116 protein-coding genes (2 of these 116 running past the window's edge) are annotated in these 110,575 nt (G+C 66.8%); 49 read left to right on the top strand and 67 right to left on the bottom strand.

All coding sequences use genetic code 11. From position 1 onward, the window contains the following. Together SH591_RS05430 and SH591_RS05435 are read right to left on the bottom strand one after the other, a co-directional pair. Positions 1-44: the 5' portion of a hypothetical protein gene (locus SH591_RS05430; RefSeq protein ID WP_324750853.1), read on the bottom strand. The gene continues 493 nt to the left of window position 1, outside the view; the window shows 44 of its 537 coding nt (coding positions 1-44); its start codon is at positions 42-44; the stop codon falls past the left edge of the window. A 171-nt stretch (positions 45-215) separates the two neighbouring features. Next, positions 216-3,164: an L-glutamate gamma-semialdehyde dehydrogenase gene (locus SH591_RS05435; RefSeq protein ID WP_416385230.1), complete on the bottom strand. Its 2,949-nt coding sequence runs from the start codon at positions 3,162-3,164 to the stop codon at positions 216-218. A gap of 142 nt (positions 3,165-3,306) precedes the next feature. On the opposite strand from SH591_RS05435, the gene SH591_RS05440 reads away from it, so the two are divergent. The 4 genes from SH591_RS05440 to SH591_RS05455 are packed head-to-tail and all read left to right on the top strand — an operon-like array spanning position 3,307 to position 5,687. Beyond that, positions 3,307-3,762: a MaoC family dehydratase gene (locus SH591_RS05440; protein WP_324750855.1), complete on the top strand. Its 456-nt coding sequence runs from the start codon at positions 3,307-3,309 to the stop codon at positions 3,760-3,762. A 14-nt stretch (positions 3,763-3,776) separates the two neighbouring features. Beyond that, positions 3,777-4,955: an acetyl-CoA C-acyltransferase gene (locus tag SH591_RS05445; protein WP_324750856.1), complete on the top strand. Its 1,179-nt coding sequence runs from the start codon at positions 3,777-3,779 to the stop codon at positions 4,953-4,955. An 11-nt stretch (positions 4,956-4,966) separates the two neighbouring features. Next, positions 4,967-5,371 carry a YkvA family protein gene (locus SH591_RS05450; protein ID WP_322831916.1) on the top strand — a complete coding sequence of 135 codons (405 nt, stop codon included), beginning with the start codon at positions 4,967-4,969 and terminating at the stop codon, positions 5,369-5,371. A gap of 52 nt (positions 5,372-5,423) precedes the next feature. Beyond that, positions 5,424-5,687 carry a hypothetical protein gene (locus tag SH591_RS05455; RefSeq protein ID WP_324750857.1) on the top strand — a complete coding sequence of 88 codons (264 nt, stop codon included), beginning with the start codon at positions 5,424-5,426 and terminating at the stop codon, positions 5,685-5,687. A 23-nt stretch (positions 5,688-5,710) separates the two neighbouring features. Here the strand turns inward: SH591_RS05455 and SH591_RS05460 are convergent, their stop codons facing one another. Beyond that, complete coding sequence (locus SH591_RS05460) at positions 5,711-6,931, bottom strand: polyhydroxyalkanoate depolymerase (RefSeq protein ID WP_324750858.1); 1,221 nt, start codon at positions 6,929-6,931, stop codon at positions 5,711-5,713. Positions 6,932-7,076: 145 nt separating this feature from the next. Between SH591_RS05460 and SH591_RS05465 the strand changes: the two genes are divergently transcribed. Next, a complete protein-coding gene (locus tag SH591_RS05465; protein ID WP_324750859.1) occupies positions 7,077-8,855 on the top strand; it encodes an ABC transporter transmembrane domain-containing protein in 1,779 nt (592 codons plus the stop codon). Between the two features lie 20 nt (positions 8,856-8,875). Here the strand turns inward: SH591_RS05465 and SH591_RS05470 are convergent, their stop codons facing one another. The 5 genes from SH591_RS05470 to SH591_RS05490 all read right to left on the bottom strand — a co-directional run bounded on the left by SH591_RS05470 (position 8,876) and on the right by SH591_RS05490 (position 11,909). Then, a complete protein-coding gene (locus SH591_RS05470) occupies positions 8,876-9,172 on the bottom strand; it encodes a putative quinol monooxygenase (RefSeq protein ID WP_324750860.1) in 297 nt (98 codons plus the stop codon). A gap of 196 nt (positions 9,173-9,368) precedes the next feature. Further along, positions 9,369-9,797 (bottom strand): ExbD/TolR family protein, encoded by a 429-nt coding sequence (locus tag SH591_RS05475; protein ID WP_322831921.1) that lies wholly within the window; start codon positions 9,795-9,797, stop codon positions 9,369-9,371. A 24-nt stretch (positions 9,798-9,821) separates the two neighbouring features. Further along, complete coding sequence (locus SH591_RS05480; protein WP_324750861.1) at positions 9,822-10,313, bottom strand: ExbD/TolR family protein; 492 nt, start codon at positions 10,311-10,313, stop codon at positions 9,822-9,824. 91 nt (positions 10,314-10,404) lie between these two features. Then, positions 10,405-11,190 carry a MotA/TolQ/ExbB proton channel family protein gene (locus SH591_RS05485; protein WP_324750862.1) on the bottom strand — a complete coding sequence of 262 codons (786 nt, stop codon included), beginning with the start codon at positions 11,188-11,190 and terminating at the stop codon, positions 10,405-10,407. Positions 11,191-11,246: 56 nt separating this feature from the next. Continuing rightward, positions 11,247-11,909, bottom strand: coding sequence for an energy transducer TonB (locus tag SH591_RS05490; RefSeq protein WP_324750863.1), 663 nt, complete (start codon positions 11,907-11,909; stop codon positions 11,247-11,249). A 271-nt stretch (positions 11,910-12,180) separates the two neighbouring features. Here SH591_RS05490 and SH591_RS05495 point away from each other — a divergent pair, with 271 nt between their 5' ends. Continuing rightward, complete coding sequence (locus SH591_RS05495) at positions 12,181-12,993, top strand: hypothetical protein (RefSeq protein ID WP_324750864.1); 813 nt, start codon at positions 12,181-12,183, stop codon at positions 12,991-12,993. On the opposite strand, the gene SH591_RS05500 is transcribed toward SH591_RS05495, so the two are convergent. Together SH591_RS05500 and SH591_RS05505 are read right to left on the bottom strand one after the other, a co-directional pair. Continuing rightward, the gene (locus tag SH591_RS05500; RefSeq protein WP_324750865.1) at positions 12,990-13,391 is read right to left on the bottom strand and encodes a dihydroneopterin aldolase; all 402 of its coding nucleotides are present in this window, start codon (positions 13,389-13,391) and stop codon (positions 12,990-12,992) included. The two genes, SH591_RS05495 and SH591_RS05500, sit on opposite strands and share 4 nt — an antisense overlap. Next, positions 13,388-14,152 carry an SDR family NAD(P)-dependent oxidoreductase gene (locus SH591_RS05505; protein ID WP_324750866.1) on the bottom strand — a complete coding sequence of 255 codons (765 nt, stop codon included), beginning with the start codon at positions 14,150-14,152 and terminating at the stop codon, positions 13,388-13,390. The genes SH591_RS05500 and SH591_RS05505 overlap by 4 nt, the downstream gene beginning before the upstream one ends. Positions 14,153-14,235: 83 nt before the next feature. Between SH591_RS05505 and SH591_RS05510 the strand changes: the two genes are divergently transcribed. Genes SH591_RS05510 through SH591_RS05520 form a run of 3 tightly spaced genes read left to right on the top strand, consistent with a single transcriptional unit; the run spans position 14,236 to position 16,597 of the window. After that, positions 14,236-14,793: a DUF1285 domain-containing protein gene (locus tag SH591_RS05510; RefSeq protein ID WP_324750867.1), complete on the top strand. Its 558-nt coding sequence runs from the start codon at positions 14,236-14,238 to the stop codon at positions 14,791-14,793. Beyond that, positions 14,790-15,392 carry a CoA pyrophosphatase gene (locus tag SH591_RS05515; protein ID WP_324750868.1) on the top strand — a complete coding sequence of 201 codons (603 nt, stop codon included), beginning with the start codon at positions 14,790-14,792 and terminating at the stop codon, positions 15,390-15,392. The genes SH591_RS05510 and SH591_RS05515 overlap by 4 nt, the downstream gene beginning before the upstream one ends. Then, on the top strand, positions 15,389-16,597 hold the full coding sequence (locus SH591_RS05520) for a CCA tRNA nucleotidyltransferase (protein ID WP_324750869.1): 1,209 nt from the start codon (positions 15,389-15,391) through the stop codon (positions 16,595-16,597). Before SH591_RS05515 ends, SH591_RS05520 begins: the two co-directional genes overlap by 4 nt. Here the strand turns inward: SH591_RS05520 and SH591_RS05525 are convergent. Next, complete coding sequence (locus SH591_RS05525) at positions 16,573-18,348, bottom strand: putative bifunctional diguanylate cyclase/phosphodiesterase (protein WP_473964745.1); 1,776 nt, start codon at positions 18,346-18,348, stop codon at positions 16,573-16,575. The two genes, SH591_RS05520 and SH591_RS05525, sit on opposite strands and share 25 nt — an antisense overlap. 62 nt (positions 18,349-18,410) lie before the next feature. Then, positions 18,411-20,654, bottom strand: a complete 2,244-nt coding sequence (gene parC, locus SH591_RS05530) for a DNA topoisomerase IV subunit A (protein ID WP_324750871.1) — start codon at positions 20,652-20,654, stop codon at positions 18,411-18,413. A gap of 194 nt (positions 20,655-20,848) precedes the next feature. Between parC and SH591_RS05535 the strand changes: the two genes are divergently transcribed. Continuing rightward, the gene (locus SH591_RS05535; RefSeq protein WP_324750872.1) at positions 20,849-21,643 is read left to right on the top strand and encodes a hypothetical protein; all 795 of its coding nucleotides are present in this window, start codon (positions 20,849-20,851) and stop codon (positions 21,641-21,643) included. A gap of 4 nt (positions 21,644-21,647) precedes the next feature. Here the strand turns inward: SH591_RS05535 and gcvA are convergent, their stop codons facing one another. Then, entirely contained in the window at positions 21,648-22,571 is a 924-nt protein-coding gene (gcvA, locus tag SH591_RS05540; protein WP_324750873.1) for a transcriptional regulator GcvA, read from the bottom strand. A gap of 126 nt (positions 22,572-22,697) precedes the next feature. Between gcvA and SH591_RS05545 the strand changes: the two genes are divergently transcribed. From SH591_RS05545 to purC, 4 genes are all read left to right on the top strand, one after another. Further along, a complete protein-coding gene (locus tag SH591_RS05545; RefSeq protein WP_324750874.1) occupies positions 22,698-22,862 on the top strand; it encodes a hypothetical protein in 165 nt (54 codons plus the stop codon). Between the two features lie 185 nt (positions 22,863-23,047). Next, the gene (locus SH591_RS05550; protein WP_324750875.1) at positions 23,048-23,872 is read left to right on the top strand and encodes an alpha/beta hydrolase; all 825 of its coding nucleotides are present in this window, start codon (positions 23,048-23,050) and stop codon (positions 23,870-23,872) included. Next, the gene (gene kynU / locus SH591_RS05555; RefSeq protein WP_324750876.1) at positions 23,869-25,101 is read left to right on the top strand and encodes a kynureninase; all 1,233 of its coding nucleotides are present in this window, start codon (positions 23,869-23,871) and stop codon (positions 25,099-25,101) included. The genes SH591_RS05550 and kynU overlap by 4 nt, the downstream gene beginning before the upstream one ends. A 109-nt stretch (positions 25,102-25,210) precedes the next feature. Next, a complete protein-coding gene (purC, locus tag SH591_RS05560; RefSeq protein WP_322831938.1) occupies positions 25,211-25,990 on the top strand; it encodes a phosphoribosylaminoimidazolesuccinocarboxamide synthase in 780 nt (259 codons plus the stop codon). Between the two features lie 267 nt (positions 25,991-26,257). Here the strand turns inward: purC and SH591_RS05565 are convergent, their stop codons facing one another. The 11 genes from SH591_RS05565 to cysC form a co-directional block, all read right to left on the bottom strand. Beyond that, positions 26,258-27,136, bottom strand: coding sequence for a M23 family metallopeptidase (locus tag SH591_RS05565; RefSeq protein ID WP_324750877.1), 879 nt, complete (start codon positions 27,134-27,136; stop codon positions 26,258-26,260). Between the two features lie 198 nt (positions 27,137-27,334). Beyond that, positions 27,335-28,153 (bottom strand): ferritin-like domain-containing protein, encoded by an 819-nt coding sequence (locus SH591_RS05570; RefSeq protein ID WP_324750878.1) that lies wholly within the window; start codon positions 28,151-28,153, stop codon positions 27,335-27,337. A 32-nt stretch (positions 28,154-28,185) separates the two neighbouring features. Further along, positions 28,186-29,409, bottom strand: coding sequence for an argininosuccinate synthase (locus SH591_RS05575; protein WP_324750879.1), 1,224 nt, complete (start codon positions 29,407-29,409; stop codon positions 28,186-28,188). Positions 29,410-29,411: 2 nt separating this feature from the next. Next, positions 29,412-29,888 (bottom strand): arginine repressor, encoded by a 477-nt coding sequence (argR, locus tag SH591_RS05580; RefSeq protein WP_324750880.1) that lies wholly within the window; start codon positions 29,886-29,888, stop codon positions 29,412-29,414. Continuing rightward, a complete protein-coding gene (gene argF / locus SH591_RS05585) occupies positions 29,885-30,766 on the bottom strand; it encodes an ornithine carbamoyltransferase (RefSeq protein WP_324750881.1) in 882 nt (293 codons plus the stop codon). The genes argR and argF overlap by 4 nt, the downstream gene beginning before the upstream one ends. Then, a complete protein-coding gene (gene argB / locus SH591_RS05590; protein ID WP_324750882.1) occupies positions 30,763-31,728 on the bottom strand; it encodes an acetylglutamate kinase in 966 nt (321 codons plus the stop codon). The genes argF and argB overlap by 4 nt, the downstream gene beginning before the upstream one ends. Continuing rightward, on the bottom strand, positions 31,725-32,885 hold the full coding sequence (argJ, locus tag SH591_RS05595) for a bifunctional glutamate N-acetyltransferase/amino-acid acetyltransferase ArgJ (protein ID WP_324750883.1): 1,161 nt from the start codon (positions 32,883-32,885) through the stop codon (positions 31,725-31,727). Before argJ ends, argB begins: the two co-directional genes overlap by 4 nt. Then, a complete protein-coding gene (gene argC, locus SH591_RS05600) occupies positions 32,882-33,901 on the bottom strand; it encodes an N-acetyl-gamma-glutamyl-phosphate reductase (RefSeq protein WP_324750884.1) in 1,020 nt (339 codons plus the stop codon). The genes argJ and argC overlap by 4 nt, the downstream gene beginning before the upstream one ends. Before the next feature lie 54 nt (positions 33,902-33,955). Then, entirely contained in the window at positions 33,956-34,186 is a 231-nt protein-coding gene (locus SH591_RS05605) for a helix-turn-helix domain-containing protein (RefSeq protein ID WP_324750885.1), read from the bottom strand. A gap of 1 nt (position 34,187) precedes the next feature. Beyond that, positions 34,188-34,709 carry a DUF2975 domain-containing protein gene (locus tag SH591_RS05610; RefSeq protein ID WP_324750886.1) on the bottom strand — a complete coding sequence of 174 codons (522 nt, stop codon included), beginning with the start codon at positions 34,707-34,709 and terminating at the stop codon, positions 34,188-34,190. A gap of 82 nt (positions 34,710-34,791) precedes the next feature. Continuing rightward, a complete protein-coding gene (gene cysC, locus SH591_RS05615) occupies positions 34,792-36,591 on the bottom strand; it encodes an adenylyl-sulfate kinase (RefSeq protein ID WP_324750887.1) in 1,800 nt (599 codons plus the stop codon). Positions 36,592-36,648: 57 nt separating this feature from the next. Here cysC and SH591_RS05620 point away from each other — a divergent pair, with 57 nt between their 5' ends. Next, complete coding sequence (locus SH591_RS05620; protein WP_324750888.1) at positions 36,649-38,034, top strand: M20/M25/M40 family metallo-hydrolase; 1,386 nt, start codon at positions 36,649-36,651, stop codon at positions 38,032-38,034. 3 nt (positions 38,035-38,037) lie between these two features. On the opposite strand, the gene betI is transcribed toward SH591_RS05620, so the two are convergent. After that, entirely contained in the window at positions 38,038-38,643 is a 606-nt protein-coding gene (gene betI / locus SH591_RS05625) for a transcriptional regulator BetI (protein WP_322831951.1), read from the bottom strand. A gap of 83 nt (positions 38,644-38,726) precedes the next feature. On the opposite strand from betI, the gene SH591_RS05630 reads away from it, so the two are divergent. Together SH591_RS05630 and SH591_RS05635 are read left to right on the top strand one after the other, a co-directional pair. Then, positions 38,727-39,917: an aromatic ring-hydroxylating oxygenase subunit alpha gene (locus SH591_RS05630; RefSeq protein ID WP_324750889.1), complete on the top strand. Its 1,191-nt coding sequence runs from the start codon at positions 38,727-38,729 to the stop codon at positions 39,915-39,917. A gap of 97 nt (positions 39,918-40,014) precedes the next feature. Beyond that, complete coding sequence (locus tag SH591_RS05635; protein ID WP_324750890.1) at positions 40,015-41,613, top strand: phytoene desaturase family protein; 1,599 nt, start codon at positions 40,015-40,017, stop codon at positions 41,611-41,613. On the opposite strand, the gene SH591_RS05640 is transcribed toward SH591_RS05635, so the two are convergent. The 7 genes from SH591_RS05640 to SH591_RS05670 all read right to left on the bottom strand — a co-directional run bounded on the left by SH591_RS05640 (position 41,584) and on the right by SH591_RS05670 (position 55,062). Beyond that, positions 41,584-42,921: an amino acid permease gene (locus SH591_RS05640; protein ID WP_324750891.1), complete on the bottom strand. Its 1,338-nt coding sequence runs from the start codon at positions 42,919-42,921 to the stop codon at positions 41,584-41,586. The two genes, SH591_RS05635 and SH591_RS05640, sit on opposite strands and share 30 nt — an antisense overlap. Positions 42,922-42,925: 4 nt before the next feature. Then, positions 42,926-45,460, bottom strand: a complete 2,535-nt coding sequence (locus SH591_RS05645) for a TonB-dependent receptor (RefSeq protein WP_324750892.1) — start codon at positions 45,458-45,460, stop codon at positions 42,926-42,928. Between the two features lie 113 nt (positions 45,461-45,573). Further along, positions 45,574-47,409, bottom strand: coding sequence for a tetratricopeptide repeat-containing sulfotransferase family protein (locus tag SH591_RS05650; RefSeq protein ID WP_324750893.1), 1,836 nt, complete (start codon positions 47,407-47,409; stop codon positions 45,574-45,576). A 77-nt stretch (positions 47,410-47,486) separates the two neighbouring features. Next, positions 47,487-50,711, bottom strand: a complete 3,225-nt coding sequence (locus SH591_RS05655) for an autotransporter outer membrane beta-barrel domain-containing protein (protein ID WP_324750894.1) — start codon at positions 50,709-50,711, stop codon at positions 47,487-47,489. A gap of 127 nt (positions 50,712-50,838) precedes the next feature. Next, positions 50,839-51,777 (bottom strand): LysR family transcriptional regulator, encoded by a 939-nt coding sequence (locus SH591_RS05660; RefSeq protein WP_324750895.1) that lies wholly within the window; start codon positions 51,775-51,777, stop codon positions 50,839-50,841. 116 nt (positions 51,778-51,893) lie between these two features. Then, positions 51,894-52,358 (bottom strand): peroxiredoxin, encoded by a 465-nt coding sequence (locus SH591_RS05665; protein WP_324750896.1) that lies wholly within the window; start codon positions 52,356-52,358, stop codon positions 51,894-51,896. Continuing rightward, positions 52,348-55,062, bottom strand: a complete 2,715-nt coding sequence (locus SH591_RS05670; RefSeq protein ID WP_324750897.1) for a bifunctional [glutamine synthetase] adenylyltransferase/[glutamine synthetase]-adenylyl-L-tyrosine phosphorylase — start codon at positions 55,060-55,062, stop codon at positions 52,348-52,350. The genes SH591_RS05665 and SH591_RS05670 overlap by 11 nt, the downstream gene beginning before the upstream one ends. A gap of 104 nt (positions 55,063-55,166) precedes the next feature. Between SH591_RS05670 and SH591_RS05675 the strand changes: the two genes are divergently transcribed. Next, the gene (locus SH591_RS05675; RefSeq protein ID WP_324750898.1) at positions 55,167-55,316 is read left to right on the top strand and encodes a hypothetical protein; all 150 of its coding nucleotides are present in this window, start codon (positions 55,167-55,169) and stop codon (positions 55,314-55,316) included. Between the two features lie 7 nt (positions 55,317-55,323). Here SH591_RS05675 and SH591_RS05680 read toward each other — a convergent pair whose 3' ends face one another. The 3 genes from SH591_RS05680 to SH591_RS05690 form a co-directional block, all read right to left on the bottom strand. After that, entirely contained in the window at positions 55,324-55,977 is a 654-nt protein-coding gene (locus SH591_RS05680; protein ID WP_322831960.1) for a sigma-70 family RNA polymerase sigma factor, read from the bottom strand. Positions 55,978-56,067: 90 nt separating this feature from the next. After that, the gene (locus SH591_RS05685; RefSeq protein ID WP_322831961.1) at positions 56,068-56,205 is read right to left on the bottom strand and encodes a hypothetical protein; all 138 of its coding nucleotides are present in this window, start codon (positions 56,203-56,205) and stop codon (positions 56,068-56,070) included. A gap of 73 nt (positions 56,206-56,278) precedes the next feature. Beyond that, a complete protein-coding gene (locus SH591_RS05690) occupies positions 56,279-57,073 on the bottom strand; it encodes a response regulator (RefSeq protein WP_322831962.1) in 795 nt (264 codons plus the stop codon). Between the two features lie 374 nt (positions 57,074-57,447). Here SH591_RS05690 and SH591_RS05695 point away from each other — a divergent pair, with 374 nt between their 5' ends. Then, positions 57,448-57,582: a NepR family anti-sigma factor gene (locus SH591_RS05695; protein ID WP_322832316.1), complete on the top strand. Its 135-nt coding sequence runs from the start codon at positions 57,448-57,450 to the stop codon at positions 57,580-57,582. A gap of 27 nt (positions 57,583-57,609) precedes the next feature. Continuing rightward, positions 57,610-59,184 carry a sensor histidine kinase gene (locus SH591_RS05700; RefSeq protein WP_324750899.1) on the top strand — a complete coding sequence of 525 codons (1,575 nt, stop codon included), beginning with the start codon at positions 57,610-57,612 and terminating at the stop codon, positions 59,182-59,184. A 9-nt stretch (positions 59,185-59,193) separates the two neighbouring features. Here SH591_RS05700 and SH591_RS05705 read toward each other — a convergent pair whose 3' ends face one another. Beyond that, a complete protein-coding gene (locus SH591_RS05705) occupies positions 59,194-59,379 on the bottom strand; it encodes a hypothetical protein (protein ID WP_324750900.1) in 186 nt (61 codons plus the stop codon). A gap of 401 nt (positions 59,380-59,780) precedes the next feature. Between SH591_RS05705 and SH591_RS05710 the strand changes: the two genes are divergently transcribed. Next, on the top strand, positions 59,781-59,915 hold the full coding sequence (locus tag SH591_RS05710) for an entericidin EcnA/B family protein (protein WP_322831965.1): 135 nt from the start codon (positions 59,781-59,783) through the stop codon (positions 59,913-59,915). Between the two features lie 176 nt (positions 59,916-60,091). Beyond that, positions 60,092-60,220: a hypothetical protein gene (locus tag SH591_RS05715; protein ID WP_322831966.1), complete on the top strand. Its 129-nt coding sequence runs from the start codon at positions 60,092-60,094 to the stop codon at positions 60,218-60,220. Positions 60,221-60,280: 60 nt separating this feature from the next. On the opposite strand, the gene SH591_RS05720 is transcribed toward SH591_RS05715, so the two are convergent. From SH591_RS05720 to SH591_RS05755, 8 genes are all read right to left on the bottom strand, one after another. Continuing rightward, entirely contained in the window at positions 60,281-61,978 is a 1,698-nt protein-coding gene (locus tag SH591_RS05720) for a phospholipase D family protein (RefSeq protein ID WP_324750901.1), read from the bottom strand. A 35-nt stretch (positions 61,979-62,013) separates the two neighbouring features. Then, complete coding sequence (gene tatC / locus SH591_RS05725) at positions 62,014-62,787, bottom strand: twin-arginine translocase subunit TatC (protein ID WP_322831968.1); 774 nt, start codon at positions 62,785-62,787, stop codon at positions 62,014-62,016. Beyond that, positions 62,784-63,128, bottom strand: a complete 345-nt coding sequence (tatB, locus tag SH591_RS05730; RefSeq protein ID WP_324750902.1) for a Sec-independent protein translocase protein TatB — start codon at positions 63,126-63,128, stop codon at positions 62,784-62,786. The genes tatC and tatB overlap by 4 nt, the downstream gene beginning before the upstream one ends. 20 nt (positions 63,129-63,148) lie before the next feature. Further along, on the bottom strand, positions 63,149-63,394 hold the full coding sequence (locus SH591_RS05735; RefSeq protein WP_322831970.1) for a twin-arginine translocase TatA/TatE family subunit: 246 nt from the start codon (positions 63,392-63,394) through the stop codon (positions 63,149-63,151). Between the two features lie 32 nt (positions 63,395-63,426). Beyond that, positions 63,427-64,020 (bottom strand): SMC-Scp complex subunit ScpB, encoded by a 594-nt coding sequence (gene scpB / locus SH591_RS05740; RefSeq protein WP_324750903.1) that lies wholly within the window; start codon positions 64,018-64,020, stop codon positions 63,427-63,429. Further along, positions 64,017-64,778, bottom strand: coding sequence for a segregation and condensation protein A (locus tag SH591_RS05745; protein WP_324750904.1), 762 nt, complete (start codon positions 64,776-64,778; stop codon positions 64,017-64,019). Before SH591_RS05745 ends, scpB begins: the two co-directional genes overlap by 4 nt. 52 nt (positions 64,779-64,830) lie before the next feature. Next, positions 64,831-67,038: an excinuclease ABC subunit UvrB gene (gene uvrB / locus SH591_RS05750; protein ID WP_324750905.1), complete on the bottom strand. Its 2,208-nt coding sequence runs from the start codon at positions 67,036-67,038 to the stop codon at positions 64,831-64,833. A gap of 84 nt (positions 67,039-67,122) precedes the next feature. Beyond that, complete coding sequence (locus SH591_RS05755; protein WP_324750906.1) at positions 67,123-67,644, bottom strand: hypothetical protein; 522 nt, start codon at positions 67,642-67,644, stop codon at positions 67,123-67,125. A gap of 336 nt (positions 67,645-67,980) precedes the next feature. Here SH591_RS05755 and SH591_RS05760 point away from each other — a divergent pair, with 336 nt between their 5' ends. The 4 genes from SH591_RS05760 to SH591_RS05775 are packed head-to-tail and all read left to right on the top strand — an operon-like array spanning position 67,981 to position 70,819. Next, complete coding sequence (locus SH591_RS05760; RefSeq protein ID WP_322831975.1) at positions 67,981-68,475, top strand: DUF3617 domain-containing protein; 495 nt, start codon at positions 67,981-67,983, stop codon at positions 68,473-68,475. Positions 68,476-68,528: 53 nt separating this feature from the next. Continuing rightward, positions 68,529-69,875 carry an amidohydrolase gene (locus SH591_RS05765; RefSeq protein ID WP_324750907.1) on the top strand — a complete coding sequence of 449 codons (1,347 nt, stop codon included), beginning with the start codon at positions 68,529-68,531 and terminating at the stop codon, positions 69,873-69,875. 10 nt (positions 69,876-69,885) lie between these two features. Beyond that, a complete protein-coding gene (locus SH591_RS05770) occupies positions 69,886-70,407 on the top strand; it encodes a DUF3617 domain-containing protein (RefSeq protein ID WP_324750908.1) in 522 nt (173 codons plus the stop codon). 13 nt (positions 70,408-70,420) lie between these two features. Continuing rightward, positions 70,421-70,819 (top strand): VOC family protein, encoded by a 399-nt coding sequence (locus tag SH591_RS05775; protein ID WP_324750909.1) that lies wholly within the window; start codon positions 70,421-70,423, stop codon positions 70,817-70,819. A 26-nt stretch (positions 70,820-70,845) separates the two neighbouring features. On the opposite strand, the gene SH591_RS05780 is transcribed toward SH591_RS05775, so the two are convergent. The 3 genes from SH591_RS05780 to SH591_RS05790 all read right to left on the bottom strand — a co-directional run bounded on the left by SH591_RS05780 (position 70,846) and on the right by SH591_RS05790 (position 75,800). Continuing rightward, the gene (locus SH591_RS05780; protein ID WP_324750910.1) at positions 70,846-71,967 is read right to left on the bottom strand and encodes an MBL fold metallo-hydrolase; all 1,122 of its coding nucleotides are present in this window, start codon (positions 71,965-71,967) and stop codon (positions 70,846-70,848) included. A 17-nt stretch (positions 71,968-71,984) separates the two neighbouring features. Further along, complete coding sequence (locus tag SH591_RS05785) at positions 71,985-72,422, bottom strand: hypothetical protein (RefSeq protein WP_324750911.1); 438 nt, start codon at positions 72,420-72,422, stop codon at positions 71,985-71,987. A gap of 99 nt (positions 72,423-72,521) precedes the next feature. Next, complete coding sequence (locus tag SH591_RS05790) at positions 72,522-75,800, bottom strand: error-prone DNA polymerase (RefSeq protein WP_324750912.1); 3,279 nt, start codon at positions 75,798-75,800, stop codon at positions 72,522-72,524. Between SH591_RS05790 and SH591_RS05795 the strand changes: the two genes are divergently transcribed. Beyond that, entirely contained in the window at positions 75,800-75,940 is a 141-nt protein-coding gene (locus tag SH591_RS05795; protein WP_322831982.1) for a PIN domain-containing protein, read from the top strand. The two genes, SH591_RS05790 and SH591_RS05795, sit on opposite strands and share 1 nt — an antisense overlap. 5 nt (positions 75,941-75,945) lie before the next feature. On the opposite strand, the gene SH591_RS05800 is transcribed toward SH591_RS05795, so the two are convergent. After that, complete coding sequence (locus tag SH591_RS05800; protein ID WP_324750913.1) at positions 75,946-77,373, bottom strand: DUF6504 family protein; 1,428 nt, start codon at positions 77,371-77,373, stop codon at positions 75,946-75,948. Between the two features lie 283 nt (positions 77,374-77,656). Further along, positions 77,657-78,427 (bottom strand): ImuA family protein, encoded by a 771-nt coding sequence (locus SH591_RS05805; protein WP_322831983.1) that lies wholly within the window; start codon positions 78,425-78,427, stop codon positions 77,657-77,659. Positions 78,428-78,602: 175 nt separating this feature from the next. Between SH591_RS05805 and SH591_RS05810 the strand changes: the two genes are divergently transcribed. The 8 genes from SH591_RS05810 (at position 78,603) to queG (ending at position 86,736) form a co-directional block, all read left to right on the top strand. Continuing rightward, positions 78,603-81,428 (top strand): M16 family metallopeptidase, encoded by a 2,826-nt coding sequence (locus SH591_RS05810; RefSeq protein ID WP_324750914.1) that lies wholly within the window; start codon positions 78,603-78,605, stop codon positions 81,426-81,428. Positions 81,429-81,489: 61 nt separating this feature from the next. Next, entirely contained in the window at positions 81,490-82,569 is a 1,080-nt protein-coding gene (locus SH591_RS05815; RefSeq protein ID WP_322832318.1) for a sensor histidine kinase, read from the top strand. Next, positions 82,566-83,369 carry a LytR/AlgR family response regulator transcription factor gene (locus tag SH591_RS05820; protein WP_322831985.1) on the top strand — a complete coding sequence of 268 codons (804 nt, stop codon included), beginning with the start codon at positions 82,566-82,568 and terminating at the stop codon, positions 83,367-83,369. The genes SH591_RS05815 and SH591_RS05820 overlap by 4 nt, the downstream gene beginning before the upstream one ends. An 11-nt stretch (positions 83,370-83,380) precedes the next feature. Beyond that, complete coding sequence (locus SH591_RS05825) at positions 83,381-83,677, top strand: hypothetical protein (RefSeq protein ID WP_324750915.1); 297 nt, start codon at positions 83,381-83,383, stop codon at positions 83,675-83,677. A 29-nt stretch (positions 83,678-83,706) separates the two neighbouring features. Then, the gene (locus SH591_RS05830; protein WP_324750916.1) at positions 83,707-84,381 is read left to right on the top strand and encodes a hypothetical protein; all 675 of its coding nucleotides are present in this window, start codon (positions 83,707-83,709) and stop codon (positions 84,379-84,381) included. A gap of 72 nt (positions 84,382-84,453) precedes the next feature. After that, entirely contained in the window at positions 84,454-85,218 is a 765-nt protein-coding gene (locus tag SH591_RS05835; protein WP_324750917.1) for an isocitrate lyase/PEP mutase family protein, read from the top strand. A gap of 12 nt (positions 85,219-85,230) precedes the next feature. Next, complete coding sequence (locus tag SH591_RS05840; protein ID WP_324750919.1) at positions 85,231-85,608, top strand: VOC family protein; 378 nt, start codon at positions 85,231-85,233, stop codon at positions 85,606-85,608. 72 nt (positions 85,609-85,680) lie between these two features. Continuing rightward, positions 85,681-86,736: a tRNA epoxyqueuosine(34) reductase QueG gene (gene queG / locus SH591_RS05845; RefSeq protein WP_324750920.1), complete on the top strand. Its 1,056-nt coding sequence runs from the start codon at positions 85,681-85,683 to the stop codon at positions 86,734-86,736. On the opposite strand, the gene SH591_RS05850 is transcribed toward queG, so the two are convergent. Then, complete coding sequence (locus SH591_RS05850) at positions 86,737-87,117, bottom strand: hypothetical protein (RefSeq protein WP_324750921.1); 381 nt, start codon at positions 87,115-87,117, stop codon at positions 86,737-86,739. 99 nt (positions 87,118-87,216) lie between these two features. Here SH591_RS05850 and SH591_RS05855 point away from each other — a divergent pair, with 99 nt between their 5' ends. Further along, a complete protein-coding gene (locus tag SH591_RS05855; protein ID WP_324750922.1) occupies positions 87,217-88,212 on the top strand; it encodes an adenosine kinase in 996 nt (331 codons plus the stop codon). 113 nt (positions 88,213-88,325) lie between these two features. Here SH591_RS05855 and SH591_RS05860 read toward each other — a convergent pair whose 3' ends face one another. Together SH591_RS05860 and SH591_RS05865 are read right to left on the bottom strand one after the other, a co-directional pair. Next, entirely contained in the window at positions 88,326-89,912 is a 1,587-nt protein-coding gene (locus tag SH591_RS05860; protein WP_322831993.1) for an amino acid permease, read from the bottom strand. A gap of 130 nt (positions 89,913-90,042) precedes the next feature. Beyond that, the gene (locus SH591_RS05865; protein WP_324750923.1) at positions 90,043-90,420 is read right to left on the bottom strand and encodes a histidine triad nucleotide-binding protein; all 378 of its coding nucleotides are present in this window, start codon (positions 90,418-90,420) and stop codon (positions 90,043-90,045) included. Positions 90,421-90,515: 95 nt separating this feature from the next. Between SH591_RS05865 and SH591_RS05870 the strand changes: the two genes are divergently transcribed. The 3 genes from SH591_RS05870 to SH591_RS05880 all read left to right on the top strand — a co-directional run bounded on the left by SH591_RS05870 (position 90,516) and on the right by SH591_RS05880 (position 93,477). Further along, positions 90,516-90,998 carry an SspB family protein gene (locus SH591_RS05870; RefSeq protein WP_322831995.1) on the top strand — a complete coding sequence of 161 codons (483 nt, stop codon included), beginning with the start codon at positions 90,516-90,518 and terminating at the stop codon, positions 90,996-90,998. Between the two features lie 59 nt (positions 90,999-91,057). Then, positions 91,058-92,452: a class II fumarate hydratase gene (fumC, locus tag SH591_RS05875; RefSeq protein WP_324750924.1), complete on the top strand. Its 1,395-nt coding sequence runs from the start codon at positions 91,058-91,060 to the stop codon at positions 92,450-92,452. Positions 92,453-92,553: 101 nt separating this feature from the next. Continuing rightward, positions 92,554-93,477, top strand: coding sequence for a dimethylarginine dimethylaminohydrolase family protein (locus tag SH591_RS05880; RefSeq protein WP_324750925.1), 924 nt, complete (start codon positions 92,554-92,556; stop codon positions 93,475-93,477). A 3-nt stretch (positions 93,478-93,480) separates the two neighbouring features. Here SH591_RS05880 and SH591_RS05885 read toward each other — a convergent pair whose 3' ends face one another. Both SH591_RS05885 and SH591_RS05890 read right to left on the bottom strand, forming a co-directional pair. After that, positions 93,481-94,041, bottom strand: coding sequence for a DUF2585 domain-containing protein (locus SH591_RS05885; RefSeq protein WP_324750926.1), 561 nt, complete (start codon positions 94,039-94,041; stop codon positions 93,481-93,483). Beyond that, a complete protein-coding gene (locus SH591_RS05890; RefSeq protein ID WP_324750927.1) occupies positions 94,038-94,574 on the bottom strand; it encodes a DUF1697 domain-containing protein in 537 nt (178 codons plus the stop codon). Before SH591_RS05890 ends, SH591_RS05885 begins: the two co-directional genes overlap by 4 nt. Before the next feature lie 191 nt (positions 94,575-94,765). Between SH591_RS05890 and SH591_RS05895 the strand changes: the two genes are divergently transcribed. The 3 genes from SH591_RS05895 to SH591_RS05905 all read left to right on the top strand — a co-directional run bounded on the left by SH591_RS05895 (position 94,766) and on the right by SH591_RS05905 (position 96,323). Beyond that, positions 94,766-94,939 carry an HP1242/YdcH family protein gene (locus tag SH591_RS05895; RefSeq protein ID WP_324750928.1) on the top strand — a complete coding sequence of 58 codons (174 nt, stop codon included), beginning with the start codon at positions 94,766-94,768 and terminating at the stop codon, positions 94,937-94,939. Between the two features lie 108 nt (positions 94,940-95,047). Beyond that, positions 95,048-95,680, top strand: a complete 633-nt coding sequence (gene gmk / locus SH591_RS05900) for a guanylate kinase (RefSeq protein WP_324750929.1) — start codon at positions 95,048-95,050, stop codon at positions 95,678-95,680. Between the two features lie 64 nt (positions 95,681-95,744). Beyond that, positions 95,745-96,323 carry a hypothetical protein gene (locus tag SH591_RS05905; RefSeq protein ID WP_324750930.1) on the top strand — a complete coding sequence of 193 codons (579 nt, stop codon included), beginning with the start codon at positions 95,745-95,747 and terminating at the stop codon, positions 96,321-96,323. Here SH591_RS05905 and SH591_RS05910 read toward each other — a convergent pair. The 9 genes from SH591_RS05910 to SH591_RS05950 all read right to left on the bottom strand — a co-directional run bounded on the left by SH591_RS05910 (position 96,310) and on the right by SH591_RS05950 (position 101,734). After that, on the bottom strand, positions 96,310-97,008 hold the full coding sequence (locus tag SH591_RS05910; RefSeq protein WP_324750931.1) for an ATP12 family chaperone protein: 699 nt from the start codon (positions 97,006-97,008) through the stop codon (positions 96,310-96,312). The two genes, SH591_RS05905 and SH591_RS05910, sit on opposite strands and share 14 nt — an antisense overlap. After that, positions 97,005-97,235 (bottom strand): hypothetical protein, encoded by a 231-nt coding sequence (locus tag SH591_RS05915; RefSeq protein WP_324750932.1) that lies wholly within the window; start codon positions 97,233-97,235, stop codon positions 97,005-97,007. The genes SH591_RS05910 and SH591_RS05915 overlap by 4 nt, the downstream gene beginning before the upstream one ends. Continuing rightward, positions 97,232-97,891: an HAD-IA family hydrolase gene (locus SH591_RS05920; RefSeq protein WP_324750933.1), complete on the bottom strand. Its 660-nt coding sequence runs from the start codon at positions 97,889-97,891 to the stop codon at positions 97,232-97,234. Before SH591_RS05920 ends, SH591_RS05915 begins: the two co-directional genes overlap by 4 nt. Next, a complete protein-coding gene (locus tag SH591_RS05925) occupies positions 97,888-99,006 on the bottom strand; it encodes an RluA family pseudouridine synthase (protein WP_324750934.1) in 1,119 nt (372 codons plus the stop codon). The genes SH591_RS05920 and SH591_RS05925 overlap by 4 nt, the downstream gene beginning before the upstream one ends. Next, positions 99,003-99,380 carry a fluoride efflux transporter FluC gene (locus SH591_RS05930; protein ID WP_324750935.1) on the bottom strand — a complete coding sequence of 126 codons (378 nt, stop codon included), beginning with the start codon at positions 99,378-99,380 and terminating at the stop codon, positions 99,003-99,005. The genes SH591_RS05925 and SH591_RS05930 overlap by 4 nt, the downstream gene beginning before the upstream one ends. Positions 99,381-99,440: 60 nt before the next feature. Then, positions 99,441-100,115, bottom strand: coding sequence for a hypothetical protein (locus tag SH591_RS05935; RefSeq protein ID WP_324750936.1), 675 nt, complete (start codon positions 100,113-100,115; stop codon positions 99,441-99,443). Between the two features lie 80 nt (positions 100,116-100,195). After that, positions 100,196-100,519 (bottom strand): ribose-phosphate pyrophosphokinase, encoded by a 324-nt coding sequence (locus SH591_RS05940; RefSeq protein ID WP_324750937.1) that lies wholly within the window; start codon positions 100,517-100,519, stop codon positions 100,196-100,198. 32 nt (positions 100,520-100,551) lie between these two features. Next, entirely contained in the window at positions 100,552-101,055 is a 504-nt protein-coding gene (locus tag SH591_RS05945; RefSeq protein WP_324750938.1) for a hypothetical protein, read from the bottom strand. Positions 101,056-101,092: 37 nt separating this feature from the next. Further along, positions 101,093-101,734 carry a DUF4893 domain-containing protein gene (locus tag SH591_RS05950; protein ID WP_324750939.1) on the bottom strand — a complete coding sequence of 214 codons (642 nt, stop codon included), beginning with the start codon at positions 101,732-101,734 and terminating at the stop codon, positions 101,093-101,095. A gap of 166 nt (positions 101,735-101,900) precedes the next feature. On the opposite strand from SH591_RS05950, the gene rarD reads away from it, so the two are divergent. Further along, positions 101,901-102,851 carry an EamA family transporter RarD gene (gene rarD, locus SH591_RS05955; RefSeq protein WP_324750940.1) on the top strand — a complete coding sequence of 317 codons (951 nt, stop codon included), beginning with the start codon at positions 101,901-101,903 and terminating at the stop codon, positions 102,849-102,851. Between the two features lie 7 nt (positions 102,852-102,858). Further along, the gene (locus tag SH591_RS05960; RefSeq protein ID WP_322832013.1) at positions 102,859-103,080 is read left to right on the top strand and encodes a hypothetical protein; all 222 of its coding nucleotides are present in this window, start codon (positions 102,859-102,861) and stop codon (positions 103,078-103,080) included. Here SH591_RS05960 and SH591_RS05965 read toward each other — a convergent pair. Genes SH591_RS05965 through SH591_RS05980 form a run of 4 tightly spaced genes read right to left on the bottom strand, consistent with a single transcriptional unit; the run spans position 103,077 to position 107,543 of the window. Beyond that, entirely contained in the window at positions 103,077-103,301 is a 225-nt protein-coding gene (locus SH591_RS05965) for a DUF2188 domain-containing protein (RefSeq protein WP_322832014.1), read from the bottom strand. The two genes, SH591_RS05960 and SH591_RS05965, sit on opposite strands and share 4 nt — an antisense overlap. A 56-nt stretch (positions 103,302-103,357) precedes the next feature. Next, positions 103,358-105,058 (bottom strand): CHASE sensor domain-containing protein, encoded by a 1,701-nt coding sequence (locus tag SH591_RS05970; protein ID WP_324750941.1) that lies wholly within the window; start codon positions 105,056-105,058, stop codon positions 103,358-103,360. A gap of 35 nt (positions 105,059-105,093) precedes the next feature. Further along, positions 105,094-105,627, bottom strand: a complete 534-nt coding sequence (locus tag SH591_RS05975; protein ID WP_324750942.1) for a TOL_0243 family YfiR-like periplasmic protein — start codon at positions 105,625-105,627, stop codon at positions 105,094-105,096. 17 nt (positions 105,628-105,644) lie between these two features. Further along, on the bottom strand, positions 105,645-107,543 hold the full coding sequence (locus SH591_RS05980; protein WP_324750943.1) for a TOL_0244 family TonB-dependent receptor: 1,899 nt from the start codon (positions 107,541-107,543) through the stop codon (positions 105,645-105,647). 178 nt (positions 107,544-107,721) lie between these two features. On the opposite strand from SH591_RS05980, the gene SH591_RS05985 reads away from it, so the two are divergent. The 5 genes from SH591_RS05985 to SH591_RS06005 all read left to right on the top strand — a co-directional run. Further along, on the top strand, positions 107,722-108,318 hold the full coding sequence (locus SH591_RS05985; RefSeq protein WP_324750944.1) for a YdeI/OmpD-associated family protein: 597 nt from the start codon (positions 107,722-107,724) through the stop codon (positions 108,316-108,318). 60 nt (positions 108,319-108,378) lie between these two features. Further along, positions 108,379-108,948: a NifU family protein gene (locus SH591_RS05990; RefSeq protein ID WP_322832019.1), complete on the top strand. Its 570-nt coding sequence runs from the start codon at positions 108,379-108,381 to the stop codon at positions 108,946-108,948. A gap of 22 nt (positions 108,949-108,970) precedes the next feature. Then, positions 108,971-109,573 carry a tRNA (adenosine(37)-N6)-threonylcarbamoyltransferase complex dimerization subunit type 1 TsaB gene (tsaB, locus tag SH591_RS05995; protein ID WP_322832020.1) on the top strand — a complete coding sequence of 201 codons (603 nt, stop codon included), beginning with the start codon at positions 108,971-108,973 and terminating at the stop codon, positions 109,571-109,573. Then, entirely contained in the window at positions 109,570-110,037 is a 468-nt protein-coding gene (gene rimI, locus SH591_RS06000; protein WP_324750945.1) for a ribosomal protein S18-alanine N-acetyltransferase, read from the top strand. The genes tsaB and rimI overlap by 4 nt, the downstream gene beginning before the upstream one ends. 111 nt (positions 110,038-110,148) lie before the next feature. Further along, positions 110,149-110,575 carry the 5' portion of a Ros/MucR family transcriptional regulator gene (locus tag SH591_RS06005; protein ID WP_322832022.1) on the top strand. The gene runs 2 nt beyond the window's last position, so only the first 427 of its 429 coding nucleotides appear in the window; the start codon lies at positions 110,149-110,151; the stop codon is cut by the window's right edge — 1 of its three bases falls inside, at position 110,575.

The following is a 110,575-nucleotide window of genomic DNA, read 5'->3' on the forward strand; positions in this document are numbered from 1 at the left end:
GTGTGGCGGGGATCGTCGGCTTCGATCGAGACATGATAGATCACGCTGGTTCGCCTCTTGCTCAACTGGTTGGAGGCGGTTTCCCCGAATGGCGGCGCGCGCGACACGGCAGGTCGACAAAGCCTCGGGGCTTTTCGACGAATGTGGTTAACCAGGCGAAACGAACGACGAAGCCGCCGCAACGCGCGACGAACGTCCCTTCTGAGAGGGGAAGATCAGAAGCCGACGTCGTCCAGCGACAGCAAGGTCGCGTTGCCGCCCGACGAAGTCGTGTCGGTGCTCGTCACCCGCTCCATGCAGAAGCGCGGCAGATAATGCGGGCCGCCGGCCTTGGGGCCGGTGCCGGACAGGCCTTCGCCACCAAACGGCTGCGAGCCGACGATCGCGCCGATCATCGAGCGGTTGACGTAGAGGTTGCCGACCCGGGCGAGCTCCTGCACCTCCTCGGCCGAGCGCGCGATGCGGCTGTGCAGGCCCATGGTGAGGCCGAAGCCGCTGCGATTAACCCGCGCCACGGTTTCGGCGAGCTGCCCCGCCTTCCAAGTGGTGACGTGAAGCAAAGGACCGAACCATTCGCGGTCGACGTCCTCGATCCGGTCCACCCCGATCGCGGTCGGCGGCACGAACAGGCCCTGCTCGGGCACCGGGATCGTCTTGAGCCAGCTATTCTGCATCGCCGCGCGCCGCTCCATCAGCCGGTCGTAAGCGGCTTGGTCGATCACCGGCCCGACATCGGTGCGCGGGTCGGCCGGATCGCCGACGACCAGGGTGTCCATCGCGCCGCCGAGCATCTCGAGCGTGCGGTCGGCAATCTCCTCCTGCAGCAGCAGCACGCGCAGGGCCGAGCAGCGCTGGCCGGCCGATCGGAAGGCCGAGGTGACCACGTCGGCCACTACCTGCTCGGGAAGCGCAGTCGAATCGACGATCATCGCGTTGATGCCGCCGGTCTCGGCGATCAGCGGCACGATCGGCCGCTCGTCGTCGACCAGCAGCGTGCGGGCGATGCGCTTGGCGGTCGCGGTCGAGCCGGTGAAGGCGACGCCGGCGATGCGCACATCCTCCATCAGCGCCTGGCCCATTTCGGGGCCGCCGACGGCGAGCACCAGCGCATCCTCGGGAATGCCGGCAGCATGGGCGAGGCCGACCGCATAAGCGGCGATTTCGGGCGTCTGTGGCGCCGGCTTGGCTACGACGGTGTTGCCGGCGACCAGGGCGGCGGTGACCTGGCCGAGGAAGATGGCGAGCGGGAAGTTCCACGGCGCGATGCAGACCCAGGCGCCGCGGCCTTCGAGCCGCATGACGTTGCGTTCGCCGGTCGGCCCAGGCAGCTCGACCGGCTGCAAGCCGGTGCGCGCCTGCTGGGCGTAATAGCGACAGAAATCGACGGCCTCGCGGACCTCACCCAGCGCATCCGGAATCGTCTTCTTCGCCTCCTGGACGGCCAGCGCCATCAAGGTATCGCGATGCTCTTCGAGCAGATCGGCCAGCCGCTCGAGGCGCGAGGCGCGATGCTCGACGCTCGCCGAAGACCAGGCGGTAAAGCCGCCGAGCGCACGGTCGACCGCCTCACGCGCGGTGACGCTGGCGGGGGTCGGCGCGAAGCCCAGTGGCTTGGCCACGACGGCCGCGACGCGGCTGAGCTCGCTGCGCTGATTGAGGTCGAGGCCCTCGCTGTTGCGGCGCTCAACGCCGAACAGGTCCTTAGGAAGCGGGATGCCCGGATGCCGCGTGCCGCCGACGGCCGCGATCTTCTTGACCGGATCGGCGAGGATGTCGGCGTCGGTCATGGTCTCGTCGGCCAGCTGGTGCACGAAGGACGAGTTGGCGCCGTTCTCGAGCAGGCGGCGGACGAGATAGGCGAGCAGGTCGCGGTGGCCGCCGACCGGCGCGTAGATGCGGGTGTGGTAGCCCTCCTCGCGCACGAGCTTCTCGTAGAGCCCCTCGCCCATGCCGTGCAGCCGCTGGAACTCGAAGTCGCGGCTATCGCCGGCCCATTCGAGGATCGTGGCAACGGTCAGCGCATTGTGGGTGGCGAAGGCCGGATAGATATGTTTGGCGGCGAGCATGTCGCGCGCGCCGGCCAGATAGGCCACGTCGGTGGCGGCCTTGCGCGTGAAGAGCGGATAGTCCGACAGCCCCTGCTCCTGGGCGTGCTTGATCTCGCTGTCCCAGTAGGCGCCCTTGACGAGGCGCGCGGCGATGCGGCGGCCGGTCTTCTCGCCCACGGCATTGGCCCAGGCGATGGTCGGCCGCGCGCGCTTGCCATAGGCCTGGATCGCCATGCCGAGCCCGTCCCAGCCCTTGAGGGCGGGAAGGCTGGCGACCGCCTCGATGATATCGAGGCTCATCTCGAGCCGCTCGGTCTCCTCGGCGTCGATCGTGAACGCGATGTCTGCGTCCTTGGCCAACGTGGCCAGGGCCTCGACCTGCTCGATCAGCGACGACACCGACCGTTCGTATTGGCCGACCTCGTAGCGCGGGTGTAGCGCCGACAGCTTGACCGAGATCGAGTGGCCTTCCTTGCTGGCCTTGCCCACAGCGCGGATCGCATTCTCGTAGGATTTGAAATAGCGCTCCGCGTCGGGGAAGGTGCGCGCCGCCTCGCCGAGCATGTCGAAGCTGGCGGTGAAGCCCTTATTCTCTCGTCTGCGCATGCGCGCGATCGCTTCCTCGATCGTACGGCCCATGACGAAGATCTCGCCCATCATGCGCATCGCCGCGCCAACCGCCTGACGGACGAACGGCTCGCCGGCCCGCGCGATCAGCTTCTTGAGCGCGCCTGCCTGCTCGCTCTCGCTGACCAGGGCGCGGCCGATGACGAGGCCCCAGGTCGCCGAATTGACCAAAGCCGAGTTGGACTTGCCCTTGTGTGCCTTCCAGTCGGCATTGCCGAGCTTGTCGGCGATGAGCAAATCGGCGGTCTCGGGATCGGGCACGCGCAGGAAGGCCTCGGCCAGCGACAGCAAGGCGATCCCTTCGGACGTGTTGAGGCGATATTCCTGGAGGAACTGGTTCACCCAGCCGCTCGCCTGGGCGCTGCGCAATTCGGCGAGCATGTCGAGCGCGCGGTTTTCGACCCGGCGGCGCGATTCGGGGCTGAGCGTGGCAGCGGGCAGAAGGTCGGCCAGCACCTCGGGCTCGGGTGCACGAAACAAACGCGAAATTTCCGCACGCGCCGATGCCGTAGCGTTCGCTTCGCCAGCCACCATCTTTGACACTCCCAAGGGGTTGAGTCTCGCCTCGGCGAGGTTCTAGACCGGCCCACTAGCGGACGAAGGCGCCCGCGACAATCACGGGGGATGCCACATGCCGGTCGCCAGTCTCGACGAGATCAGGAGCAAGGTCGGGACCGAGCTTGGCGCCTCGCCCTGGATCGCGATCAGCCAAACCGACATCGACACGTTCGCGGACGTCACCGGCGACCACCAGTTCATCCACGTCGATCCGGACGCCGCCGCGAAAACCCCGTTCGGCGGCACGGTCGCCCACGGATTCCTCACCCTGTCTCTGCTGAGCCAGATGGCTGCGAGCGTGATGCTCGTCCCCGAGACCACGAAAATGGCGGTGAATTATGGCTTCGAGAAAGTCCGCTTCATCGCGCCCGTCCGTTCGGGCAAGCGCGTGCGCGGCCATTTCACGCTGGCGTCGGCCGAGGAGAAGAAGCCCGGCCAGTGGCAGTTCGTGCACCAGGTCATCGTCGAAATACAGGACGAAGACCGTCCCGCATTGCAGGCCGACTGGATCGGCATGATATTCGTTTAAAGGAGAGAATGCCCATGACCCGCGACGCCGTCATCGTATCCACCGCCCGCACGCCGATCGGGCGCGCCTATCGCGGCGCCTTCAACGCCACGCCCTCGCCCACCCTGGCGAGCCACGCCATCCGCGCGGCCGTCGAACGCGCCGGACTCGATCCGGCCGAGATCGAGGATGTGATCATGGGCGCCGCCCTCCAGCAGGGCGTACAGACGACGATCGGCCGCACCGCGGCGCTGCGCTCGGGCCTCCCGGTCTCGGTGGCCGGCATGTCGATCGACCGTCAGTGCGCCTCGGGGCTGATGGCGATTGCGACCGCGGCCAAGCAGGTGATCGTCGATCGCATGGATGTGTGCGTCGCCGGCGGCGTCGAATCGATCTCGCTGGTCCAGACCCCCGAAATGCGGCTCGGGCCCGATCCGGACCTGCTGTCGATGCACAATGGCGTCTACATGCCGATGATCAACACGGCTGAGGTCGTGGGCAAGCGCTACAGCGTTAGCCGCCAGCAGCAGGACGAATATGCGCTGCGCTCGCAGCAGCGCACCGCCGCCGCCCAGGCCGCCGGCAAGTTCGACGACGAGATCGTCGCCGTCACCACCAAGATGATGGTGAAGGACAAGGCGACCGGCGAGACCTCCATGCAGGAAGTCACGCTCGCCAAGGACGAGGGCAATCGTCCGGAGACCACGCTCGAAGGCTTGGCATCGCTCCAACCTGTGATGGGTCCCGAAGCCATGATCACGGCCGGCAATGCCAGCCAGCTGTCGGACGGCGCCTCGGCCTGCGTGGTGATGGACGCGGGCCTCGCGGCGCAGCGCGGCCTCACGCCGCTCGGCCGCTATGTCGGCATGGCCGTCGCCGGCACCGAGCCCGACGAGATGGGAATCGGCCCCGTGTTCGCCGTGCCCAAATTGCTCAGCCGCTTCGGCCTCACCGTCGACGATATCGGGCTGTGGGAGCTGAACGAGGCCTTCGCCGTCCAGGTCCTCTATTGCCAGGACCGGCTCGGCATTCCCGACGACAAGTTGAACGTCAACGGCGGCGCGATCTCGATCGGCCATCCCTACGGCATGTCGGGCGCGCGGCTTACCGGCCACGCTCTGATCGAGGGCAAGCGCCGGGGCGCGAAATATGTCGTCGTGACGATGTGCGTCGGCGGCGGCATGGGCGCTGCCGGCCTGTTCGAAGTGCTTTGAGGAACGACGGGATGGCCGAACCACCGGCGCGGCCGTCCCGCCGCAGCGGCCCGGCATCGCTCGCGCATCGCATCCGGGTAGACGCGCACGCTGCCTGGCTGGCGGCGCGCGATCCGCGCACCCCCTGGTATGCCCGGGCGCTCGGCCTGCTGGTCGCGGCCTATGCGCTGTCGCCGATCGACCTGATTCCGGACTTCATCCCGGTTCTGGGCCTGCTCGACGAAGCGGTGCTGATACCGCTCGGCATCTGGCTGTTCCTGAAGCTGCTGCCCGACGGCCTGTTCGAGGAGCATCGCGCGGAAGCCGCGGCGGCCGCCGAGCGCCCCGGCTCGGCATTGGGCGCGCTCCTCATCGTGCTGGTCTGGTTGCTGACCGCGCTGATCGTCGCGTGGCTGCTCGGCCTCGATTTCGACTGAAGCAACCGCCGGCCCCTTCTCCCGTTATCCTTGACGAACGGAGGAGACGCAAATGCCGGTATCGAACCTGACGCTCGTCGAGCGCATCGCCCGCGTGCTGGCGGGGCGCCAGATCAGCATCAATGCCGAGGGCGACGATCCGTCGGCCGGGCCGAACGTCGACGAGACCTGGCACGAATATGTGGACGACGCTTTGTCGGTCCTGCGCACCTTGCGCGAGCCCGACCCAGTCATGGCGGCCGCCGGCGACGTCGCCGTCTGGGAACGGATGGTCGAGGCCGCGCTCCGCGTGGAACGGTCCGCCGGCACTCTGTGACGGGCTACCGGGCCGTCGAACGCTCAGCCATTATGCTGGGCGATCCAGTCCTCGACCACCGGGGCGATCCGCTCGCGCCACTTGCTGCCGTTGAAGATGCCGTAATGGCCGACGCCCGCGGCGAGATGATAGCGCTTCAGCTCCTCGGGCAGCGACGTCGAGATATTGAGCGCCGCCTTGGTCTGGCCGATGCCCGAAATGTCGTCGCGTTCGCCCTCGATCGCGAGGATGGCGATGTCGGTGATCGCCGCCGGGTCCACCCGCCGGCCGCGATGCATCAGCTCGCCCTTCGGCAGCAGGTGGCGCTGGAACACCGCGTCGACGGTCTGGAGGTAGAATTCCTCGGTCATGTCGCAGACCGAGCGATATTCCTCGTAGAAATCCTTGGTCGCGTCGGCGCTCTCGCCGTCGCCGTCGACGAGATGCTTGAACATCTCCCAATGGCTGGTGAGGTGGCTGCCGAGGTTCATCGTCATGAAGCCGGCGAGCTGTAGGAACCCCGGATAAACGTGCCGGCCCGCGCCGGGATAGGAATAAGGCACGGTCGCGATGACATTCTTCTCGAACCAGGCATGCGGGCGCTGCGTGGCCAGCGTGTTGACCGCGGTCGGCGCCTCGCGCGTGTCGATAGGTCCGCCCATCATGGTCAGCGTCTTGGGCCGCGCCGGATGCTTGTTCTCCGACATGACCGCCGCAGCGGCATAGCAAGGCACCGACGGCTGGCAGACCGCGAGCATATGCGCGCCCGGGCCGATATGTTCGAGGAAGGCGACCAAATAGTCGATATAATCGTCGAGATCGAAGCGCCCGTCGCTCAAGGGCACGAGCTTCGCGTCGCGCCAGTCGGTGATGTAGACGTCGTGCTTCGGCAGCATCCGCTCGACGGTGCCGCGCAGCAGAGTCGCATAGTGGCCGGACATCGGCGCCACGATCAGCAGGCGCGGGGAATCCTCGATCCCTTCGCGACGGAAGCGCTTCAGCTGCCCGAACGGCTTTCTTAGCACCACCTCTTCATGGACCGCGACCTCCTCGCCGTTGACGAGGGTCGTCTCGAGCCCGAATTCCGGCTTGCCCCGCGGCGCGGAGGCGTGGGCGAACACATCGAGCGCAGAGGCGACGATCGGACCCATGCCGCTGTAGGAAAACGGATTTGCGGGGTTTTGCATCCAACCGGCGCCGATATTGGCGAGGGTGCTTGCGCCGGCGAGCAGCGAGCGCTGCATTTCATACGCGTCGTATAACATTATACCTCCACCCCACCGGCACTGCATAGCGTGCGCCGCGAGGATTAATCTACCGTAATAAACCGACCGGTCGGTCAAAGGCTCCGCCGCCGTTCACGGCGGTCATGGCATTGAGGCGTCGGCGACACGCTGCTAGGCCCCGGCCATGGCCACACACACTCCGGAAGCCGAACCAACCGAACGCAAGCTCGGCAACCTCGCCATGATCTGGCGGCACGCCATCCGCTATCCCGGCCACATCGCCGCCGCGGCGCTGGCCTTGCTCGTCGCAGCCGGCGCGACGCTGGCGATTCCGGACGGCTTCCGTCGCGTCATCGACAAGGGCTTCGCCGCGGGCGGCGTCGACGTTTCGACCCATTTCTACTCTCTGTTCGGGATCGTCATCATCCTCGCCTTCGCGACGGCGGTGCGCTTCTACTTCGTCTCCTGGCTGGGCGAACGCGTGGTCGCCGACGTGCGGATCGCCGTGCAGCGCAACCTGCTCCGGCTCGAGCCACGCTTCTTCGAGGAAAACCGTCCGTCCGAGATCGCGTCGCGCCTCACCGCTGACACCGCCGTCATCGAGATGGTGGTCGGCACCACCGTTTCGGTCGCGCTGCGCAACACCGTAATGGGGTTGGGCGGGATCGCCTACCTGTTCACGCTCGCGCCCAAGCTTACCGGCGCGTTACTGCTCGGCATTCCGCTCGTGATCCTGCCGATCGTCTTCATCGGCCGGAAGCTGCGCGACGTCTCGCGCTACAGCCAGGACCGCATCGCCGACGTCGGCGCGATCGTGGCCGAGACGCTCGGGGCGATGAAGATCGTCCAAGCCTTCGGCCAGGAGCGGCGCGAGGCCGAGCGCTTCGGCGACGCGGTCGAGACTGCTTTTTCGACCGCGCGCCGCCGCATTGGCCTGCGCGCCGTGATGACCGCGATCGTGATCGCTTTGATGTTCGGATCAATCACTCTGGTCATGTGGCAGGCCGCGATCGACGTAGCCGCGGGACGCCTGACCGGGGGGACCGTCGCCGCCTTCGTCTTCACCGGCGCGCTCGTCGCCGGCGCCTTCGGCGCCCTGACCGAGGTTTACGGCGAATTGCTCCGCGGCGCCGGCGCGGCGGGGCGTCTCGCCGAGCTCATGGCCGCCGTGCCCGAGATCAAGCCTCCGGCCGCTCCGGCGGCCCTCCCGCAGCCAGCATTGGGCGCGCTCAGCTTCGATCGCGTCACGTTCCACTATCCCACCCGCCCGGAGGTCAGTGCACTCAACGATTTCAGCCTGGACGTGCGGCCGGGCGAGACGGTGGCCGTGGTCGGCGCATCGGGCGCGGGCAAGACCACGCTGTTCCAGCTCGCGCAGCGTTTCTACGACCCCGAGCACGGCCAGATCCGCCTCGACGGCGTCGACCTGCGCACCGCAGACCCGGCCGACATTCGCGGCCGCATCGCAGTCGTGCCGCAGGAAACCGTGATCTTCGCCGCCTCGGCACGCGACAATCTGCGCTACGGCCAGTGGGACGCCCACGACGACGCTCTGTGGGCCGCCGCCGAGGCCGCCAACGCCGCCGAGTTCCTCCGCAAGCTTCCGGGCGGGCTCGACACCTTCATGGGCGAGGGCGGCGCCCGCCTCTCGGGCGGCCAGCGCCAGCGCATGGCGATCGCGCGCGCCATCCTGCGCGACGCCCCCCTGCTGCTGCTCGACGAGGCGACCTCGGCGTTGGACGCGGAATCCGAGCGCCTGGTCCAGGCGTCCTTGGAGAAGCTCGTCGAAGGGCGCACGACGATGGTCATTGCCCACCGCCTCGCCACCGTGCGGGCGGCCGACCGCATCGTCGTCATGGACCAGGGCCGCATCGTGGAGGAAGGCACGCACGACAGCCTGACGGCGCAGGGCGGGCTCTACGCCCGTCTGGCCCGGCTCCAGTTCGAAGGGCTCGCCGCTTAGGAACCCTCCGCGGGGCTCCGCTAGGACTTCGCGCCCGTGCCGGCGACGGGGATCGTCTCGATGTGCGTGCGGAAGTCGGCGATCAGCGGCCGACCCTTTGCGATCGCCGCCTTCACCGCCGGCAGGCCGAGCGAGGCCGCGTGGCTGGCCTTGTCCGTCCACACCTCGGTGATCCAGATCGCGTCGGCGTCCTTGGCGTCGAGCGCCACGACGTAGCGGATGCAGCCCGGCATGTCGGCCGTTCCTTCGGCAAGGATCGCGACCAGCTGGTCCCGCTTGCCAGGCACGGCCATAATCTGGCCGATCAATCCGTACATTCCGTCCCCCGTTGCAGCTGCAATGGCCCCGTCCGGCCAGGCCGTCCAGGTGCCGGCCGCAGCCATGCCGAGGAGCGTCTCGCGTCGTGAAAGGTCCATCGCTCGGGCTTAGCAGCCGCGCGCGATGTCGGACAGCCTCGCAACGAAAAAGGGCGGCCCCGCAGGACCGCCCTTTAAACCATCGGCGCCGGAGCGCTTAGAAGGTTGCGTAAGCCTCGTTGCCGACGAAGCCCATCGCCGTGACGTTGGCGCGCTTCGTAATCGCGAGCACCTCGTCGACGACTTCATAGCGAGCCTCCGGATGCGGCTGCAGGTGCAGCTCCGGGGTCGGCGTCATCGTCGTCGTGATGTCGAGATACTGACGCAGCGTCACCGCATCGACCGGCGCACCGTTCCAGAACACCGTGCCGGCCGGATCGATCGTGATCTTGTTCTTGACCGGATCGATCGGCGGCGGGTTGGTCTGGTCCTGGCTGTCGACCGGGAGGTCGAGCTTCACGGCGTGGGTCTGGATCGGGATGGTGATGATGAACATGATGAGAAGAACCAGCATGACGTCGATAAGCGGCGTCGTGTTGATGTCCATCATCGGTTCGCCTTCGGCGCCACCAGTTGACATAGCCATCGAATGTTACTCCTGGGTCTGCGCTTAGATGCGGCCACCGCCGGAGCCCGGCGGCGGTTCGGAGATGAAGCCGACGCGGGCGAAGCCGGCGCGCTGCATCGTGAAGACCGCACCACCGATGCACTTGTACGGCGTGTTGACGTCGCCGCGGATGTGCGCCTCCGGCATGTTTTCCTCGGTCAGGTTCTCGACGCCGCCGACCCGCACAATCTCGGCTTCAAGCTTCTTGACCGCGCGGTCGAGCAGCTGTTCCGAATCGACCTTGCTCAGGCCCCAATAGACCTCGCAGCCACCAGCGCCGTCACCGCGCACGGAGAGCGAAACGTTCTCCGGCTTGGTCTGCGTCGGTTCGAAGGCGACCTTCGGAAGCGCGACCGGAACCGTCTGGACCACGACCGGAACGGTGATGAGGAAGATGATCAGGAGCACCAGCATGACGTCGACGAGCGGCGTCGTGTTGATGTCCGACATCGGTGTCTCTTCGCCAGTTTCCTCTGGGCCGACACTCATGGCCATAGTTGAAAAATCCTATCCTAATCCGTCTCATGGCGCCGACAGAGCCGGCGAAGCCCTGGCGGGACGGCCGGGGCCGCCCCGCCTTCGTTGCTTAGAGCTTCTTCGGGCTGGCCGTGGTGGTCCCGGTGGCGCTGCCGGTGGCAGTGGTCGCCGGCTTGGCCGGGGCCGCACCTGCACGAGCCGCCGTGACCGGCTTCACCGCGCCACCCGACATCATGTAGCCATGAATGTCGTTGGTGAAGCGGGCGAGCTCCTCGAGAACCGCCTTGTTGCGGCGCATCAGCCAGTTGTAGGCAAGCACGGCCGGAACGGCGACGGCGAGGCCGAGCGCGGTCATGATCAGAGCTTCACCGACCGGGCCGGCGACGGCGTCGATCGAGGCCTGACCGGCGGCGCCGATCTTGATGAGCGCGCGGTAGATGCCGATGACGGTACCGAATAGACCGATGAACGGTGCGGTCGAACCGACGGTGGCGAGCAGCGCGAGGCCGTTCGACAGCTTCGAGGCGATGGCGCCCTGGCTGCGAGCGAGCGAACCAAGCATCCAGTCATGCTGATCGATGGGGTCGGTCAGCTTGTTGTGCTGCTCCTGGGCGATGACGGCATCGTCGACAATCTGGCGATAGGCGCTGTTCTTCTCGAGCTTGGTGGCACCCTCGCGCAGGTTTGCGGCCTGCCAGAAGCTGGTGCGAGCGCGCTTGCCCTGGTTGAGGATCTTCTGCTGCTCGAAGAGCTTGACGAAGAGGATGTACCAGGAAGCGGCCGACATGACGACCAGGATCAGGAAGGTCGCCCAGGCAATGGTACCGCCCTGTTCGAGCGCGGCCATCAGGCCATAGGGATTCTCGCCGCCAGGGGCTGCTGCGGGGTTGGCCATCTTAAAACGTTCCTCTCATAGCAAATTTGCAAATTATAGCGTGTGCGAAGCTCAGCTCAGTCCGTCGGGATGCGCCACACGATACGGCTCGAGACCGAGTCGGTGGTCGGGTTCCCATCACTGTCACGGGCCGGCGTGAACTTTGCGCGGCGCATAAGCAGTTTGCAGGTGGCCTGATCCAGCGCGGACGAGCCGCTCGAGGACGTAACCGAGCAATTGGTAGGACGCCCATCCGGACCCACGTCGAGACGGAAACCGGTGGTGCCCTGCTCCTCGTTGCGGAGCGCGGACGCCGGATAGTCGTCGTTCGAGAAGAGCGACGCCAAATTGGCGCGTGCCTTCGCGGGCTGGACCTTCTTCGGCGGCGGCGGCGGAGCCGGCGGAGCTGGCGGAGCCGGTGGCGCGGTCGGCGTGATCACCGGCGGCGGCGCTTCCCGGACGACCTGCACCTGCGGCGGAGCCACGTTGGTGCGAACGATCGGCGGCGGCGACACGACGGGTGGCGGCTCCATCGGAACGTCAGGCGGCGGGGGCGGCGGCTCTTCAGGGGGCGGCGGTTCCTCAGTGACGTCGAACGTCTTGAGGTCCTTGGCCACCGCCTTCACCACATTATAGGCCAGGCCCGTGATGAAAGCGTAGCCGAGAAGAGCGTGCAGCAATGCCACGACGACGATCGCCGTGATGCGGCCTGAGCTCATCTTTTGATCAGCATAGGACATTAATCAGCCACACTCCCTCTCTCAATTTCCTGCGGTCTCCGGCAGCAGCACAAACGCAGCCGGGCCATTACGGGTCCATCCATGTCTTAACATATCATGGGCTGGGCCGTGTCTCTATCGCGACATGTTTCGGGGCGCAATCCTCCTGTGGGTCCCCGTATACGATATCGAAAAATCGCCGTAATCGCCCGTTAAGGCGGCAAAACTTATGGAAAACGAGGGTTTAGCGTCGATGCGCGGGTCGGGAGTAACAATGTTGTCACTAAAATTTATGGTTCCATTCGCCCTGATTTGGGTCGCAACGGGATCCCACGCCGAATCACCGGCCCAAGTTGCGGATTCGCTGACCTATGCCGATCTCGCCGATCTTGCCCTGCCCGCGCCTGTCGTGGCCCATGTCCAACTGCGTAGCGCGACCCGGCTGAAGCCCGCGCAGGCCCCGGACCTGCCGGCGGGCATCTCCCGCTTCTACGTGCAGGCCGACGTGATTTCGCTGATCCGCGGCGCCCAGGGTCTCCCCACGCGCGTTTCCTATCTGGCCGACGTGCCGGATGTCGGCGGAAAGCCGGCCAAGCTGGCGAAGAAGAGCCAATATATAGCACTGGCGGCGACCGTTCCCGGCCGGCCCGGAGAGCTGCAGTTGCAGGGCGCCGGCGCCCATCTCCCCTACACGGCCGCCCGCGCCGAGCAGGTGCGCGCGATCCTGCAGGAGGCGACCCGCGCAGGCGCGCCGCCGCGCATCACGGGCATCGGCCGCGCCTTCCATGTCCCGGGCTCGCTCCCGGGCGAGAGCGAGACCCAGATCTTCCTGCGCACTGCGGACAACGAGCCGGTGTCGCTCTCCGTGCTGCGCCGCCCGGGCCAGACGCCGCGTTGGGCCGTGGCGCTGAGCGAGATCGTCGATGATGCCGCCGCGCCGCCGCAGCCGAACAGCCTGCTCTGGTACCGGCTCGCCTGCTCGCTCCCGGCCGCTTTGCCCTCGCAGAGCTACGCGGAAGGCGAGACCGAACATGCCGGCGCGATCCAGGCGGATTACCGGCTGATCAAGGAGCGGCTCGGCCCCTGCGCGCGCAGCCGCAGCTAGAAGGAAGCGAGATCGACCCCGACTCCCGCACAGTCCGGATAGATGTCCGGCTTGCGGGAGGAGACGCGCAAGGCCGTGACGCCGCGGCGGGTGGCAACCAGGTCGTAGATCTCGCGCACGAACGTTTCCTGCAGGTTGAAGCGGCGACCCTTCGCGACCCGCAATATCTCCGTCCGCAGGAAGTCGTAATCCCAAGCCCCGCCGGCATCGTCGTCCGATTCGAAATAGACCGCCTCGACCCACACTTCGACGGTGACGTAGAGGCGCTGCGGCGCGCCGATCTCGAAATCGTGGAAGCCGATGTCGACCGGCAGGCAGAAGTCCTCGAGCACGATCTTGCGCGTGCGCGGGGCAAGCCGGTCGGGAACGAGCCCTTCGATAGGGACAATCCGGGTCATGCTTCGGGCTCCAGAAACTGCACGTCGCGCGGCAGGCCGAGGAATCGCTGGCCGCCGTCGAGGGTGATGGTTTGCCCGGTATAAGTCGGGGTCGCGACGATGAAGCGCAAGGCAGCGACGATCTCGCCCACATCGACGCCGCGCCGGAGCGCATTCATCGCGTGCACCTGATCGAAATTCTCGCGGCTCTGCGGCCCGGATACGAGCGTCACCGAGGGCGCGATGCCGCACACGCGGATGCCGCGCGCCGCATAAACACGGGCCAGCAATTCGGTCAGCCCCGCCAGCCCGATCTTCGAGACCGTGTAGCTGAAGAAATCGGGATTGGGCTGGGCGAGCTTGGCGTCGAGCAGGTTGACGATGAGCCCGCCGCCCTGCCCGGCCTTGGCAGCGAAGGCCTGCGACAGCAAAGCCGGCGCGCGCAGGTTCACGGCCTGGTGCATGTCCCAGAGATCGAGCGTGAAATCGTCGGCCGCGTCGTAGACGAAACGCGAGGCATTGTTGACCAGCAGCCGCGGCGGCGGCAGCCCGTCGAGCGCCGCAATGATCGTCGCAGCAGCATCGGACCGGGCAAGGTCGGCCGCGACGACGGTGGCTTGGCCCAGCTCCGCGGCGAGCGATCGGGCCTCGTCTTCGGAATCATGGCAATGGATGAGGACGTGCCAGCCGTCTTCCGCAAGCGCGCGGCTGATCGCCGCGCCGATCCGCTTGGCCCCACCGGTGACGATGGCGCTCCGCGGTCCCTGAAACTCTGCCGTCATGCGCCGGGCGATAAGGCGACGCCCGGCCTGCGGCAAGCGTGCGGCTTGCTGCGCCCGGCATCAATCGCCTAATCCCGGCTGCGATGCCTGCCCCAATCCTCCCTTCGGACCTCACCGGCCTCTCGCTCGCCGACATCGCCCGGATGGCCGACGAGCGGCGACTGCCGCCGGTGGAAAGCTGGAACCCCACGCATTGCGGCCACAGCGCGATGCGCATCGCGCGCGACGGGACCTGGTTCCACGAAGGCAGCCCAATCGGCCGCCCCGCCATGGTACGGCTCTTCTCGACCATCCTCCGCCGCGAGCCCGATGGCGGCTTCGTGCTGGTGACGCCGGTCGAGAAGCTCGACATCGACGTCGAGGACGCGCCGTTCGTCGCGGTCGAGGTCAAGAGCGAGGGCGATGGGCGGGATCGCTCGCTCGCCTTCCGCCTCAACACCGGCGACATGGTGATCGCCGGACCGGATCATCCGCTGCGTTTCGGCTCCGACCATCCTTATGTCGAGGTGCGAAAAGGGCTCGATGCGCTCGTTGCCCGACCGGTTTATTACGAACTGGCCGAGCTCGCGCTGGGGGAAGGCGGAGACCAGCCGGGGCTTTGGAGCAATGGCGCCTTCTTTCCGATGGGGAGCGGGGCGTGACCCTCGCCGCGACCCTGCGCGAAGCGCTGGAGCTTGGCCATCGGCGCGACCCGATCCTGCTTGAGGGCGACCCGTTCGACCGCGACGCCGACCCGGCCCAGGCGGTCACCCCGGCCGCGGTCCTGGTGCCAGTGGTCGACCGGCCCGAACCGACCGTGATCCTCACCGTCCGCACCGACACGGTACGCCGCCATGCCGGTCAGATCGCATTTCCGGGCGGTCGCATCGACCCCCAAGACGACGGCGCGATAGCAGGCGCGCTGCGCGAGGCGGAGGAGGAGATCGCCCTGCCCCGCTCCGCCGTCGAGGTAATCGGCATCGGCGACCGTTACCGCACGATCACCGGCTATGAGGTGACCCCGGTCGTCGGCGTCGTCCGCCCCGGGATCGACCTGCGGCCGCAACCCGCCGAAGTCGCCGCCATCTTCGAGGCGCCGCTTCACTACCTCCTTCGTCCGGAGCACCAGATCATCCGCACAATCATGTGGCAGGGCAGCGAACGCTCTTATTATGAAATCGAATGGGAAGGCCGTCGCATCTGGGGCGCGACCGCGGCGATGATCGTCAACCTCAGCCGCCGGCTGGCGCTGGTCGCATGAAGCTCGATCCCGCACCCTGGCAAACGCAGCCCGGAATGGCCGAACTGCTCGCCGCGCTCGACGCGCCGCAGGGCGCCACCCGCTATGTCGGCGGATCGGTCCGCGACGGGCTGCTCGGCCTCCCCGTCGGCGACGTCGATCTCGCCACCCGCCTCGCTCCACAGGAGGTGATCGACCGGCTCGGGGGCGCCCGCATCAAGGCGGTGCCGACCGGCCTCGCACACGGCACGATCACCGCGGTCCTGAAGAACGGCCCGGTTGAGGTCACGACCCTGCGCCGCGACGTTTCGACCGACGGCCGGCGCGCCACCGTCGCCTTCACCGACGACTGGCGAGAGGATGCGGCGCGGCGCGATTTCACGATCAACGCGCTGTCGGCGGATCCGCTGACGCTGCAGGTCCACGATTATTTCGACGGCGAGACCGATCTCGCCGCGCGGCGACTCCGCTTCATCGGCGACCCGCTCACCCGCATCGCCGAGGACCACCTCCGCATCCTGCGCTTCTTCCGCTTCCACGCTCGCTTCGGCGAGGGCGAGCCGGATGCGGCGTCGCTCGAGGCCTGCACGGCCCGCGCCAACGATCTGATGGCGCTGTCGCGCGAACGCATCGCCGACGAACTCCTGAAGCTGCTCGCCCTCCCAGATTCTTCGCCGACGCTGGCGCTGATGGTCGAGCGCGGGATCCTCCGACCGGTCCTGCCGGAAATCGACGAGGCCGGCGTAGAACGGCTCCGGCAGCTCGTCGCCTGCGAGACGGCTGCGGAGGCAGCACCCGATCCGCTCCGCCGCCTCGCCGCCCTGCTGCCGGGAGACAGCGCCATCGCCGCCGACGTCGCCGCCCGTCTGCGCCTTTCGAACAAGGCTGCGAAGCGCCTCGTCTCGGCCGCAGGCCGCGGGCCGGACGATAGCGCGAATCCGCCCGCCCTCGCCTATCGCATCGGCGCCGATGAAGCGGCCGACCGGCTGTTGCTGATCGGCGCCGACCCTGTCCTCGTCCGTTCACTGTGCGATTGGCACAAGCCCCGCTTCCCGCTCGGCGGCGGCGATCTCATCGCGATGGGGCTGAAGCCGGGGCCGCAAGTGGCGCGGACGCTCCAGGCCGTCGAGCGGAGCTGGATCGACGGCGGCTTTTCAAAAGATGATGGCGAAGTGCGGCGCCTCGCGCGGGCCGCGGTCGATCAGGCGTTGCGCGAGAGCCAGTAATCGAGGGCGTCGTCGGCCGCGAGCGGCTGGGCGAAATGGAAGCCCTGACCGGTGGCGCAGCCGAGGCCGGCCAAGGCCTGCGCCAGTTCGGCGGATTCGATGCCTTCGGCGGTCGTCGCCATGCCGAGCGCTTCCGCCAACGACAGGACGGCCCGGACGATCGCGATCGAGTCCTTGTCCTTCAGCATGCCGGTGACGAAGCTGCGATCGATCTTGAGCACGTCGATCGGAAGGCGCTGCAGATAAGCGAGCGAGGTGTAGCCGGTCCCGAAATCGTCCATCGCGACCTGGACATCGAGCGCCTTCAGCGCCTCCAGGACCTCGGTAGCGCGATGCGGATCCTGGACGATCGCGCTTTCGGTCAGTTCCAGCATCAGGCGCCGACCTGCGAGGCCGGTCGCTTTCAATGCTTCCGAAACGGCCGAGGCGACGTCGTCGCGCGCGATCTGGATCGCTGATAGGTTGACGCCGACATAGATCGGGAGCTGCTTGCCAGCCTGCCGATCCCAGCCGGCGAGCGTGTGGACCGCCGAATTGAGCGCCCAGCGACCCAGTGCGACGATCAGGCCCGATTCCTCGGCGACGGGGATGAATTCATCGGGCGAGATCACGCCGCGATCTTCATGCTCCCAGCGCGCCAGCGCTTCGAAGCCGGCGACGGCGCCGGTCGGAAGGTCGATCAGCGGCTGGAATGCGAGCTTCAACTGCTCGCCTTCGATCGCGCGCCGCAGCTCGGTCTCGATGCTGAAGCGGCGCCGGGCCGCCTTGGCCTGGTTGGGCTCATAGACCTGGATCAGCCCTGAGCGCTTCGAGCTCTTCAGGGCGAACTGCGCGTTGCGCAGCACTTCCTCGGCCAGTTCGACGCTGCCCGTGAGCAGTGAAATCCCGATCGAGCAATCGACGCGTATCTCCAGCTCGGACAGGCGGAAGGGGGTGCCAAGCACGGTCCGGATCCGATCGGCGAGCTGCAGGGCGTCCTCGAGGCCGTTGTCGAGTCTCATCAGGATGCCGAACTCATCGCCCCCCGTCCGCGCCAGGACGTCGCCGGCACGCAGGCCCGAGAAAAGGCGGCGGGCAAAGGTGATCAGCAATTCGTCGCCGGCGATCGCGCCGACGCATTCGTTGACGCGGCTGAAGCGGGTCATGTCGATCACCAGCACGGCGTGGCTGGCCTCGCGGAACTCCTTGTCCTCCAGAACCGCTTCGACCCGCTCGTTGAAGGCGAGCCGGTTGGGAAGGCCGGTTAGGCTGTCGCGCAGCATCTCGGCGCGCAGGCTCTTCTCGGTCTCGACCTGGGCGGTCCGGTCGATCAATGTAAACAGGCAGCGCTTGGCGGAGAAAGGCGAGGGCTGGAGCCGTGCCAGTTTGAGCTTGAAATAGCGGCCTCCGATACGGCGCCCGTCGGTCGCCTCGAACTGCAGTTCGGCCTGATCGCCCTTGAGGAACCGGTCGAGCCGCTCGCCGATCGGGCCGGCCGCCAGGAACGGGATTCCGCTGATCCACTGGCCTTCGACGCTGTCCCAGTCGGTCAGCTGGCGGAAATGGGCATTGGCCGTGTCGACATAGACGTCGCCGCAATCGCTGACGCAGAGAACGGCGGCGGCGATCGGCAAGGCATCGAGATAATCCTGCCGCGCCGCCTCGATCGCCTGCTCCGAGACGGAGAGCGCGCGCGCCACCGGTGCCGCGCCCCCAAAGGCGAACTCGGCAATAGGCAACTTCGTCGGTGCGCGCTGGGATGCGGCCTGCATGACAAAGCAAGTAGCGGCCAGCAGTTAATCTTTGATTGCCGCCGGGGTCCGGAATACCGGCGCTAGAACTTATTCTCCCGCGGAAAACCGTTGGGAGCCATCCGCCCCGCCGCGCCGCGCGCCGTCCGCCAGGGAGAGAGATCGGGCTCGCTGCGCGTGCGGCCGCTGGCCCCGCCCATCTCCCAGTTGATGCCGTCGGCGAATCTGAGCGCCTTGGCGTCGGACAGGCCCCCGTCGCGGTAGCGTTGCAATTGCACGCCCTGCCCCCGGCCCATTTCGGGCAGTTCCTGGAGCGGGAAGACCACCATTTTCCGGTTCTCGCCGATCACCGCGACGAAATCGTCCTCAGGGCCGATCGGCCGCACCACTGCCAGCTTCGCGCCGGTGCGGACGTTCACGACCTGCTTGCCCTTGCGCGTTTCCGCGACGGCGCCGGCGGTCGAGGTCAGGAAGCCGCGGCCGTCCGAGGACGCAAGCAGCAGTTTCGCCGCCGACGAGGCCGGGAACAGGGCGACGATATTCCCCTCGCCTTCGAGGTCGACCATCAGCCGCACCGGCTCGCCGAAGCCGCGGCCGCCCGGCAATTTATCGGCCGCCAGCGTGTAGAAGCGGCCGTTTGCGGTCACGAGCAGCAATTTGTCGGTCGTCTGCGCGTGGAAAAAGAAGGACGGGCCGTCCCCTTCCTTGAACTTCAGCGCCTCCGGGCTGGAGAGCTCGACATGGCCCTTCATCGCCCGGATCCAGCCGCGCTGCGACATGATCACGGTGATCGGCTCGCGCTCGATCATTGCTTCGAGCGGGATCTCGCGTGCCGGACCCGCTTCCTCGATCAGCGTGCGGCGACGGCCGAGATCGGTGTCGGCGCCGTAGCGCTGCTTGAGCGCCGCCAGATCCTTCTTGAGCCGCGTCCGCTGCCGCGCGGGGGATTCGACCAGCTTCTCGAGCTCGGCTTTCTCTTTCTCGAGCTTGTCGCGCTCGCCGCGAATCTGCATCTCCTCGAGCTTGCGCAACGAGCGCAGGCGCATGTTGAGGATGGCTTCGGCCTGGCGGTCGGTGAGGCCGAACTCGGCCATCATCACCGGCTTGGGCTCATCCTCCTCGCGGATGATCTGGATGACCCGATCGAGGTTGAGATAGGCGACCAGATAGCCTTCGAGCAACTCGACCCGGTCGGTGATCTTGGCAATGCGATGCTGCGAGCGCCGCACCAGGACGTCGAGCTGATGCTCGAGCCAGGCGGTGAGCACGTCCTTGATGCTCATCACCCGCGGCGTGCGCGACGCATCGAGCACGTTCATGTTGAGCGGTATGCGGACTTCAAGATCGGTCAGCCGGAACAGGCTGTCCATCAGCATCTGCGGCTCGACCGTGCGGCTGCGCGGCTCAAGCACGATCCGGATCTGCTCGTCCGATTCATCGCGAATGTCGGCCAGGATCGGCAGCTTCTTCTCGCTGATCAGGTCGGCGATCTGCTCGATCAGCTTGGATTTGGGCACCTGGAAGGGGATTTCGCTAATGATGACGGTCCAGGTGCCGCGGCCTTGGTCCTCGGTCTCCCATTTGGCCCGCACGCGGAAGCTGCCGCGCCCGGTCTTGTAGGCATTGGCGATCGCTTCCTTGGGATCGACGATGACGCCGCCGGTCGGGAAGTCCGGCCCGGCGACGAAATCGAGCAGGGCGCTGTCCTCCGCCTTGGGATCGTCGATCAGGTGGCTCGCCGCATCGATCACCTCGGAGACGTTATGCGGCGGGATCGAGGTCGCCATGCCGACGGCAATGCCGCTGGCGCCGTTGGCGAGCAAATTCGGGAACAGGCCGGGAAAGACCTCCGGCTCTTCTTCCTCGCCATTGTAGGTCGGCTTGAAATCGACCGTGCCTTCGTCGAGGCCGGCCATCAGCTCGTTGGCGGCGGCCGTCAGCCGCGCCTCGGTATAGCGCATCGCCGCGGCGTTATCGCCGTCGACATTGCCGAAATTGCCCTGGCCATCGACCAGCGGATAGCGCAGCGAGAAAGGCTGAGCGAGGCGGACCATCGCGTCGTAGATCGAGGCGTCGCCGTGCGGGTGATATTTGCCCATCACGTCGCCGACGACGCGCGCGCATTTCTTGTAGCCCGCGGCGGGATCGAGCTTCAGCAGCCGCATGCCCCAGAGCAGCCGGCGATGGACCGGTTTCAGCCCGTCGCGGACGTCGGGCAGCGAGCGCGCCGTGATCGTCGAAAGCGCATAGACCAGATAGCGCTGCGACAAAGCGTCGTCGAAAGGCGCGTCGACAATGTGGTCGAATTCGTCGGTGGTATCAGCCATGAGCCGAGCGATAGCAGCGCCCAGGCAACGAGGCGAGCCCCGCCCTTGCCTTGCCCATTTATGTAACTTAGTATCATGGAAAATGGGGGCCGTTCATGCGCAAATCCGTTTCTCTTGTCGCACTCCTGCTGGTTTCGGCTTGCGGCGGCGCGGACCGCCAGCAGGAACCTGCTCGCGAAACGACATCGTATGACGTGGCCGAGGAACCGCCCGCTGCTCCCGGCTCAGGACCCGCAATCGCGCCCACGACAGCGCCCGGCATCGCGTTCAATTACCGCTACGCCTTCCGTCTGCCCGGCCAGAAGATCGCAAGCGTGCAGGAGCAGCACGCCCAGGCATGCGAGAAGCTAGGCCTCTCCCGATGTCGCATTGCGGGCATGCGCTATCGTCTGGTCAACGAGCGCGACATCGAGGCGATGCTCGCCTTCAAGCTCGACCCGGCCATTGCCCGCCAGTTCGGTAAGGCGGGAATCGAAACCGTCGCGAACAACGAAGGCATGCTGATCGACAGCGAAATTTCCGGCGACGATGCCGGCGCGGCCATCGCCGCGGCCAATCGCAGCGAGGCACAGCTCAGCGACGATCTCGAACGGATCGAGGCGCAGCTTGCCCGCGCCGGGCTGGCCGCTGCCGAGCGCGACCGTCTCCAAGCCGAGGCGCAGCAGTTGCGCCAGACGATCCGCGCCAACCGCGACGCCCGCGACGAGCAAAGGGAATCGCTCGCGACGACGCCGATGGTCTTCCAATATGGTTCGGGCGATCTGGTCCCGGGCTTCGACACGCACTCGCCTATGCGCCAGGCGCTTGAGGCGGCAGGCGACAATTTGATCGGCGGGGCCGCGTTCCTGTTCGTCGCCCTCGCCACGCTGCTCCCTTGGGGAGTCCTCCTGCTCCTGCTCTGGTGGCTGGTGAGGCGGCTTGCGCCGAAATTCGGGTCGCGACGTGCGGCGGGGCCCGAACCGCAAGCCGGCGGGTCCGTGGAAAGCTGACCGCTCAGGCCGGCGCCGGCTCCCGATAGACTTCGGGCGGGCCGAGTTCCGCCTGCGCGGCGACCTGGGCCAGCAGCCAGTCGCGGAACATGCGGATCTTGGGCTGGTTGCGCTTGTGCTCGGGGTAGACCAGCCAATAGCTCGGCCCCTCGAGGACGGTGAGGCCGAACGGCGTCACCAACCGGCCCGACGCCAGTTCATTCTGCCACATCAGGGGACTGAGCATGCCGACGCCGTGACCGGCCATCGCCGCATTGCCTTCCGCGGCCTGGGAATCGAGCCTGATGCCCCGCGCGAGCGGCTCCTGATCGGCGAGGCCGGCCGCCGCGAACCACAATTTCCACCACACGTCGCCAGGGCTGAGCCGCGGCACCGCGAACAGATCGGCGGGGTTCGCCAAGGGATGCCGTTCTAGGAAATCCGGGCTGCACATCGGCGTGACGTGCAGCCGGAACAGGAAATGATGCCTCAGCCCCGGCCACGGCCCGGTGCCGCTACGGATCGCGACGTCCGCCGCGTCGCGGCTGAAGTCGACCATACGCGTCTCCGTCTCCAGCCGCACCGCCAGTTCGGGATGGGCGATGTGGAACAGGCCGAAGCGCGGCGCGATCCAGTTGCTGGCGAAGGTCTGGGTCGTGCTGATGTTGAGCACGCTCTGATCGTCGGCCACCAAGGTCGCAAAGGCGTCGGACAGGCTGTCGAACGCGCCCGAGACAAGCGGCGCGATCCGGCGGCCCGCGTCGCTCAATGTCACCCGGCGCTTGTCGCGCACGAACAAGGGCAAGCCGAGCCGCTCCTCAAGCAGCTTGATCTGGTAGCTGACCGCCGCCTGCGTCATGCCGAGTTCGCCCGCGGCAGCGGTGAAATTCTCGTGCCGGGCGGCGGCTTCGAACACCCGGACAGCGGTCAGAGGCGGGATGTGACGCATCCTGAAAATGATAAGCCCTGCTTATCAACTGTGTCGAGCGTTTAGTTGGCGTTCATCTTGCCGATACGCCATTTCTCTCTTGCCCCCGAAGAAGGAGCGACATCAGGACTAGGGAAGGACGATAAAATGCACGAGGATTTCAACACGCGCCTCTGGGCCGATTATGGCCCGCAATTCACCGCCGCCATGACCGACCTGCTTGCCAAGGTCCACGTCGTCTTCGAACGCATCGTCGCGATCGAGTTCGCGGCGCCATGGGAGAGACGGGACGACGCCTGCGTCGACTGCTGATCCCAGTTCCTCTTTCCGGGCCGCGGCCATGCCCACCCGCCGCAGGACCGGACGGCACGCATGACCCGCCGCCGCACCTCTCCGGTCCGGCGGGCATGCGTGCCCCCAGTTGCGACAAAAACGGACCGGATCGACGCCGTCGATCCGCTTGCTCTCCGACCGGCCCAGGCGCTAGCTCATGGTCCGTGACGCAATCTAGCACTTTGATGGCCTGGCCGGACCTGCTCGAAAGGCCCCGGCCGGAGCCCGACGCCGAGATTCGCTACGGCGCGGATTCGATGCAGGTCGTCGACCTGTGGCTGCCCGGGGGCGACGGCCCCCACCCCGTCGCGCTGATGGTCCATGGCGGTTGCTGGCAGACCAAGATCGCCGACCGCCGCATCATGGACTGGATCGCCGACGACCTGCGCCGGCGCGGCATCGCCGTGTGGAACATCGACTATCGCGGCGTCGACCGCGATGGCGGCGGCTATCCCGGCACCTTCCTCGACGCCGCCGCCGCGGCCGACGCGCTGCGGGAACACGCCTCGCATTACAATCTCGCTGTCGCCGACCTCGTCGCCGTGGGCCATTCGGCCGGCGGTCATCTGGCATTGTGGCTCGCGGGGCGGCCTCGCCTGCCGCAGGACAGCCCGCTCCGCACGGCAGATCCCCTGCCCATCCGCACTGTCGTCAGCCTGGGCGGATTGCCGGACCTTGAAGAGGCCGCGTGCCCGCCCGGCAGCGGCTGCGGGACCGAGGTCATCGCGCGGCTAACCGGCGGCAGCCTCTCCGACACGAGCGTGCCGCGCCTTGCTCCGCTCGGCGTCCGCCAGCTGCTGATCAACGGCCTGCAGGACAAGATCATTCCGCCCTCTTATGCGGAAGGCTATGCCACCCCGATGCGCGCCGCCGGCGACGATGTGGAGGTGAGGATGATCGACGAAACGGGCCATGTGGAGCTGATCGCGCCCGAGACGAAGGCGTGGGCGACCGCGGCCGCGGCGATCGAACGGGCGCTCGGCCGATGACCCTCACGCGGGACCAGGTGCGGGCGCTCGACGCCGCCGATCCGCTGCGCGCGCTCCGCAACCGCTTCGTCATTCCCGACGGGCTCATCTACCTCGACGGCAATTCGCTGGGCATGCTTCCAAAGGCGGCCGTTGCCCGGCAGCGCGCGATCGTCGAGGGCGAATGGGGCACCGACCTCATCCGCAGCTGGAACACGCACCAGTGGATCGACGCGCCGCAGCGTATCGGCGCCAAGATCGCTCCGCTGATCGGCGCCAAGCCGCACGAGGTGATCGTCGCCGATTCGGTGACGGTGAACCTGTTCAAGCTGATCACCGCCGCGGCACGGCTTTCGCCCGATCGGCCAGTGCTGCTGTCGGAGCCGGGCAATTTCCACACCGACCTCCACGTCGCCAGCGGCGCGGCGGAACTGCTTGGCATGCGGCTCGACACGGTCGACCGCGCCGACATCCCGGCCGCGCTCGGAGCCGACACCAACCTGCTCCTCCTGACGCACGTCCATTACAAGGCCGGCTACCGCTTCGACATGGCCGAGGTGACGGCCCGGGCGAAGGCGGCGGGTGCGCTCACCTTGTGGGACCTCAGCCACAGCGTCGGCGCGGTGCCGCTCAACCTCAACCGCGACGGCGCCGAGCTCGCGGTGGGCTGCGGCTACAAATATCTGAACGGGGGCCCCGGCGCTCCCGCCTTCCTCTATGTCGCCGAGCATCTGCAGGAGCGGCTGGTGCCGCTGCTGCGCGGCTGGATGGGCCACGCCACGCCCTTCGCCTTCACCGACGATTATGTCCCGGCCCCCGGCATCTCGCGCTTCCTGGCCGGCACGCCCCCGATGCTGAGCCTGCTCGCGCTAGAAAGCGGGATCGAGGCTTTCGAAGGCACGAGCATGGACGCGCTCTGGGCCAAGTCGGTCGTCTTGTTCGACCTCTTCGCCGAGTTGATCGACCAGCGTTGCGCAGGCCACGGCCTCGAATGCATCACGCCACGCGACCCGGCGCTTCGCGGCAGCCACATCTCCTATCGCCACCCGCATGCCTTCGAGTTGTGCCAGGCGCTGATCGAAGATGAGGTGATCGGCGACTTCCGCGCGCCGGACGTGGTGCGGTTCGGCCTCACGCCGCTCTATCTGGGCTATGAGGACATCTGGGAGGCGGTCGAGCGCTTCGCCGCCATCCTCGGAAGCGGGCGCTGGCGCGATCCCCGCTACGCGGTGCGCAGCAAGGTCACGTGATTGCGCCGTGGGGGCGCATCCACTATAGGCTCGGCCATCCGCCTCGGCGCGCGTCCAAAGCCACGCGTCCCCGGGGCTTGTTCTTTTCACCCTCCGGGGAGCAACCCTCATGTCCCGTCGCCGCCAGATTTACGAAGGTAAGGCCAAGATCCTCTACGAGGGTCCCGAACCCGGCACTTTGATCCAGTATTTCAAGGACGACGCGACGGCCTTCAACGCGCAGAAGAAGGGCACGATTTCCGGCAAGGGCGTGCTCAACAACCGTATCTCCGAGCATATCTTCACTTTGCTCGGCCAGATCGGAATCCCGACCCACTTCATTCGCCGCCTCAACATGCGTGAGCAGCTGATTCGCCAGTGCGAGATCGTGCCGATCGAGGTGGTGGTGCGCAACGTCGCGGCCGGATCGATCTCGAAGCGCCTCGGCATCGAGGAAGGCACCCAGCTGCCGCGCACGATTATCGAATATTATTACAAGGACGACGCGCTCGGCGATCCGATGATCGCGGACGAGCATATCGCCTGCTTCGGCTGGGCGAGCCAGGAGGAGATGAACGATATCGCCGACATGGCGGTGCGCGTGAACGACTTCATGGCCGGCCTGTTCGCGGCGATCGGCATCCGCCTCGTCGACTTCAAGCTCGAGTTCGGCCGGATCTGGGAAAACGACTTCAGCCGGATCATCCTCGCCGACGAGATCAGCCCCGACGGCTGCCGCCTGTGGGACATGACCTCCAACGAGAAGCTCGACAAAGACCGCTTCCGCCGCGATCTCGGCGGCGAGGCCGAAGCCTATCAGGAAGTCGCGCGCCGCCTCGGCCTGCTGCCGGAGGGCGAGCCCAACAGCGTCCTCGACCTCGACACGCACCGCAAGAAGCGCGGCAAGTGACCTGATCCCGCGCTGCGCGGGAATCAGGTCATCCCGGCGCAGGCCGGGATCTCGGAACAAGATCGCACCCGGCTTTCCCGAGGCCTGGCCTCCGCCGGGGCGACGGTCAGGCTTCGTGCCTCCACGTCGTCCCGGCGCAGGCCGGGATCTCAGGACGAGATCGCACCAAGCCTTCCGGCCCCGCCCTCCGCCGGCGCGACGGACAAGAAAAAGCCCGCCGATCCCCTGGGACCGGCGGGCCTTTTCATGCCCCGCTCTCGCGGAGGCTTATTTCGAACCGCCGACCGGTCCGCCCATGGCGGTGGCGGCGCGGCGCTGCGCGGCGAGCAGGATGTCGCTGCCCTGCATGTAGGGGATCGGGTTGACCGCCTTGCCGTCGACGCGGACTTCGTAGTGGAGGTGGCTGCCGGTCGAACGGCCGGTCGAACCCATCAGCGCGATCATGTCGCCGCGCTTCACGTGCTGACCCGCCTTGACCAGCGACTTGGAGAGATGGCCGTAGCGAGTCTGGATGCCGCGGCCGTGGTTGAGCTCGATCAAATTGCCGTAGCCGTTGGCCCATTCGGAGCGGCCGACTACGGCGTCGGCAGTGGCGTAGATCGGCGTGCCGAGCGGACCGGCGAGATCGATCCCGGCGTGCATCGCGGCGCGGCCGCGGAAGGGGTCCGAACGGACGCCGTAGCCGGAGGTGAAGTTGCTGCCCTTGACCGGTTGGGTCGAGGGAATGGCGATCGTGCCCTGCTCGACCTGGTCGAGCTTCTTCCAGCTTGTGAAGAGCTGCTTGAACTTGGAATCGCCCGCCTTGAGCGGCTCGACCGCCTCGAACGGACCGCCGGTGCCGGTGAAGCGCGCCGGATCGAGGCCGAGCTTGCGGACTTCCGCTTCGGTCAGCTCGAGGCGCTTGTCGGCGGCGACCTTGATCGCGTGCACGTCGGCCTGCATCGCCTCGACCTGCTGCTCCATCCGCTCGATCTCGGCAGTGCGCGCGATCTCGGCGTCGCTGGACGCTACGGTGAGGAACTGGACGGTGGCGAAGACCGACCAGGCGAGCAGCGCGAAGAGCGCGACGGTGCCGGCGACCTGAAGCCGGGCCGGCACGCTCACGCGGCGCAACTGACGACCGTCATGAACGAAAATGTCGCGCATTTTGAAAACGCTGCGGAACTTTAGAGCCCCCGAAACATTCTTAGCTTGAACCAAAATCGTCATCACAATCCCCGGTCAGCCTGAAAACGGGCTGCCACGGCCACGCACACACGCGACCAAAAAAGTCCTAGAGGCTCTGTCAGCCCCGGCGTTTATCGTCAGGAAGTTGCCCACCCCGTGACGTGTGATTGCAGACTGTTAAACATCTCTTTCCACCGCAACCCCTGCGTAGAAATCGCGGGATAGACCGGCTGCCTCCCGCGCCGAGTCGTTGAACGGAGGCTTCAGAAGGCCCCGGAAGTAGGTTTTTATTAACCAGTGAAACCGCTCGACCGGCTCAAATCCGCGGGATTCGGCGGCTGATTTGAACCATCTCGTTCCGGCCGCGACATGCCGGATTTCGTCATTGTAGATGCGGTTGATAATCCCCGCGGACCGCGTGTCGCCGGCCGCCTCGAAACGCTCGACCGTCGCGGGCGTGACGTCCAGTCCGCGCGCCTCCAGCACCATCGGCACCACCGCCAGCCGGGCGAGCGCGTCCTCGGCCGTACTGGCGGCCGCTTCCCACAGACCGTCGTGGGCGGGATGATCCCCGTAGCATGAGCCGAGCGTCCGCAACCGCCGATCGAGCAAGGCGAAGTGCATCGCCTCGTCGGCGCCGACGCCGATCCAGTCGTCGACGAAATCACGCGGGAAGTCCGCGCCGAAGCGGCCGACGACGTCGAATGCGAGATCGATCGCGCCGAATTCGATATGGGCGAGCGCGTGCAGCATGGCGACGCGGTTTTTCTCGGAGCCGCCCTTCCCTCTTTTGGGCATGCACGAGGCCGGCAGCAGTTCCGGCCGGTCGGGCCGCGCCGGGCGATCGGGCATCGTTACGTCGAAGGCGAAGGCGAGATCGCCCCGCCGCCACGCCCGCGCCGTCCAGCGCGCGGCGCGCACCTTGTCATAGGGCTGGGCGGCGAGCAGCACCGCCCGGACGGCTTGGGCGACGGTGGCGGGTCGAGCGTTGTTCACGCCGACCCGCCTACTATCACGCCGGAGATTGTCTAGCCGCGGCGATCCCGCTTGGCGGCGATGCGCAGCCGCAGCGCATTCAAGCGGATGAAGCCGGCCGCGTCGCGCTGGTCGTAGCCGCCGGTTCCTTCCTCGAAGGTGACGAGGTCTTGGTCGTAAAGCGAAAGCGGGCTCTCGCGGCCGATGACGGTGACATTGCCCTTGTAGAGCTTGACTCGGACCTTGCCGCTGACATGCTCCTGGCTCTTGTCGATCAGCGCCTGCAGCATCTCGCGCTCGGGGCTGAACCAGAAGCCGTTATAGATGAGCTTGGCGTAACGCGGCATGATCTCGTCCTTGAGATGCATGGCGCCGCCATCGAGCGTGATCGATTCGATGCCGCGGTGGGCGGCGAGCAGGATCGTGCCGCCGGGCGTCTCGTAGACGCCGCGCGACTTCATGCCGACGAAGCGGTTCTCGACCAGGTCGAGCCGGCCGATGCCGTTGTCGTGGCCGAGCTGGTTCAGCTGCGCGAGCAGGATTGCGGGCGAAAGGCGCTGGCCGTCGATCGCGACCGGGTCGCCACGCTCGAATTCGATCTCGATCACGGTCGGCTTGTCCGGCGCGTCCTCGGGCGAGATGGTGCGCTGGTGGACATATTCGGGCGCTTCCACGGCCGGATCCTCGAGCACTTTCCCCTCGGATGACGAGTGGAGCAGGTTGGCGTCGACCGAGAACGGGCTCTCGCCCTTCTTGTCCTTCGCGATCGGGATCTGGTGCTGCTCGGCGAAGGTGATCAGCTGCTCGCGGCTGGCGAAATCCCATTCGCGCCATGGCGCGATCACGCGGATGTCGGGCTCGAGCGCATAATAGCCGAGCTCGAAGCGGACCTGGTCGTTGCCCTTGCCGGTGGCGCCATGGCAGACCGCATCGGCGCCGACCTGGTGCGCGATCTCGATCTGGCGCTTGGCGATCAGCGGCCGCGCGATCGAGGTGCCGAGCAGATATTGCCCTTCATAGACGGTGTTGGCGCGGAACATCGGGAAGACGAAGTCGCGCACGAATTCCTCGCGCAGATCGTCGATGAAGATGTTCTCGGGCTTGATGCCGAGCAGTTCGGCCTTGCGCCGCGCCGGCTCGACCTCCTCGCCCTGGCCAAGATCGGCGGTGAAGGTCACCACCTCCGCGCCATATTCGGTCTGCAGCCATTTCAAGATGATCGAGGTGTCGAGCCCGCCCGAATAAGCGAGCACCACCTTCTTGGGCGCCTGGGTCATTCTTACTCCTGATACAAAGCATTGGAGAGCGCGCGGAAGCGATCGGAGACGGCGTCCGCCGCCACCCCGTCCCGCACGGCAAGGAAGAGCGTATCGTCGCCCGAAATCGTGCCGGCGATCTCGGGCAGGTTGGACTGGTCGATGGCGAGCGCGACCAGATGGGCCGAGCCCGGCGGCGTCTTCAATACGATGAGGTTACCCGCCGTCTCGACCGACTGCACCCATTCCGAAAGGATGCGCTGGAGGCGCGACGCCGCCCAGTCGCTGTCGCCGATCTGGTCGGGAAGTGCATAAGTGAGCACGCCGCCGCGCTTCACCTTGACCGCGCCCAGTTGATCGAGATCGCGCGATACCGTCGCCTGGGTGACGGCGAAGCCGAGCGATGCGAGCTTGTCGGTCACTTCCTCCTGGCTCGCCACCGTGCCCGAGCGGAGAATCTCCGCGATCGTCTTCTGGCGGCGAGCACGCGCGTCGGTCACGGCCGCACTCCCATCATCCAGGCCATGGCGCCGCGCGCCGTGTGCATGCGGTTGGTCGCCTGTCGCCACACGGCGCTGCGGGCGCCGTCGATCACGCCGTCGGTCACTTCCTCGCCCCGCCGCGCCGGCAGGCAATGGAGGAACCAGGCCTCGTCGGCCTGCCCCATCAGCGTCTCGTTGACTTGATAGGGGGCCAGCGCCTTCTGCCGCGCCGCGGCCTCGTCGTCCTGGCCCATCGACACCCAGACGTCGGTGTAGACGAACTGGGCGCCGCGCACGGCTTCGGCGGGGTCGGCCGTGTGCGTGACGGCGCCGCCATAGGAAGCGAGCTCCGCGTCGGGGAAACCGTAGCCGTCCGGGCTGGCGATGCGCAGTTCGACCCCGAGCTTGGCGCAAGCCTCGGCCAGCGACCGCGCGACATTGTTGGCGTCGCCGATATAGGCGATGCGCGCGCCGTCGAGCGTGCCCAGCAATTGCTGGACCGTCAGCAGGTCGGCCAGCGCCTGCAGCGGATGGTCGCTGTCCGAGAGCATGTTGAGGACCGGCGTCTCGACTGCAGCCGCCATCTGCTCGAGCACCTCATGGTCCATGACCCGGCCGGCGATCAGCCCATGGTAGCAGGCGAGCGTGTTGGCGACGTCCTCGGCCGTCTCCCGCGTGCCAAGGCCGACCTCGTCCTTCTGGATGTAGACCGGATGCCCGCCCAGTTGGACGACCGCCATCTCCATCGAGTTGCGGGTGCGCGCGCTCGGCTTCTGGAAGACCATGGCGACGCCCTTGCCCGCCAGCGGCCGTCCGCATTCGGGCTGCGCCGAGAGCGCGAGGATGTCGCGCAGCGCCTGGGGATCGAGGTCCCGTATCGTCAGGAGGTCGCTCACCAGTCCGCTTCCTTCTTGATCATGGTGCCGATGCCCTGATCGGTCAGCAATTCGACGAGCAAGGCATGCTGCACGCGGCCGTCGATGATGTGGGCAGTGCCGACACCGCCTTCGACCGCCTCGGCACAAGCGCGCAGCTTGGGGATCATGCCGCGGCTGACGCTCTCATGTTCGATGCGCGCGCGCAGTTCGGCAACCGTCAGCCGGGGAACGAGGCTCGTTTCATCGTTCACGTCCTCCAGCAGCCCGGGCGCGGCGGTCAGATAGATGATCTTCTCGGCGCCCATCGCCGCGGCGATCGCGCGGGCGGCGTCGTCGGCGTTGACGTTATAGGGCTGGCCCGAAGCATCGGCGCCGATCGTCGAGACGACCGGCGTCAGCCCGTCGTCGAGCAATTGGTGGATCAGGCCGGCGCGCACCTGGGTGACATCGCCGACGAAGCCGAGCGCGGGATCGCGCGGGGTGGTGACGAGGAATCCGGCATCCTCGCCCGACACGCCGACCGCGACCGGCTCCTCGCCGGCCTCGCCGTTGATCGTGGCCACGAGATCGCGGTTGACCTTGCCGACCAGCACCATGCGGACGATGTCGAGCGTCTCGGCGTCGGTGACGCGGAGGCCGTCGCGGAATTCGGGCTGCTTCCCCATCCGCTCCATCACGGCGTTGACCTGCGGGCCGCCGCCATGGACGAGGACGCAGCGCACGCCGACGCTGCGCAGCAGCAGCACGTCCTGCGCAAGCGCGCGATCTAGTTCCTTGTCGATCGCCGCCCCGCCGAGCTTCACGACCACGGACTTGCCCGCGAAACGGCGGATGTAGGGCAGCGCCTGGACGAGGATCGACGCCGTTTCGGATGGCCCCAGGGCGGCACCTGCTCCCCGGCGGAAGCCTGGTTCCGGTTCGGACCCGGAAGCTGGGCCCCGGCTTTCGCCGGGGAACGGAGGCTTGGTGGGGCTGGTCATGACGTCTTGCTGTTCTCTTTGATGTAGCCGGGGCCGAGATCGATGCCGATCACCTGCGCAGCGCCGGTGCCGAGATTGAGCGCGACCTCGATGTCGATCTGCTCGTTCTTCATGTGCGCCGCCACCGCGTCGGCGTCGTGGTCGGCATGCGTGCCAGCGCGCGACACGACGATGCCGCCATAGGCAACCGTCACCTTGTCCGGATCGAAGGCGACGCCAGCCGATCCCGCGGCGGCAAGGAGCCGGCCCCAATAGGGATCGGAGCCGTACCACGAGCATTTGACGAGATTGTTCTCGGCGATGTTCTTGGCGGCGATGCGCGCCTCTGCGTCGCTGGCGGCGCCGGTCACGCGGAGCGTCACCATCTTGGTCATGCCCTCGGCATCGCGCGCCATCTGCAGCGTTAGATCCTCGCAGACCTTGTGAACGGCATCCGCGAACTCGGCCATGTCCGGCTTTCCGCGGCGGCCGTTGGCGAGCAGGATGACGGTGTCGTTGGTTGAGGTCGCGCCGTCGACATTAAGGGTGTTGAACGTGCGGTTGGCGGCATCGCGCAGGACCTGCTGCATCTCGTCGCGCGACACGTCGGCGTCGGTGGTGAGGAAGGCCAGCATCGTCGCCATGTTAGGCGCGATCATGCCGCAGCCCTTGGCCATGCCGCCCAATGTGAAGGTCGATCCCTTCACCACCGCCTCCTTGGGAGCATGATCGGTGGTGAGGATGCCCTTGGCGGCGTCCTCCGAACCGTCGACCGACAGCTTCTTGGCGAGCTTGGGGGTGGCCTCCAGGATCTTGTCCATCGGCAGCGGCGTGCCGATGATGCCCGTCGAGCAGACCAGGACGTCCTGCGCCTTTATGCCGAGCGCCTCGGCCGTCGCCGCGCACATCGCCTCGGCATCGGCATATCCCTGCGGCCCGGTGCCGGCATTGGCGTTACCCGAATTGACGATGATCGCCGCCGCGCGGCCTCCATTGTCGGCGAGCCGCTGGCGCGACACCCCCACGGGCGGCGCGAAGAACTTGTTCTGGGTCAAGACCGCGACCGCCGTCACCGGCTGGCGGTCGTCGGTCGCGACCAGCGCCATGTCGTAGCGGCGGCGCTTGACGCCGGCATGCAGGCCGGACGCGACAAAACCTTCGGCAGCGGTAACGCTCACGGATAAACTCCACAGACAGAAAGGCCCTGCTTCTCCTCGAAGCCGAGCATGAGATTGGCGCACTGGATCATCTGGCCGGCAGCGCCCTTCACCAGATTGTCGAGCGCCGAAATGGCCAGCACCCGGCCGGTCCGCGCGTCGTAACGCGCTGTGACCTGCACCGCATTGGATCCGAGCGTCCATTTGGTTGCGGGCGGCCGGTCGGTAACGTGGACGAACGGCTCCTGCGCATAGGCCGCGCGCAACGCCTCGAGCGGTGTGTCGGCAGCCATCGGCCCCGTCGCAATGCCGTAGCAGGTGGCGAGGATGCCGCGGTTCATCGGCGCGAGATGGGGCGTGAACAGGACCCTGGCGCCAAGGCTCGTCTCCATCTCGGCAGTGTGGCGGTGCGAGACCAGGCCATAGGCCGAGAGCGATTCGGAGACGGTGTTGAAGTGGGTGTTTTCTTTCAGCCCCTTGCCGGCGCCGCTGACTCCCGAGGTGGCGTCGACCACGATGCTCGCCGGATCGACCAAACCGGCGTCGATCAGCGGCTTCAGCGCCAGGATGGTCGCAGTCGGATAGCAGCCCGCGGCCGCGACCGCGCGGGCGCCGCGGATGGCGTCGCGATGCAGCTCGGGAATGCCGTAGACGAAGCGGTCGAGCAGTTCGGGCGCCGCATGCGCCTCGCCATACCATTGCTCGTAGACCTTCGGATCGCGCAGCCGGAAATCGGCGCCGAGATCGACGAACGCGATGCCGCGGCCGAGGATCGTGGCGGCGAGCGCCTGCGATTGGCCATGCGGAAGCGCGGCGAAGACGAGGTCGATCCCGTCGAGCGCACTCTCCTCGTAGCGTTCGAAGCGCGCGCCCGGATAAGCCAGTGCGAGATGGGGGTGCACGTCCTCGAGCGCGGCGCCGGCCTGGCTGTCGCCGAACAGACGCACGGGGGCGAGCTCGGCATGGCCGGCACACAGCCGGAGCAACTCGCCGCCCACGAATCCCGAGGCTCCGAAAATGGCAGTCCTGATCGTCATGCGCGGCCATATGCATAGTCATGCATATTTATGCAAGGCAGGAATATCGCGGTGTCAGGCCTCGACCGCGTCGCCCTCCACGTCGGGCAGGAACTCGAGGATGTCTCCGGGCTGGCAGTCCAGCGCGGCGCAGATCGCCTCCAGCGTCGAAAAGCGGATCGCGCGCGCCTTGCCGGTCTTGAGGATCGAAAGGTTGACGATCGTGATCCCGACGCGGTCGGCAAGGTCGGTCAGCGTCATCCGCCGGTTGTGCAACAGATCGTCGAGCTTGACGGCGATCGCCATGTCACACCGTCGCCTCGAGGTCTTCGCGCATGACCGTGCCTTCCGCGAACACGCGCGCCAGCACGAAGGTCAGCAGGACGGCGAGCCAGCCGTTGATCGAGAACCCCGCGTCCAGATCGACCGGATGCGCAGGCGAGGAGACCGCCTCGCCGATCGCACCGATGATCATGCCGAGCAGCTGGAGCGCGAGCAATATCCAGGCGATCGCCTGCAGGCGGTAGGCATTGGCGGCAACGAACGGGTCGCCGGCGCGCACCGTCTCCGCCATCGCGACCAGGCGCTTCAGCACCGCATGGTTGAGCGGGATCGTAACGAGGCCGATCAGCGCCACCGCACGCAGCCCCATGATGACCCGATCCGCTTCGGGCGACGGCGTCATCTTGAAGGCCGACATGATCCACGCCTCGTTAGGCATGACGACCAGCAAAGCGAGGATTGCGAGGCCCAACAGCCAATTGAGGACGATCAGGATGCGCAGCAGCACATAGGCGATCGGCAAAGCGGCAGAATAAGAGCGGGACATCGCGTGCCTCCAACGATTCTCAATATCGATAAACGATAATCTCTTTATCGATATTCGTCAAACGCTGTCTGGGCGATGATCGCTATGATTCCAGATAGGCGACGATCAGGTCGGCCGCGTCCTCCGCGCTCAGCGTCGCCGTGTCGATGCGCAGTTCCGACCGTTCTGGTTCTTCATAGGGCGAGTCGATGCCGGTAAAGTTGCGCAGCCGGCCCGCCCGCGCCTTTTTGTAGAGGCCCTTCACGTCGCGCCGCTCCGCCTCGGCCAGCGGCGTGTCGACAAAGATCTCGATGAAGTCGCCGGCCGGCAGCATCTCCCGTACCATGCGCCGTTCGGCCCGGAACGGGCTGATGAAGGCGCAGAGCACGATCAGGCCCGCGTCGAGCATCAGCCGCGCGCTCTCGCCGGCGCGGCGGATATTCTCGATCCGGTCAGCGTCGGTGAAGCCCAGATCCTTGTTGAGCCCGAGGCGGAGATTGTCGCCGTCGAGCAGGAAGGTGTGACGGCCGCGGAGGTGCAGCTTCTGCTCGACGAGATTGGCGATGGTCGACTTGCCGGCGCCGCTGAGGCCGGTGAACCAGAGCAGTTTCGGCGCCTGTCCCTTGATCGCGGCGCGACTCTCGGGGGTCACGTCGAGTATCTGTTCGTGGACGTTGACCGACCGGCGCAGCGCATGATGGATCAGCCCGGCCGCGACGGTCGCGTTGGTCAGGCGGTCGATCAGGATGAAGCCGCCCAGCTCCCGGCTCGTCTCATAGGGCTCGAACACGATCGGGCGCGCCGTCCACAGATTGGCGACGCCGATGTCGTTGAGCTCCAGCACCTTGGCGGCCAGCTGCTCCTGCGTGTCGGCATTGATCCGGTATTTGGGCGTCTGAACGGTCGCGAGCACATTCTGGGTGGCGAGCTTCAGCGCATATTGGCGGCCGGGCAGCAAAGCCTCCTCGCCCATCCAGATCAAAGTCGCCTCGAACTGGTCGGCGCCCTGGGGCGGATCGCGCTCAGCAGCAAGCACGTCACCACGCGAGCAATCGACATGGTCCTCGAAGCTGAGCGTGACCGACTGGCCGGCCACGGCCTCGGAAAGATCGCCGTCCATCGTCACGATCCGGTCGACCGTGACCTTGCGCCCCGAGGGAAGGACGCACAGCCGGTCGCCAATACGCACGCTGCCGCCGACGATCGTGCCGGCATAGCCGCGGCTCTCCGGGCCGACGCGGGTGACGAGCTGGACGGGCATGCGAAACGGTCGCTGCCCGCCGTCGTCGAGCGCGACCTCCTCGAGATGGCGGAGCAAGGGCGGCCCGACATACCAGGGCGCGGCCGGCGACGGCTTGGCAAGATTGTCGGCATGCAGCGCCGAGATCGGGATGAACAGCGCATCGTCGATCCCGACCCGCCCGGCAAACTCCAAGAAATCGGCGCGGATCGCGTCGAACACGGCCTCGTCCCAGCCGACCAGGTCCATCTTGTTGACCGCGACGACGAAGCGGCGGACGCCCAGCAGCCGCGCGACATGGGCGTGGCGCCGCGTCTGGGTCAGCACGCCCTTGCGCGCGTCGACCAGCACGATGGCGAGGTCGGCGCGCGAGGCCCCGGTCGCCATGTTGCGCGTATATTGCTCGTGCCCCGGCGCATCGATCAGCACGAACGCCCGCCGCGCCGTCTCGAAGCGGCGATATGCGACGTCGATCGTGATGCCCTGCTCGCGCTCGGCTTCCAGGCCGTCGAACAGCAACGCATAGTCGACGCCGTTCGCCTTGGTGCGCAGGCCCTCCAGCTCGTCGTCGCGGATCGACCCGCATTCGTGCAGCAGCCGCCCGATCAGGGTCGACTTGCCGTCGTCGACGGAACCGCAGGTGATGAGCCGAAGAAGTGTCATTGCGTCGCGCAGGGATCGATTGCAGACAGTGCAGTGTCAAGCGGGAGGAAGCTCACGATGCGTGCACGCCGTTTCGGTTCTGTGGCCTTGTTCGTCCTGGCCGCCGCCATCGCCTCTCCCGCTGTGTCCGCGCCCGCGCCCCAGGCCGACCAGGCCAAGGACATATTGAAGCGCTCGATCGGCTTCCGCACCGTCAAGGGCCAGGGCCAGACCGAGGCCTATGCCGACTATCTCGCCTCGGTCCTGAAGGATGCCGGCTTCCCGGCCGGCGACATCGAGGTCACGCCCGTCGGCGATACCGCGACCTTGACCGCGCGCTACCGCGGCGCCGACCCCGCCAGGAAGCCGATCCTTCTGCTCGTTCACATGGACGTGGTGGAAGCCAGGGCCGCCGACTGGAAGCGCGACCCGTTCACCGCCATCGAGGAGAATGGCTACATTTTCGGCCGCGGCGCGACAGACAACAAGTTCGACGTGGCGATGATCACCGCCACGATCGCCCAGTTGAAGCGCGAGGGCTTTCGCCCCGGCCGCGATATCATCCTCACCTTCACCGGCGACGAGGAGACCGAGATGGCGACGACCCAACTCCTCGCGCAGCGGTTCAAGGACGCCGAAATCGTTCTGAACGGCGACGGCGGCGGCGGCGCGCTCGGCGACGACGGCAAGCCGCTTTATTACAGCCTGCAGGCGGCCGAGAAGACCTATGCCGACTTCGTCGTCGAGTTCACCGATCCCGGCGGCCATTCGAGCCGTCCCGGCAAGAACAACCCGATCTACCGGCTCGCCAAGGCGCTCGACCACGTCGGCGCCTACAAATTCCCGCCGCAGGCGAGCCCCATCACCCGCGCAGCATTGAAGGCGCAGAGCAAGCTCGTCGGCGGCGAGATCGGCGCGGCGATGGCGCGCTTCGCCGCCGATCCGGCCGACACCGAGGCCGCCGACCGCATCTCGCAGGACCCCGAATATATCGGCCAGGTCCGCACCACCTGCGTCGCCACGATGGTCAATGCCGGCCACGCCGAGAACGCACTGCCGCAGCGCGCGACCGCCAACATCAACTGCCGCATCTTCCCGGGCGTAAAGCCCGAGACGGTGCAGGCCAAGCTGGCCGAAATCGTCGCCGATCCCGATGCGAAGATCACGACCAAGGGCGAGGTCAATTACAGCGACGCCTCCCCGCTCCGCGACGACGTGATGAAGGCAATCGACAAGGCCGTGCACGCACGGGCGCCCGGCCTGCCGATCATCCCCACGATGGAAGCGGGCGCGACCGACAGCCTCCATTTCCGCGCGCTGGGCATCCCCAGCTACGGCGTCTCCGGCCTGTTCATGAAGCCGACCGACATGCTGGCCCACGGACTGGACGAGCGGGTGCCGGTCGCCAGCATCGCCCCGGCGCTCGACCATTGGCGCTCGCTACTGACCGATCTCGGGCGCTGAATTTCAGCGAAAGTGCGGCCGCTCGAGCAAGGTGTCGAGCCAGCGCGTGACCATCGCAGAGGCCTGTTCGGCCGTGAAGGTCGAGGGATCGAGCGAGAGCTCGAGCCACAGGCCGTCGACCAGGGCCGTGAGCGCGATCGCAACCGGCCCCGCCTCGGCTGCCGAAAGGCCGGTGCCGACGAGCAGCCCTTCGAGCTGGCGTCGATAGTCGCCATAGGTCTCGCTGTGGATCGCGGCGATTGCGGCGTCAGTCTTCACCAGGCTCCAGAAAGCGAGCCAGGTCGCCAGCAGGCGCGGATCCGCGATCGGCGGACGGAACGAGGCAGTCACGAACGCGACCAGCCGCGCCCGCGGATCGTCGCCGGCCTGCCCAGCGGCCTCGTCGAGCGTCGCCGAAACGCGCGCCACCACTCCGCGGTACGTCTCCGCGATCAGCGCGTCGATGCCGTCGAAATAATGGCGGAGAAGACCCGGCGATACGCCGGCTTTGGCGCAGATCGCCCGGACCGACGTGCCCGATGCGCCGCGCTCCGCGAGGCAGTCGGCCGCCGCATCGATCAGCGATTGCCGCCTGATATCGGCCGGTTCGCGGGAAGCCACTCTGTTCATTCGTCTTTGCTGCCCCGGAACGAACGACATTGCCAGCCCCGGACAACCATTATACGCTTGTATAACATCTCGGAGTTGCAGCCATGTCCCAGTCCCCGGTCCTTGCCCATGGCAGCAACGTCGATCCGGACGAAGGCTGGAGCCTGCCGGCCTGGATCTATCGCGATCCGGAATTCCACCGCGTCGAGGCCGAACGCGTGATGCGGCCGAGCTGGCAGGTGGTCTGCCACTTGAGCGACGTGCCGCAGGCCGGCGACTGGCACACGCTCGAATTTCTCGGCGAAAGCATCATCGTCGTCCGCGGCAAGGACGCGATCGTCCGCGCCTTCACCAACGTCTGCCGCCACCGCGGATCGCGGATCGTCGACGGCTCTTCCGGCTGCACGAAGAAACTGGTCTGCCCCTATCACGCCTGGACTTACGATCTGGACGGCCGCCTCGCCGGCGTTCCAGACAAGAGCGAATATCCCGATTTCGACATGGCCGACCACGGCCTGGTCCCGGTCGAGATGGAGGTGTGGCGCGGCTTCATCTTCGTCCGGCTGAAGAGCGGCGGGCCGGCCGTATGGGAGATGATGGCGCCCTATGAGGAGCGGATCGCCCCCTATCGCTTCGAGGAGATGCAGGCGCTCGGCCGGGTGACGATGCGGCCGCGGCCGGTCAATTGGAAGAATGTCGCCGACAATTACTCGGACGGGCTCCACATACCCATCGCCCATCCCGGCCTCACCCGCCTGTTCGGGCGCGGCTACGGCGTCGAGGCCGAGGAGAATGTCGACCGCATGTGGGGCGCGCTGGTGGATCGGCCGTCGGCCAATTTGTCCGAACGCGCCTATCAGAAACTGCTGCCGCCCGTCCCTCACCTGCCCCCCGAGGCGCAGCGCCTGTGGCTCTATTTCAAGCTGTGGCCGAACGTTGCCTTCGACATCTATCCGGACCAGGTCGATTTCATGCAGTTCCTGCCGGTCTCGCCAACCGAGACCCTGATCCGCGAGATTAGCTATGCGCTGCCGGATGACCGCCGCGAGATGAAGGCGGCGCGTTATCTGAACTGGCGGATTAACCGCCAGGTCAATGCCGAGGACACCGTGCTGATCGCCCGCGTCCAGGCCGGCATGAACTCGGAAAGCTTCACGGTCGGGCCGCTCAGCGACCAGGAGGTCTGCCTGAAGAGCTTCTGCCGCAAGATGCGCAGCCTGATCCCCGAATCCCGCCTCCACCACCCCCCTGCGCCCGGCTGGAGCCTGCGCAACGCGGTGGCCTCCGTGACCTAGCCGTCATCCCCGCGAAGGCGGGGATCCCGCTTCTTTTGAGCTGCGGGCATTGGGAAAAGCGGGATTCCGGCTTACGCGGGAATGACGAGGAACGAGAATGACTAGGAAATATGACGCGATCATCATCGGTGCGGGCCATAACGGCCTCGTCTGCGCCTTCTATCTCGCCCGTGCGGGGCTCAAGGTGCGCATCGTCGAGCGGCGCGGCGTGGTCGGCGGCGCTGCCGTCACGGAGGAATTCCATCCCGGCTTCCGCAATTCGGTGGCGAGCTACACGGTCAGCCTGCTGCAGCCCAAGGTCATCCGCGACATGAAGCTGGTCGACCAGGGCTACAAGGTGATCGAGCGGCCGATCTCCAACTTCCTGCCGCAGGAAGATGGCGGCTATCTGAAGCTTGGCGGCGGGCTGGAGCGGACCCAAGCCGAGTTCCGCCGCTTCTCCGCGCGCGACGCGGAGGCGCTTCCAGCTTATTACGACGCGCTCGAGAATGTCGCCGAAGTGCTGCGCGATCTCGCGCTGCAGAGCCCGCCCAATATCGGCGACGGCCTCAAGACGTTGATCGACGGCGCGCGCCAGGGGCGACGGCTGGCCAAGATGCCGCTCGAGCAGCAGCGCGACGTGCTCGACCTGTTCGTGAAGAGCGCCCGCACCTTCCTCGACAGCTGGTTCGAAAGCGAAGCGGTGAAGGCCGCGTTCGGCTTCGACGCCGTGGTCGGCAATTATGCCAGCCCGGACACGCCGGGCTCGGCCTATGTCCTCCTCCACCACGTGTTCGGCGAGGTGAACGGCAAGAAGGGCGCCTGGGGCCACAGCGTCGGCGGCATGGGCGCGATCACCCAGGCCATGGCGCGGGTGTGCGCGGCCGCCGGGGTCGAGATCAGCCTCGACGCGCCCGTGGCCCGCGTGCTGGTCGACGGGGGCAAGGCTGCGGGCGTGCGGCTGGAGAGTGGCGAGGAGATCGCCGCCGACACAATCATCGCCAATGTCGGCCCCAAATTGCTGTACGAACGGATGATGGACCCGGCCGATCTCGGCGCCGACTTCACGCGTCGCATAAAGACGTTCAAGGCGGGATCGGGCACGTTCCGGATGAACGTCGCTTTGTCCGAGCTGCCGCGCTTCACCGCCCTTCCCGAGCCGGGCGAGCATCACCAGTCGGGCATCATCATCGCGCCGACGCTCGATTATATGGACGAGGCCTTCACCGACGCGAAGCGGCACGGCTGGTCGAAGAAGCCGATCGTCGAGATGCTTATCCCGTCGACGATCGACGACGGCCTCGCCCCTCCCGGCCAACATGTCGCCAGCCTGTTCTGCCAGCAATTCGACCCCGAACTCGACTGGGACACGAATCGCGACGCGGCGGCCGACACGATCATCGACACGGTCGAAACCTATGCGCCGGGCTTCAAGGCCTCGGTGCTCGGCCGCATGATCCTTTCGCCGCTCGACCTGGAGCGCAAGTTCGGCCTCGTCAGTGGCGACATCATGCATGGCAACATGACGCTAGATCAGCTCTGGTCGGCGCGGCCCGTGCTCGGCAACGGCGCCTATCGCGGACCGGTAAAGGGGCTCTACATGTGCGGTGCGGGCACCCATCCCGGCGGCGGCGTGACCGGTGCGCCCGGCCACAATGCCGCGCGCGAGATCCTGGCCGACCGCAGCTTATTCGGCCGGCTGTTGCGGCGCGGCTGAGCGTGGCGTCAAGAAATAGAGCGGCGCGCCGAGCGCCAGCAGGACGAAGATCCAGCCCGTCGCTTCCAGACCCGCGCCGTAGAAGGTCCACAGCGCATAGACGAGGCCGACACCGGCGATGATGAGGAACGGCGTCGAGCGCGGCATCTCGCCGCGCAGCGTCAGCCGCAGGCTGGCGGCGGCGCAGGCGAGATAGAGGACCAAGGTCGCCGCCGTCGACAGCAGCGCCATGAAGGTGAACAGGTCCGCCATCGAGCGGCTGTAGTTCATCAGGATGAGGATGCTCACCAGCGCGCTCGACACGATCAGGCTGCGCGTCGGCGTATCGTTGCGGTCGGTCACGCCGAACCAGCGCGGAAAGGTGCCGGACCGCGCCATCGCCAGCGGCAGCTCGCCCTGGATCAGAACCCAGCCGTTCAGCGCTCCGATCGCGCTCACCGCGGCGAAGAGCGCGATCAGCAGGGCAGGGCCGTGCCCCCAGTAACGCTCGATGAAATCGGCGAAGGGAGCGTTGGATTGCGCGATCTGGTCGGCCGGCAGCATCAGGGTGATGGCCGAGCAGGTCAGGATATAGATGATCCCGACGAGCAGGGTGCCCACCATCGTCGCACGCGGAATGGTGACGTCCGGTCGGTCCACCTTGCCCTGCGGGATAGACGCCGATTCAAAACCGAGCATCGCCCACAAGGTGAGCGCCGCGGTGGCGGTGATCGCCGAGCCTGAAATATCGGAGGCGCGGAAGGGCGTCACTTCCGCTTCGCCGACGCCCCCCGCCAACAAGGCGAGGATGACGATCACCGCGACGAGCGGCAGCAGCTTCAGCACCATCGTCACCACCTGGAACCCACCCGCCGAGCGCGCGCCGAACAGATTGATGAAGGTCACCGCCCAGACGAGTCCGACCGCCAGCATGGCAGGCAGGCCCGATATGGCCGTAATCCCCGGCGCGAACAGGCTCAAATAGCTGACCGCCGCGATGGAGATGGCGGCATTGGCGATCCACACCGAGAACCAGTAGGTAAGGCCGACGACGAAGGCGGGGAACGGGCCGAAGCCTTCGCGCACGAAACCATAGGCGCCGCCGGCTCGGGGCAGCGCCCGGGCCAGCGCCGCGAACACATAAGCCAGGCAGAGCGCGCCGCCGACGGTGAACACCCACCCGAACAGCGCATTCCAGCCGTAGGGCGCCAGGCTGGCAGGCAGCAAGTAGACGCCGGACCCGATCATGTTGCCCATGACCAGCGCCAGGCACATCCAGAAGCCCAGGACGCGGCGGGACGATGCCGTCCCGCGCTCCGCCTCCGTCACACGATCAGAACTTTGTGCCGACTTTGAGTCCGATCGTGCGGGGTTGGGTGACATAGGTATAAATCTTCGGTCCGATGGCGGTGACGCCGTCCGGGTCGCCACACACGGTCTCGACGCACTGGATGCCATTGCCGACCGCACCGTTCACGTCAAACAGGTTCCGCACGAACAGGGTGGCGGTCCAGACGTTGTTCGTAATGCCCGCACTCATGTCGACCGTATTGTAGGATTTGAGGTCGCCGATGATGTCGCGCTCGACGAGGCGAAGATCGCTGAGGCGACGGCCTTCGTGGACGAGACCGCCCTGGACGTGGCCCTGCAGGCCGCCGCTGCCCAAGGGAAACTCGTAGCGCGCGAGGATATTGGCCTTGAACTTCGACGTGGTCGGCAGCCGCGTGCCGGCCGGGGCGAGCAACTCGTTTTCCTCGTTGGTAAAGACGGCGGGATCCGGATCGATGTCGATCACGCCATCCCCATTGAGATCCGCATTTATCGTGCAATCGAATTGCTGATTGGCGATCTTGCAGAAATCCTTGGTGATCTTGGCGTCGTTATAGGCCGCGCCCGCGCTGATGCTGAGGCCGCGCGCGGGCCGGACATAGAGATCGAACTCGGCGCCGCGGATGCGGGCGTTGCCGGCGTTGCGGACTTCGGAGAGGCCGTTGGCGCCGAGGAACGACAATTGGATGTCGGTCCAGTCGAGCTGGTAGACTGCGGCGTTGAGCCGGATCCGATTGTCCCACCAACTCGTCTTCATGCCGATTTCGTAATTGTCGATGAAGTCGGCCCCATAGGGCGGCAGCGTGCCGCGCCGGTTGATGCCGCCCGGGCGGAAGCCGCGCGAGACGGTGCCGTAGACCAGGGCGTCGTCGGTCACCTTGTAGGTGAGGTTGATGCGGTGGATGAAGTCGGTGTCCGACGTCGTCTTGTTGAGGTTGGTGCAGGGCGAGCCGGACACCACCGGCGGCGCGCCGTTGCAGGCGGCGACCCCGGTACCGCTGCTGAAGCCGGAACTGTAGCCGAAAAAGCCGACCAGCGAATTCTTGTACTTGTAGACGCGCGCGCCGAGCGTGAGGCTGAGCTTGCTGGTCATGTCCGCGGTGATCTCGCCGAACAGGGCATAATCGCGGTCGACTCGGATCTGCTTGGTCAGCCAGATATTGCTCTCGGTGCCCGGCACCGTGATCGCGTCGGCGATATTGTCGATGATGTAGTTTTGTTCGATATTGTGCTTCTGCCGCTGGTAGAACAGCCCGGTGATCAGCCGCACGGGCAGGTCCGCGGGCGACGAGAAGCGCAGTTCGTGGCTCTGTTTCGTGTAGCGGTCGGCGAACTGGATATACTGGTTCGGGTTCACCAGGGCACCGGCATTGTCGTAGAAATAGGCGCCGTAGCCGGCCAGCGCGTCGTAGAAATAGGCATAGTCGACATAGTCGGTCTCGCCGTCGACCTTGCGGTTCAGATAGGCCCCGGCATAGGTCATGTCGAAGCTGCCGATCTTGCCCTCGATGGTCAGCGCGCCCTGCACCCAGCGATCGTTCGAACGCTCGGGGTTGAACTGCTGGACCTGGAGTTCGCCGAGCCCCGATTCCTGCGCGAACGAGCCGTGGCTGACCTGCTTCTGGCCCATGATCTGGGGCAGGATCGTCCAATTGTCGTTGAGGTCGATCTTGAGCGCGGCGCGGCCGCCATAGGTCTCGACGTCGTTATAATCGTCCTCGACGAGGGCGGCGTTGGTGAAGGTCGCCGCGGCCGTGCCCTGCTCGGCCTCCAGGCTCGGGAAGACGAGCGTGCCGGGGATATTGTCGATATAGCCGGCGTCTTTCTTGTACCAGCCGACGACGCGGGCCGCGACGTTGCTGGAAATCGGCACGTTGACGAACGCCTCGCCGATATAGCCGATGCCGCCGTGCGCGACCGAGTTCGCCTCGACATTGGCCTCGCCGTAGAAGCCGCTCGTATCGGGCTTGTTGGTGATGATGCGGATCGTGCCGGCCTGGCTGGACGCGCCGTAGAGGGTGCCCTGCGGCCCCGCCAGCGCCTCGACGCGGGCGATGTCGAACACGTGGATGTCGAGCGCCCCGGTGATCGTCGTGATCGGCTGCTCGTCGAGATAGGTGCCGACGCTGGGGAGCGAGGTCGAATGGTTCGCATTCTCACCGCTGGCGACGCCGCGGAAATAGACGTTGGAGAAGCCCGGGCCCGCGGTCTGGTAGGAGACGCTCGGTACGTAGCGGGCATAATCGTCGAAATCGGTGACCTGCAGCTCGTCGAGCCGCTCGGTCCCGATCGCGGTGATCGCGATCGGCACGTTCTGCAGGCTCTCCTCGCGCTTCTGCGCGGTGACGATGATATCGGTATCGTAATTCTCGGTGCGCGCCCGGCGGGTATCGGCCTGGTCGTCCGCGCCCGAAGCGTCACCGGTACCCTGGCCCTGGGCGAGCGCAGCGCCGCTCGTGCACAACATCGTCGAAGCGAACAGCGCCATGCCGAAAGCGCGCAACGTGTTCCGACCCGATTCCACAGACGACATCTGCATGCACCGCCCCCTCAGGTAGCCCGATCAAGGGAGACTGTGCCGCTTTCGAAACGACGTCAAATCCTATTGTACAAGCGTATCAATGGCGGCTTCATTGAAGATTGGACTGTTGTCTAATTGCCACGACCACCCGCCGCGTCCGGGACTTGCGGATACAGGTCCAGCACTTGGCCCAGCGCGTCCTTCATCGGGCCGAGCCACGGCGCGAACGGCTTCCACTGGTCCAGCCCCTCGCGGTTGATCGGGCGACGGACCTGTTCGGAGCTCGCCGTGCGCACCGCCCGCTCATTTTCGTGGAAGCGCAGGCAGGCGGGATCGAACGGAAGTCCGAGATGGTCGAGCAGCCGCCGCACCTCGCCCTCGGGATCGTCGATCAGGGCCTCGTGGAACAGGCGGTGGACACGTCCGGGCAGGACGGCATCGAAATGGCGGAGCAGCCGCACATAATCGGCATAATATCTGCCGAGCTCGACCTGGTCGTAGCTGAAGCCCTGCCCGCGCGCGAAATGCTGCTTGAAGTTGGAGAAGCAGCAGGCGAGCGGGTGGCGCCGCGCATCGATGATCCTCGCATTGGGCAGGATCAGCTGGATGAAGCCGACATGCGCCCAATTGTTGGGCATCTTGTCGATGAAGAAGGGCTTGTCGGTCTTGCGCTGGACGCGCGTTCGCTCGAGATATTCCGCGCCAAGCTCCGCGCAGGCCGCGGCGTCCAGCTCCGCCAGGCATTCCGGATAGAGGCTCGCCTCGCGCTTCGTCCACCGTCCGCCGAGCCGCTTCGCCATCGCGCCGATGTCGGGCAGCTCCATCGTGCCCTCCACCAGCGGATGACTGGCGAGAATCTGCTCGATCAAGGTCGACCCGGCCCGCGGCATGCCGAGAATGAAGATCGGGTCCGGCGCCGGCGAACCATGATCGGCGCGGGCGGCGAAGAAAGCCGGCGTGAACAGCCGTTCGGACCGTTCGACGGCGTCGGTCACCGCGTCCGGATCGTAATCGATCATCGCGCGGCGCAGGCGATTGCCCTCGGCATAATGGCCGAACGACCGCTCCGCCTCGCCGGCATCCTCCCACGCCTTGCCGAGCGCGAAGTGGAGGTGGAAACGGTCATCCTCGCCAAGGTCCGGCCGCTCCAGCGCTCCGGCCATGGCGGCGATGTCGGCCTCGTCGAAACGCACCGTCTTCAGGTTGGCGAGGCTCCACCACACTTCGCCGAGCGTCGGCGCCAGCGCGATGGCACGGCGATAGGCAGCGACGCTGTTCTGCTGGCGCCCCACCGTCTTCAGGACATGGCCATAGCTCATCCACACCTTGGGCTGGTCGGCGAAGCGCGCCAGCACCGCTTCATAGAGCGCGATCGCCTCGTCATAGCCGCCGAGCCGGCCCAAAGCGGCGGCTTTCAAATTCTGGTGCATCACATTGTCGGGATCGCGCGCCAGAAGCGCGTCGAGCACGGCGACTGCCTCGGCCGGACGGTTCTGGCGATAAAGCACCGTCGCGAGCTGCGACCGCGCGGCCCCGAAGCCGGGCGCGAGCTCGAGCGCGCGCCGCAGCAGATTCTCGGCGTCGGTCAGCCGGCCGAGCCGGGCTGCAAGTTCGGCCATCATCCGGATCGCGGCGACATCGGTCGGCTTGGCCTTGAGCCGCGGCCGCAGCGCCTGTTCGGCCTCGGCCAGACGGTTGTCGACCAGCGCCTGCGCCGCCACCATCAATTGCGGATCATGGACCGAGGCGGAGATCGCCTCCATCTCGGCGCGCTCGGCTTCGTCATGCTCGCTCGTCCGGCGCAGCGCCGCGCCGAGCAGCCGCCAGGCATCGGCACTGACCGGATCCACCCGCAATATCTCGCGCGCCTGCAGCGCGGCCGCCTTCGGGTCCTGCCCGAGCAGCTTGGCGCCGAGCTTCAGCGCTTCGGCGACGGTGCCCACGGGCCCGGGTGCGATCGTTGCCATCGGGCGCATGTTAGGGACAAAGCCCGAGCGCCTTCAAGCAGCATCTCCCCCGCGCCGCCGCGGGGGAGCCCCAAGCCTCAGAAGCCGAATTGCAGCGTCACGCGGCCGGCGATGGCGGCGCGACTCTGCTGCTCCTCGCCGCTGAGTTCGGCGCCGACCAGGAAGTCGCCATTGCCGCCGAGCACGCGCAACCGGCCGAGCCAGCCGCTTGTCCGCTCGACCGAGGCGAGCGTGAACGCATCGCCGTCCTCGAAGCGGGCCGTGGTCGCGCCGAGCGAGCCGCCGATCAGCTCGCGCCGGCCGCCCTCGACCTCGAAGCGGAAGAAGTTCTCGCCCTTCTTGCCGCCCATCAGGTCGTAGCCAAGCGTGACGCTGGCATTGGCTGCCGCCTCGTCGCCGGTGCGGTCGTCGACGATCAGGTCGAAGGCCGCGCCGCCGCCGGTTTCGGCATAGCCGTCTTCCTTCAGCCGGTAATAATCGACCGAGACGGCCGGACGCAGGCTGAGGCGGCCGAACTGCGCTTCGTAGGAGACACCCGCCGCTGCCGAGAACAGAGTACCGTTCCAGTCGCCGCGGGTCTCGCGCGTGACGTTCTGCGTCCCGGTGGTGCCGCGGAAGCTGCGCGCGCCATCGAATTGGATGTAGGCACCCGACACACGGGCGAATGCCTGCAGCGCGTCCCAATTGTTCCGCCAGTACGCTGCAATCTCATACTGGTTGGTGGAGACCTCATTGTCGTTGCCGCCGTCGGCATCCTTGCCAAGCAGGTAGGCGAGCGACACGCCGAAATTGCCGATCGGGCTACCGGTGAGCTCCGCGCCGGCCGATGCGCCCCAGCCGGTCACGTCATAGGATGCGGTATCGCCGACGCTCTTGCTCGAACCCCAGGCGACCTGCTGCAGGAAAAAGCCCCAGCCGCCCATATCGACCAACGGCGAGCGCGGATCGGCGAGGAAGCGCGCAGTGGCGCGCGACGCCTGCGTCACCGTCTCGAACGTGCCGCCGGCATGCTCGGGCAGCAATTGCTGGAGCTGCGAGCGGAAGGATTCACCGTCCTGTACCGCCAGGAAGCTGGAAGCCATCTGGGCGTCGGCGTCGAGCTGCTCGAACACGGCGCCATAAGCGCTCGCCTGCGAGCGGGTCAGGCCGAGCTCGGTCGCCGTCTTGCGGCGGATCTGGAGCGACACTTCGCCGGCCGTCGGGTTGGCGGCGAGCGTGCTCGCATAGAGGAAGGGCAGCGAGGCGCCGGCTGTGGTGAGGTTGCCGCCGCCGGTCAGCGTTCCGGCGCGAACGATGACGTAATTGCCCTCGCTGCCGGCAACGCTGCTCAAGCGCAGATTGACCTTGGTGTCCTGGGCGAAGCTGGCTGCGCCCGCCACGTCGTAAAGGGTGTTGGTGCCGGCCGCGCTGTCGATGCTGACTGTCAGCGACGAACCCTGCGCGAGCGTCAGCGACGACAAAGCGACCGCGCCCTTGTTGGTGAGGTCGAGCGTGCCGCCGGCGACATTGACCGCCAGGCCCGCGCTATTGGCGAGCGCGCCGCTGAACACCGACGTGCCGGCGAGCGTCAGGCTGTCGGCGCCGCCGCCGAAATCGACGTTGCCATTGTGCCGCGCGGTGTCGGCCAGCGCCATCGTGTCTGCGCCCGCATCGAACACCACTTCGCCCGCATAGGCCGCGTCACCGGAAAGGCTGAGCCGGTTCGCGCCGGTGCCGAAGCGGGTCGTGCCGGTCATGGTGCCGTCGGCGAGGTCGAACAGATCGTCGCCCGAGCCGAACCACACGTCGCCGGTGATCGCCGGGGCGGCGACATTGGCCGCCGCGACCGGCTGGCGAATGGTGGCGCCGGCGCTGTTGGCGCGCAGATCGACGGCGACGCTGTTGCCCGCGCCGACGCCGGTGGCGGTGATGATCCCGCTATTTTCGACCAGGGTCACGGTGCCTGCACGGTCGACGATCGCGCCCGCCACGCCCTTGGCGCCCGCCACCTGGGCGGTGATCCGGCCGGCGTTGCGGATCGTGCCCACGCTGGCGCCCTGCTCTATCAGCACGCCATGCACGGTCGAGCCCTCGGCCTCGCCGCCGCGCGCGCCGACCTGGCCGGTGACCTTGATTTCGCCAAGGCTGGCGCGATCGCCGATGCGGATCGCCGCGGCATTGCCCTGGTTGGAATTGGCCGCGACCGCGCCGTTGACGGTGACACCGCCGGCGACGGTGACCGCGCCGCCGAGGCCGCCGATCGCCAGGCCGGTGGCGTTGATGCTTTTGTAGACGCCGTCAGCGGCGATCGAGCCGTTGACGACGATGCCGTGGCCGCCATTGGCGGTGCCGGCGACCGCGCCGATCGCGAGGTCGCGCCCCGCGGCGCCGATCTGCACCGCCGGCGCTGCGCCGAACGAGGAGATGGCAGCGGTGCCCTCCTTGTCGTCCTCGATGCCGTCCTTGTCCTCGTCCTTGTCGGTTTCGCTCAAATTCCTGGGCGGCGCATCGAACAGGATGCCGCCGGCGACGTCACCGGCGATGCGGACGGCCGGCCCGCCCTGGAGCAGGTCGTCGGCGTCGAGCTTGGTCACGTCCGTTCCCGCCGCGTTCACGCGGTAGCCGCTCGCACTGACGGCACCCTGGACGACGAATGCGCCACCAATGTTGCCGTCAGCCGCCATGCCGACCGCATTGGCCCCGCGCGCGTCAATGCTGCCGGTGAGGGTCACGTTGCCGGTGACGTCGTTCAGCGCGATGCCGACGCTCTGGTCACCGAGCACCGCGATCTTGCCGCTGCTGGTCAGCCCGCCGACGAGGCGGTCGGAGACGGCGATGCCGGCCGACTGGTTGCCTTCGATCGTGATCGTGCCGCTGTTCACGATGCTGCCGGTGAAATCGCCGCCGGTGGCAACGCGGATGCCGAACCGGCGCGCGCCTTGGGCGAATGGGCCATCGAGATCGCCGTCCTTGTCGGCATCGGTTGCCGCATAGGTCTCGTCGATCGTGATCGTGCCGCTGTTGGTGATCGTGCCGGAGCCGCCGGCTGCGGCGATGATGCCGGTCGCGTCATTGGCATCGGTGATCTGGATCGTACCTTCGTTCTTGACGCTGTTGGCGCTGTCGAGGGTGACGGCCGTGCCCGAGGTCGGTTTCACAGAGCCGGCACTGGCGATCCGGATATCATCGCGCGCGCCATTGGCGGCGGTCGCCGTGCGCAGCGCCGCGGTCGTGGCCGTGCCGACCACCGTCTCCGCGGCGGCCGGCGTGGCGACGAACAGGATAACGGGAGTGAGGCAGGTGGCAGCAAGCAGGTTACGCATCGACAGACCCTCGGGTTGTGGGGCGTGCTCGGGCGTCAGCCACGAAAGCTGCACCTCTTGCCCCTTTTAGCGGGCCGCACATGTCAGAGCGCTGGAGCCGAGGGAATCCCGGACCGCAGGATATCTGTTATTCAGCGGCGACGGACATCGCGGCCGCGTCGGAATCGTCGGCGCAGTGGGCTGCGATGAGCGTGATCAGCCACTGCAGCGCGCAATCGCGCTGACTGCGCGTATGCCAGCTCAGCCACTGGTCGCACCGCCCGAGCTCGTGCGGGGCGTCGAACAGCGCGAATTGCCCGCCGAGCGCGTAGCTGCGGGCGGCCCCGGCCGGCAGCACCATCACCGCATCGGTCTCCAGCAACAGCTCGCTGGCGCCCGAGAAATAAGGCGTGGTCGCGACCACGCGGCCGCGCAGGCCGAGCGTCGCCAGCGTACGGCTGAGCGGGTCGGTATCGTCGTCGGTGACTGCCACGCTGATCTGCGGCCAGGGCAGCAGGTCGGAAAGGCGGAGCGGGCCGACTGACGATTTCAGCGCCAGAGGATGATCCCGGCGCGCAACGCAAAGCACCGGTTCGCTGAACAGATGCCGCTCGTGGACAAGGCGCCGGTCGGGCTCGACGCCACTGATCATGACGTCCGCCTCGCCGGCGGCGAGTTGCGCGATCGCGTCGCCGCCGACCGGTCTGACATCAAGGCTGACCCCCGGTGCCGCCGCCATGATCGCCGCCAAGGCGGGCCGCACCACAGCCTGCACGCCGTAATCGGAGGCAATTATGCGGAAGCGCCGGGAAAGCGTGGCCGGATCGACTTCCGGCGGCGCAACCAGCCGCCGCGCGCCGTCCAGCCAGTCGGCCAGCGGCCCGGCCAGGTCCTCGGCGCGGCGCGTCAGCAGCATGCCGCCGCGCGTGCGGACGAGCAAAGGGTCTCCGAAAATCTCCCTGAGTTCCGCCAGCGCACGGCTCATCGCCGGCTGGCTGATCCCCATCCGGCGGGCGGCCTGGGAAACGCTTTTGGTCTGGAGAAGGGCCGAAAGGCTGGTGAGGAGATTCAGGTCCAGATCGAGCATACAGTCCAACGCATCTGATGGATGCCCCCCACCAAGTTGGCTGGACCGTCCTTTCGCAGGAGCAACGAAGAGGGTCAAGCCGGCGCCCGGCCTTCTCCGTCGCGCCGGCGTGCGGCTCAGGGCAGCTCGCGCGCGGCCGCGAGAACCTCTTCGGCGTGCCCCGGAACCTTCACCTTGCGCCACACGCGCTTCACCACGCCGTCGCGGTCGACGAGGAAGGTGGCGCGCTCGATGCCCATATATTTGCGGCCGTACATCGATTTCTCGACCCAGGTCCCGAAAGCCTCGCAGACGGAGCCGTCGGCGTCCGTCGCGAGCGGCACCTTCAGATCATATTTGTCGATGAACTTGCGATGCTTCTTCGCGTCGTCCTTCGAGACGCCGAGGAGCCAAGTCCCCTCCTGGGCGAAATCGTCGGCCAGCGCGGTGAAGGCCTGCGCTTCCGCCGTGCAGCCCGACGTATCGTCCTTCGGATAGAAATAGAGAACCAGCTTCTGGCCCTTGAAGTCGGCGGGACTGACCGGCTGGCCCTCCAGCCCTTCGAGCTTCACGTCGGGAACGGCATCGCCCTCATGCACCATCTTGTATCTCCGATGTCGACGCGATCGCGCGCCACAATTGCGAAATCCTCTGCCGCGCCCCGTCGTGCGCCGCAAGCAGCGCGTCCCAGTTCTCAAGCCCGCACGCCCGCGCGACGAGCTCGCGCGAGGCCGGCGGCGGTTCGTCCGATCGCGGCGAAACCAGGCGAAAGGCGACCAGCATCCGGGTGAGCAGGCGATGAGCGTCGGCAATTTCTACCGGCAGCAAGCCAGCCGCGATCAGCGCATCGATCGCATCGTCGAGCCGGGGATGGAACGCAGTCCTGTGCTGCAGCTGCAGGACATGGACCGCGAACTCGAGGTCGACCAGCCCGCCCTCCCCCAGCTTGATGTCGAAAGGACCGCTCGGCGGCTTGTGGCGTGCCATATCCTCGCGCATCGCACCGGCGTCGGCGATCAGCCGGGCGACATCCCGCTCCTGGTGCAAAACGTCGTCGACCGCCGACGCCAGTGCGGCCCGCCCTTGCGCGGATCCGTAAACCGGGCGCGCCCGCGTCAGCGCCATATGCTCCCACGTCCACGCGCGGGTCCGCTGATAGTCGGCGAAGCTCGCCAGCGAGACCGCGATCATCCCGTCCTTGCCCGAGGGGCGCAGTCGCGTATCGACGTCGTAGAGCGGTCCGGCCGCGGTGGCGACGGACAGCGCCGCGGTGACGCGCGGCGCCAGCCGGTTGAAGTAATCGGTCGCGCCGAGCGGCTTGGGGCCGTCCGACACCGTTTCGTGCGTGCCAGTGAAGACGTAGATGAGGTCGAGGTCCGAAGCGTGGGTCAGCGCCCCGCCGCCGAGACGGCCAAGCCCGAGGATCACAAGTTCGGACCCGGGAACCTTGCCGTGCCTTCGCTCGAATTCCGCGATCGCGGCATCGGCAAAGACCTGGATCGCGGCCTCGGCGATGCGGGCATAGCCGGCAGCGATTTCGAGCGGGTCGGTCTGGACCGCGATCAGCTGCACGCCGAGCGCGAAGCGGGCTTCGTTCACCCGCCTCCGCACGCGATCGAGCAAGAGCTGGTAATCCTCGTCGGCGCGATCGGACCGGGCATAATCCTTGGCCAATGCAGCGATGGGGCGAACGGGTTCGAACGCGCTGGAATCGATCAGCCCGTCGAGCAGTTCGGGACGGCGCCCGAGCTGGTCTGCGAGAGCCGGCGCGTAACTCAGCACGCTGGCGAGAATGCCGGTGAGGCCGGGGCGCGCCTCGAGCAGCCGGTAGAAATTGACGCCGCTCGGCAGGCGCGTGACGACATCGTCGAAGCGGTTCACCGCGCGCATGCTGTCGGGCGAGCGGCCGAACGCGTCGATGAGCGCCGGCAGCATCGCTTCGAAGGCGTCGACCGCGGCCGGCGTCCGCAGCGAGCGCGCCTTGCCCGTGCGCCAATTCTCGATGCGGAGCCGCGCCGAGCCGGGATCGTCGAAGCCGGCCTCGCGCAGCCGCGCCTCGAGCGCCGCAGGATCGCGCGGCAGTGTCGCGCCTTCGCCCGCACCGAGCCGGCTGTAGGCGGCGGCAACTTCGGTGACGCGGGGTTCGAGCAGGCCGAGCAACATCTCGCCCCGCTCGACGCCGTGCAACCGGGCGACATTGTCGAGCGCGGCGCCGTCGGCGGGCAAGGTATGGGTTTGCTTGTCGTCGACCATCTGAAGGCGATGCTCCACCGTCCGGAACAGCCGGTAGGCCTCGGACAACGCGGCTGCTTCGGTGGGCGTGATGCGGCCGTCCTGCGCCAACAGCTCCAGCGCGTCTAGCGTCGCCGGCGCGCGCAGCTTGGGCGCCCGCCCGCCATGGATGAGCTGGTGGATCTGGGCAAAAAATTCGATCTCGCGAATGCCGCCGCGACCGCGCTTCAGGTCGAAGCCCGGCCCGAACGCCTGGCCCTGGGCATAATGGTCGCGGATCCGGCGCGTGATCGACTGCAATTCGCCGATCGCGCCGAAATCGAGGCTGCGCCGCCAAACGAACGGGTGGATCGCATCCAGGAAATACTGTCCCAGCCGACGATCCCCGGCGACGCAGCGGGCGCGGATGAAGGCGGCGCGCTCCCACGGCAGGGCGCTCGATTCATAATAAGAGATGGCGGCATCGACCGGCAGCGCGATCGGCGTCACCTCCGGCGATGGCCGCAGCCGCAGGTCGACCCGGAACGCATAGCCGTCGCCATCGCGTTTCTGGACCAACTCGATCACGCGCTGGCCGATCCGCACCGCCGCCTGGCCCGGATCTTCGCGCGGCTTCAGCGGCAGGACGGCCGGATCGAACAGGAAAAGCAGATCGACGTCCGAGGAATAATTGAGCTCACGACTGCCATGCTTGCCGAGCGCAATGACGGCGAAACCTGCCGGCTCGGCATCCGGAGTGCGCTGCGCGATCGCTCCGGCCACCGCTTGCTCCAGCACCCGATCGGCAAGGTCTGACAACTCGCCGACGACCCGCTCCAGCGGCATCAGGCCGGCCAGATCGCCGATGCCGAGCGCGAGCGCCAGCGCGCTCCGCTCGCGTCGCAAGGACGCCGCAAGCGTCTCGGCGCCGACACCGCTGCCGCGCGCTATATCGAGAGCGCGATCGAGGTCGCCGGACGCCAGCGCTTCGGACACCCGCGGCTGGGTATCGAGCTGCAATTTCAAGAAAGGCGAGTGACGACGCGCTCGCTCGAGCGCATCGTTAATCGCCGGTTTATATTGCGTGGTGGGCATGCAACAAAATAGATCAGTTCCGTTCTAGGGGTGCAACAGTTGAAACCCCCTGCAACTCAAGGCGTTCTATAGGCGTGAATACGCTCAACCCTAGAAAAGAAGCGATGATGAAAGCTTCCCAGCGGCGCTTCGTGAAGGTGGCGCCGCCCACCGTTCACGCCGGTGTCGGCAACGCGTTGCGCGAGGCGTTTGCGATGGACGGCGAAGCCCGTTCGCTCGACAGGTTCGAGGATCTGCTGGCCAGGCTCGACTGAGCCGCCATCACTTCCCGGCAGGGTCGCGATCGCGGCTCAGTTCGTCCACTTCACCCATAATCGTCTGCAGCGCGGTCTTGTTGGTGTCGGTCACGTGCTCGCGCCGCGACGGCAGCTTGCCCTCGGCGAGCAGGTTTTCGAGCGCGACGCGGCCGCGGGCGACGCGGCTCTTGATCGTGCCGACCGCGCAGCCGCAGATTTCGGCCGCTTCTTCATAGGCGAACCCGCCGGCACCGACCAGGATCAGCGCCTCGCGCTGCGGCTGCGGCAGGTGCATCAGCGCCCGCTGCATATCGCCCAACTCGACGTGGCGGTCCTGGCTCGCCGGCGCGGCGAGCAACTTCGAGGCGGTGAGTTCGTCCCACTCACCCTTGAAGCGCGCACGGCGCATCTGGCTGAGGAAGAGGTTGCGCAGGATGATGAAGGTCCAGGCGCGCATGTTGGTGCCCGCCTGGAAGCGCTTGCGCGCCGCCCACGCCTTGAGCAGGGTTTCCTGGACGAGGTCGTCGGCGAGGTCGCGGCTACCCGAGAGCGAGCGGCCGAATGCGCGCAGATGCGGGATCACTTGCGCAAGCTGGTCCTTGAACTCGTCGTCCGGGAGCGGCACCGGCTCGCTCCGGACTTCCTCTCCGTCGATCAACGCTGGCTGTTCGCCCGCCATCAAGCCGCCCCTAATAAGAAATTCGTGGATTGGACGCATGCGGCCGGGCTTCTATGCCCGGCCACGATATTATTTCGGGAATGTAAGAGCTTACTGCCAGACCAACAACAGAAGACCGAAAATAATCACCACCAGCACGAGCGAGATACCCAAGATGTAGCGCGTCATGTGGGGCGTGGTGCCCTGACGTGCCTCTGTCGTGCCGATATGCTGTTCCGGTTCGTCCATGGGCTAAGCCGCTTCCTTCTGAAACTCATTCAGACGGCTAACGCCCGCTGGCAGCAGCGGTTCCCTGAATTGCTTACGCCGCCGGAACGGTAGCGGTGTCGAAAAACAGGGCTTGGGCGATCGCGGCCTTCACGGTCGAACGCTGGAACGGCTTGGTGATCAGGAAGGTCGGCTCCGGCCGCTCGCCCGTCAGCAGACGCTCGGGGAAAGCGGTGATGAAGATGACCGGCACCTGAAATTCCTGCAGGATGTCCTTCACCGCATCGATGCCCGAACTGTCGTCGGCAAGCTGGATGTCGGCCAGCACGAGGCCGGGCCGGCGCGCCAGCGCCTGGGACACCGCTTCGTCGCGGGTCACGGCCACGCCCGTGACATTGTGGCCGAGGTCGCGAACGATCGTCTCGATGTCCATCGCAATAATCGGCTCATCCTCAATGATCAGCACTTCGGCGCGGGTCTGGCGCTCGATCTCGGCGAGCGCTTCGGCGACGAGATTGTCCACCTCTTCGGCGCTGGCGCCGATCAGGAAGCCGGCGTCCTCGGGCGTGAAACCTTCCATCGCGGTAAGAAGCAAAGCCTGGCGCGACAGCGGCGTGATCCGGGCGAGACGCTTCTGGGCGATGCCCTCCGCGTCGTGAAGATCAACGTTGGTGTCTTCCTCGATATTGCTCGACGACCAGATGGCGTGGAAGGTGCGGTAGAGACCGAGCCGGGGATCGACGTCGCGCGGGAAGTCGGCCGGCGCGGCCACGATCGCCTCCAGCGTGGCCCGGACATAATTGTCACCGTGGCTTTGGCTGCCGGTGAGAGCGCGGGCATAGCGCCGCAGAAAAGGAAGGTGGGGCGCGAGGTCCTGACCGAGCGACATGGGCGTTACGACTCCTACGGTAGAATTAATGCGGTGTTGTGATGACCAGCCCCGCGCAATGCAACCCCGCCGGAACGGCGTGCTGCGGACGCAGAACGTGCAGGAGTGAACGGCCCGCCCGCTGCTCCCGATGTGTGGAACCATTAAGCGACTTTTTTGTTTCCATGCCCACGCAGGCCGCTATGACGGTTCCTGTGCACGTGGGGTCTGTTCGGGGTTGATCGGCAGTAAAGTCGCTCGGCGGACAGGCATTTTTTGTTCGAAAACGCGGGCGCGGCGACGGCCGTGAGGGGTAAACCGAATTGACCTTTGCTAGTGAAAAGGATGGCGACCGCCGGCGCAAATCCGATCCCGTCTCCGACGTTGATAGTTCCATGCAGAAGCCACGCTCCTCGAAGCGAGCGAACGGGAATCCCGAAGTGGGATCGGCGCTGCGCTCCGTCTATCAGCGCACGATCGACGAAGACATTCCCCCCGAGATGCTCGACCTGCTCGGAAAGCTTGGTTAACCGCGCGGCGTCCGGTACGAGCCGGCCATGAGCCGCGACGACGCTAGCTGGTTTGCAACGCGCATCGGACGCCTCTCCACGGGCGTGAAGATGCTGCTCATCCTCAGTCTGGGCCTTTTCCCGCTCGGGCTGATTGCTATCCTCGCCTCGATCGAGAGCGCCCGCGACGGCCGCGAACGCCGCACCGAACAGACCCTGACCCGCCTCGAGATCAAGGCGGACAGCATCGAGACCCTGCTGTCCCACAGCGCCGCGACAGTGCGCGCGGCGAGCGGCGCGATCTCGCTCTCACCCGCCGATCCAGTTGTCTGCCGCAATACGCTCCAGCGGCTCGCTCGCGGCGAAGCGCGGCGAGCCCGTTACGCGCTTTATGGTGAAGACGGTGGGTTGCGTTGCTCAACCCCCGGCTTCGCACCGCCGCCGTTCCCGCGCGTGGCAGCGCAGGATGCCATCGCCCAAATCACTCCGAACGGCGAAAAGCTGCATTACGTGTTGTTCGGTACGAACGGTCGGATCGAGGGAGCCGCCGAATTCAGCCGCGCAAGCCTCGCCGACCTGACCCTCATCCCGGGAACGGCGGACAATTTCGATCTTGAACTGGTTCAGGGTCAAAGGCGCATGATGCTGCGCGACGGCTATGAGCCGGGGACCTTGGTTGAAACCGTGCGCGGGTCGAAGGTAATCGCACAGGGCACGTTGCAATTGCGCATCGTCTTGGGCGCGCCGCCCGTCAATGCGCTCGATGCGCTCATCGTCCTGATGCCGGTGATGATGTGGATCTTCGCGGCCATCATCGGCTGGATTATCGTCGATCGCCTTCTCCTGCGTCCGCTGGTGCGGATGCAGCGCGCGGTCGCTGCCTACCAGCCCGGCGACGAGCATCTCGACCTGCCGACCTTGTCGACGCCGGCGCGCGAAATCAGCGACCTCGGCCGCGCCTTCGACCAGGTTACGCAGACCGTGGCCCGCCACGAGGCCGAACTCGAGGCCGCCGTAGAGCGCCAGACCAAGCTCGTCCGCGAGGTCCACCATCGCGTGAAGAACAACCTCCAGGTGGTCGCCTCCTTGCTCAACCTCCACGCGCGCGGCGCCGCCAACGAGGAGGTCTCGGCCGCTTATGCGTCGATCCAGCGGCGCGTGGACGCGCTCGCGGTCGTCCATCGCAATCATTATGCAGAGCTCGAGGAAAATCGCGGGGTGGCCGTGCGCTCGCTGATTTCGGAGCTCGGCGCCAACCTGCGCGGCACCGCCCCCCCGTCGGCGGCGCATATGACGATCCGTCTCGACGTCGAGCCTTATTATGTGACCCAGGACGTGGCCGTATCGGTGGCGTTCCTGATCACCGAGATCGTCGAGTTCGCGATGTTCTGCGGCGCCAAGGCCGTCACCATTTCCCTGGACGGGGAAAATGATACGGGCGCGACGCTCAGGGTGGAGTCGGAGAGCCTGAAGGGCGGGGTGCCCTGCGACGAGAAGCTCACAGAGCGCTTTGACCGCATCGTCACCGGCCTGTCGCGCCAGCTCCGCTCGACGCTCGAACGCGACACCGACGAGGGCCGCTATTCGGTGCGGATCTCGGTTCTGGAAAAGGCCGAGCGCTAGGCCCGCGCCTCAGCCGGTGCGATCGTCGCGGCTCTTCTCATCGGAATAAGGCGGGCGCCCGACATTCTCCTGGCGGGCGCGTTCCAGGTCTCCGCCGGCCTGATCCAGAGCCGCCGCAACGTCGGTGTTGCGCTCCCCGTCCTCATGCACGCCGTCAATATCGGAATGTGGCGGCGTCTTCGGTGGTTTGCTCATGTCATGCTCCTTTGGAGCCACAACCGGTGGCGGCGCGGCTCGGTTGCCTCCCCGGCTGTGGCGGTTCAACTTTCTCGCGCTTTCGGCAAAATTTTTGAGCGCTGCGGGAACCCGGTTCGACCTGCCACGTTCTGCTATTCGGATAGTGACCTTTTGCCCCCCCGCTCTCGCTATCCAGAAAATGAGCCCGGACGCGCCAACCTCCCCCCCCCGGTGGCGCCTCCGGGCTCAACATTTTTGGGCTTTCTCCGGATATTTCCGCTCCTTCGGCCCCTTCCCCACCTTCCCCTCACCGTTCTCCGCGCACTGCTCGTGACGCCAGTGGAACCAACCTTGCGTCCAGAGGATTTACCCTCGCACCTCGTAAGCCGAGCGGGCGTGTCGAGTTGAGGAGAAACATCATGGTTCGTAAGATTATCGCCATCATCGCCATTTCGAGCAGCCTGACGCTGGCCGCTTGCAACACGGTCCGCGGCGCCGCCAATGACGTCCAGTCTGCCGGCGACTGCGTCGATGGCCGTGAGGGCAATTGCTGATCGGGCTCGCACGAATTTGAAATTCAAGGCGCCGCCTTCGGGCGGCGCCTTCGACCTGACATTGATCTCCCCATCAGCTTCGGTAGATCGTTACGCTGCGGAACACTTTCCGCGGCGGACGCATTTAATCGACGCCTGTAACCAACCCCGCCTGCCCCTATCTCGGGAGAGAAAACATGATCCGTAAGGCCCTCAACATCGCCCTCATCTCGGGCGCCCTCGTGACCCTCGTCGCCTGCAACACCGTCCGTGGCGCGGGCGAGGATCTCCAGTCGGCCAGCAACGCCGTCGACAACAAGATGTAAGCCAATCCGGCTCGCCGGAAAGAAGGCGCCGTCCCCTTGGGGGCGGCGCCTTTTTCGTGGTCAGACGAGATCGTCGGGAATGAAGAAATAGGGGCGCGAGAAGCGCCGCGCCCGGCTAAGCTGATAAGGAACGACGAAGCCCTGCCGATCCGCGGGTTCGGCGCTGCCATTGCGTCGCGCGATATCGCGCCACCCTTCGAGATCCATGCTTTCGGGCGGGGTGCCGCCGAACAATTGCGACCAGAGCCGGCGCTTGAAGTCGCCGATCGCGGGCCCGGTTTCGTGCCAGATGAAGCCCAGTTCCGTGTCCCAATCGAAGCTGCGGCCGTTGATATTGGCCGACGAGAGCAGACAGGTCGCGTCGTCGGCGATCAGCAGCTTGGAATGGATGTGGATGAGGCCCGACCCGTAAGCCGTGCCGCGTGTGTCTTCGAACTGCTTCTCGTCCGCCTTGACCGGCTCCTGCTTGGCGAGCGTGAACAGCCCGATCCGGTCGGGCCCGGCCTTGCGCAGCAGCCTACCCAACGCCCGCGCCTGGAGATATTCGCCGTAGCGGTGGGCGAGATTGCCGGTCTGCCCCTCGAACGCTATCTCCTCGGGCGTGTTGGCGATCAGGATGATCACCTCCAGCGCGGGGCTGGCCCGCAGCGCCTCCTCGACCCACTCCGCGGCCTCGTCGGAGCGGAAGAATTGCGCTTCGATATAAAGCTGCCGGCGGGCGGCGAGGATCAGCTGGCGGTGGGCAGCCTTGAGTTCGCGAATGCCGTGCACCGGCCCCCTCGCGAACGCCGCGTCCGACTTGCGCGACAGGGTCCGTGCCAGCTGGACGCGCGCCTCGCCCTTGTTCGACTGCTCGGCAACGGAGGAAAGCGGGATTTCGGAGAGCGGGTCGAGCATCAGGGGCCGGTCGCAGCCGCTCGTCCATTCCTGGACCGTCGCGCGGTAGCGCGGCAACTCGTGGTTCCAGAGCCGGGCGAAATGCCGCGCCGCATCCGCGACCACCGGACCTTCGACCAAAGCGGAGATATCGTGCCAGGTGCGGTCCGCGCGCTGCTTGTGGCGGCGGTCGTCCCAGCGCCGCTCGTTGAGATCGAGCCCGCCGATGATCGCATGTTCGCCGTCGATCACGACGAATTTCTGGTGGTAGGTCGCGGGCCACAGCCGCGGCGGGGCGCCCGGCTTCCATTTTTTGGGCTTGTCCGCTTCCCAGGCAACGTAATTCCACAGGCCCGGACGCGTCTTCAGCCCGCCATCCTCGGCGTCTTTCTTGTCGAGCAAACTCGCGACCAGCGACCGGATCTTGCGCCGGCTCGCCAGCCGCAGCAGCTGGCGCCATCCACGGCCGACCTCGCCCTCATGCTGGATCACGATCAGCTGCAGATGCTTGGCCCTGTCGTCGCCAAGGTCCTCGACCAGGGCTCTTACCGCGTGGAAGGTGCACCATGAGCCGGCATGGAGATAATCGGCAAGCACCGGTTCGAAGTCGGTGAGCAGGATGCGCACCTCCACGCCTCGCTGCGCCGCGTCGCGGATCAAGGCGGCCCAGTCCTCCAGGCCGCGTTCCTTGGCCCTGTCCGAGCGAGTCTTGGTGGCCGGATCGAAGATGCGGAACGCCAGCCAGATCGACTTTTTTGCATCGAGCACGAGATGCTCGAGCGTCGGATACATGTCGGCGGCTTCGATGAGCGGTGTGACGCGGCAGCCGTCGCGCGGCGGGGCCGGGCGCGTCCAGTCCTGGCCGTTCTCTATCGCCAGCATGGCGTTCGCCGCATCGATAAACGGCGCCTCATACATCAAAGAAGTTCGGATCCCGTCTTCTCGCGGCTGCGGCGGCGCTCGGTGAACCAGATCGCGATCAGCGAAATTTCATAAAGCAGGATCAGCGGGATCGCGAGCATGAACTGGGACAATACGTCGGGTGGCGTCGCCACCGCGGCCACGACGAAGGCGACCAGCACGGCATAGCGGCGGCCGCGCTTTAGCTGGTCGCGCGTCACCAGCCCGGCCCGTTCGACCAGCATCAGCAGCACCGGCAGTAGGAAGGCTATTCCGAAGGCGAGGATGAAGTGCATGACGAAGGACAGATATTCGCCCATCGCCGGCAGCGCTTCCTGCGCAATCCCCGGGATCTGGCCCTGATAGCCGAGGAAGAAGCGGATCGCCGTCGGCATCACGACGTAATAAGCAAGCGCGGCGCCGAGCAGGAACAGCACGGGCGTCGCGATCAGGAAGGGCAGGAAGGCTCTCTTTTCCTTGGCGTAGAGGCCGGGCGCGACGAACGCCCAAATCTGGTTGGCGATCACCGGGAAGGCGAGGAAGAAGGCGGCGAATAACGCCACCCGCACCTCGACAAAGAAGGCCTCGTAGAGCTTCGTGTAGACCAGCCGCCCCTGCCCCGCGCCGAACCCGGCGATCAGCGGCTGCGCCAGGAAGGCGAAGATCTTGTCGGCGAAATAGAAGCACACGCCGAAGCACACGAACAAGGCCGCGGCCGACCAGATCAGCCGCCGGCGCAGCTCGATCAGATGGTCCATCAAGGGCGCACGGCTCTCGTCGATCTCGCTCATGGCAGCGCCCGGTCGTCGTCGCCGGCGCGCGGCGGCGGCATCTCGCCCTGAGGCGGGGTCACCGGCGGCGGATTCGTGTCCGGCAGCGGCGTCGGCTCCTGGGTGGCGGGGAATTCGCGCATGATCCGCTCATTCTCCTCGCGCCATTTCTTTTCCATTTCCTCGAGCTCGGCCTCGCGCATCATCGTATCGATGCCGGAGCGAAAATGGCGCGCCATTCCCCGGGCGCGCGCGACCCATTGGCCCACCGTCCGCATCACGCGCGGCAGGTCCTTAGGCCCGATCACCACGAGGGCGACCAGCGCTACGATCAGCAGCTCCGTCGGTGCGATATCGAACATGGGCCCGCGCCTTCAGGCGTTCAGGGCTCGCGCCGTTCTTCCGGCTCGACGACGGTGCGCGGCCGCTCCGGCGTGGCGTCGACCGTGCGATCGCCTTCGATGCGCTTCGGCGCGACCGGCTTCTCGTCCTCGTCGGCCATGCCCTTCTTGAAGCTCTTCAGGCCTTTCGCGACATCGCCCATCATGTCGGAGAAGCGGCCCTTGCCGAACAGCAGCAGGATGATGATGCCGACGACGAGCCAATGCCAGAGGCTGAAACCGCCCATTCCAATTCTCCACGATACGCGTTGCAGGACACCTAGTCCTCCTCGCGGCCACTTTCCAGTTCTAGCTGCTCGCCGGTTAATTGTTCGAGCGCGGCATCGATCGGATCAAGCAGACCGGCGGCCTTGAGATCGTCGATGCCCGGCAGGTCGCGGCGGCTGGCGAGCCCGAAATGGGCCAGGAATCCCGCCGTCGTCGCATAGGTGAGCGGCCGGCCCGGCACTTCGCGGCGCCCCGCCGGTCGGACCCAGCCCGCCTCCATCAGCACGTCGAGCGTGCCCTTGGAAATCTGCACGCCGCGGATCGCCTCGATCTCGGCGCGGCTGACCGGCTCGTGATAGGCGATGATGGCGAGCGTCTCGACCGCGGCGCGGGAGAGCTTGCGCGCCTCGTCGCGCTCGCGCCGCAGCAGGTGGGCGAGGTCGGCCGCGGTCTGGAAATGCCAGCGCTTGCCGCGCTCGACCAGTTCGATCCCGCGCCCGGCATAATGGCCGGCCAGCTCCTCGAGTGCGGCGCGGACGTCGATATGCACGCCGACATAGTCTCGTATCTCGTCGGCGCTCATCGGCGTTTCGGCGGCGAACAGGGTCGCCTCGACGGCGCGGACCGAATCGGGGAGCTCGTTCATGCCGCGCGGATCCGGAGCGACGTGAACGGCGCGCCCTGATCGAGCTGGACCTTGCCCTGCTTGGCGAGTTCGAGCGCCGCGACGAAGCTGGACGCCAGCGCCGACTTGCGGAATTCCGGGTCGGGCGTGTCGGGCAGGAAGGATTCGAGCGTGGCCCATTCCATGCTCACCCCGATCAGCCGCTCGACCCGCAGCAGGGCCTCCTCCAGCGTCATCACCGGCCGCCGGTGGACGACGTGGAAGGCCGGCTCGGTGCGGGCGCGGACCGTGCCGTAGGCGGCGATCAGGTCGTAGAGGTCCGCCTGCCACATCGCCTTGCGGATAACGCGCAGCCCCTCCGGAGCGCCGCGCACGAACACGTCCCGGCCCAGGCAGTCGCGGGCGAGCAGCCGCGCACCGGCCTCGCGCATCGCGCTCAGCCGCTGCAGCCGCAGCTGGAGCCGCAGCGCCAGTTCCTCGGGGCTCGGATCCTGCTCGGGATCCTTGGGCAGCAGCAGGCAGGATTTGAGGTAGGCCAGCCACGCCGCCATCACGAGATAGTCGGCGGCGATTTCCAGCTTCAGCTTCTTCGCGTCGGTGATGAAGGCGAGATATTGCTCGACCAGGGCCAGGATCGAGATCTTGGCCAGATCGACCTTCTGGTTGCGCGCCAGCGTCAGCAGCAGGTCGAGCGGCCCTTCCCAGCCGTCGAGGTCGAGCGTCAGCCGGTCGGCCTCGGCCACAGCCGGCCGGTCGTCGAAGGGCAGTTCGGATTCCATGGCGCGAGATTAGGGCGCGCTCGTCGCGATGCGAAGAGGAAATCCGCTCCGCTCAGCGGCCCCCGCCGCGCGCCCGTTTCTCCGCCCGCGCCGCCTTCTGCTTGCCGAAGCGGGTCGTGCGCGTGCCGGGGCGGCCGCTGATCGAATGACCCGCGACCGGCGCTTTCTTCTCGTGATCGGGAATGCCGAGTTCGTCGGCCTCGAGCCGGCGAATCTCGTCGCGCAGGCGCCCGGCTTCCTCGAATTCGAGATCGGCGGCGGCCTTGCGCATCCGGCTTTCCAGATCCTCGATATAGGCGCGCAGATTGTGGCCGACGAGGTGCGGCCTGTCGTCGTCGCCGGTATCGATGATGACGCTGTCGCGCTGCGAAACGTCGGCGAGCAGGTCGGAAATGTTGCGCTTGATCGTGGTCGGCGTGATGCCGTGCGCCTCGTTATATTCCCTCTGGCGCTCGCGGCGGCGATCGGTTTCGCGTAGCGCGCGCTCCATCGATCCCGTCATGCGGTCGGCATAGAGGATGACCTTGCCTTCGACGTTGCGGGCGGCGCGGCCGATCGTCTGGATCAGCGACGTTTCGGAGCGCAGGAAGCCCTCCTTGTCCGCGTCGAGGATCGCGACCAGTCCGCATTCGGGGATGTCTAGTCCCTCACGCAGCAGGTTGATGCCGACCAGCACGTCGTACACGCCGAGCCGCAGGTCGCGGATCAGCTCGATGCGCTCCAGCGTCTCGACGTCGGAGTGCATGTAGCGGACGCGAAGCCCGGCCTCGTGGAGGAATTCGGTGAGATCCTCGGCCATGCGCTTGGTGAGCGTGGTGACGAGCGTGCGATAGCCTTTGCGCGCCGTCTCCTTGGCCTCGTGGATGAGGTCGTCGACCTGGTCCTCGACCGGCTTGATCTCGACCGGCGGGTCGATCAGGCCGGTGGGGCGGATGACCTGTTCGGAGAAGACGCCGCCGGTCTGCTCCATCTCCCACGTGCCGGGCGTGGCCGAGACCGCGACCGATTGCGGGCGCATCGCATCCCATTCGTTGAAGCGCAGCGGACGGTTGTCGATGCACGAAGGCAGGCGGAAGCCATATTCGGCGAGCGTGATCTTGCGGCGGTGATCGCCGCGCGCCATCGCGCCGATCTGCGGAATCGTCTGGTGGCTCTCGTCGACGAACAAAAGCGCGTTTTCGGGCAAATATTCGAACAAGGTCGGCGGCGGCTCGCCGGGCAGGCGCCCGGTCAGGAATCGGCTGTAATTCTCGATGCCGGCGCAGGAGCCGGTCGCCGCGATCATCTCGAGGTCGAAATGGGTGCGCTGCTCGAGCCGCTGCGCCTCCAGCAACTTGCCCTCGCTCACCAGCTCCTTCAGCCGCTCGGCCAGCTCGTGCTTGATCGCCTCCATCGCCTGCTTGAGCGTCGGCCCGGGCGTGACGTGGTGCGAATTGGCGTAGACCTTCACGGATTCGAGGCTGGCGATCTTCTTGCCGGTGAGCGGATCGAACTCGACGATCTCCTCGATCTCGTCGCCGAAGAAATTGATCCGCCAGGCGGTGTCTTCATAGTGGGACGGGAAGATTTCGAGATTGTCGCCGCGGACGCGGAAATTGCCGCGCGCGAACGCCTGGTCGTTGCGCTTATATTGGAGCGCGACGAGCTTGCGGATGATCTCGCGCTGGTCGACCGTCTCGCCCTTCTTGAGACTGAAGACCATCGCCGAATAGGTCTCGACCGAACCGATGCCGTAGAGGCACGAGACCGAGGCGACGATGATGACGTCGTCGCGCTCCAGGAGCGCCCGGGTCGCCGAGTGGCGCATCCGGTCGATCGCCTCGTTCACCGAGCTTTCCTTCTCGATGTAGGTGTCGGACCGGGCGACATAGGCTTCGGGCTGGTAATAATCGTAATAGCTGACGAAATATTCGACCGCATTGTCCGGGAAGAAGCTCTTGAACTCGCCGTAGAGCTGCGCCGCGAGGATCTTGTTGGGCGCGAGAATCAAGGCCGGCCGCTGCAGCTTCTCGATCACCTGGGCCATGGTGAATGTCTTGCCCGATCCGGTCACCCCGAGCAGCACCTGGGTCTGCTCGCCCTGCAGGATCTGCTCGGTGAGCTCGGCGATCGCCGTCGGCTGGTCGCCCGCCGGCTGATATTCCGAGACGAGCTTGAACGCCTTCCCGCCCTCGGACTTCTCCGGACGCTGGGGGCGGTGCGGGACGAAATCTTTGCCGGTCTCGGGCTCTTCCAGACCGGTGCGAATGGCGATGGGCATGGCGCGAATATGGCGATTATCGCCGGCACGACAATGGCTGGAACGAGGTCCGGATACATTCCTCGAATCTCACTGTGCCGCAGTTCAGTTCGCCCGGTAGATCACCGGCTTGTTCCCGAAGCGTCTCCTGACCGCCGCGTTGCGGCGATCTGATGCGTCATGCTTTGGATCGAGTTCCTCTGGGTAGATGAAGCGAACATCGAATTTGGTGCCCCGGACCTCATACTCGATAGCGACCCAACGTTTTGTCTCGTCCGGGCTCTCGAGCTCCCAGGCTTCGCCGATGAGGTCGGCAAGCTCGTCGGTAGGAGCGAAAACACGGACCCCATTCGGGTCTTCCTTGTACACCTCGGCATGGACAACGCCGCGTGCGGGCTCGGCGTAGATGTACAGTCCGTCTGGATCGCCGCCGACAATCTCCGCGGCCACCCCGCCTATATCCGACATGATGGGACCTAACCTATCGAGCTTGTCCTCGGTCACCTTATCCGGCTCGCTTTTCGGTTGGACACCATCGCCGGTTTCACTCCCGGCCAACAACCCATCGGCCAGCAAGACGGGCGCGCTCGCGTTTCTCGCATAGCTTGTTGAAGGGAGCAGAGACATGGCGACCGTTAAAGTCGTCAGAATGGCGAACCAGAACCGCCAAAGCCAGGGACTAGGTCGATCCTGGCAATTCAGCGTTGAGCATAATCGCTCCATCGGCGCCTCTCGCATTTCGAGAAGAACTGTTGGGTAAACTCGCCATCAATCCGGAAAAGATGTCCGGTCATAAACCATATGAATCCCCGTTCCGACTTCGCATCCGCATCGGATCGACAAGAAGCAGACCGACGGATCTGCAGGAGAAAGAACGGCCCTAGTGAAGGTCTAAGCGAGGCCAATGGTCATTCGATTTGATCTGGTTTAGTCTTCGAACGGCAACAAGGGGGAGGAATAACGATGCGTGCATGGATGCTGGTTCCGCTTTGCATTCTGGCGGGCTGTTCGGAGACGACCGACACCGCCAAGGCCGAGGAAGCGCCCGAGGCGACGATGCTCGATGCCGGGCAGTGGCAGGTGAGCCGCGAGGTCACCCGGCTCGCCCAGGCCGACAAGGGCAAGCCCGCGATCGACACGCCGGCCGGCACGAAGAGCGCAAGCCAGGCCTGTATCGGCGAGGCCGAGCGCAAGAAGCCGGACCCGGCCTTGTTCGCCGAGGAAGGCGAGAGCTGCACCTACAAGAATTTCTACATGGGCAACGGCCGGCTCAACGTCTCGCTCGCGTGCGAGCGTCCCAAGCTCAGCGGCTCGGTGCTGAAGACGGTCGAGGCGACCTTCACCGCCGGCGGGATCGACGGCACCAGCCGCATCGACACCTATCTCGCGAGCGACGGCGACGTGAAGATCGACGAGAAGATCGTGGCTAAGCATATCGGCGCCTGCGCGGCGGGATAGCCAGCGGCGCGGACAGGCGTTACCAATCATCCCAAAATAAGGGGGAGTGATCGATGCGCCTGAAGCCGCTGTTCCTGGCCACTATCCTGTTGTCTGCGCCGGCCGCGGCCGCGGCCGCGGCCGACCTCGCGGGCGCGGTCAAGGCCGATTACGACAAGCATCTCGGCGCGCTCTTCGTCGATTTCCACAAGAACCCCGAGCTCAGCTATGTCGAGACGCGCACCGCGGCGATCATGGCGAAGGAATTGCGCGCGGCCGGGGCGACCGTGACCGAAGGCGTCGGCGGCACCGGCGTGGTCGGCGTCATGAAGAACGGCGCAGGCCCGACCATATTGTTGCGCGCCGACATGGACGGCCTGCCGGTCAAGGAAGCCAGCGGCCTTCCTTATGCGTCGACCGCCACCCAGAAGGGCATCGACGGGGTGCTGGCCCCGGTCATGCACGCCTGTGGCCACGACGTGCATATCACCGCGCTGGTCGGCGCAGCGCGGCGGCTGGCGGCGATGAAGGACCAGTGGAAGGGCACGATCCTGTTTGTCGTCCAGCCCGCCGAGGAGCGGATTGGCGGCGCTAAGAAGATGCTCGACGACGGGCTCTACACGCGCTTCCCCAAGCCCGATTACGCGGTCGCCTTCCACGTCTCGGCCGACACGCCGGCCGGCAAGATCGTGCTAGAGCCCGGGCTCACCGCTTCGTCGTCGGACAGTATCGACATCATCATCCACGGCGTCGGCGCGCACGGCGCGAGCCCGCACACCGGCAAGGACCCGATCGTGATGGGCGCCGAGATCATCATGGCGCTGCAGACTTTGGTCAGCCGCGAAATCTCGCCGCTGAAACCCGCCGTGGTGACGGTCGGCGCGTTCCACGGCGGCCTCAAGCACAACATCATCTCCGATCGCGCCGAGATGCAGCTCACCATCCGCTCCGACGACCAGGAGACGCGCAAGACATTGCTCGAGGGCGTGAAGCGGATCGCCGTCAATGTCGGCCGGATGAACGGCTTGCCCGAGGACAAATTGCCGGAGGTCAAATATTCCGCGGAATCCACCCCGCCGACGATGAACGACCCGGCACTCACCGGCCGCCTGCGCGCGGCGTTCCAGGACCGCTTCGGCAACGCCATCTTCCACAAGGAAGAGCGCGATGGAATGGGCGCGGAGGATTTCGCCTATTTCGTCCAGCCCGAGCTTGGCGTTCCCGGCGCCTATTTCTGGGTCGGCGGCACGCCCCAGGCGGTGCTCGACGCAGCCAAGGCGGACGGTCCGCCGGTGCCGTCGCACCATTCGCCTTTGTTCAAGATCACGCCCGAACCCTCGGTCCGCCTCGGCACCGAGGCGATGACGGCGGCCGTGCTCGACCTGCTGAAACCCGGAGCCGCACAGCCGGCCGACCGCTGAGGAGAGAAGGATGACCCGCACGATAGTCTGTACCGCCGCTTTGCTCGCCCTCGCCGGCTGCGGCGGATCGGCCGACGAGCCCAAGGGCAACATGACGGCCGCCGAAGTGGCCGACGAAGTCGGCGCAGTGATGCTGAAGCCCGGCCAGTGGGAAGTGACCAACGAGATCGTCTCCGCCACCGCCAAGGGCCTTCCGGCCGAGGCGCTGAAGGCGATGACCGACCAGAAGACGACCGTGCGCAACTGCGTGACGCCCGAACAGGCGGCCAAGCCCCAGGGCGACTTCCTGACCGCGCAGAAGGACGCCAATTGCACCTACCAGGATTGGTCGATGGACGGCGGCCGGATGCGCGGCACCATGACCTGCGCTGGCGGCGAAGGCGGCGCCGGCAAGGTCGTGATGAAGATGGATGGCGCTTATGCGCCCGAAAACTACGATCTCACCATGGACATGGAGACCAGCGGCGGCGAGGGCATGACCATGGCCTTCAAGGCCCGCGTCAACGGCAAGCGCATCGGCGATTGCCCCTGAGGAGAATAAGGCAGTGATCGGATATGCGACCGTCGGCACCAACGACATCGACAAGGCGCGGGCCTTTTACGACGCCTTGTTCGGCTCGATCGGCGCCAGGCGGATCATGGAGTTCGCGGAGAACGGCTTCACCATGTACGGCACCAGCCTCGGCCGCCCGGCGGTCGCGGTGACCCGCCCGTACAATGGCGAGCCCGCCACGATCGGCAACGGGACGATGGTGGCGATCGTGCTCGACGGCCGCGACAAGGTCGACGCCTTCTACGCCAAGGCGCTGGAACTGGGCGGAACCGACGAGGGCGCTCCGGGCCTGCGCAGCCCCGAGGGCGAAGGCGCCTTCTACGGCGCCTATTTCCGCGATCTCGACGGCAACAAATTCTGCGCCTTCCGGATCGGTCCGTCCGCGGCCTGAGCGGCGCCCCGGCGCAGGCCGGGGCCTCAGCGAGAGCGGGTGCGATCGCGTCCTGAGATGCCGGCCTCCGCCGGCAGGGCAGCCGGCACGTCGAACCCCTGGCCTGCCTCGACCGCGACGAAGCGGTCGCGGGCGATGCCGCGCGCGCGCTTCAGCGCCTCCAGCCGCTCGCGCGGCTCGTCGATCGGCTCGAAGGTGAGCTGGAACGTACCCCAGTGCATGGCGAGCGCGCGCGTCGGATGGAGGGCCTCGAAGATCCGCACCGATTCCTCGGGATCGATGTGGTTGTCCTTCATGAAGTCGCGCGGCTCGTAGGCGCCGATCGGGAGGATGGCGAGGCGGTAGGGCCCGCGCGCCGCCGCTTCCTTCACCCAGCTGCCGTCGCCGAAGCCGGTGTCGCCGGCATAGAAGATGCTGCCGCCGGGCAGCTTCACCGTGAAGGCCGACCAGAGCGCGCGGTTGCGGTCGCTGCCCCAGCGCGAGCCCCAATGGTGGTTGCGCTCGACGATCACCTCGACGCCGGGCCGGACCGTGCGCCGGCCAGTCCAGTCGAGCGCCACCGATTCGACGCCCGCGCCGCGCAGGATGGTGTCGTTACCGAGGCTGGTGACGATCAAGGGCCGGTCGCGGCGCCACAGACGCTGCAGCGTCGGCAGGTCGAGATGGTCGTAATGATTGTGGCTGATCAGCACCACGTCGATTTTGGGCAGGTCTTCGAAGCGCACGCCGGGTGCACGCACCCGCTTGGGCCCCGCGAACGAGAAAGGCGAGGCGCGTTCCGACCAGATCGGATCGGTGAGGATGTTGAGGCCCTGCGTCTGGATGAGCGTCGTGGCGTGACCGATCCAGGTGACGCGCATGGCGTCGCCCGCGACCCGCGCCGCGGGAACGGTCGTGGCGACGGGGACCTGGGCCGGCCATTCAGCGCGCTCGTCGCTGCCGATCACCCGGTTCATGAAGCTTTTGGGGTTGCCGTGGCGCACCGCACGCGGGCCGGGATTGAAGAAGCGCTCGCCGTCGAAATGATCGCTGACCGGGCCGCGATAATAAATGCGGTCGAGGAAGGGCGGCACCAGGGTCGGCGCGAAGCAGATGGCCACAGTGAGGAACAGCAGTGCCGTGCCGAGGCGCTTCAACCAGATACGCATCTGCTCTTACCGGGCGATCAGCGCGGTTCGATCCGGAAGCCGGACGGCGCGCGCTGTTCGACATGTTCCTGATGGTAGATGTCGAAGGCGAGGCTGACCGAACCCGGAGCCGCGGGGCTGCAGTCCACCGCGAAGCTGTCGACCACCGAGCCATAGGCGCCGACCCCGCCGGCTTTCTTGCCGCCGACTTTCGGCGCCGAACCGTCGCCGCAACGCAGCCGGGCGAGATAGGCCTGCTCGCCGTCCGGCCCACCGACCCGCACCGGATTCTGCAGCGAACCCAGCGGATGAGCGGCGGCGGCAGCGATGGCGGCCTGGAGTTCAGCGTCGCTATTGCCTGCGCCGACCGCGGCGAGAAGGTCCTTCGGAGCGGGCGATTGTTCGCGCGGGGGCGTGGCGAAGGCGGGAGCGGCGACAAGAAGGACGGACGAGAGAATCGGCACGAAAAGACGCATGGGAAAATCCTGAAGTTCGGCGCCATCTTAGGGGGCGGGGCCGCCAAGTATAGCCCGGTTGATCGCGTATCCGGGAGGCTTGGACGCGGGCGCTGGCCGTCAGTGGAAATCGCGGCTCTTGATCGGGATGACGTTTTCAGGATCGGGGCGGGCGGAAAGCAATGCGTGGGTGTCTTGCCGCGGGCGCGGCCTGCCGCCCTCTCCCCGGTCCGGCCCGCCGCCATGGGTGGCGCCGTCACCGCGGCCGGTGCGATGCGTGAAATCCATGTCGCCGACGCGGCGGAGCATCGGCGTCCTGTCCTCAAGCCGGTCGGCGATGACGTGGATGACGTCGCCCTCGCGCTGCAGCGTCCCCTTCACCGATATCATCGCCGACGCCATCACCACCCGCCGCTGCGCCTCGAAATTGCGCTGCCACAATATGATGTTGGCGATGCCGGTCTCGTCCTCGATGGTGATGAAGGTGACGTTGCCCTTGCCCGGCCGCTGGCGAACCAGGATGATGCCGGCGACTTCGACCTTGCGGCCGTCCTTGATGCCGGCGAGTGCGGCGCAGGGCAGGACCCGCATCGCCTCCAGCTCGCCGCGCAGGAAGGCGAGCGGATGATCGCGCAGCGAGAGCTGGGTGTGGCGATAATCCTCGACCACCTCCCGGCCCTCGGTCATCGGCCGCAGCGATACCGCCGGTTCGCGCTCCGATTCCCGCAATCGAGCGGCGGCGAACAAGGGCAGTTCGACATCCCGTAGGCCGCGCACCTGCCACAAGGCTTGCCGCCGGCTGAAGCCGAGACCCTGAAAGCCGTCGGCATTGGCGATCCGCTCCAGCGCTGCGCGCGGCACGCCCGAACGGCGCCAGACGTCCTCGACCGAAGCGAACGGGCCCGCGGCGCGCGCGGCGAGGATGCGATCGACATCGGCCTCGCTGAGGCCGGACACCATGCGCATTCCCAGCCTCAACGGGATCAGCGCCTTACCGTCGGTAGGCACCGAGCCCTCCAACGTGCAGTCCCAAAGGCTTTGGTTGACGCAGACCGGCCGCACCTCGACGCCGTGGTCGCGTGCATCGCGCACGATCTGGGCGGGCGCATAGAAGCCCATCGGCTGGGCGTTGAGCAGGGCCGCGCAGAAGATGTCGGGATGATGGCACTTCATCCAGGACGATGCGTAGGCGATCTTGGCGAAGCTGGCGGCGTGGCTCTCCGGAAAGCCGTAGCTGCCGAACCCCTCGATCTGCCTGAAGGTCCGCTCGGCGAAGTCCTGCGTATAGCCGTTGGCGAGCATGCCGTTGACGAGCTTGTCGCGGAAGGCGCCGACGCCGCCGGTATATTTGAACGTCGCCATCGAGCGGCGCAGGCCGTCCGCCTCGGCCGGCGTGAAGCCGGCGCCGACGATCGCGACCTTCATCGCCTGTTCCTGGAAGAGCGGCACGCCCTTCGTCTTCTGCAGCACGGCGCGCAATTCGTCCGACGGATAATCCTCTTTCTCCTTCCCTTCGCGCCGGCGGAGATAGGGATGGACCATGTCGCCCTGGATCGGCCCCGGCCGCACGATCGCGACCTGGATGACGATGTCGTAAAATTCCCTCGGCTTCAGCCGCGGCAGCATCGACATCTGGGCGCGGCTCTCTATCTGGAACACGCCCAAAGTGTCGGCCTTGCAGATCATGTCGTAGACGAGCGGATCGTCCTCCTGCATCTGATCGGAGGCGAGCGTGAGCCGCAGCCCCTTGTGGGCGTCGAGCAGGTCGAAGGCGCGGCGCATGCATCCCAGCATGCCGAGGCCGAGCACGTCGACCTTCATGAACTTCAGCGCGTCGATATCGTCTTTGTCCCATTCGATGACGCGGCGATCCTCCATCGTCGCTGGCGCGATCGGGACGAGATCGTCGAGCCGGTCCTGGGTCAGCACGAACCCGCCGGGATGCTGGGACAAATGGCGCGGCGTGCCGATCAGCTCACGCGCGAGCTGCAGCGTCAGCGCGAGGCGCGGTTCGGACCGGTCGAGGTTGAGCTCTTCGACGTGGCGCTCATTCACCCCTTCGCTCGACCAGCCCCAGATCTGCCCGGCGAGCGCGCCGGTGACATCCTCAGAGAGGCCCAGGGCTTTGCCGACGTCTCGCACCGCGCCGCGCGCGCGGTAGCGGGTGACGACAGCAGTCAGCGCCGCCCGCTCGCGGCCATAATGTTCGTAGATCCACTGGATCACCTCCTCACGCCGCTCATGTTCGAAATCGACATCGATATCGGGCGGTTCGTTGCGCTCGCCCGATACGAAACGCTCGAATAGAAGCTCATGCTTGATCGGATCGATCGAGGTGATTCCGAGCAGGAAGCAGACCACCGAATTGGCGGCCGATCCCCGTCCCTGGCAGAGAATATGCTTTGAGCGCGCATATTCGACGATCGCATGGACGGTGAGGAAATAGGGCGCATAGCGCAGCCGCTCGATCAGGGCGAGCTCGTGGCGAAGCTGCTTCTCGTAAGGCGGCGGTAGACCGTCCGGAAAGGTCTTGGCAGCAGCAGCCCGCACCCTCTCCTCGAGCGTCGCCTGGGGGCTCTGCCCGTCTTCGGCCTCGCTCGGATATTGGTAGGATAGATCCCCAAGGTCGAAACGACAGCGCGCGACGATCTCGCGGCTCGCCGCGATCATATGCGGCCAGCGCTGGAACAGGCGTTCCATCTCGGCCGCGCTTTTCAGGTGACGGTCGGCATAACGCTCGCGACGAAAGCCGAGATCGTCGATCGTGCAATTGTGGCGGGTGGCGGTGAGCACGTCCTGCAGCATGCGCCGTTCGGGCGCGTGATAGAGGACGTCGCCGGTGGCGAGCGGCGCCACCCCGGCCGCTCGCGCCATCCGATCGAGCGTGTCGATCCGGGCCACGTCGCCCGGGCGGCGGCGGTAGGAGATGGCGGCATAAGCCCGGTCGCCAAACAGGCCACGCAGCCGGGCCAAGGCTTCGCCCGTCCGTTGGTCCGCATCCTCCGCGACCAGCGCCGCGATCATCCCCTCGCTCCATCGGGCGACGTCATCCCAGTCGAGGCGGCACTCGCTTTTGCCGAGCCACTTGCCTTCGACCCGCGCGAGCGGCCGTCCCGCCGACAGCAGCCGCGTCAGCCGCGACCAGGCTCGCCGGTCCTGAGGGTAGAGAAGCAGGCTGTCGCCCGAAACGAGATCGATCCGGCATCCCGGCACGAGCCGGACGCCGGTTGCCTTCGCCGCTTCCCAGCAACGCACCATGCCCGCCACCGAATTGCGGTCGACGATGCCGAGCGCGCCGATGCTGAGATGGGCGGCGGTCGAGAACAACTCCTCCGCGCTCGAAGCCCCTCGCAAAAAGCTGAAATGGCTCGAAACCTCGAGCTCGACATAGACCGTCATTGCCCCGCCCCGCGGATCCGGCCGATCGTCTCATCATTGCGACGGCGCGGACGCTCGACTGTCCGTTGTTGACCGCCGATCATCAGATCATCGCTTACGGTGCGGAAGGGCATGTCGGCACGATCGACGCGCGTCTTTAACCCGCTCATCCGAACATCCCCTGCAGATGCCAGCTGAGATCGCCGGTGCGGCCGTCCGCGGCATCGCCGCGGCGGTAAAGCCAGAAGCGGCGCCCTTCCTCGTCCTCGACCTGGAAATAATCGCGCACCGCCTCCTGCTCGCCGCCGCGCTTCCACCATTCGCCGTAGATGCGTTCGGGCCCGTCGGCGCGGCGGACGAGATGCGGTTTGCCGCGCCAGGTGAAGCGCCGCGGCGGCCCGTCCGGAAGCAAAGCGACGACATTCTCGACCCGTTCGGCCGGAGACAGGAAGCGGACGGGGCGCGGCCAGCGCGGCCAATCCTGCACGGCGTCCAGCGGGGCAATGCGGGAGACGCTGCGTTCCGGGACGTCGCTTTCGATCGCGCCGTAGCGATAGAGCCGGCGCTGGCCGAGACGGCCGGCAAGGCGATCAATCAGCGGCACGAGATCGGGCAGCGCATCCGTGTCGTCGAGCGTTGCGGCCAAGGCCTGCGGCCCGAGCGGTTCGCAGCGCCGGGCGACGAGACGCATCGCCTCGATCCCGTAGCCAGGATCGATCGTCTCGATTTTCATCTGGAAGAGCCGGAGCAGATGCGCTCCATCGCGGGTGGCGCGGGCAGTGCCGACCGTCAGGCTCTGCTCGCTGCCGTCGACCCGCAGGCAGACAAGCGTCAGCATCCGCGCCGCCAGCCCTTGCTCCTCCAGCGTCCGCACCAGGACCGCCAACAAGTCGGAAAGCACCTGGCCGATCGCCTCGGCGGTGACGATCGGCTCGAGCAGGCGAAGCAAGGCTTCGGGCGGCTCCGACGGCACGATCGGCTCGAATGCCTCGGCAGCACGGCCCAATGCCTGGTGGAGGCGCGTGAGCAGTTCCTGGCCGAAGCGACGCGCCAGCGGCGCGGCGGGCATGGCCATGACGTCGCCGACCCGCTCGATGCCCAGCCTGCGCGCAGGCGCGATCACATCTTCGCCGACGCGCAACGCCGCCAGCGGCAGAAGGGCAAGGGCCACTTCCGTCTCCCCGGTCGGGCAAAGCAGGATCCGCTCGCCGCCATGGCGGGCCAGGGCCCAGGCAGCGGCATGGCTCTCGGCGATCGCAATTCGCGCGGTCAGCCCCAGTCGGGCGCAGAAGCGCAAGATGCGCACGCACATTGCGCGCTCGCCGCCGAACAAATGGGTGACGCCGGTGAGATCGAGCACCAGCCCGTCCGTCCCGGCAACGGCGGCCCGCGGCGTCCAGCGGCGCGCCGCGAACAGCGCCAGGCGCATCAGCCATGCGGCATCCGCTTCCGGCTCGGCGTCGCGGACGTCGAGGCCGGGAGTGGTCACCCGCGCCTGAGTCAGCGGCATGCCCGGCTCGATGCCGATCGCCTGCGCCTCCGGCGAAGCGGCGGCGATGACGACGCGCTGGCCGAGACGATGTGTCGTCACCATCGGAGCCGCACCTTGCTCCGGGCCTATCCCGCCTCGCAGAGGTCGTGACCGAGACTGGCGAAAGACCACAGGCGCTCCTTCGGTGCGGCGGCCAAGCTCACGCATCGGAGGATGTTGATGGGATGGCAGGGCGGCGATCTCGGCCTGCACTTTCTCGCCCCGCGCCCAGCGGGCGCCGGGACGCCAACCGCCGCCGCGCGGACAGGAGCAATCGCCGATGCGGGCTCCGATCTTCGCCTCGCCCTCCGCCGCGTTCAGCAATGGCGCCGGCGCGCGGACCGGATCAGGCTGCTTGCCGGCCCTCGCTCCGTCGAGCCGGCGCAACCGGTCGATGGGCAGGTTCGGCAGGTAGAGCGAGGCGACCCTCGGCATCATTGCCCTCCATGATCCAGTTGTGGGGCTCGCCGCCGCGCTGGCGGGCGAGTTCGAGGCGCCAGCGCGGCCGGCCGACGCCTTCGACGAGCAGATCGACCGAGGGGGCGCAGGCGATGCGCCATCGGGTGACGGCGGCGGACGGGATGGCGAGCGGGTCCTCGCCGGCTTTCCGCCAGCGCTTGAGCATCAAGGCGGTGGTGCCGCTCTCCTCGGCGGCGAGCTGGAGCCGGCGGGTGGAAGCCATGGTCACGCGCGCGACTTCGCCGATCACCGCGCCGAGGCCGCCATGGCGCAACCCCTCCTCCATCACCGCCAGCACGTCCTCGTCGCTCCCAGCCTCGGCATAGAGGACGCGATCGGGCGCGAGGCCGCCGGCGGCAAGACCGGGCGCGAACAGGTCTCGCCGGGCGAGCGCCCACAGGATCGGGCCGGGGCGGCGGGCGGCGATACCGGCGACGAACAAGGTGGCGGCGGCATCGTCCGAAAGGCCGGGGCGGGCGCCGACCATTTCGTGCAAGGCCGCGGTCGCTAGCCCGCCGCCGTCGAGCCGGCGGTCGATCGACTCGACGCCGAACGGAAGGCATGGACGCGTCTCCGCCGGCGCCGACGATTCGAGCGCGCGCACCTCCGCCCGCAAGGCGGCGAGACGCGCGATCCGGGCTGGCGAAAGAGAGGACATGACGACTCCGTAAGACTCACTTGTTCTCTTTATGTTCCCGGTGCCCGGACGGAGTCAATCGGGAGAGTCCGCAACACCTGCCGCCCGTCGGGGCCGTTCATCCGCGGGCAAGCCATTGAGCGCGATGGCAGTTGGCCGTTTGCAAAGCGGCCCGTGCCCACTAGCTAGGAGCCCCATGACCTTCCTCCGCCGCTGCCTCCTCGCCCTGCTTCTCCTCGCCGCCGGTCCGCTCCACGCCGCGATCGGCGACGGCAGCTGGTTCTATCGCGGCAGCGACATCCCGGCCGATCCCGCCTGGACCTTCGGCACCCTGCCCAACGGCCTGCGCTATGCGGTCCGGCGCAACGCGCTGCCGGCCGAGCAGGTCTCGATCCGCGTCCGCATCGACGCCGGATCGATGCACGAGGCCGACCAGGAGCGCGGCTGGGCCCATCTCGTCGAGCATATGGCGTTCCGCGGCACCAAGGGCTTCGCCGATCGCGAGGCGCGGCACATCTGGCAGAAACTGGGCGCGAGCTTCGGCAGCGACACCAACGCTTCGACCACCCCCACCCAGACCGTCTACCAGCTCGATTTGCCGGACGCCGACGCTTCCGAAGTCGATCTCAGCCTCCGCGTCATCTCCGAAATGGTCGACAGCGCCCTGTTCGATCCGGCCGCGGTCGACGCCGAGCGCAAGATCGTACTCGCCGAGAAAGGCCGTCGTCCGGAACTCGCCAACCGCTTCCAGGAAGCGAGCTGGCCGCTGGTCTATGCCGGCCTCCGCCTCGGCCAGCGCGATCCGATCGGCACCGAGGCCACGCTGAAAGCCGCCGATGCCGCCGGCCTGCGCGCCTTCTACGAGCGCTGGTACCGGCCGGACCGCGCCACCGTGATCGTCGTCGGCGATGCCGATCCGGCCGAGCTGGAAAAGCTGATCGCCAAGAATTTCGGCGGCTGGCAGCCCTCGGGCCCGGCCCCGCAGGAGCCCGATTACGGCAGCATCGCCAAGGTCGAGCGCCGCACCGCCGCTTTGGTCTATCCGGGCGCCCCCCATTCCGCCTCGCTCACCTGGCTCCGCCCCTATGTCGAGCACCCCAACACCCGCGCCCGCGAACAGGCCGACATGGCGCGCACGCTGGCCGCGCGCATCCTCAACCGCCGGCTCGAGGCCAAGGCGCGCGGCGAGGCCGCCTATGTCAGCGCCTTCGTCGGCGAGAGCCGGCAGACCGACGTCGCCGACATGACCCAGGCCGCGATCACCGCGCGCGAAGGCAAATGGCAGGAGGCACTTGCCGAGACCTTCGCCATCATCAGCGACGCGCTGCGCAGCCCGCCGAGCAAGGCCGAGATCGCGCGCGAGATCCAGAACATGCAGACGGTGGCCTCCTCGGCCGTCACCGGCGAAACGACCGTCAAGTCTCCGCAGCGCGCCCAGCAGATGGTCGCCGCGATCGACGGCAACAGCGTCGTCGCGACCGCCGCTACCTCGTTCGCCCTGCTTAACGAATTCGCCCCGCAGATGACGCCAGAAGCGGTGCAGGCGGCGATGCACGAACTGTTCAGCGGCGAAGGCCCGCGCATGGTCCAGCTCAGCCCAACCCCGATCGCCGAAGGCGCCGTCGAGACAGCGCTCGCCACTGCAGAGAAGACTGCGCCAGCCACCCGCATGGCCGACCGGATCGTGACGATGGACAGCCTGCCCAAGCTCGGCAAGCCGGGCAAGGAGGTCTCGCGCCAGCAGATCGCCGACATGGGCGTCACCATCGTGCGCTTCGCCAACGGATCGACCCTCACCTTCAAGCAGACCGACTTCGAGAAGGGCCGGGTGAACGTGCAGCTGCGCTTCGGCGAGGGCCTGTCCGGGCTGCCGGCGGACCGGCCGGTGCCGCACTGGTTCAGCAGCATCGTCGGGCCTTCGGGCCTGGCCGACCTCGATCTCGACGCGATGGAGCGTCTGCTGACCGGCCGGAAGATGACTTTGAGCTTCGGCATCGTCGAGGATGCATTCGTCCTGCGCGGCGTCACCAACGGCAACGACCTCCCCGACCAGCTCCGCCTGCTCGCCACCAAGCTTGCCAAGCCGCGCTGGGACCCGGCTTTGTTCGCGCGTTACAAGACCGGAGCGCTGGAAAGCTACGATCTCGCCTTCGCCTCGGCCACCGCGCGCGGTGGCCGCGAATTCGGCGGCTTCGCGCGCGGCGGCGACGCGCGCTGGATGCCGGCCGAGAAGGAGCAGATCGCCGCGACCAGTCTCGCCGAGGTGCAGGCTTTGTTCGATCCCCTGCTCGCGCAAGGCCCGGTCGAAGCGATCATCGTCGGCGACGTGGATCTCGAGACCGCCGTCAACGCGATGAAGAAGACGATCGCGGCCTTGCCCGTTCGCCCGGCGACCTCGGCTCCGGAGGCGTCGCGCCGGGTGCAGGCGCCCAAGCCGGATCCCAAGCCCGTGACCTTCACCCACCAGGGCGACAAGGACCAGGCCTATGCGCTGATCGGCTGGACGACCTTCGGCGGCGTCGACCGCACCAAGGAGCGGCGCGCGCTCTCGCTGGCTGCCAAAATGTTCGGCGTGCGCCTGTTCGACGAGCTGCGCGAAGTCGAAGGCGCCAGCTACGCGCCCAGCGCGACCTCGGTCACCGCGGAGGAATATCCGGACTGGGGCATTTTCTACGCGGCCTCCGAATTGCGGCCGGAAAGCGTCGATACCTTCTTCCGCATCGCTCGGCGCATCGTCGCCGACATGGCCGCCAAGGCGGCCGAGGCGGACGAGTTCGCGCGCGCCCAGAATCCGACGGTCAGCACGCTCCAGCGCCAGCTCAAGACCAACGCTTACTGGCTGAGCTCGCTGGAGGCATGGCCGTCCGATCCGCAGCGGATCGAGCGCATCCGCACGATCGTCTCCGATTATGCCGGGCTGACGGCGGAGGACGTGCGCGCCGCGCTCGCCCGGCACGTGACCGAAGCCGGCGACTGGTCGATGGTGGTTTTGCCCGCTAAAGCGAACGGCGGTGGCCACTGATCCGCTCATCCTGACCGCGCCTCCGGGCGTCGAAGCGCGCCCCCGCCGCACGCCGTTCCGGCTGCGGCAGGAACCCTTTTTCGACGACAAGAACCGCGCCTTCTGGATCCTGCAGTCGGTCGGCTGGGCGGGCTATTTCGTGCTGCGAACGCTGTCCGGCATCGCCAATGCGATGGGCTGGACCTTCGTCGTCCACACCGCGCTGCTGACCGCCACCGGCTATTCGATCACCTTGCTGATGGCGGCTCTATACCGCCGCCTGATCAAGATGCGGCCGATCATCACCTGGGCGATCTCGATCGTCATCGTGCTGCTCGCATCGGCCTCCTTTTCGGCGATCGAGACCTGGAGCCACGCGACCTTCGTCCGGCCAGGACTGCGGCCGCAGGGGCTCGAATTCTTCAGCGCGATCCTGCTCGATTTCTCGCTGCTCGCCGCCTGGTCGTCGCTCTATTACGGCATCAATTATTACCTGCTGCTGGAGCAGCAGAGCGACCAGCTGCTGCGCCTCGAGCACCAGGCGAGCAATGCCCAGCTCGCGATGCTGCGCTACCAGCTCAATCCGCACTTCCTGTTCAATACGCTGAACTCGATCTCGACCCTGGTTTTGCTGAAGCAGACCGAGCGGGCCAACGCCATGCTATCGCGCCTCTCGTCCTTCCTGCGCTATACGCTGGTGAACGAGCCGACCGCACAGGTGACGGTCGAGCAGGAGGTTGAAACGCTCAAGCTCTATCTCGAAATTGAGAAGATGCGTTTCGAGGAACGACTGCGGCCGCGCTTCCATATCGATCCGGCCGTGGCCCACGCCCGTCTGCCGTCGCTTCTTCTCCAGCCTTTGGTCGAGAATGCGATCAAATATGCGGTGACGCCGCAGGAGGAAGGCGCAGAGATCGCGGTCGAGGCGAGGAAGATCGGCGAGCGGGTGATGATCACCGTCGCCGACACCGGTCCGGGGGCCGACGGGCAGGCGCTGCAGCCCGGCCAAACGTCCACCGCCGTCGGTCTGGCGAATATTCGCGACCGTCTGGCGCAGGCCTATGGCGCCGAACATCGTTTTGAGACTCAAACGAACATAAGCGGGGGATTTAGCGTTATCATCGAAATTCCATACCAGCTCCAATCCGAGGACAGTAAATGACCATTCGCACGATCCTGGTCGACGACGAACCGCTTGCCATCCAGGGCCTGCAACTCCGCCTCGAGAAGTTCGACGACGTCGAAATCGTCGACACCTGCTCGAACGGCCGCGAGGCGATCCGCGCGATCAAGACCCACAAGCCGGACCTGGTCTTCCTCGATATCCAGATGCCCGGTTTCGACGGCTTCTCGGTGATCCAGGGGCTGATGGAAGTCGAACCGCCTTTGTTCGTGTTCGTCACCGCCTATAGCGACCACGCCATCCGCGCGTTCGAGGCGCAAGCGGTCGATTATCTGATGAAGCCGGTCGAGGAGGAGCGCCTCGCCGACACGCTGGACCGCGTGCGCCAGAGGCTGACCGAGAAGCGCAGCGCCGAGGAAGCGGGCAAGCTCAAGGAAGTGCTCGCCGAAGTGGCGCCCGAGGCGGCGGAGGAGATGGGCAGCAGCTCCGACGATTCCCACGCCTCCAACCGCTACGAGAAGCTGATCAACATCAAGGACCGCGGTCAGATTTTCCGCGTCGACGTCGACACGATCGAGAAGATCGATGCCGCCGGCGATTATATGTGCATCTATACCGGCGACAACACGCTCATCCTGCGCGAGACGATGAAGGATCTGGAGAAAAGGCTCGACCCGCGCCGTTTCCAGCGCGTCCACCGCAGTTGCATCGTCAATCTCGACCTCGTCCGCCAGGTGAAGCCGCATACCAACGGCGAATGCTTCCTAGTGCTGGACAGCGGCAGCCAGGTGAAGGTCAGCCGCAGCTACAGGGACGTCGTCGCCCGCTTCGTCCATTAAGAGGAGTCGCCATGCTGCTTGCCCTGCTCCTCTTCCAGGCCACCGGATCGCCGCCGGATATCGAACTCAACGCGCATGTCCGTGCGCGATCGCTGACGATCGAGAAGAAAGGCGACGCTGCGCTCACGCTCACCACCAGCCCCGACAGCGGCGAGAATGTCGTCGATGTGCGCGCGCCCAAGGCGAACGGGCGCAAGACGATGCGCAACGTGGAGGTGACGGTGGACGCAAAGGCGCATATTGCGGACCCGCAACGATCGGCCATGGCGGCCGCTCCCGAAGGGAGTGCAACCACACCGCGGCAATGACGTTGTGAGGGCGTAACAGGGAGACAGACATGCGCCATCTTGCAGCCGCCGTCGCGGCCACAGCTTTGTTCGCCTTCGCCGCCCCCGCGGATGCCCAGAGCAACCGCAATCGCCAGATCCAGCCGGGCCAGAATTCCGAGCTCGCTATGCAGGCGACGCAGGGCAGCGACCAGCCCGACGTCGTGCTCGACATCCCCAATCTCTCGGTCGACGAGATCAACCTCGAGGTGAGCAACCTCCAGGTCCATATCGCGCTCGACGCGCGGCTCGCCAATCTGCTGAAGCTGACGGCGGGCGCCGATGCCTCGATCGACCAGGTCAAGATCGGCATCAAGGGCGTGCAGGCGCAGGCGACTTTGATTGTCCGGCTCGACAACGTCCGCGCGATCATCGAGCGCACGCTGCAGACGCTCGACAACAATCCCCAGCTCGTGACGCAGCTGCTCTCGACCGTCGACAACACGGTCAACACCGTCGGCGGCGTCGCCAACAACACGGTCGGTACGGTCGGCAGCATCGCCGGCACGGCGCTGCGCAACGGCCAGTTGCTCGATCTCGCCGCCGCCGGCCTCAGCCAGGTTTCGCAGACCGTGAACAGCACCGGTCAGACCGTGCGCCGGGTGCGCGACCGCAGCGGGCAATTGCTCGAAGTGGTTACCGACAGCGCCAACCGCATCGTCTCGTCGCGACGCGTCAACCCATGACCATTTGATCGCAAGCGCCGGGAAGACACCGGCGCGAAGCCTCGGCATCATGGCTTCCTCATCCAGGGAGCCATGATGTCGAACGAACTTTTCTCCGCCTTCGCCGCGCTGCACCGGCCCGGCGATCCCGTGGTCCTGTTCAATGCTTGGGATCCAGGCAGCGCCAAGGCCGTCGGCGCCGCCGGAGCCCGGGCGATCGCGACCGGCAGTTGGTCGGTCGCGGCCGCCTTCGGTTTCAGCGACGGCGAGGAACTGCCGCTCGAGCTCGCGCTCGACAACCTCCGCCGCATCGTTGCGGCAGTCGATCTGCCGGTTACGCTCGATTTCGAGGGCGGCTACGCCTCCGATCCCGCCACGGTAGCGGCCAACGCGCGGCGGGTCCGCGAGGCCGGCGCGGTCGGCTGCAATTTCGAAGACCGCGTGGTCGGTGGCGACGGGCTCTACCCGATCGACGAGCAATGCGCCCGCATCGGCGCGATGCGCGAGGCGGTCGGCGAGGCCTTCGTCATCAATGCCCGTACCGATCTGTTCCTGGCGTCGAAGCCGAATGAGCATGGCGCACTGGTGGATCAGGCACTGGAGCGTGCGCAGGCTTATGCCGCGGCCGGAGCGAGCGGCCTGTTCGTGCCTGGCCTCGTCGACGAGGGCCTGATCTGCGCCGCCTGCGCGGCGAGTCCGCTGCCCGTCAATGTGATGGCGATGCCGGGAACGCCCCCTGCCCGCCGCCTTGCCGAGCTTGGGGTCGCGCGGATCAGCCATGGCGCTGGACCCTATCGAGCGGCGATGGACGCGCTGGCGCAGGCGGCCCGGACGGCGCATAACTGGCGCGACACCTGAAGGAGATGGGTCATGGCGCGCATCACGGGGCTCGGCGGAATCTTCTACAAAGTCGAAGACCCCGAGCGCACGCGAGCCTGGTATCAGGAGAATCTGGGGATAGGCGGCGAATGGGGCGCGATGTTCCCGTGGAGCCAGGAACCGAACGAGGCTCCGTACAGCCTCTCCTCGCCATTCAAGGCGACGACCGACTATTTCGATCCGAGCGGTTCGTCGTTCATGATCAACTATCGCGTCGATGATCTCACCGTCTTCCTCGAGGAACTGCAGGGCAAGGGCATCGAGATATTGGGCCGGCAGGACGAGGATTATGGCAGCTTCGCCTGGATTCTCGACTGCGACGGCATCAAACTGGAGCTCTGGGAGCAGAAGGGCCCTGCCCCCGCCTGATTGGCGAAGCGCGGGTCAGGAAACCATATTGCGCCTCCCCTGCGGCTCTGGATGTGATAGCGGCACCCCGCGATGACCGGCGATGCGACCCTGTTGAAACGGCTGGAGGCGGAGGCCCGCGCCTTGGGCTTCTCCGCCTTCGGAGTCGCGCCCGCCGACGCGACGCCGCGCACCGCCGAGCGGCTGCGCGCCTGGCTGGACGATGGCGCGCACGGCGACATGATCTGGATGGAGGAGACGGCCGAGCGCCGCGGCTCGCCGGCCGGCCTCTGGCCCGAGGTGCGGTCGGTGATCTCGCTCGGCATGAGCTACGCCCCCGCCGTCGATCCGCTCACGCTCGCCGCGGAAGGCGAGGTTGGCCGCATCTCGGTCTATGCTCAGGGCCAGGATTATCACGACGTGGTCAAGAAGGCGCTAAAGGCGCTCGCCCGCTGGCTCGTTGCCGAGGCAGGATGCGAACTGAAGGTCTTCGTAGACACCGCTCCAGTGATGGAAAAGCCGCTCGCCGAGGCCGCCGGGCTCGGCTGGCAGGGCAAGCACACCAATCTCGTCAGCCGCGCCGACGGCAGCTGGCTGTTCCTCGGCGCGATCTACACCACGCTGGAGCTGGAGAGCGCGCCGCCGCCGCCGCGCGTCCATTGCGGCAGCTGCACCGCCTGCCTGGACGCCTGCCCGACCAAGGCGTTCCCGGCCCCGTTCCGACTCGATGCGCGACGCTGCATCTCCTATCTCACGATCGAACATAAAGGCCCGATCCCGGAGGAATTCCGCGCCGCGATGGGCAATCGAATCTATGGTTGCGACGATTGCCTGGCCGTCTGCCCCTGGAACCGGTTCGCCGATGCGGCGCGGCGCCACCAGGCATTCGTGCCGCGCGCGGAGCTAGTCTCCCCCGCCCTTGCCGACCTGCTCGCGCTCGACGACGCCGCTTTCCGCCAGGTCTTTTCCGGCTCGCCGATCAAGCGGATCGGCCGCAACCGGATGGTGCGCAACGCCGCCATCGCCGCGGGGAATAGCGGCAGCGCGGCATTGGTCGAGCCGCTACGAAGATTGGTCCACGACGACGATCCGGTCGTGGCCGAAGCCGCGCAATGGGCCTTGGGGAGGCTGGCAGCCGCACCCGTCTGATCAGTGACCCTCATGCTCCTTGTGGAGCGCAGCGACGCAGCTGGCGCGGTCCATGTCGCGCCCGTCGGGAAGCCGTGCATCGACGTGGGTGACGATCGGGTCCGCGCCGCGCTCGGCCGGATAGAGATAGGCATCGAGCACGCAGGCCGGGCCGGAAAATTGCAGCTTGCGGGCGGAGCCTTCGCGTATGTCCAGGTCGGGTTCTCCGAACTCGCCTTCGAGATAGCGGGTGGTGCGGCCCATCACCGTCTCGAGACCGATCAAACTGTAGCTCGGCGGCACCTGCTGCACGCGGCGCGGCGCATCGGCCACGGGCGCGACGCAGCCGGCGACGAACAGGGAGCCGGAAAGGATGGCGGCGGAAGTCGAAAAGCGCGTCATCGCCCCTGCTTCGCGGAAGGCGGCGGCAGCGTCAACGATTGATCCGCCGCGGCCGGGCGGCTAGGCCGAGCCATCTTCCACGAAGCCCAAGGATCCCACGTGACCGAAGCCCGCCTCGACGTCCTCGCCATCGGCAACGCCATCGTCGACGTGATCGCCGCCACCGACGACGCCTTCCTTGCGTCCGAGCAGCTCGACAAGGGTTCGATGCGGCTGATCGACGCCGACGAGGCCACCCGCCTCTACGACCGGATGTCCGCGGGCCGCGAGACAAGCGGCGGATCGGCCGCCAACACTGCCGCCGGCGTCGCTGCCTTGGGGGGTCGCGCCGGCTTCATCGGCCAGGTCGCGAACGACCAGCTGGGGCAGGTCTTCAGCCACGACATCCGCGCGCTCGGCGTCGAATTCGCCACCCCGGCTTCGGACGGCGGCGTCCCGACCGCGCGTTGCCTGATCCTCGTCACGCCCGACGCGCAGCGCACCATGAACACCTTCCTCGGCGCGTCGCAGCACCTGCCCGCCACCGCGCTCGACGAACAGCAGATCCGCGACTCCGCGATCCTCTACCTCGAAGGCTACCTCTGGGATCCGCAGGAGCCGCGCTGGGCGATGATCAAGGCGATCGACATCGCGCGCAGCGCCGGCCGCAAGGTCGCCTTCACGCTCTCCGACAGCTTCTGCATCGCGCGTCACCGCGAGGGCTTCCTGCAGCTGATCGACGGCGGCAAGGTCGACATCCTGTTCGCCAACGAGGACGAGATCAAAGCGCTGGCCGGCGAGCCCGACTTCGAGCGCGCCGTCGCGGCAACCGCCTCCAAAGTCGAGACCCTGGTGGTCACGCGCAGCGAGAAGGGCGCCGTCGCCATCCGCGGCGACGAGCGCGTCGCCGTCCCGGCCGAGCCGGTCGCGCAGGTCGTGGACACGACCGGCGCGGGCGACCTCTTCGCCGCCGGCTTCCTCGCCGGGCAGGCGCAGGGCCGCAACCTCGAGCACAGCCTGCGCATGGGCGCGATCGCCGCGGCCGAGGTCATCTCGCATTATGGCGCACGGCCCGAAACGGACCTGAAGGCCTTGGTCGCCCAGAAGCTGGGCTGACAAAGGGGGCGGATCGCCCCCTCGCCGCCGCACCAACAAAAAGGGAGGCCTCCGGCCTCCCTTTTTCATTTGCCGACTCCCCTCTCCCGCCGGGCGAGAGAGGGGCGGTGCGATCAGCGGACCGTCGGGCGTTCCTCGTCGATGCCGGGGATCGGCGGCTCGATATCGTGAATATCGCTCTCGTGCACCTCGACGTGGCCGCGGCCGAGATGGCTGTTGCGATAGCCGTAGACAAAGTAGAGCACGAAGCCGATCGCGGCCCAGGCGGGCAGCACGATCATCGCCTCGAACGGCAGGTTGAAGAACAGGAACAGGCAGCCCGCGATCGTGAGCGGACCGACGAGCCACAGGGCCGGGGTCCGGAACGGACGCGGCCTGTTCGGTTCCCTCCGACGCAGCATCATGACCGCAACCGCGACCATGAAGAAGGCGTAGAGCGTGCCGGCATTGGCGACGTCCGCGAGCTGACCCACCGGCAGGAAGGCGGCTGTGAACGCGACCACCGCGCCGGTAATCGCGGTCACGACATACGGCGTCTTCCACTTCGGGTGGATCTTCGACAGACCCTCCGGCAGCAGTCCATCGCGCGACATCACGAAGAAGATGCGGGTCTGACCGAACAGCAGGATCAGGATCACCGACGGCAGCGCCACGAACGCCGCGATGCCCAGCATGTTGCCGATGCCGCTGAAGCCGATCTCGCGCAGCACATGTGCCAGCGCCTCGTTCGAGCAGACCAGCATGCCGGCAAATTCGGGCAACGCGCACTGGCGCGCGAGCTCTTCCGAACCGGCCGGGAAGGGGATGCCGTTCGGCCCCATGATCGGCTGGCCTCCGACCGAGCCGATCGCGCCCGCCGCGACCAGGATGTAGAAGACGGTGCAGAAGAGCAGCGAGCCGATGAGACCGATCGGGACGTTGCGCTGCGGGTTCTTAGTCTCTTCGGCCGCGGTGGAAACCGCGTCGAAGCCGACATAGGCGAAGAACATCGTCGCCGCGGCGCCGACGGCGCCGATGCCCGAGCCGAACCCGCCGAACACGCCGGCCGGCAGGAACGGGTTGAAATTATCGAGATCCGACCGCGGCAGCGTCAGCACGATGAACGCCGTGAGCGCCGCGACCTTGATCGCCACCAGCACGGCGTTGACGCGCGCGCTCTCGGTGGTGCCGATCATCAGCAGCCACGTGACGAGCAGGGCGATGGCGACCGCCGGCAGATTGATGAAGCCGCCCGGAGCGCCGCCCAGCGCGAGCGGGCCGGCGCTGAGGAACGCGGGAAGCTGAACCCCCAGGAACTGGTTGAGTATGGTCCCTGTGAAATAGCCGGACCACCCGACCGACACGGCCGACGCGGCCACTGCATATTCGAGAACCAGGGCCCATCCCACCGACCAGGCGAGCAATTCGCCCATGACCGAATAGGTGTAAGTGTAAGCCGAGCCCGCCACCGGGATCATTGCCGCGATCTCAGCATAGCAGAGCGCCGCGACGATGCAGATCGCGCCGGCGATGGCGAAGGCCAGCATGAGCCCCGGACCGGCTTTCTGCGCGCCGGCCGAAGTCAATACGAAGATGCCCGTGCCAATGACGCAGCCGATGCCGAACAAGGTCAGTTGCAGCGCGCCCAGCGTGCGGTGCAGCGATTTCTTTTCGGCGGTAGCAAGAATGGCATCGAGAGGCTTTACGCGCCCGAATATCATGTCCGTCCCCCTTGGGAGCACGGCGTCACTGCGCCGTGCCTGGTTGTTATCGGCGCGGAACCTAGCGGCTTATTCCAGGCCCGCCTAGATAAAATGCCGCCTATTCACGTGAAGGAAAAGTGAATGGGTTCTAGCGGGACAGCATCGGCCCGAGCGGCCGTCCGGCGAAGATATGGACATGGAGATGCGGCACTTCCTGGCCGCTGTCCGGCCCGGCATTGGCGAGCAGGCGATAGCCGGGCTCCAGCAGCCCCGCTTCACGGGCAATGCGACCGACGGCGCGGACGAAGCCGGCTATCTCCTCGTTCGATGCGCGCCCAGAAAAGTCATCCCACGACACGTAGGCGCCCCTGGGAATGACGAGGATGTGGGTCGGCGCCTGCGGGTTGATGTCGTTGAAGGCGAGCGCATGCTCGTCCTCATAGACCTTCGAGCAGGGAATCTCGCCGCGCAGGATGCGGGCGAAGATATTGTTTGTATCGTAGGGCTTGGTCGCATCGATCGGCATCGGCAGGGTCCTTCGGGAACGGCGGAATCAAACAAGCACGCATGTTAGGAGCAACGCGCTTGACCCGTCACGGGGCTTCGTTACCAGATGCCAAAATGAGTGACGACACGCCCGATAGCCTGATTCCCTACGACGAAATCGTGCAGGAGGCCCTGCGCGCGGTCGTCGGCCGTGTGCTTGGCGAAGTCGAAGCGACCGGCACGCTGCCGGGCGAGCACCATTTCTACATCACCTTCAAGACCGCCGCCCCGGGCGTCGACATCCCCAAGCACCTTTCCGAGCGGTTCCCGGACGAGATGACGATCGTCATCCAGAACCGCTTCTGGGATTTGAAGGTAGGCGAGGACGGCTTCGAGGTCGGCCTTAGCTTCAACCAGTCGCCGGCGCGTCTGGTCATTCCGTTCGCGGCGATCACCGGCTTCGTCGATCCGGCGGTCAACTTCGCGCTCCAGTTCCAGGCGCAGGCCGAGGAAGCCCCGCAGGAGCATGAGGAAGCCGAGAACGACCATCCGCCTGCGCCGCAGCCGGCCGGGGACGGATCGAATGTCGTTTCCGTGGATTTCAGCCGCAAGAAATAGGGGCGTTCGCGGCCGGCCGTCCGGGCCGAGCCTGTCGAGCCCCTTAAACGGGGGAGCCGATGACGAGCGAGATGCGCACCGAGAGTGACAGCTTCGGCCCGATCGAAGTGCCGGCCGACGCTTATTGGGGCGCGCAGACGCAGCGCTCGATCGACAATTTCCCGTTCGGCCCGCGCGAGCAGATGCCGCCCGAGATCCTCCATGCGCTCGGCTTCGTGAAGCAGGCGGCGGCGCGGGTGAACGCCCGGATCGCCGGCCTCGACGCCGGGCTCGCCGAGGCGATCCAGCAGGCCGCGGCCGAAGTCGCAGCCGGCGGGCATGACGACCAGTTCCCGCTGGTCATCTGGCAGACCGGTTCCGGCACGCAATCGAACATGAACGCCAACGAGGTGATCGCCGGGCGCGCCAACGAGGTGCTGACCGGCCGCCGCGGCGGCAAAGAGCCGGTCCATCCCAACGACCATGTCAACAAGAGCCAGTCCTCCAACGACAGCTTCCCGACCGCGATGCACGTGGCGGCGGCTCGGGCCGTCCGACGGCGGCTGATCCCGGCGCTGACGCGGATGCGCGATCGCCTTGCCGCCCAGGCCGAGGCCTGGGACCGGATCGTCAAGATCGGCCGCACCCACCTCCAGGACGCGACGCCGTTGACGCTCGGCCAGGAATTTTCCGGTTACGCCCAGCAGCTCACCGACGGCATCGCGCGGGTGGAGGCGGTCCTGCCGCGCCTTTATCGCCTTGCCCAGGGCGGCACCGCCGTCGGCACGGGCCTCAACGCGCCGGACGGCTTTGCCCAGGCCTTCGCCGCGGAGATGGCGAAGCTTACCCAGCTTCCGTTCGAGACGGCGCCCAACAAGTTCGAGGCGCTGGCGACCCACGACACGCTGGTGGAGCTTTCGGGCGTGCTCAACGTGCTGGCCGTGTCGCTGAGCAAGATCGCCAACGACATCCGCCTGCTCGGCTCCGGCCCGCGCTGCGGCCTTGGCGAGCTGAGGCTGCCCGAGAACGAGCCAGGCAGCTCGATCATGCCGGGCAAGGTCAACCCGACCCAGGCCGAGATGCTGACGATGGTGGCGGCGCAGGTGATGGGAAACCATGTCGCCGTGACGGTCGGCGGACTGCAGGGCCATCTCGAGCTCAACGTGTTCAAGCCGCTGATCGGCGCCAATGTGCTGCGCTCGATCGACCTGCTCTCAACCGGCATGGAGAGCTTCACCGAGCGGACGCTCGACGGACTCGCTCCCGACGAGGCCCGCATCGCGGCGTTGCTGGAACGCTCGCTGATGCTGGTGACGGCGCTGGCGCCCGAAATCGGCTACGACAACGCGGCGAAGATCGCCAAGCACGCCCACGAACAGGGGCTGACGCTGCGCGAAGCGGGGCTCGCCCTCGGCCTCGTCGACGCCGAGACGTTCGATAGAATTGTCCGCCCGGAAGCGATGCTCGGCCGCTGAACTGATCGAGATCAGCCACTTCTACGGAACCGCGCGCACGGTTGCTTGGTTTAGCTCCCGTAACCAACCGCCGATCTTTCTGGCCAAAAGCAGAGACTTGCATGCTGTTCGACTTTACGCCGGCCGAGCCCGCGATCGGCGACGGCCTGGTCCTCTCCGAGGTTCGTCCCCGCTGGGGTGTCGATTCCGAATATGGCCGCCTCACCGACGTGATGGTGTCGCCGCCGCCGCATCTCGAGATCGTGCCGTGCAACAGCGTCGCCATCGACGCGCTCGCGCAAGGCTTGGTCTGCTGCGCCGAGACCGCGGAACGCCAGCACCAGGCCCTGGTCCGGGCACTCGATGACGAAGGCGTGCGTTGCCACGTCGTGCCGGCGGCGAGCGACATGCCCGATCTGTCGTTCACACGCGATTCGACGCTGATGACGCCGTGGGGTCTGCTCGCGCTTCGGCCTGCCCTCGGCCATCGGGCGCGCGAAGTCTGCCATGTTCTGGCAGAGGCGCAGGCCTCGGGCGTCCCCTATCTCGGCGCGATCGAGGAAGGGAGCATCGAAGGCGGCGACATCTGCCTGCTGCGGCCGGGCACGATCGTGATCGGCTACTCGGGCGAACGCACCGACAGGATCGGCGCGCAGGCGCTCGCGCGATTGTTCGAGCGGCGCGGGTGGGACGCTATCGTCACCCGCTTCGCGCCCGAGCATCTGCATCTCGATACCTTGTTCACGATGCTCGATCGCGACCGCGCGGTGGCTTGCATCGAAGCGCTGGAGCCGGCTTTCGTCGAGCGAATCCGCAAGCTCGGCGTCGAGCTGATCCCCGTCACCCTCGACGAGGTCCGCCAGCTCGGCGCCAATCTGGTCAGCCTCGGCGGCGGCCGGATCCTGTCGTCGGCGGGCTGCAGCCGCATCAACCTGAAGCTCGCCGAGTTCGGCTATCGCGTGATTGCCGTGGAGATCGACCAGTTCGTGCGATGCGGCGGCGGCGTCCATTGTCTGACGATGCCGCTGGCGCGCCGGCCGGGCTGACGCTCAGCCGGCCTGCCAGACGCGGATCGCGTCGACCGGCGCGACCAGCATCAGGACGTTAAGCGTCAGATTGTCGCGGATCGTCCACAAGGTCAGCAGCTCGAATGCGATTGCGATCGCAACGGTCGCCCAGACCGGCAGGCGGCGCGCCAGCAGGAAGCCGAGCGTCATCCAGCCGATGTCGGCCACTGAATTCAGCACGCTGTCGCCGTTATAGCCGAAGGCGAAGGTCGCCTCGCGATAGCGGTCGATAATGAACTGGCTGTTCTCCAGCAGTTCCCAGGCGGCCTCGATCGCCACCGCGGCGAGCCAGCGTTCGCCGAATGGGTTGCGGCGGAGGAAAAGCCAGCCGAACCAGTAGAAGAGAAATCCGTGGATGATGTGGCTGGGCGTGTACCAGTCCGCGATATGCTGGCTGTTGTCGGCGCTCTGCACCGCGCCGGTCCACAATTTGACGTCGCCGCAGGTGCAGATCGGCGGACGGCCCATGGCCAGCAATACGATTATCGTCAGCGCGACCATCAAGGCCGCGATCAGCCAGTGGCGCCGCTCGATCGCCCTCATTGCGCGAGCATTTCGCAGAGCGCCTGCACCGTCCGCCAGTTGCGGCTGGTGGCGGGCGAGCCGATGGCGCGATCGATCAGGGTCGGCGTCAGCTTCGATCGGCCCGAACCGGCGGGATAATCGATCCACAGCGCGCCACCGGCCTCAGCCACCCTTTCGGCGTCGGCCGCGCGCCTCTCAAGGGCGGCAGCGGCCCCGACCGCGGGCGGCGCCTTCGAGACGAGCAGCATGACGAGGTTGGGGCGTGCGGCAGATGCGTCCGCGAAGGGGTTGGCCGCGGCGTGCGCCGCCCATTGCGCTGCCGACCTGACGACGACGTCGACGGCGATGCCGAACCGCTCCGCCGACGCTTTCTCGAGCTGCGCCTCGAGCCCTTCCGGTTCGCCCTGAGCCGAGAAAACGACGTTGCCGCTCTGGATGTAGGTGGCGACGTCGGTCCAGCCGATCGCGTCGCAAAGATCGCGCAATTCCGCCATGGGGACCTTGCGGCCGCCGACATTGACGGCTCTCAGAAGCGCGACGAACCGTAACATTGCCGTACCGATAGCACTTGAATTCGCCCCCGCCTCCCATATTTTGAAGGAGCGGACCGGGCCCCTCTGGCGGCTGTCCCTGCGACAGTCGTGATGTCGGACCGCATCGGGTTAGCTCGATGCAGGTTCAATTGCCCCTGTCTCTGCATCAGCTAGCCCGATCGATTTCACATCGATTGAGGAAGCTGAACATGAACCCCATCATCGCCCGTATGGCCTCCGTCCACCGCAAGCTGGACGACGAGATACGCCGCGAGCGCAAGCGCCGCGCGCCGGACGTCTTCCGGATGCAGCGGCTCAAGAAACTGAAGCTGGCGATCAAGGACCGGCTGTACCGCCGCGCGGGACACCTTCTTCCCGCCTGAAGCGCAGGCGTACCGGCGGCCCGCATGCCCCCGCGGAGCGCCGGCCTTTTCCTCGCCGGCCATGGCCGGCGGCTTGACGGGCACCCTTGCCCCACGCCACTAGCGCGCATGGCCACCAGTCAGAATCTCCGGCGGCGCGGGCTGCTGTTCGTCCTTTCCAGCCCCAGCGGCGCGGGCAAATCCACCATCGCCAAGATGCTGCTGGCGCGCGACCAGGACATTTCACTGTCTGTCTCGGCGACGACGCGGCCGATCCGCGACGGCGAGATCGACGGCCGCGACTATCATTTCGTGACCGACGCGGACTTCGATCGCATGGTCGAGAGCGGCTCGTTCCTCGAATGGGCGCACGTCTTCGGACGGCGCTACGGCACTTTGATCTCCGAAGTCAGCCAGTCGATCCAGGACGGCTGCGACGTGCTGCTCGACATCGACTGGCAGGGCACCCAGCAATTGAAGCAGGTCGACCCTGACATCGTCCGCGTCTTCATCCTCCCGCCCTCGATGGACGAGCTCGAGCGCCGCCTGCGCGCGCGCGGCACCGACAGCGAGGAAGTCATACACGGACGGATGGAACGCGCCGCTGCCGAGATCAGCCACTGGGCTGAATATGATTATGTGCTGATCAACGAGGATGCCGGGGTCTGCCTCGACAAGGTGCATTCGATCCTCGAAGCCGAGCGGATGAAGCGCTCGCGCCGCATCGGCCTCACCGATTTCGTCCGCGGCCTGATCGGCTGACGCGTCTTTTTCCGTTCCGCCGCGTTTCGATACTGTTTCGCAGGCAGAATAAGGGGAGGAACGCATGGGACGCATCATCATCGGCGCCATGGCCGCGGCCGTCGCCATGTTCATCATCGGCTTCATCTTCTTCGCCACGCCGCTGATGAAGCTCGGCACGGGCAGCATCGACAATGCCCAGGCCGCGACCGTGCAGCGCGCATTGGCCGCCAACCTCCCTGCCACGGGTACTTATTTCATCCCCGGCGCCGACACGCCCGAGCAGACCGTGATGTACGGCCAGGGGCCGATCGCCACCGTCCATTACAATGTCGGCGGCTTCTCGGTCGCGGATCCGGGCGCCATCGTGGGCGGACTGATCTTCAACTTCGTCGTGGCACTGCTGATCGGCGCGGCACTGATGGCCGTGGCCGGACGTGTGACCGATTTCCCCTCGCAGGCCCGGCTGATCATCCTGTTCGCGGTCGCCGGCGCGGCCTACACCCATCTCGGAGAGCCGATCTGGTATCACCACGACTGGGGCCACTTCATCTACCTGTTCATCGCCGACGCGCTCGCGCTCGCGGTCGCGGGACTGGTGATCGCGCGCTGGTTCCTGGGCGGGGTCCGCCGCGTGCCGACGGACGCGCCTAGCGAGGTTTGAGCAGGGTCAGGAAGCGGTAGCCGGCCTCGAAGTCGCGGCGACGGTTGTCGAGCATGGCTGTGGCCTCGGCATCCTCGCCCCAGTGCTCGGCCTGGAAGGCTTCGTCGACGGTGGCAGCGGTCCAGGCGCGGCCGAGATCGACGGCCTCCTCGGCCAGCGCCAGCGCGATCACCAGCGAGCCGGTGATCGTCACCAAAGGCGCCAGGGCCGCCAGCTCGAACGGGTCGCGCGTGGCGATGGCCTGATCGAGCTGCTTCAGCGTCATTTCGTGCTGGGCCTTGTGCATGACGCCGCACACGATCTCGAAATCGATATCGAACCGGCGCCGCGCCCAAGCCAGGATCGGGTCCCAATGCTCGGCCTGGCGCTCGACGAGAGCATTGGGGTGCTCGGCGCGGTAGCAGAGCAAATCGCTCTCGCCGTAGGACGCGAGGCCGCGGGCGAATGTCTCCCGATCGGTCGCGACGCGGTCGATCGCCGCATTGGCGAGGCCGGTCAGCGGCATCGAGCGCGGATCGACCTTCTCGCCCTGCGCATCCCATTCGGCCGCAATCGCCCGGCCGAGCGCCTCGGTCGGCACGACAAGCGGGTTGCGCGCCGGCGTCTTTACCGGGCGGTCGTCGAGGAAGATCTGCCAGGCGCCGTCGAGCGGACGGGCCGACGCCTGCGTATAAAAGCGCTTCAAGGCTCGGGCGTCCGCCACTTGCGCGCCAGATATTTCGGCGCGCCGAAGCTGGCGACGAGGCCGATCAGCGCCATCGGAAGGCCGATCTCGGGCGCTCCACCTTCGCGAACCATGCCGGTCTGCCAGATGAGCAGGCCGATCAGCACCACGACCGTGGCGGCAATCCGCACCACGTTCATCATGATGAAGCGGTTCCGCCACATCGCCTGTTCCTGCTCAGGGGTCATGCAAGCGCCTTTGCGAGTTCGAGGATGTCCAACGGATGGGCGACGATATGGTCCGCCCCGGCCGCCACCAATTCTTCCGCGTCGTGATAGCCCCAGGTGACCCCGATCGCGGTGACACCGGCGGCGCGCGCCATCGCCATGTCGAAGCTGGTGTCGCCGATCATCAGCGTCGTCCCGGGCGCGGCCCCGGCCTCGGCCATCGCCTGCTCGACCATCGAGGGATGCGGCTTGGACGGGTGACGGTCGGCGGTCTGCAGCGTCACGAAGCGCGGCTTCAGGCCGTGATGGTCGAGGCAGATGCGGAGGCCGCGATCCGATTTGCCGGTGGCGACGCCGAGCAGCCAGCCATCCAGGTCGAGCTGCTCGATCAGCGCGGCAATACCCTCGTACAGCGGCTCGTCGACCAGGCCCTTGCCGCGCAGGCGGTGGAAGGCCAGCTTGTAATCCTCGGCAAGGCGCACGTGGAATTCAGGCTCATGCTCGGGAAGCATCACCTGCATCGCCTCGACCAGGCTGAGGCCGACGACGCGGCGCGTGCGCTCGCGCTCGGGCGCATCGAGCCCGGCGCGGGCGAAGCAGTCCTCCATCGCCAGGCAGATGTTGATCTGGCTGTCGACCAAAGTCCCGTCGCAATCGAAGATGGCGAGCCGGTTCACGCGCGTCCGCGTCCCCTGCGCTCGCCCTTGCGGTCCTTGCGGCGCGCCTTGGCGGCGGCCGACGCCGCCTTGCGCTTGCCCTCCGCGGTTTCGGAGAATTTGATCTCGTCGAGCGGCAGGTCGCCCTGCTCGATCTCGAAGCCCAAGGACGCCAGGCTCTCGGCGAAGTGGGTGGGCAGCTCGGCGGTGACGTCGACCTGGCCGCCGTCGGGATGGTCGATGCGGATGCGACGCGCGTGGAGATGCAGCTTGCGGCTGATCGCACCGGTCAGAAAGGCGTCCTGGCCGCCATATTTGCCGTCGCCGACGATCGGGTAGCCGATCGCCGCCATATGGACGCGAAGCTGGTGGGTGCGCCCGGTATGGGGCTGCAGTTCGACCCACGCCGTACGGTTGCCGGCGCGTTCGATCACCCGGTAGCGCGTCCGCGAGGGCAAGCCCTCTTCCTCGTCGACATGCATCTTCTCGCCGCCGGTGCCCGGCTGCTTCGCGAGCGGCAGGTCGATGAAGCCGTCGCGGATCTCGGGAACGCCCACGACCAGGGCCCAATAGACCTTGCGCGCGGTGCGGCTCGAGAAGCTCTTGGAGAAAGCGGCGGCCGCGCGGGCGCTGCGCGCCAGCAGAAGCGCGCCCGACGTGTCCTTATCGAGCCGGTGGACCAGCTTGGGGCGCTCGCCGCGCTCGTCGGCGAGTCCGTCGAGCAGCCCGTCGAGATGGGTGCTGGTCTTGGTGCCGCCCTGGGTGGCGAGGCCCGGGGGCTTGTTGACGACGAAAGCGGCCTTGTCGCGGTGGATCACCATCTCGTTGACATAGGCGATCTCGTCTTCGCTCAGCGCCTGGCGCTGGACGGTCGGGCGCGCCTTTTCGGGCGCGGGCGCCTCGGCCGGCGGGACGCGGATGACCTGCCCCGCCTCGATCCGGTCGCCCGGCGCGGCACGCTTGCCATCGACGCGCAATTGCCCGGTGCGCGACCATCGCGACACGAGGTTGAAGGTCGCATCGGGCAGGTTGCGCTTGAACCAGCGGTCGAGGCGGATGCCGTCATCGTCGGGTGCGACTTTGAACTGGCGGACCTGATCGGAGGCGGCGGTTTTGGAGGTATCGGACTTGGTCATGCGGGAGCCTTGGCGAGCCAGAGGCCCAAAATGAGGAGCATCACCGAACCGGCGACGGAAGAAACGGCGTAGGCGGCGGCGAGCACGGCCTCCCCGCGCTGGAGCATCTGCACCATCTCCAGGCTGAAGCCCGAAAAGGTGGTGAAGCCGCCGAGCAGGCCAACGCCCGCGAACAGGAGAAGCGGCTCGCCCGGCGCGCCCTGGCGCAGGACGATTCCTGCGAGGAGGCCCATCATCAGGCTGCCGCCGAGATTGATCAGCCAGGTTCCCCACGGGAAGGCGGGGCCGAGCAGGTGCAGCGCCAGCCTGCCGACATGATAGCGCAGGCCGGCGCCGAGCGCGCCGCCGAGCATGATGAGAAGCAGGTTGGGCATGGCCGGCGATGTAGCGAGGCCGGACCCGATCCGCCAGTACCCAGGCCGCCTGTCGGCGCGTCAGCCGCTATTGGCGATCAAGGCGACGTCGGTGCCGCCGCCATCGAGCGGAGTCAGGATCAGGAAATAAGCGGCGCCCGCCGCATTGGTGCCGGCGAGGACGAGGTCGGTGCCGCGCTGCTGCTGCTCGGACGAATAGCCGGCGCCGATCGCGCGCGCCCGATACCAGTCGCGCAACCGGCCCGGCGCCTCGCCGCTCGTGAACGTCACCACCCGCAAGCGGCAGTCGGCGGCGTCGCGACCCGCGGCCTCGGTGACCCGGCCGCCGGGATAGACCGTGAAGGGGGCCGGCAGTCGCCGGGCCCAGGCGGCATCGTAATCGAGACGATCCTCGCCGCAGCGCGTGGCTTCAGCGGCGAGGCCGGCACCCGGCCGGCCGGCGGTCGCCGGTGCAGACGCGGACCGGCCGGCGCTCTCCGCGCCGACGGGATATTGCGCCTGGACCGGCGTTTCGGGCGGACGAACCGCATTGCGATTGGACTGCTGGACCAGATCGCGGTCGACCAGGATCTGGTCCTCGAGCGCGCTGGTCAGCGCCGGATCGGTGTCGTTGGCGGCGATCTGGTTGTCGAGATCGGCGAGCTCGGCCTCGTCCGAGCCGCGGCCACAGGCAGCGAGCATCACCAAAGCAGCGAAGGTCGCGAAATGGAAAAGCCGGGCGAGACGCTTGATCATCGCCTGTCCTATGCCACGATTCGCCCGGTAAATGGGTGAGCGGACGTAGTTAATCCGGCAGCTTTACATGCGCTGTCCTATTATCGGACTTTCCAATATTCAAAGGTTTCGGCCTGGACCGAGGCTATGAAGCGCTCGGCTTCCGGCCCCTCCCACGGCCCTTCATAGCCGCGACTGCGCGCCCCGCCCGCAACCCACCAGCCCTGGCCCGGGATGCCGTCGCTCTGGCGGACGACGAGCACCGCCAGTTCGGGCTCGCCGCGCGCTTCCGCCTCCTCGTCGACCGTGCCGAGCACGGCGCAGAGCTGGCGCATCTTGGGCCGCGAAAAATGATAGCCGAGCCGCTCCAGCATCTCCGAATAAGTGAGGGCGTGGCCGGCGCGCGCGGCGGCGACGAGATGCATGCGCACCTCCTCCGGATCCGCGAGCGCCATCGTCAGTTGCGGTCGCGGAAGATCAGGCGGCCGTCGGTGCCGGTGCCGCGCGGCGCGATCTTCACCGTGAACGGGTCGCCGTCGTCCTTCTGCGTCGCCTCGATCCGGTAACCGGCGCCCTCGCGAACGTCGGAGGCGACGGCGAAGGCCTGGGCCCGTGCCGGATCGCGATACCAGGCCGCGACCTTGTCGGGCGCGTCGGCCGTGGTGAAGGCAAGCTCGACGCCGCCCCCGCCACTTCTGCCCTCGATATGGAGGCCGCTCACCTTGGCGCCCGGATAGAAAAGCTCGCTATCCGTGTCGGTATCGGCATTGATCTCGTCGGGGATGTCGAGCTTCAGATCGAAGCCCGGCGCCTTGATCGAGACTTGCCCCTCCTCCGCCTTGCCCTCGGGCGAAACCTCGGCGGCGGAATTGGTATCGGCGGCGGCATCGTCCTTGCCGATCCGCGCCTCGCAGGCGGCGAGCAGAGCGAGCGTGGCGATCAAGGCAACAGGCGTCTTCATGTCCGTCTCCCCCGGCATTGAGAAGGCCATGTTTAGCCTATTGGACGGCGGGCACCAGTTCGAACACTTCGAGGATCGCGCCTGACTGCGGCCACGGCATGACCAGCCGCCAGCGGAACGGCCCGACCCGCTCGACCACCCCGACGAGATCGCGCTTCTCGTCGTCGCCATAAGCAAGCGGGCTGGTCTCGTCGCCGAGCGCCACCGAGCCTAGAAAGATGTGGCGATCGTCGCGGTCGGGATAGATGAAGCCGGCGGGGCGCTGCGAGCCCGTCTGCTTGACGATGGTGAGCGTGTCGCCATCGACGTCGACATAGCAGAAGAAGGGCTTGTAGGCGGCGAAGGCCGCGCCGCGCCCGCTTTGCTGGCCCAGCTTGATCACCCGGCAATGATAGGAGCCCGGCGACGGCGCTGCGCGCGGCAGGGCGGCGTCCGGTTCGAGCAAGGTGCCTTCGCCCTCGATCGCGCGACGGAAGCCGCGGCTGCGCGCCTGCCGCAAACCTTCCTGCCAGGCCTCGCCGAGACGGTGGATCCGGTCGATGTCGGCGGGCGCGGCGGCCGTCATCCATTCCGGCTGGCGCTCCTCGGTGATCTGGACGGTCGCCGGGGGACGGGTGAGTGTCGTGCAAGCTGCGCAGGCCAGCAAGGCCGCGAGCGCCAAATACCGCAATCCTGTCATAGTGCCGCCTCCCCCACGAAGGCCCCCCGGACCTCAGGAGGTGGACGCTCAAGGTTAATTTTGTGTTAAAGTGATGCCAATCAGGGCGGGAGCGCAAGGATCGGCTGGGGCCGATTGCGGCTGGCCCGCGCTTGTTTGCTCTCCTGCCCTGCTCTAGGCGCCCACCATGACCGACGAGCATGCGCGCGGCCGCGCCGGATTATTCCTGGGCCTTGGCGCCTATTTCCTGTGGGGCTTCCTGCCGCTCTACTTCAAGCTGCTCGCAAACCTGCTGCCGACCGAGATCGTCGCCCACCGCATCCTGTGGTCGCTGGTCTTCCTGGGCGTGCTGGTGACGGTGTGGAAGCGCTGGGGCACGATCCGCGAGGCGCTGCGCACTCCGCGCTTGATGGCGATGCTGCTCGCCACGTCGGTGCTGATCGCGGGCAACTGGCTCGTCTATATCTGGGCGGTGCTCAACGGCCACGTTCTGGAGGGCAGCCTCGGTTATTATCTCAATCCCCTGGTCAACGTCCTGCTCGGCGTCGTGCTGCTCAAGGAGAAACTGAGCCGCGCCCAGATTTTCGCGGTCGGGCTGGCCTCGGCCGGCGTGGCGGTGCTTGCGGTCGGCGCCGGCAGCGGATTGTGGATCAGCCTCACCCTCGCCTGCACCTTCGCGGCCTACGGCTTCATCCGCAAGGTCGCGCCGGTCGACTCGCTCGAGGGGCTGTCGATCGAAACGGTTTTGCTCGCGCCGGTCGCGCTCGCTTGGCTGTTCTGGCTCGAGCAGGAGGGCAGCGGCGCGATGCCGATGGACCTTGCCACGACCTTGCTGGTGATGGGCGCCGGATTGGTGACGGCGGTGCCGCTGCTATTGTTCGCCGCGGCCGCCAAGCGCCTGCCTTATTCGACGCTCGGCTTCCTCCAATATGTTGCGCCGACCATCCAGTTTCTGCTCGCGGTTTCGCTGTTCGGCGAAAAATTGACGACGGCGCACATGATCTGCTTCGGCGCGATCTGGAGCGCGCTCGTCATCTTCGCGGTCGACGGCATCCGCTCAGGGCGGCGCGCGTCGCGGGCGCGGCGGGCGGCGTCGGACAAGGCTGCGGCTTGCGTCGAGCCCTGCTCGGTCCCATGATCGGGTGATGCTGAACCTCGTCTCGCTTGTCATCGGCGCGGTCGCCCTGGTCCTCACGGCGGTTGCCTTCCTCCCCCTGCTCGGCTGGATGAACTGGTTCTTCCTGCCGATCGCCGTCGTCGGCCTCGCGGTCGGCGCGATCTCGGACGGCAAGAGCGGCCGCAACCTCAACCTAGTCGTGCTCGTGATCGGCGTGCTGCGCCTGATGCTGGGCGGCGGGATCTTCTAGATCTTGATGTCGCGCGGAAGCGCGCCGAACCATTCGCGCTTGCAGAGCTCGCCGTCATCGGCGGTGAGGAAGGCCTCGCCGCCCATCGCCTCGGCGCGGGAGCGGGCTTCGGCCCAGGCTTCCTGCGGGGTGGCGTGGGCGCTCGCCTGACCGGGCAGCCCCTCCTCGCGGACGATCCAGCTCTCGCCGCTCTTCATCGCCCAGAAATTGCGTCCGGTCATCGATCCGCTCTCCCCCAGTTATTTTTGGGGGAGCGTAACCGATGTTTTTCGACGCGTCACGCCATGCGCGCGGACATCGCCTCGTCGAGCGCGGTGGCGATGGTTTCCAACCGGTAGGGCTTGTAGACGACCGGCAATCCGCCGGTGCCCGAGGTCGCGATCCGGTCGCTGAAGCCGGTGGTGAGCACGATCGGCAAATCGGGCCGCTCGGCGCGCAACTGGTCGGCCAGTTCGAGCCCGCTCATGCCCGGCATCACCACGTCGGTGAAAACGGCGTCGAGCTCGTGCTCGCCGGCAAGGCTCAGCGCCTCCTCGCCCGAGTGGGCGCGCAGCACCGTGTGGCCGAGTTCGCCGAGCAGCGCTTCGGCAAAGGCGCCGACTTCCTCATTGTCGTCGACCACGAGGATCCGGCCGGTGATACCAGACGCCGTGACCCGGCCCAGCGCCGTGACCGGAACGGCAACTGCCTCCTCGCTGCACGGCAGGATCAGGGTGACCGTGGTGCCTTCGCCGACGACGCTGTCGATCGAGACGTCCCCGCCCGACTGGGCAGCGAAGCCATAGACCTGGCTGAGGCCGAGGCCGGTCCCCTTGCCGACATCCTTGGTGGTGAAGAAGGGCTCGAACACGCGCGCCAGCGTGTCGGCATCGATGCCCGTCCCGCTGTCGGTGATAGCGAGCCCGGCTCGGGGCCCGCCTGCTTCGGTCGCGGGAATATCGAGCGTGCGGATGGTGAGCGCGCCGGCCTCGTCCATCGCGTCGCGCGCATTGACCGCGATGTTGAGGACGGCCGCTTCGAGCTGGGTCGGATCGACTTTCACGGCGCACAGATCGGGCGAAAGCTCGATCTGCACATTCATCCGCTCCCCAAGCGTTCGGTCGAGCAGTTCCGCCATGCCCAGGATATGGGCATTGAGATCCAGCACTTCCGGCTTCAGCGGCTGGCGCCGCGCGAAGGCGAGCAGCTGGCTGGTCAACGAGGCCGCACGCCGCGCCGTCTGTGCGATCGCGTCGGCGAAGCGGATGCGCTTTTCCTCGCTGAGGTTCGGCCGCTGGAGGATGTCGGCGGAGCCTTGGATCACGGTCAGCAGATTGTTGAAATCGTGGGCGATGCCGCCGGTGAGCTGGCCCAGCGCCTGCATCTTCTGCGCCTGGCGGAGTTGCTCCTCGGCCTTGGCGCGCTCCTCGATCTGGATTTGCAGCTCGCGATTGGCCTCTGCCAAAGCGCCGGCGCGAAGCTCGAGCTCGCGATTGACGCGCCGCAGGACATTCTGGGCGAGGCCGAGAATGATCGCGATCACCGCGGCCATCAGGATGAACAAGGAGACCAACGCATAGCGCGTCACCCGACGCCCTAGGCCTTCGCGGGCGATGGCGAGATGAACCGAGCCGATCCGCTCTCCGTCGCGCAGCACCGGGACCGTCGCGGCAATGTCGCGCTGCCCGGGAGCCGCTATCGCCGCCGTCGATGGCGGCACGACCTGGCCGTTGCGCTCGAAGCCCGCAACCAGGCGGTCCGACTGATTGTAGATCGCCGCGAACTGGACCTGCGGATTGGCCCGCAACGCATTGACCGATTCCTGCGCGGCGGCAGCATCGCCGAAATCGAGCGCGGCCGTCACGCTCGCCGCAAGGATTTCAGCCTGGACCCTGGTTTCGCTTAGCTTCTGGCGCTGATGCGAGGCCTCGTTCTGGAAGATGACGCCGAGGCCGGCCAGCAGCAGCAAGGCCGCCAGCAGGATCGCGGCGGCCGGCATGTTCCTTGGCCGAGATTGAAGTCGCGGCAACCGGATCATACGCGCCGCTGCTTCACGCTCAGCGCCACGCCGAGCAAGCGCGAGCTGATGTCGAGCCGGCTGCGCGCGGCCAGCGCGTCGTTGACGTGGAAGCTGACGCGGCCCTTCTCGACCGCGAAATGGATCATGCCGCGCACCCCGCCATCGCGGGAATCGGTGATGGTAAGCACCGGCCTGTTCGCCAAGGCCGCCAGGATCTGGCCCGTGGATTGATCGTGGGTGCCGCGCACGAAGGCCAGATGACAGCCCTCGGCATCGGCCGCCGTCCGCATCCGCCGGAGCGCCACCGGATTCTGCTCGACGCGCTGGCCGGCGACGGCCTCGTCGAGCAACTTGCCGAACGGATCGCTGCCGATGACGCAAATCTGCAGGGGCTTGCCGGCCGGCGGCTGCGCCTGCGGCGGCCAGTTCACGTAGCGGGCGAACTTCGGCAGGAACGCCGCCTTGACCGAATATTCGGTGGGCTGCTGCGCCGCCGCCGGCTGGGCGAAGCCGATCAGCAGCAGCATGGCCAGACAGCGGTCGCGCATGGAGAAGGACCGGGCCATCAGAAACGCAGCCTCGTGCCGGCGTGGATGCTGCGCTCGATGCGCTGGGCGCGAGCGGGTTCGCCATTCTCCTCGTGGGTGGCGCGGAGCAGATTGTTGCCGGCGACGAAGAATTCGACCGCAGGAGTGACCCGCCAGCCGAGGCGCGCCTGCGCCTCCACGTAGGAATCGACCTCGGGCCGTTCGAGATCATCGATGACGCGGACGCCGAGGTCAAGATCGACGTTCGAAGCCAGGTTCATCTGCGACCGCACCGTCAGCTTGAAATCGGGATCGTTGCCCGCCGAGGCGCCGTCCGCGATGTCGGCATGGCCGCCGTCGACGGCGAAGCTCTTGCCGAGCGTCGAGAGGCCGAGGCGCAGGCGCCACCAAGAGGTGAGCTGCTGCGTCGCCCACGCCTCCACGCCCCAGGTTTCGCCGCCGAGGCCGTTGGCGAGCCGGATCGGCAGGCCGCCGCCGGACGCGAACTCGGTCGTGCGCAGATCGTCGTAGAGATTGTAGAAAATCGAGACGGAGAGCGTCGTGCTGTCCGTCGGCCGGCCGCGATAGCCGGCCTCGATCGCGGTCACCTTTTCGGAAGCGAAGTCGTCCGCCTGGGCCAGGATCGGCAGGAAATTGAGGTCGCGGTCGATCCGCGAGGGAGTGCGCACCGCCCGCGACACCGCCGACCACAGCAGCGTACGGTCGCTGGGCTGCCAGGCGAGTCGCAGGTTCGGCAGGATCTCCCATCCGCTGAACGACGAGCGCTCGAACTTGACGCCCGCTGTCAGCGAAAGCCGGTCGCTGAGCGCATAGCGATCCTGCACGAACATGTTCAGCGTCCACAGCCGGTCGCTCTCCGGATCGAGCACGAAGGGATTAAGATCGTTTTCGAACAGATCCTTGGTCGTGCGCGCGCCCGCGCCGACGACGACGTCGTGCCGGCCGATCGAACTGGTAAACTGCCCCTCCACGTCGAACGTCTCGAGCGAGTCGCGCACCAGCAGGAACTGGCGTTCGAACTTGTCGTAATAAGCCTGGAGCTGGACATTGCTGTCTTCGCCGACTCGGCCGGTCCAGCGCGCCAGGATATTGTGCCCCTGCTCGCCGTCGGCCGCGGTGGTCGCGACTTCGGTGTCGAACAGATCGCCCTGCAGCGTGAAGCTGCTGTCGTCCGAGCCGAGGTCCATCCGGAAGCCGGCCTGATAGCCGCGATAGCGGTCGTTGATATCGCCGGCTGGACCCGCAGGCTGGTCCGAGCGATCGAAATAATTGCCGTAGACACGCACCGCGCCGGTTTCGCCGATCGGCATCCCGTATCGCAGCGCCGCCGTGCGCTCGTTGGCCGCCACGGTCGCGCGCGCCAAGCCGCCGAGCGTATCGCGCGCATCCTTGGTGCTGATGTTGATGACGCCGTTCACCGCGTTCGGTCCGTAGAGCGTGCCGCCCGGGCCGCTCACGACCTCGATCTGCTGGACATCCTCCAGGACCGGCGCGTGCAGCTCCCAGAATATCGCCGAGAAGAGCGGCGTATAGATGCTGCGGCCATCGATCAGCGCCAGCATCTTGTTGGCCGTTTCATAGCCGTTGAAGCCGCGCGCGCTCACCGCATATTGCCGCGCGTCGATGCGCTGTGCCTGCAGATTTGGGGCGAGCCGCAGTGCTTCGGGCAGCGAGGTCGCGGTCGCGCGCATCAGATCCTCGTTGCTGATCACGTAGATCGCCGCCGGCGCCCCGCTGAGCGGCTCGGCCCGCTTGGAAACCGATGTCACCTGGACCTGCGCGAGTTCCTCGATCGAAAGGTCGCCAAGCTCGGCCGGCGATTGCGCGTGCGAGGGCGAAGGAAGCAGGACGAGTACCGCTCCGGCCAGCCCGAACGCCGAAGCGCCGCGCTTCCAAACCGAAGAATCCGAACCCATTCACGCCCCCTGACCGGTACTGCAACAGGCCACGCGAACAGGCATGGCGCGAGGGGCTTAGCAAAAAACCAATTCATTGCGAACATGTTGGATTTACAGCCTGCCCGTGTGGTCCGGCTCGCGCTTGCGCCGCTGCGGCCCGAGGGACATGATCGCCCTCCAAGCCAGGGAGAGGGCCATGCCTCGCGACGCACGCATCGACGACTATATCGACCGGCAGGCCGACTTCGCCAAACCCATTCTGCGCCATCTGCGCGCGGCAGTGCACGCCGCGTGCCCGGAGGCCGAGGAAACGCTCAAGTGGAGCATGCCGACCTTCCTATACAAGGGCGAGCAGCTGGCCGGCATGGCCGCCTTCAAGGCGCATACCAGCTTCGGTTTCTGGCGCGGCAGCCTGGTCCTTGGCGACGAGGCCAAATCCGACGAGGGCATGGGCCAGTTCGGCCGTATCACCTCGGTCGACGACCTGCCCGAGCCGGCTGCGCTCGCGGGGCTGATCCGCAAGGCGATGGAACTCACCGACGCGGGCGTGAAGCCGGTGCGCAACAAGACCACCAAAGCGCCGCTCCCGATGCCCGACGATCTCCGCGCGGCGCTTGACACGGAACCGGCGGCGGCGCGGACGTTCGATGCGTTCAGCCCAAGCAGCCAGCGCGAATATGTGGAATGGGTGACGACCGCCAAACAGGCCGCCACGCGGGAGAAAAGAATAGCCCAGACGGTCGAGTGGGTCTCCGAAGGCAAGAAGCGCAACTGGAAGTACGAGAATTGCTGAACGGCGCACCTGCGGGCGTTCGCACTTGATCCACGGGGGGCGCGGGGCCAAATGGGATTCATGCTGATCCAGACCGAAACCACGCCCAATCCGGCGACGCTCAAGTTCCTGCCCGGCGAGACCGTGATGCCGAGCGGCACGCGCGATTTCGCGACTCCGGAGGAAGCCGAGGCTTCGCCGCTCGCCGAGGCGATTTTCTCGACGGGCGACGTCGAAGGCGTGTTCTTCGGCCGCGACTTCATTTCCGTCACTGCCGCGCCCGGTGTCGAATGGCTGCACTTGAAGCCCGAAGTCCTGACGGTGCTGCTCGATCATTTCTCGAGCGGCGCGCCGCTGTTCAAGCCCGGCAGCGCGTCGGGAATCGCGGTGCCGCTCGACGCGGTGGCCGAGGACCCGGCCGATGCCGACATCGTCGCGCAGATCAAGGAGCTGATCGAGACGCGGGTGCGGCCGGCGGTGGCCCAGGACGGTGGCGACATCGTCTATCGCGGCTTCCAGAAAGGGACCGTCTATCTCGCCCTGCACGGTGCCTGCTCCGGCTGCCCGTCCTCGACGATGACGCTGAAGAACGGGATCGAGGGACTGCTGAAACATTATGTTCCCGAGGTCGAGACGGTCGAGGCCGTCTGACGCCGCTCCCCGGATCGCTGACATGCTGCTGGTAATCGACAGCGCGACCGCCGCCTGCTCGGTCGCCTTGATCGACGGCGATCGCCTGCTCGACGAGCGCCACGAGGTGGTCGGTCGGGGCCATGCGGAGCGCCTCGTGCCGATGATCGCCGAAATATTGGGCGGGCGCCGGCCGACCGCGATCCTCGTCGATTGCGGTCCGGGCAGCTTCACCGGTGTGCGCGTCGGCCTCGCCGCTGCGCACGGGCTGGCGATCGGCTGGGGCGTGCCGCTGTCCGGTTACTCCTCGACCGCTTTGATCGCCGCATCGGCCGCTGGGAACGAAATCGCGGTTGCGTTGATTGGCGGTCATGGACAGATTTTCGTCCAACGGTACGGAGGCGATCCCCTGCTGCCCCTGGACGAGCTTCGTTCGCTGGTTCCCGAAGAAGCCGCGGCCCTGATCGCGACGCCGGACGTATATGGCAGCGGCGCCGAACTGCTGGTCGGCGCTCGCGGCCATGGCAGCGCTCATGACGCTCTGCCGCGCGCCGCCGATGCGCGACTGCTCCCCGCGGGCCTCAGATCGCTGCCGCCGCGGCCGATCTACGGGCGCGCGCCCGACGCGAAGCCGATGCCTTTATGAGCGGCATCAGCGTCAGCGAAGGAAGCGTTCTCGATCTCGCCGCCGTGATGGACGTGATGGAATCGGCGTTCGATCCCGCCTTCGGAGAAGCTTGGACGGCGCCACAATGTGCCGGCCTTCTGCCAATGCCCGGCGTGTGGCTCAGCCTGGCGCGCGACGGCGACGAAGTACTCGGCTTCGCGCTCGGCCGAGTCGTCCTGCGCGAGGCCGAACTGTTACTGCTCGCCGTGAAGCGCGAAGGTCGCGGCCGCGGCATCGGCCAGTTGCTGCTCGACCGTTTCATCCAGGTTGCAGCAACGCGCGGCGCGCACGACCTCCATTTGGAGGTGCGGGAAGGAAACAGCGCGATAAACCTTTACGCGAAAACGGGCTTTTCCGAAGTTGGACGTCGCCGCAACTATTATAGCGGCCGTGACGGCCAGGTTTACGACGCACTAACGCTCGCGAAGAGCATTACCGTGTAAACCGCGTAAAGAAGCTTTCTGCCGAAAATCTCTTGTAAATCACGCGGTGGGGGACCATTTGCCGCGCAGGACCAGGTCCCCTCCTTTTATTCGAGAGAGCTTAAGCCTCCCATGGAAAACGTCGACAATTTGAATGAAGCCCTGATCACGCTCACCGCCGACATCGTGTCCGCGCATGTCAGCAACAACAGCGTTGCTGTTAACGATCTTCCGCTGCTCATCGAGAACGTCCACGGCGCGCTGACCGGTCTCGGCACCGGCCAGGCCGAGCCCGAAGTGAAGCAGGAGCCGGCTGTGTCGGTCCGCTCGTCGGTGAAGCCGGACTACATCGTCTGCCTCGAAGACGGCAAGAAGCTGAAGATGCTGAAGCGTCACCTGATGACGCACTACAACATGACGCCCGACGAATATCGTCAGAAGTGGGGCCTCAACGCCGACTATCCGATGGTCGCGCCGAACTATGCCGAACAGCGCCGCGCGCTGGCCAAGAAGATCGGCCTCGGCACCAAGCGCCGCCGCCCGGCTGCACCGAAGAAGT

It is taken from the genome of Sphingomonas sp. LY54 (assembly GCF_035594035.1).
Classification (GTDB): Bacteria; Pseudomonadota; Alphaproteobacteria; order Sphingomonadales; family Sphingomonadaceae; genus Allosphingosinicella.

Bases quoted from the DNA above. Each gene is read 5' to 3' on its own strand.
- SH591_RS05440 (WP_324750855.1), top strand. From the start codon at position 3,307: ATGCCGGTCGCCAGTCTCGACGAGATCAGGAGCAAGGTCGGGACCGAG.
- SH591_RS05445 (WP_324750856.1), top strand. From the start codon at position 3,777: ATGACCCGCGACGCCGTCATCGTATCCACCGCCCGCACGCCGATCGGG.
- SH591_RS05450 (WP_322831916.1), top strand. From the start codon at position 4,967: ATGGCCGAACCACCGGCGCGGCCGTCCCGCCGCAGCGGCCCGGCATCG.
- SH591_RS05455 (WP_324750857.1), top strand. From the start codon at position 5,424: ATGCCGGTATCGAACCTGACGCTCGTCGAGCGCATCGCCCGCGTGCTG.
- SH591_RS05460 (WP_324750858.1), bottom strand. From the start codon at position 6,931: ATGTTATACGACGCGTATGAAATGCAGCGCTCGCTGCTCGCCGGCGCA.
- SH591_RS05465 (WP_324750859.1), top strand. From the start codon at position 7,077: ATGGCCACACACACTCCGGAAGCCGAACCAACCGAACGCAAGCTCGGC.
- SH591_RS05470 (WP_324750860.1), bottom strand. From the start codon at position 9,172: ATGTACGGATTGATCGGCCAGATTATGGCCGTGCCTGGCAAGCGGGAC.
- SH591_RS05475 (WP_322831921.1), bottom strand. From the start codon at position 9,797: ATGGCTATGTCAACTGGTGGCGCCGAAGGCGAACCGATGATGGACATC.
- SH591_RS05480 (WP_324750861.1), bottom strand. From the start codon at position 10,313: ATGGCCATGAGTGTCGGCCCAGAGGAAACTGGCGAAGAGACACCGATG.
- SH591_RS05485 (WP_324750862.1), bottom strand. From the start codon at position 11,190: ATGGCCAACCCCGCAGCAGCCCCTGGCGGCGAGAATCCCTATGGCCTG.
- SH591_RS05490 (WP_324750863.1), bottom strand. From the start codon at position 11,909: ATGTCCTATGCTGATCAAAAGATGAGCTCAGGCCGCATCACGGCGATC.
- SH591_RS05495 (WP_324750864.1), top strand. From the start codon at position 12,181: ATGGTTCCATTCGCCCTGATTTGGGTCGCAACGGGATCCCACGCCGAA.
- SH591_RS05500 (WP_324750865.1), bottom strand. From the start codon at position 13,391: ATGACCCGGATTGTCCCTATCGAAGGGCTCGTTCCCGACCGGCTTGCC.
- SH591_RS05505 (WP_324750866.1), bottom strand. From the start codon at position 14,152: ATGACGGCAGAGTTTCAGGGACCGCGGAGCGCCATCGTCACCGGTGGG.
- SH591_RS05510 (WP_324750867.1), top strand. From the start codon at position 14,236: ATGCCTGCCCCAATCCTCCCTTCGGACCTCACCGGCCTCTCGCTCGCC.
- SH591_RS05520 (WP_324750869.1), top strand. From the start codon at position 15,389: ATGAAGCTCGATCCCGCACCCTGGCAAACGCAGCCCGGAATGGCCGAA.
- SH591_RS05525 (WP_473964745.1), bottom strand. From the start codon at position 18,348: ATGCAGGCCGCATCCCAGCGCGCACCGACGAAGTTGCCTATTGCCGAG.
- parC (WP_324750871.1), bottom strand. From the start codon at position 20,654: ATGGCTGATACCACCGACGAATTCGACCACATTGTCGACGCGCCTTTC.
- gcvA (WP_324750873.1), bottom strand. From the start codon at position 22,571: ATGCGTCACATCCCGCCTCTGACCGCTGTCCGGGTGTTCGAAGCCGCC.
- SH591_RS05545 (WP_324750874.1), top strand. From the start codon at position 22,698: ATGCACGAGGATTTCAACACGCGCCTCTGGGCCGATTATGGCCCGCAA.
- kynU (WP_324750876.1), top strand. From the start codon at position 23,869: ATGACCCTCACGCGGGACCAGGTGCGGGCGCTCGACGCCGCCGATCCG.
- purC (WP_322831938.1), top strand. From the start codon at position 25,211: ATGTCCCGTCGCCGCCAGATTTACGAAGGTAAGGCCAAGATCCTCTAC.
- SH591_RS05565 (WP_324750877.1), bottom strand. From the start codon at position 27,136: ATGCGCGACATTTTCGTTCATGACGGTCGTCAGTTGCGCCGCGTGAGC.
- SH591_RS05575 (WP_324750879.1), bottom strand. From the start codon at position 29,409: ATGACCCAGGCGCCCAAGAAGGTGGTGCTCGCTTATTCGGGCGGGCTC.
- argB (WP_324750882.1), bottom strand. From the start codon at position 31,728: ATGACCAGCCCCACCAAGCCTCCGTTCCCCGGCGAAAGCCGGGGCCCA.
- argC (WP_324750884.1), bottom strand. From the start codon at position 33,901: ATGACGATCAGGACTGCCATTTTCGGAGCCTCGGGATTCGTGGGCGGC.
- SH591_RS05605 (WP_324750885.1), bottom strand. From the start codon at position 34,186: ATGGCGATCGCCGTCAAGCTCGACGATCTGTTGCACAACCGGCGGATG.
- SH591_RS05610 (WP_324750886.1), bottom strand. From the start codon at position 34,709: ATGTCCCGCTCTTATTCTGCCGCTTTGCCGATCGCCTATGTGCTGCTG.
- cysC (WP_324750887.1), bottom strand. From the start codon at position 36,591: ATGACACTTCTTCGGCTCATCACCTGCGGTTCCGTCGACGACGGCAAG.
- SH591_RS05620 (WP_324750888.1), top strand. From the start codon at position 36,649: ATGCGTGCACGCCGTTTCGGTTCTGTGGCCTTGTTCGTCCTGGCCGCC.
- betI (WP_322831951.1), bottom strand. From the start codon at position 38,643: ATGAACAGAGTGGCTTCCCGCGAACCGGCCGATATCAGGCGGCAATCG.
- SH591_RS05630 (WP_324750889.1), top strand. From the start codon at position 38,727: ATGTCCCAGTCCCCGGTCCTTGCCCATGGCAGCAACGTCGATCCGGAC.
- SH591_RS05635 (WP_324750890.1), top strand. From the start codon at position 40,015: ATGACTAGGAAATATGACGCGATCATCATCGGTGCGGGCCATAACGGC.
- SH591_RS05645 (WP_324750892.1), bottom strand. From the start codon at position 45,460: ATGCAGATGTCGTCTGTGGAATCGGGTCGGAACACGTTGCGCGCTTTC.
- SH591_RS05650 (WP_324750893.1), bottom strand. From the start codon at position 47,409: ATGGCAACGATCGCACCCGGGCCCGTGGGCACCGTCGCCGAAGCGCTG.
- SH591_RS05655 (WP_324750894.1), bottom strand. From the start codon at position 50,711: ATGCGTAACCTGCTTGCTGCCACCTGCCTCACTCCCGTTATCCTGTTC.
- SH591_RS05660 (WP_324750895.1), bottom strand. From the start codon at position 51,777: ATGCTCGATCTGGACCTGAATCTCCTCACCAGCCTTTCGGCCCTTCTC.
- SH591_RS05665 (WP_324750896.1), bottom strand. From the start codon at position 52,358: ATGGTGCATGAGGGCGATGCCGTTCCCGACGTGAAGCTCGAAGGGCTG.
- SH591_RS05670 (WP_324750897.1), bottom strand. From the start codon at position 55,062: ATGCCCACCACGCAATATAAACCGGCGATTAACGATGCGCTCGAGCGA.
- SH591_RS05675 (WP_324750898.1), top strand. From the start codon at position 55,167: ATGATGAAAGCTTCCCAGCGGCGCTTCGTGAAGGTGGCGCCGCCCACC.
- SH591_RS05680 (WP_322831960.1), bottom strand. From the start codon at position 55,977: ATGGCGGGCGAACAGCCAGCGTTGATCGACGGAGAGGAAGTCCGGAGC.
- SH591_RS05685 (WP_322831961.1), bottom strand. From the start codon at position 56,205: ATGGACGAACCGGAACAGCATATCGGCACGACAGAGGCACGTCAGGGC.
- SH591_RS05690 (WP_322831962.1), bottom strand. From the start codon at position 57,073: ATGTCGCTCGGTCAGGACCTCGCGCCCCACCTTCCTTTTCTGCGGCGC.
- SH591_RS05695 (WP_322832316.1), top strand. From the start codon at position 57,448: ATGCAGAAGCCACGCTCCTCGAAGCGAGCGAACGGGAATCCCGAAGTG.
- SH591_RS05700 (WP_324750899.1), top strand. From the start codon at position 57,610: ATGAGCCGCGACGACGCTAGCTGGTTTGCAACGCGCATCGGACGCCTC.
- SH591_RS05705 (WP_324750900.1), bottom strand. From the start codon at position 59,379: ATGAGCAAACCACCGAAGACGCCGCCACATTCCGATATTGACGGCGTG.
- SH591_RS05710 (WP_322831965.1), top strand. From the start codon at position 59,781: ATGGTTCGTAAGATTATCGCCATCATCGCCATTTCGAGCAGCCTGACG.
- SH591_RS05715 (WP_322831966.1), top strand. From the start codon at position 60,092: ATGATCCGTAAGGCCCTCAACATCGCCCTCATCTCGGGCGCCCTCGTG.
- SH591_RS05720 (WP_324750901.1), bottom strand. From the start codon at position 61,978: ATGCTGGCGATAGAGAACGGCCAGGACTGGACGCGCCCGGCCCCGCCG.
- tatC (WP_322831968.1), bottom strand. From the start codon at position 62,787: ATGAGCGAGATCGACGAGAGCCGTGCGCCCTTGATGGACCATCTGATC.
- tatB (WP_324750902.1), bottom strand. From the start codon at position 63,128: ATGTTCGATATCGCACCGACGGAGCTGCTGATCGTAGCGCTGGTCGCC.
- SH591_RS05735 (WP_322831970.1), bottom strand. From the start codon at position 63,394: ATGGGCGGTTTCAGCCTCTGGCATTGGCTCGTCGTCGGCATCATCATC.
- scpB (WP_324750903.1), bottom strand. From the start codon at position 64,020: ATGAACGAGCTCCCCGATTCGGTCCGCGCCGTCGAGGCGACCCTGTTC.
- SH591_RS05745 (WP_324750904.1), bottom strand. From the start codon at position 64,778: ATGGAATCCGAACTGCCCTTCGACGACCGGCCGGCTGTGGCCGAGGCC.
- uvrB (WP_324750905.1), bottom strand. From the start codon at position 67,038: ATGCCCATCGCCATTCGCACCGGTCTGGAAGAGCCCGAGACCGGCAAA.
- SH591_RS05755 (WP_324750906.1), bottom strand. From the start codon at position 67,644: ATGTCTCTGCTCCCTTCAACAAGCTATGCGAGAAACGCGAGCGCGCCC.
- SH591_RS05760 (WP_322831975.1), top strand. From the start codon at position 67,981: ATGCGTGCATGGATGCTGGTTCCGCTTTGCATTCTGGCGGGCTGTTCG.
- SH591_RS05765 (WP_324750907.1), top strand. From the start codon at position 68,529: ATGCGCCTGAAGCCGCTGTTCCTGGCCACTATCCTGTTGTCTGCGCCG.
- SH591_RS05770 (WP_324750908.1), top strand. From the start codon at position 69,886: ATGACCCGCACGATAGTCTGTACCGCCGCTTTGCTCGCCCTCGCCGGC.
- SH591_RS05780 (WP_324750910.1), bottom strand. From the start codon at position 71,967: ATGCGTATCTGGTTGAAGCGCCTCGGCACGGCACTGCTGTTCCTCACT.
- SH591_RS05785 (WP_324750911.1), bottom strand. From the start codon at position 72,422: ATGCGTCTTTTCGTGCCGATTCTCTCGTCCGTCCTTCTTGTCGCCGCT.
- SH591_RS05790 (WP_324750912.1), bottom strand. From the start codon at position 75,800: ATGACGGTCTATGTCGAGCTCGAGGTTTCGAGCCATTTCAGCTTTTTG.
- SH591_RS05800 (WP_324750913.1), bottom strand. From the start codon at position 77,373: ATGGTGACGACACATCGTCTCGGCCAGCGCGTCGTCATCGCCGCCGCT.
- SH591_RS05805 (WP_322831983.1), bottom strand. From the start codon at position 78,427: ATGTCCTCTCTTTCGCCAGCCCGGATCGCGCGTCTCGCCGCCTTGCGG.
- SH591_RS05810 (WP_324750914.1), top strand. From the start codon at position 78,603: ATGACCTTCCTCCGCCGCTGCCTCCTCGCCCTGCTTCTCCTCGCCGCC.
- SH591_RS05820 (WP_322831985.1), top strand. From the start codon at position 82,566: ATGACCATTCGCACGATCCTGGTCGACGACGAACCGCTTGCCATCCAG.
- SH591_RS05825 (WP_324750915.1), top strand. From the start codon at position 83,381: ATGCTGCTTGCCCTGCTCCTCTTCCAGGCCACCGGATCGCCGCCGGAT.
- SH591_RS05830 (WP_324750916.1), top strand. From the start codon at position 83,707: ATGCGCCATCTTGCAGCCGCCGTCGCGGCCACAGCTTTGTTCGCCTTC.
- SH591_RS05835 (WP_324750917.1), top strand. From the start codon at position 84,454: ATGATGTCGAACGAACTTTTCTCCGCCTTCGCCGCGCTGCACCGGCCC.
- SH591_RS05840 (WP_324750919.1), top strand. From the start codon at position 85,231: ATGGCGCGCATCACGGGGCTCGGCGGAATCTTCTACAAAGTCGAAGAC.
- queG (WP_324750920.1), top strand. From the start codon at position 85,681: ATGACCGGCGATGCGACCCTGTTGAAACGGCTGGAGGCGGAGGCCCGC.
- SH591_RS05850 (WP_324750921.1), bottom strand. From the start codon at position 87,117: ATGACGCGCTTTTCGACTTCCGCCGCCATCCTTTCCGGCTCCCTGTTC.
- SH591_RS05860 (WP_322831993.1), bottom strand. From the start codon at position 89,912: ATGATATTCGGGCGCGTAAAGCCTCTCGATGCCATTCTTGCTACCGCC.
- SH591_RS05865 (WP_324750923.1), bottom strand. From the start codon at position 90,420: ATGCCGATCGATGCGACCAAGCCCTACGATACAAACAATATCTTCGCC.
- SH591_RS05870 (WP_322831995.1), top strand. From the start codon at position 90,516: ATGAGTGACGACACGCCCGATAGCCTGATTCCCTACGACGAAATCGTG.
- fumC (WP_324750924.1), top strand. From the start codon at position 91,058: ATGACGAGCGAGATGCGCACCGAGAGTGACAGCTTCGGCCCGATCGAA.
- SH591_RS05880 (WP_324750925.1), top strand. From the start codon at position 92,554: ATGCTGTTCGACTTTACGCCGGCCGAGCCCGCGATCGGCGACGGCCTG.
- SH591_RS05885 (WP_324750926.1), bottom strand. From the start codon at position 94,041: ATGAGGGCGATCGAGCGGCGCCACTGGCTGATCGCGGCCTTGATGGTC.
- SH591_RS05890 (WP_324750927.1), bottom strand. From the start codon at position 94,574: ATGTTACGGTTCGTCGCGCTTCTGAGAGCCGTCAATGTCGGCGGCCGC.
- SH591_RS05895 (WP_324750928.1), top strand. From the start codon at position 94,766: ATGAACCCCATCATCGCCCGTATGGCCTCCGTCCACCGCAAGCTGGAC.
- gmk (WP_324750929.1), top strand. From the start codon at position 95,048: ATGGCCACCAGTCAGAATCTCCGGCGGCGCGGGCTGCTGTTCGTCCTT.
- SH591_RS05905 (WP_324750930.1), top strand. From the start codon at position 95,745: ATGGGACGCATCATCATCGGCGCCATGGCCGCGGCCGTCGCCATGTTC.
- SH591_RS05915 (WP_324750932.1), bottom strand. From the start codon at position 97,235: ATGACCCCTGAGCAGGAACAGGCGATGTGGCGGAACCGCTTCATCATG.
- SH591_RS05925 (WP_324750934.1), bottom strand. From the start codon at position 99,006: ATGACCAAGTCCGATACCTCCAAAACCGCCGCCTCCGATCAGGTCCGC.
- SH591_RS05930 (WP_324750935.1), bottom strand. From the start codon at position 99,380: ATGCCCAACCTGCTTCTCATCATGCTCGGCGGCGCGCTCGGCGCCGGC.
- SH591_RS05935 (WP_324750936.1), bottom strand. From the start codon at position 100,115: ATGATCAAGCGTCTCGCCCGGCTTTTCCATTTCGCGACCTTCGCTGCT.
- SH591_RS05940 (WP_324750937.1), bottom strand. From the start codon at position 100,519: ATGCATCTCGTCGCCGCCGCGCGCGCCGGCCACGCCCTCACTTATTCG.
- SH591_RS05945 (WP_324750938.1), bottom strand. From the start codon at position 101,055: ATGAAGACGCCTGTTGCCTTGATCGCCACGCTCGCTCTGCTCGCCGCC.
- SH591_RS05950 (WP_324750939.1), bottom strand. From the start codon at position 101,734: ATGACAGGATTGCGGTATTTGGCGCTCGCGGCCTTGCTGGCCTGCGCA.
- rarD (WP_324750940.1), top strand. From the start codon at position 101,901: ATGACCGACGAGCATGCGCGCGGCCGCGCCGGATTATTCCTGGGCCTT.
- SH591_RS05960 (WP_322832013.1), top strand. From the start codon at position 102,859: ATGCTGAACCTCGTCTCGCTTGTCATCGGCGCGGTCGCCCTGGTCCTC.
- SH591_RS05965 (WP_322832014.1), bottom strand. From the start codon at position 103,301: ATGACCGGACGCAATTTCTGGGCGATGAAGAGCGGCGAGAGCTGGATC.
- SH591_RS05970 (WP_324750941.1), bottom strand. From the start codon at position 105,058: ATGCCGGCCGCCGCGATCCTGCTGGCGGCCTTGCTGCTGCTGGCCGGC.
- SH591_RS05975 (WP_324750942.1), bottom strand. From the start codon at position 105,627: ATGCGCGACCGCTGTCTGGCCATGCTGCTGCTGATCGGCTTCGCCCAG.
- SH591_RS05980 (WP_324750943.1), bottom strand. From the start codon at position 107,543: ATGGGTTCGGATTCTTCGGTTTGGAAGCGCGGCGCTTCGGCGTTCGGG.
- SH591_RS05985 (WP_324750944.1), top strand. From the start codon at position 107,722: ATGCCTCGCGACGCACGCATCGACGACTATATCGACCGGCAGGCCGAC.
- SH591_RS05990 (WP_322832019.1), top strand. From the start codon at position 108,379: ATGCTGATCCAGACCGAAACCACGCCCAATCCGGCGACGCTCAAGTTC.
- tsaB (WP_322832020.1), top strand. From the start codon at position 108,971: ATGCTGCTGGTAATCGACAGCGCGACCGCCGCCTGCTCGGTCGCCTTG.
- rimI (WP_324750945.1), top strand. From the start codon at position 109,570: ATGAGCGGCATCAGCGTCAGCGAAGGAAGCGTTCTCGATCTCGCCGCC.